Raw genomic sequence first — 115343 nt, 5'->3', positions numbered from 1 at the left:
TGGTTGTGAACAACTATCAGACTGGTCGCCATATTTTTACACGCATAATATAAAATTTCTCTAGGCTCTGCGATTGACCGCCTGACAGTCCCAATAAAAATCGTCTTTTCCTCAATCACCCGATTTTGACTATCTAAATATAAAACAACCAAGTGCTCCTGCTTTTTATCCCCTAAGGCGACCATCATTTTTTCGGCAACTTGAACACTTGACAGAACCCTATCTGTCAAGGTTTGATCTGTCGCCTGAATCCGCGCTGCTAATTCAAGCATGGCCTTAATCTCAATAGCCTTAACCTTTCCAATGCCTGCTAAACTTTGTAATTCTTGCAAAGACATTTTCTTGAAGTCTGCTAAGCTGTCTAAATGCGTTAAAAGATGAGAAGATAGCTCTAAAACATGCTTGTCTTTATTGCCTGTTCTCAATAAAATAGCCAATAATTCTTGATTGCTGAGGGCTTCAGCTCCCATTCGCATCAGTCTTTCTCTAGGCATTAGCTTAATATCGTCACATTTGATGGAATACATCTTATTACCTCCATCTATTTATTCGATAAAAAAACAAGTTTCCTGTTAAGAAACCTGTTTTTTTTGAATGGCTTGTTTTTTCTGAATATGATCCTTAACCACCTGATAAAGAGTAGCTGCCAATGGAACAGCGACAATCATCCCAACGATACCTCGCAAAGAGGCACCTATCGTAATTGCCATCAATACCCACATAGCTGGTAGGCCAATTGATCCTCCTACTACTCTTGGGTAAATAAAGTTCCCTTCAATCTGTTGTAAAATGATTAAAAAGACAATAAAAACGATGGCTTGGGACATAGATTGCGTCATGATTAAAATAAAGCCAATAGCTGCACCAATCGAAGCCCCTACAACTGGAATCAATGCGGTAAAGGCCACTAAGACTCCAATCGTTCCCGCAAAGGGTAACTGCAAGACGAACATGCCAATAGCTGTTAAGGTGCCTAAAATCATAGCTTCTAGGGTCTGGCTAACGAAGAAACCATGAAAGCGATGATGTAATAATTCCACTACATAGTGAATATGCTGAGCGTATTTCCCTGTATAGGTATCAACCAAGGTATTACCTTGACGACAGAGGTCTTCTTTGTTGGCCAGAACATACAAAGAAAAAACAAAACTGATAAAGAGATTAATAATGGCAGAGGCAATAATGGTTACAGACGTTAAAATATTGGTCAAAACTCCAATAAATTGTTTTAACAGTTGCTGACTATAACCGGTAATAGTTTCCGTTAGCTTGGCATCACCACCGATATATTTAATGGCACGCGCCAATAATTTATTATGCTCCAGATTATTAATCACTTCTTTAATGGTTGTCGTGTCAAATTTTGTCAGGGTACTGATACTAGCAATTAAATCTGGAATCACAATTGAAATAATCCAAGTGATTAAAATAAAAAAGGTCAAATAAGCTAACAGCATACACAGACCCCTCTTGGCTTTCAAAACAAGGGGAGATTCCCTAAAAGCGTACATATAGGCTTTTTCGTATGCACTCATGACGATATTAACAATATAGGCTCCAGCAGCTCCGTAAAGAAAGGGGAGACTTGTTTTATAAACAGTTATTACAATTGCAGTTCCGTTTTCCCAATTAGCCAAAATAGCATAACAAAGGACAAAAGCAAAGCCTATATAGAGGACTTGTTTTTTTTCAAATTTCATGGTAACTCCTTCTTTTTCTATTATACACTAAAACTAAGGAGAGCGATATAACAATGTCTGAGGAGAGAAATAAACTGATTAGTCACACAAAACATTTAAGCAGCCAAGTAAAAAACCATTCTAAAATAGCTTTTCCTCATTTTATCTGGTCTCTTCATAACGTTTCAATAACGCTCAGCGATTCTGTCATCTGGCCTTGTTCCATACTTATGGTTTTACCTATAAATAATCCTTAATCACTTGCGCTATTTTGTCATAAGCTTGGAAATTAAGGTGTAAGCCATCTAGGGTATTCTCATCTGATAAGCCCCCTTCCGAATCTTTGAGGCAAGCATTAACGTCAATGAACTCAATGGCAGGAATCATAGACAATTCTTGATTAATGGTATTAATGACCGCATTGGTTCTAACTTTGACGGTAGCCTGATAATCTGGATTCTGAGAAACCGGTAGCAAAGACAAAAGATAAATCTGACTATAAATGGAATGGCTACGAATGTGATTGATGAGTTCAACGATCGTTTTGACAATATGATTCTCGTCATAGCCTAGCCCAATGTCATTACAGCCAATCAATAAAAAAACTTTTTCCGGCTCTAAATCAGTGATTTGGTCCTCGCAATGAGTTAATAACCATTGACTATCAATCCCTGCAATGCCTCGATTGACTAAGGGTAACTCGACACCAAAAGCTTTTTTCAAAGGAAAAAATTCAACGAGGGAATCTCCTGCAAAAACAATGCCTCCTCTCTTAGTGACCTTATTTTGGTCACGGTAATCTGCCAATTTTTTTTCCTGATAACAACGCAACTCTTCTGAAACAATCTCTAGCATGTCAAACTCCTTATCTTTGTTTCTAGTATAACAAAAAGGCCACTAGTATTCATCAAAGTGGTTTCAAAATAAGGAGATAACAAATCTCTTAAAATATTACCCCATCCACTATTGCCAATAGTATGAGGAGAAAGAGAAAAGCCAACTTGCACTTTACCCCCAAAAAAGCTAATACTATCATCTGATAAAGAGGTGACCTCATGCCTTAACTTTTAAGCGCATTTTTCATTCTATACACACTTTATTTCCTCCATAATGAGAGAAATATTTTTGATATTTTTATGGCTTCTCTCTACTTTTATCCTCGAAAAAGATGCTCTTTTTAAGCATATTCTAAGAAAAGATATGGCTTTTTTGATATAATACTATAATCTGACTATTGTTTTTAGGGGAGAGAAAACATGATAAATAAGTTACAGCCACGCCTAGGGAATGATGCCAAAAAACAGTCACTCCCCTATCGTTATTTTAAGACAGTCGTCAATGATGGTAGGCCTGGTATTTTTTTCATTGGCACCCTGAATTAGAGATTACTTACGTCTACGAAGGAACTGCTCGTTACCATATTGATTATGATTTTTTTAACAGTCAAGCTGGTGATATTATTCTTGTCAACCCCAACGGCATGCACTCCATTTATCCGATTAACCGCGAAACGCATGTCATTGGTACCTTTCAATTCCATCTAGATATGCTTGGCTCTTCTGATAGCGACCAAGTTAACCTCAAGTATTTGCAACCCTTACAAAATAATACTTATGCCTTTATCCCTCGCATTAAGTCTGATATGCCTGGTTATGATGCTCTTAAGGAGTGTTTATTTACCATTTTTAGTTTATCTAAGGAAGAGGAAAGGCCTTTTGACTTATTGTTAAAAGCAAAGCTACATAAATTTTTATACCTCCTCTATCACCATCGGTATGTCGTGCGTAAAATTGCTGACGACTTTTATCGTAAAAATGAAAAGGTCCGTAACCTAATCAGTTATATCAAAAATAATTACCACCAGTCATTAACCATCGACTTGTTAGCTGATTTAATTGGTTACAGTAAAACGCATTTCATGACCATCTTCAAACAACACACTGGAAGTTCCTGTACCGAATTTATTATTCAGGTAAGACTCCAAAAGGCTTGTGACTTTTTAGTCAATTCTACTAAACCCATCGTCGCAATTGCTAACGATATTGGTTTTAGCAACCTTTCCAATTTTAATCGTCAATTCAAGCAACATTACGCCACAAGACCAAGCAATTACCGAAAACAATATACTAAAGATAGCCATTCCTATGCCTTAAACGTCCAAATGAATTCAGTGATTAGGGACAGTTTTTAATCCGTATAGGAACCATTTATAGTAAAAGCAGAGTGAGATTTCCTCACTCTGCTTTTACTTGTTATCACCTTACATCAATACGTCACGGACAAATCCTGTGTCGGCTTCATTAACAACTAAAAAGATAGTGGCTCCTGACAACAGGCGCGTGTTGCCTGACACTACTTGCGATTTTTTGTTGTGAATTTGTGTAGTGATTAAGACATTGTCAGGTAGTTTTAACTCTCTGACATACTTACCTGCAATCTTGTCTCCGACTGTTAATTCAATCAGGGTAGGTTCTACTAAATTTGTTGGGTGTTTAATGGCCATTCTTTCTAGCATAGCCTCATAAATCGGTTGCCCATTCAATAAATCCATCACGAGATAGGAAATAAAGGTCACTACGGCTATAGCCATCAGTGGTTTCAAATCTCCTACCATTTCAGTCACCAAGATCATGCCTGTTAAGGGTGCTTTGGAAATAGCTGCAAAATAACCAGCCATTCCCAAAACCAAGAAAAGAGGTAGAAAGTGCTGATCTAATAAACCTAGTTGTAGGGCTGTTTGTCCAAACAGTAGGCCTGCTAAAGCACCAAGTGTGAGAATTGGTAAGAAAATACCTCCTGGCAAGCCACTACCATAACTAAACATGCTAACGATAAAGCGAACTAGAAAATAAAAAAGAAGGGTTAACAAAGGTAACTGCTGGTGAGATAAGGCAATAATTAAACCGTGGCCACCCCCTAATAATTGAGGAAGGTAATAACCAATTGGTAAAATGATAGCCACCATAATCATTCCATAAAAATGAGCTGGTAAGCGCAGCCATTTCCCTAAAAAAGCGTAAAGCTTGTGGAAGTCAAGAATCACCACTTCATATAAATACCCTAGACAACCGAGAAAAAGTCCTAGGAATAACAATAACCAATATTGATTGAGCCCCAAAAAAGGCATGGCTTTTGGCATGGCAAGCACTGGTTTGAGACCAAAAATATTGAGAGAAATAAAATTAGCAACCAAACTAGCAACTAATGCCGTAATCCAAATCAAGCGAGAAAAATGATGGTAAATCTCCTCTACAACAAATAATAAACCGGCAATTGGAGCGTTAAAGGCTGCTGATAAGCCTGCTGCTGCACCACTAGCAATCAGAACTCGTTTTTCCAAACGGCTAGACTTGATTAACTTAGCCAAACCTTTAGCTGACATTGCCCCAAGTTGGATGGATGGACCTTCACGACCGAGCATAAAGCCCATAGAAATGGCTAAGGTTCCCCCAAGAAATTTTTTCCAGAGGGTACTCCACCAATTAGGTGACATAAGTCCTTTAAGCTCTCCTTCAACATGGGGAATACCAGATCCTTTAATATCAGGATCAGATTTGACCAAAAAGCCGACAAAAATAACAGCCAACAAGCTGATACCAATTATAGGAAGCAACATGAATAAGTTTTGGTGAGCCAAACGATAACGCTCAATCACAGCTTCTGTCATCAACTCAATCATTAACCGAAATAGGCTGACCACAACCCCAGCAATTATCCCAACAATAATCCCACGCCAAACATAGGCAATGATAGATTTGTTTGAAAAGGTAAATTCATTTTTGTGATTTTCCATCTTTTCCTCTCTTTCTTTTAAATGCACTAGTATCATTGTATCAAAGACAGGCTTAAGTTGCCAGTGCTTTTTCCGAGGCTAATCTGCTAAAGAGACTGTAAGCACACAAAGAGGCTGTTTGTCCCAGCCTCTTACTTAAAAGGATTAGAGGAAGGTTTTAGTTAAGCTTCAGTCACTGCAGAGCTGACGCTTTTAGCAACAATGTCAAGAACTCTTTTTGGAAGGCATCTAAAATAAATATTAGCGGTGCTCAAGGCGTCATCTGGAACAAGACTGGCAATACCTTTTGCGGTAGCAATTAGCATCTCAACAGTAATGATTTTTGCCCGTGAATCCAACGCTTCCCTAAACATACCTGAGAAGGCATGAACATCATTAATTTGGCTTGGGAAATCACTGCTCTCTGCACCAACAATATAGCTGCCAGCTTCAAGGACTTCATCAGAGTAAAACTAAGGTTGATCGTCCCTATCGCGTGTACTGGTGATGCCGTCTTTCAATACATTAAAAAGGCTAGAAATACCAGCCTTTTTGAGTACTTATTTGCGATACATTTTAAATTGGAGATACAAATCATTATAAATCCCCAGCCATCTTGACCCTAAGTTGTCATAGACTTCCAATTTTTTGACAATATCATCTGTCGGATAAAAAGCAGGGTCATTTTTTATCTCCTCTGGAAGCAAGGCCTTAGCCTTTTTGTTGGGTGTCGCATAGCCAATATATTCAGCATTTTGCGCAGCATTCTCAGGGCGGTTGATGAAATTCAAGAAGGCATAAGCTTCTTTTTCGTGTTTCATGGTTTTTGGCAGCACCAAATTATCAAACCAAAGGTTAGACCCTTCTGAAGGCACGATGTAGTGAAGATGTTCATTGCTATCTAGCATCTCACTAGCTTCACCAGAAAAGGTAATCCCAATGGCAGCATCACCTTGAATCATGTAGCCTTTCATCTCATCTGCTACAATAGCTTTAACATTAGGAGTCAACTGCTGCAGTTTTCTCTCAGCTGCCTGCAACTGCCCTAGATTTTTAGAATTCACACTATAACCAAAGGTTGTTAAACCAACCCCTAGCATTTCACGGGCCCCATCAATCAGCATAATACTATTTTTGTATTCTGGGCGCCACAAGTCTTCCCAATGCAAAGGAGCCTTGTCTACTAACTGGTCATTATAAACGATACCAACAGTTCCCCAGAAATAAGGCAGAGAATAATCATTGTGCGGATCAAAGCTTTTCCCTAAAAATTCGTTACCAATATTATCCATACCTACCAATTTTGATTTATCCAGTTTGATAAGGAGATCTTCCTTGATCATCTTATCAATGGTGTAATCACTAGGAACAGCAATATCATAAGTGGTTCCACCCTGTTTAATTTTGGTATACATGGCTTCGTTGGAATCGAAAGTCTCATACTGTACTTCAATGCCCGTTTCTTTGGTGAATTTTTTGAGCAGAGCTGGGTCAATGTAATCCCCCCAGTTGTAAATGACTAATTTTTCTGCTTGATGACCAGTTCCTGATTTTTTCTGTAAGATAAAAGACACACTGGTCAAAATGACGATAATACCCAAAATACCAGCTAGAAATGAATAAAGTTTACGCATGTTTCTCCTCCTTCTCCTGTGAAATATAATAATAACCAATCACTAAAAGGATAGAGAAAAAGAAAACAATGGTTGATAGGGCATTAATATCCAAGGAAATACCTTGACGCGCCCGTGAATAAATCTCAACAGATAGGGTAGTAAAACCATTTCCTGTCAAAAAGAAAGTCACTGCAAAATCATCCAAAGAATAGGTAAAGGCCATGAAATAACCCGCAATAATCCCTGGTGTTAAGTATGGTAGCATCACTTCTTTGAGCATTTGAAAATAATTGGCACCCAAATCATAAGCGGCATTGACCATGTCTTGATTCATCTCTTTCAAGCGCGGTAAGACCATCAACACCACAATAGGAATCGAAAAGGCAACATGACTTAATAAAACTGAAGACATGCCCAGCTGAAACTTCAACGAGGTGAAAAGAATCAAAAAGGAAGCTCCAATCATGACATCTGGTGATACCATCAAGACATTATTGACTGATAGCATTGCATTTTGGTATTTTCCTTTGATGTGATGGATAAAGATAGCACCAAAGGTTCCAATAAGGGTTGCTAGTAGAGCACTACTAAAAGCAAGAACAAAAGTCTGCAGTAAGATCGTCATGAGACGATTATCCTCAAACATGGTTTGGTAATGCTCAAGGGTAAATCCTGTAAAACCATTCATATCCCCACCTTTGTTGAAGGAATAGAAAATCAGATAAAAAATAGGAATATAGAGTAAAGCAAAGACACTCGCTAAATAAAGATTGGCAAATTTTTTCATTTACTTTTCTCCTTTGTGAGCCACATAATAGCAACCATAGTCAAGATCAAGACAACACCAATGGTTGACCCCATGCCCCAGTTTTGGGTTGTTAAAAAATGTTGTTCAATGGCTGTACCAAGTGTAATAACGCGGTTTCCACCAATCAAACGGGTTAACATAAAGAGACTTAAACTTGGGATAAAGACCGACTGAACACCTGCCCTAACCCCATTTAAAGAAAGGGGAAAAATAACTTTTGAGAAGGCCTGAAATTCATTGGCTCCTAGGTCACGACTAGCATTGATAACATTATGATCAATATCATCCAAAGCGTTGAAAATTGGTAAAATCATAAAAGGCAGCTCGATGTAAGAGGCTACAAAAATAAAGGAGAAATCCGTGAAAAGAATTTGCTGTGGGCCAATGCCCATAAAGGTTAAAAAGCTGTTAATTCCACCTTGTTGACCAAAAATTCCCATAAAAGCATAGGCCTTTAGCAATAAATTCACCCAAGTTGGCAAAATAATGAGCATAAGCCACAACTGCTTGTGCTTTAGACGGGTTAAAAAGAGAGCCGTCGGATAAGAAATCAAGAGAGTGACTAGTGTGATAATACCAGCGTATAAAATGGAATTGACACTCATTCTCAAATAAGTCCAAGAACTAAAAAAGGTTTCATAGTTAGCAAGCGTCACATGCCCCTCAATGTCAAAAAAGGACTTGTAAAATAGGAGGGTAACTGGTGCCACAACAAAGAAGAGGATCCATAGAAAATAAGGAATCGAAAAAAGACTAGAGGTTTTCTTCATTACGCTCCTCCTCAATGGCGTTAATCAATCCATCTTCAGGCTCTTCCATTTCCACGTATTCTTCAATACGGGCATCAAATTCTTCTTCGGTTTCATTAAGACGCATGATATGAATATCTTCAGGCGTAAAGTCTAAACCAATGACTTCTCCCTCGATAGCTTTGCGGGTAGAATGAATCATCCATTCATTACCTAATTCATCATAGGCAATAATTTCGTAGTGAACCCCACGGAATAATTGGGTATCGACCTTAACTTGAAGTTTTCCTTCTTCAGGCAAGGTGATTTGGAGGTCCTCAGGTCGAATGACTACCTCAACAGGCTCGTTAGGACGCATCCCACCGTCAACTGATTCAAACGTTTTACCATTGAAGGAAACAAGATAGTCTTCAATCATGGTACCATTGATAATATTGGATTCTCCAATAAAATTAGCAACAAAATGGTTAATTGGCTCATCGTAAATATCCACCGGTGTCCCTGATTGAACAATTTCCCCTTCGTTCATGACAAAAATCCAATCACTCATGGCTAATGCTTCTTCTTGATCGTGAGTCACAAAAACGAAGGTAATCCCCAAACGTTGTTGCAATTCCCGCAATTCATATTGCATTTCCGTTCTGAGTTTTAAATCAAGAGCTGAAAGCGGCTCGTCAAGCAAGACCACACGAGGTTGATTGATAATCGCACGCGCAATAGCCACACGTTGACGTTGACCACCGGATAATTTTTGAATGGAACGATTTTCGTAACCTTCCAACTGAACCATTTTCAAGGTTTCTTTCACGCGCTTAGCAATCTCTTTCTTGTCCACTTTTTTCAGCTTCAAAGCAAAGGCAACGTTCTCAAAAACAGTCATATGAGGGAAAAGGGCATAATTCTGGAAAACGGTATGAATATCACGTTTATTAATCGGTAAATCATTAATACGTTCGCCATCCAAGTAAATATCCCCACTGGTAGCATCCAAAAGTCCAGCCATGATATTTAGGATGGTTGATTTGCCAGAACCAGAGGCACCAAGTAAGGTGTAAAATTTTCCTTCTTCAAGGTCAAAATTAATGTTCTTTAGGACTTGTGTTCCACTGTCCTCAAATGTTTTTGAAACATTGTTAAATGTGATGATTGGCTTAGTCAATTGTCATAAATCCTCCACGGTACTTTCTTTAATCCTTAATAAATGTTACAGGCTTTCTCCAATAATACGCACTTCTGGCTCAAGCCTAACACCAGAATGGTTTTCAACAGTCTCAATGACATGAGCAATCAGATCTTCATAGTCCTGTGCAGTGCCATCAGCCACATTAATCATAAAACCAGCATGTTTTTCGGAAACTTCCACGCCACCAATTCGGTGCCCCTTAAGATTAGCTTCCATGATTAATTGACCGGCAAAATAGCCTGGCGGGCGCTTAAACACAGATCCACAAGATGGGAATTCCAAAGGTTGTTTTAGTTGACGAAGGTGATTTAACCGATTCATTTCTTGGCTGATCGTATCATAATTACCCGGTTTAAGGGCAAACTTAGCAGAAATGACAATGTCACCTGTTTCTTGAATGGCAGAGTGACGGTAACCAAAAGCCATATCCCTAGCTGAAATGGTTTTGATTTCTCCACTTGGGGTAAGTACCTTAGCTGATAAGAAAATATGTGATATTTCCCCACCATAAGCACCAGCATTCATAAAAACAGCACCCCCAATGCTTCCAGGAATGCCACATGCAAATTCAAACCCTGTTAAACTATGGAATTTGGCAATCTTCGTTGTTTCAATCAGATTGGCACCAGCTTCGGCTTCTAAGGTATAACCATTTAAGCGTACTGCATTTAACTTATCAAACATGATGACAAAGCCACGAATACCACCATCTCGCACAATGAGATTGCTGGCATTTCCCAAAACAAGCCAAGGCATATTTTCTTTGTTGGCATAAGCAACGATGCGTGATAGCTCGTAATGATTTCTAGGAAAAGCCAAGAAATCTGCTGGGCCACCTACCTTAGTGTAGGTGTAATGTTTTAGGAGTTCATTTTCTCGAATATCAATCCCATGAAGTTCAGTTACCATAGTTATCTTCTTTCTTTTATCACTTCTTATACGCGTAAAAAAATCGGCAAAGAGCCGATATTATTATATCAAATTTTGACAAAAATAACGATGATTTTGGCAAAACTTTGTGGATTGACTTGAAGAATTTCTCTTTATTAAACCAAGAGTTAAATCTCAGTGGGCTTAGCCCAAAATATGGTAATATCTGATTGGTCTAAAGCTGAAAGACAATCCCTTAAAGACTTTTGATTAGGAGGTAATTTTAAATCTGGCTGCAATTCCAATAAGGGAATTAAAACAAAAGCACGCTCAGTCATATAGGGATGAGGAACAGTCAATTCTTTGGTCTTGTAAGACTCATTGCCAAACAACAAGATGTCAATATCAATGGTTCTTGGTCCCCATTTTTCATGCCGAACCCTGCCGAGAGCCTGTTCAATAGCTTGCGTTTCTTTCAAAAAGTCGGTAGCAGATAATCGAGTATCCAGTTGACATGCCATATTAAGAAAATCAGCCTGATCTGTCTTGCCCCAAGCAGCTGTTTCATAAATGGAAGATTGGGCAAGCAACCGTGTTTGAGGTAAGCTAGCCAGAGCCTGAATAGCTTTTTGCAAGTAAGCTTTTCGATTCCCCATATTGGTGCCCAAACTTAAATAAACAATGGTCATCGTTGTCTCTCCAATTCAATTCCAACTGCCTTGTAGTGACCTGCAATCGGTGGATTTTCTTTTTTAATGGCTACTTTGATGGCTTCAATAGGTGGAAACTCCTTAAAAAGCTTTTCACAAATCGCACCTGCTAAACGTTCAATCAAGATAAACGTTTCCCCTTCCACTAACTGTCGGACACTATCAAACACCATACCGTAATGGACCGTATCTGTTAACTGATCTGACAAAGAAGCTGCTTGTAAATCGACTGATAATGCTAAATCAACTAGAAAAATTTGCCCAAGGGTCTGTTCTTCTTTAAAGGCTCCATGATAACCATAAAAGCGACAGCCTTCTAATATTATTTTATCCATAAACCCTCACATCAACTGACTCAAAACAGCCACAATTTCTTGATTAGCCTTGGCATCGTGCACGCGTACAATCTGACAGCCTTTTCCTAGAGCATAGGCAGACAAGGCTGCTGTTGCTCCATCTCGCTCTTTAGCTTTGGTATTACCACCCAACAAGGCATCTACGACACGTTTTCTCGAAATGCCAAACAAAACAGGATAGCCTAGCTGGCAGACTTTTTCTAGCCCTTTTAGCAAGTCCATATTCTGTTGAACAGACTTGGCAAAACCAAATCCTGGATCGATCCAAATGTTGTTTTTTGGCACGCCAGCATCAAGGGCCGCTTGTGCTCTATTGCTTAGAAAGTCACAAACATCTTGTGTCACCTCTTGATAAACTTCTTCGTCTTGGTTGTGCATCAAGATAATAGGGGCATCATACTCAGCTGCTAGGGCAAGCATTCGCCCGTCATACAAGCCTGCCCACACATCGTTGAGAATATCTGCACCCGCCTCTAAAGCCGCTCGAGCTGTTTCAGTTTTATAGGTATCAATGCTGATCAAAATATCATATTTTTCTTTGATGGCTTTGATTACAGGAACCACACGATCAATTTCATCAGCAGCGCTAACAAATTGGCAACCGGGACGTGTTGATTCTCCTCCAACGTCGATGATTTTAGCCCCATCAGTAATCATTTGTCCAACTTGATCTAACGCTTTTTGAACAGTAGTGTAGGAACCGCCATCTGAAAAAGAATCTGGGGTCACATTTAAAATCCCCATGATAGCCGCATTGCCCTCAATCATAAACTTTCCAATTTCCATAAGTCCTCCTAATCTCTTGTCATTAGAGCCATGATTTCTTGTCTCTCAGCACGATTTTCCTTGTATAAACCTCTGGCAGTGGTGGTAATGGTTTTACTGCCTGGTTTTTTTATCCCCCGCATAGTCATGCACATGTGTTCAGCTTCAACTAAAACTAGAACGCCTTTCGGACGAAGAGCCTCTACTAGAGCATCAGCAATTTGAGAGGTCAAGCGCTCTTGAAGTTGAGGTCGCTTGCTAGCCACTTCAACTGCCCGCGCTAATTTACTCAAACCTGTGACTCGACCATCACTTGGTAAGTAAGCGATATGAGCCTTGCCATAAAAGGGAACTAAGTGGTGTTCGCACATGGAATAAAAACTAATGTCTTTGACAATCACCACATCCTCATGATGCTCTGTAAAGACAGCCGTAAATTCCTCTTTAGGATCTTTTTCCAGCCCTACAAACATCTCTGCATACATTTTAGTAACCCGTTTAGGCGTGTCAAGAAGACCCTCTCGATTTGGATTTTCTCCAATAGCCTCTAAAAACTGATAAATGGCTGCTTCTGCTTTTTCCTTATTAATAGACAATAGTCTTCCCCTTTTCTCTTTTTTAGCATGTTCAAAGAACGCTTTCCTCTACCTGATTTTTCCAATACTGCCTCACTTCTGAAATAAAATACAGTGAACCTGTAATCACGAAAAAGTCATCTGCCTTGGCGTGTTTACGCAAGGTCAAAAAATCCCTAAAATCAGCAACCCTGCCAAATTGTTCTGGGTATTTTTCCAGCGGATAAGCATTCGGGTAATGAAAGCTAGTAACCTGCAAGTCACCTAGGTGTTCCAGCGCAGCCAACATATCTGCAATAGGTTTGGTGTCAATAGCACTAAAAAGGATGTGAATGTTTTTATCATGATATTTGGTTTTCAAAACAGACACCAAGGCCGCCACACTTTCTTTATTATGGGCTCCATCAATCATCAGATTTGGTGCCAGCAGTTCTGTACGACCTAGCCACAGGCTGTTTGCCAAACCTTCCTTAATATGCTCTAAATTGACTTGTGGGTAGCGGTCTTGCAAGATTAAGGAAGTCATAATAGCTAGGGCTGCATTAGACACTTGGTGTTGTCCTGGCATAGCGATATGAATATCTGAAATAATTCTTAAAGGACTAGTAAAACGATAACCAGATGCAGTCTCAGTCATTTGAAACTGCTCTTGCCATTCCCAGATTGAGGCACCAACCTGCTCAGCTTTTGTTAAAAAAACCTCTCGAGCTGACGGATTTTCAACGGCAAAAACAAGGGCCTCTCCCCCTTCTAAAACACCAGCCTTTTGGGCGGCAATATCAGCGTAGGTCTCTCCCAAAATAGCTTGATGGTCTAAGCCAATTGACGGACAGACCACCACCATCGCTTGAAAAACATTGGTCGAATCGTAAAGGCCGCCAAGACCTGCTTCAATAATAGCAATATCCACAGGATGCATCTCACCAAAATAAAGGAACATGATTAAAGTAATCACTTCAAATTCCGTGGCCTCTCCAAAAGCAGTCTCTTTAACCAGACGCTCTGTTAAGGGGCGAATACGACTTGCAGCAGCCACCAGATCTTCTTCTGAAATCATACGGCCGTTTATACTTATCCGCTCTTTGAAGTCCATAATATAAGGCGAGGTAAAGGTCCCCACCTCATAACCAGCTGCCGTAAAGATATGTTGTAAATTATTGACTGTGGAACCTTTTCCATTTGTACCGACTACATGAACTCCCTTGACCTTCTCCTGAGGGTTACCTAATTGATTGAGTACCCAGAGCATGCGTTCTAAGCCTGGTTTAATTCCAAAGGTTATTCGTCCATGAATCCAATCTAGTGTCTCTTGATAAGTCATTTTACACCTCACAAAATCTATTTCTAGTATATCATATAACAAGGAAAGTGAAAGCGGATAACGCGACCGATTTCACTTTTTCATTTTTTCTCAAAATGACTGACTTTGGACAAGGCAAAAACCCTGCTGATCAATGGTTAGCCTCTCAATATGTCCTGGCAACTCTAGTTTAGTCATTGCCTCATATACAATATCTTGTTTCTCAAGAGCACATAAGACCATCGTAACCGTTGACCCCACTTCGGACAAATAAATATCAGAGAACCCACTTACTGCTACAGCTTGATTGATGGGCTGAAATTCTTTCACCAATTTTTACCGGCAAATTTCATAAAATTGATTATTCTCAATAGCCTTTTCAGCTTTCTGCATATTGCCAGTTCATAAGGCAGAGATAGCCAGATTAACAACTGATGACAATCCACTGCCTGTTTATAAGACATTTGCTTACCTTGATTCGGCTGATTCACCATTAGAAATAACACATACCAAGGCAAGATTTGGGAAAGGCGCTACGATATAATTAACCTCTTAGCTGTGACGAAATGACCATTTGACCTAAAATAGTAAGGGCAACGTTGTCAAGATGTCCTTGCATTTCTGTAGCAATCTCTAATTTGCGCTCATCTGACAAGGTTAACTGCCCTAGCTGATTAACCAATTCAATTTCAGCTATAATGACCGATGAAAACAATCCTAAGCCACGTGCCAAGAGAATTTCTGAGGTCATTTTGAGATGATGAGGTGGTATATTAGAGGCTAACTTCAGGGCTGCTTGCAGCAATAAATTCTCATCATCACAAGGCACACCTTCCAAATTGTGTTCGATAGACCACTTATCGCTCGCTCCTAAAATCTCAATTTCTAACTATTGGGATACGGCTATCCTAACAGAAGCAAAAGCTGGTCTCAGATTAGTTGAAGTAGCAGGTACTCTTATTTTCATACCAGTCTTCTCCTAACACATTAAAACGGTTAAAACACTAATACCTGACCTAACTTCCAATTAATGTTTCAACCTATCGAAGGTCGCTTTAGTCATCTTATTAGTCAAAATCGCTGCCACTTCATAGTAAAAACTACTGATATATTTGAATTACTAAATTCTAGCTTGATAAGATACAAGCTAGACAGTTGATTAACTAGCAGTCAATTCATTTTGAAGATTTTAAACAATGGAGAAAAATCGTTAAAGTTACCTATAGCTATTACAGATACAGCTATTTATTCAGGATAACTCCAGAAGAAGTGCTAGCACTCCTACCCAGAGAATACCGCAAGGTTGAACGAGAAAATTTATTGGGAAAGCTTAATAAAGGTAAACTATTCTAGAGAAACGTTGAGTTATTCCGTCTGAGTATTCTTAGGTAAATCCCCGACTGGGTTCTCAGCTTTTGCATTAGAAGAAAGTTGATTAACTGGTAACAGTTTTCTCAAAGGTATTGTTTGTCAATACAGGGTTGGCTCTGCCTTGTGGAATATCTACTAAACAGCCCGAACTAATTTTGCTCCTAGTTAATTTGTAATCTTCAAAAAAGCTTTGGCACTATGCTAAGGCTTTTTACATGCTATTTGAATAATTTGATATAGTCGCTTCGAGCAGGAAGCAAGTAATCAATAACGACCCTATTCTCTTCCTCCTCGATATGGTATAGGACAATATAATCTTTACTTAAGGTATAACCTCTAGTGCTGTGGTACTTACTGATTTTTGAACCATATTTTTCATCGGCATCAAAACCAACTTCAGGGAAAACCTTGAGTTTTTCTATGTCACTAATGATTTGCTCCATTTTGTGCTGACCTGATGTCGAGGAATAGTTTTGAGAAATATAATCACGAATTTCCTTTAACTTCTCTAAAACATCAGGAGCATAGATAATCTGATATTTCTTATAGTCCAAGTTCAGACCTCACTTCTTCAGAGGTATAAAATTTCCCTTGACGAACATCTTCAATATTTTTGTTGATTTCAGCTTGAAATTGCTTGAAAAGTTTTTCTTTCTCTAGCTCCTCTTCCGTCAATAAGTCAACCTCATTTGTGACAACGACATTTTGAAGGAATAATCTTAAAGCAGATGATAAGGTTAAATTTTTCTTGTTTAATACTGTCATTGCTTCGCTTACCAATTCTTTGTTAGCTTGGAATGTAACAGCTCTGTTTTTTTCTACTTCAACCATATTATGTAACTCCTTTATGTAATTTATTTAATTATCTCATATACATAAAAAAAGTCAATAAAAGAATCCCAATTGATTGAGATAGCTTTCGTTTATTTTATAAGCTCCGAAACTACAGAAAATTGATACCTTTTTGATACCGTTTAGGTTTAAATATTTGTCTATAAATAAGAATTTCAGTGATTTTTTATTTTAGAAACGTTGATTTTAAAGGGATTTGACTTTAAATAATGGAGTGAACCAAAAACCAGATCTTGCTGATTAGTCAAAGAAACCAGGACTTGTCCATGAAGAGCCAGTAAATCTTTATTAGCAGTCACCACATGTTCCCCCTCTAGCAAGACACGAGTAGTGTAAGTTTTAACAGGCTCGCTACGCCCCATCAATTCAATCACAATAGCAATCGTATCATCTTTAATAACAGCATCTAAGGAATTGACAAATTCGTAGAAATAGTCCTGCTGACGTAACTTTTCTTGTTGTTTCATCTCTGACTAATACCTTCGTAAATTCTGCCTTATCTCCCACTGCTGCTTATCGTTTTGAGGCATCCTCTTCTAAATAAAAAAAGTCCTGTTGCAACAGTTCCAAATCCTAATAGGGCTACTCTTACTAGTATTTTACGAACTTCTGTTCTTCCATCAACAATAGACCCGTCGCCCATCAAACTCCTTTATTATAACAAACTTCATGTTAATTTTACAGAATATATCAATTTGAAAATGAAGAAAAATTTCCCTCCTAGAGCCTTGCACTCCCTAAAAAATGTTACAATAGTGATAACCATATCAAAAGGAGCAAGTGATGAACAATAGACATAAACGGCGCCAAAAACGAAAAGCCTTCACTGTAATAAATCTGATGCTGTTATTAGCCTGTACCCTTGGATTAGCCCTGATTTTCTATTTGTATCAGAACCATTCAAAACTTAGCCTGTCCAAAGTATCTCAAGCTATTCCCAAAGTCAGTCTTGTTACTCCCAAAAAAACTACCCCAAAAGTAAGCAAATCTACTAAGACAAGTAAAACAACCGCCTCAAAAACACAACAAACCAATCATCATCAGGTAACTTGGACCAAACAAGAAGCTGCCGTTAAAGTTCCTATTTTAATGTACCATGCTGTTCACGTTATGGCACCAGAGGAAGCTGCCAATGCCAATTTAATTGTCGCTCCTGATCTTTTTGAACAACAGATCAAAACAATGAAAGAAGCTGGCTACTACTTCTTAAGCCCAGAGGAAGCTTACCGTGCCCTTTCAAGTAATGAATTACCAGCTAAGAAAGTGGTCTGGCTAACCTTTGATGATAGTATGATTGATTTTTATAGAGTCGCCTTCCCTATCTTGAAAAAATATGGGATCAAGGCCACTAATAATGTCATTACAGGACTAACTGAAGTTGGTAGTGTTGCCAATTTAACTATTGATCAAATGAAAGAAATGAAACAATCAGGCATGTCCTTCCAAGATCATACCGTTAACCATCCTGATTTAGAACAGTCTAGCCCAGAGACTCAGACAAGCGAAATGAAGGATTCCAAGGACTACCTTGATAAGGAATTAAATCAAGAAACAATTGCTATCGCTTACCCAGCTGGACGATACAGTGATACAACTCTGCAAATCGCAGCCAGTCTAAACTACAAGCTGGGTGTGACCACCAATGAAGGGGTGGCTAGCGCAGCCGATGGCCTTCTTTCCCTCAATCGCATTCGCATATTACCAAGCACAAGCCCTGAAACACTCTTAGCAGCTATGGGACAAAAAGATTAGATTAGATTAGTAAAAATAGTATCTAGAACAACCTTAAAAGACAGCGATGAGAAAAGGTTTCTTCTCATCACTGTCTTTTTGTATCGCCATAAAATGCTGCTATCTCTATCCTTAATGAATTTTCTCAAAAAGACCTCGCCACCATAGTTGTAAGTCAGAAGCTTTTTTTAGAGATTGGCTGGCTTTCAGAGGAATGTACTCAGGTTTCTTCACATACCTCACTGCCTGCCCTGCTATTCTTGGAGATGTCAAATAAGCAACCACCTCACCTTTAGCAATAGGAGCTAATAAAGAAAAATCTGATATTCTAAACTGTTCTGGCTTAGGCACTCGTTCACCTCGTCCCAAGATAACAGTTACATCCTCAGCAACAAACACAGGTAGTTCTTTTGCCTGACCGTCCTGAACAGGTAACAATCGCTGCGACACAAGCCTTCCCTTTTTTAAAATCTTACGACGATGATAAGTTCTGTCCACATAGTCCAAAAGATGATTAGCCTGCTCAAACCGCGTGTCTTGGTTTTGATCTGATCCATCTGCGTTTAGAATAACGGTAATGACGCGCATACCATTTTCAATAGAGGTGACCGCCAAACAATGCCCTGCTATTTCGGTTGTTCCTGTCTTTAACCCATCAACCCCTGTTCTACCATTTGCCATACCAGGCAATAACCGATTAAAACTTTTAAGTGTGGTTCCTGCAAAAGCAACCTCTGCTTGTTTCGTGATGTCTAGAACCTCAGGAAAATCTTCCAATAAGTGCAATACCACCACCGCAACATCTTGAGCACTTAAAGCATTTTCTTCTTCCAAAGCAGAACCAGGATAACGATGGTCCTTTAACACCTCATTTGGCAAACCTGAAGCATTAAAGATTTTAGCAGAGTCAATCCCCCAACGAGATAGCTGATCCCTCATTTGAGTCACAAAATTAGGCTCTGAACCTGCCACTTGTTCTGCTAAAGCAATCGCTGCGCTGTTCGAACTTGCTACTAAAGTAGCTGTCAGTAAGTCTTGTACCGAATAAGACTTTTCATCAAAAGCCACATTGCTTAGAGAACTATCCGTTGTTAACTCAAGTGCATAATCTGAGAGATTAACTTGATCTGATAAATGTAATTGACCTGATTTAACCTTATCTAAAACAAGATAGGCTGTCACCAATTTGGTCAAAGAGGCAATGGCATCTGGTGTCTTAGCGTCTTTCTCATACAAAACTCTCCCAGAGTCTGCTTCTACTACAATCGCATGCTCTGCTCCCACTTGAAAATCAGCTGCTAGAACTGTATTACCAATCCCTGAACAAGCCAATGCCACAAAAAAAAGGATAGCCCACCTTTTCATCATTATATCTTTCATAGTTACTATTATAACAAAAATTCTCAGAAATCTGGCAAGAAATGTAGAGCATGCACTCTAAGAGATTATAACTAAAAAGTTGAGCCTTCAGACTCAACTTAGAACGTAGACAAACTCTATTTTTAAGAAGATGTCGATGAAAATGATTTAATGATCATGACTTCAACCAACTCTTGAAACACTTATGTTATCGTGTTTCAGGAATTTTTCTTTTTAGAGGAGCAAAAAAAGATTGAAGAAAAATTGTCCTAACTGAACTTTTTCTTCAATCTGAGTTGAGCTTTTAGACTCAACTTTTTCATTTATTACAATTCAATATCGCCAAAAAGATCAGCCATTGAGAATCCAGTTTGTGTTTCTGGAAGTTCGTAGTCACGTTTTGCTTCGCGTTTTGGACGACGAAGACGTGATTGGCGTTTTTCTTCTTTGTTTTCACCTTCAGCTTGTGCTGGACGCTCTTCAAGAGCTTTGATAGAAAGTGATACACGTTCATCAGCAGCATTTACTTCAAGAACCTTAACAGTAACTTCTTGACCTACAGAAAGTACATCTTTTGGATTTTCAACACGTTTGTGAGAAATTTGTGAAATGTGAACAAGTCCATCAATTCCAGGTAATACTTCTACAAAAGCACCGAAGTCAGTCAAACGTTTTACTTTACCTTCAACAACATCACCTTGAGCAAGTTTTTGCTCAACGCCATCCCATGGTCCAGGAGTTGTTGCTTTAAGTGAAAGTGATACACGACCAGCTTCTTCGTCGATTGAAAGAACTTTAACGTCTACTTCTTCACCAACAGAAACAACTGATTTAGGTGAAACGTTACGTTCGTGTGATAATTCAGTCACGTGAACAAGTCCATCAACACCACCAAGGTCGATAAAAGCACCAAAGCTTGTCAAGCGAGCAACTGTACCAGTGACAACTGCACCTTCTGAAAGTTTAGAGAATACTTCAGCACGAGCTTCTTTAGCTGCTTCTTCAATAACTTCACGACGTGACAAGATGAAACGGTTTTCTGCTGCATCAACTTCTTTGATTTTAGCATCAAATTCTTGACCAACAAATTTTTCAGTGTTACGTACAAAACGTGTATCAATCATTGAAGCAGGGATAAATCCACGAAGTCCTTCAAACTCAACTGAAAGACCACCTTTAACAGCACGGGTACCTTTAACAGTAACAACTTCACCTTCACGACCAACAAGTTTGTCCCAGGCTTTGCGAGCTTCCAAACGTTTTTTAGATACTAGGAAAGTAACTGTATCAGTATCTTTACCTACTACTTGACGAAGAACAAGTACTTCAACTGTGTCGCCAGCTTTAACAAAGTCATTGATATCAGCATCACGATCGTTAGTCAATTCACGAAGTGTCAAGACACCTTCAACACCTGTTCCTTCGATAACAACGCTTGCTTGACCGTTATCAACTGTTAAAACTTCCGCAGTGACAACATCACCAGGGTTCACTTCGCTAACACTGTTTAGCAAATCTTCAAATTCATTCATTCTAAAAAATCCTCCAACAAAAGCTAGCTTATGCTAGCTTTTGATAACAATATATTTTCTCAAGGTAACCCGCAACGACAACAACTCTTATCTTTGACGGTCTCAGACTATATCTGATACCTCTGACTGGGGTAGCTGGATTCGAACCAACGCATGAGGGAGTCAAAGTCCCTTGCCTTACCGCTTGGCTATACCCCAAAATATTTTTCACAGAAATCTAATCTTCTAATAAATTATTTTCTGAGATGGAAAGAGAGGGATTCGAACCCCCGAACCCGAAGGAGCGGATTTACAGTCCGCCGCGTTTAGCCTCTTCGCTATCTTTCCGTAACAACAAAAACTATTCTATCATAGTTTTTGTAAGCTTGCAAGTGTTTTTACCCACTTTTAGTGATTCAAATTGTAGTTTTCAATGATATTTTCAATTGCTTGTTCGAGCGTTTTAAAGAAGCTATCTACGCTATCATCTTTTAAAACAGCAAATTTCTCATCAAGTTCTGCAATTTCTCCAACTACACGTTTGCCAATTTGTAATTGATAACCATCAATCTTAGTCTCATTGACCATAACTTTGTGATCAATCAGTTGGATTTCAATTTTTTTATCTTTTTTACTCATCACATTACCTCGCTTTGTCTATTTTACACAAAATCAAAAAAGCTTGCAAGAGCAAGCTTCAGATTATGTGGCTTTAAGCCCGTCTCGCTCCGATAGGTGCGAGACAAATAAACCACCCGCTATGCGGGTGCGCATCAGATGTTATACAAAAAAATCTCCAAACGCGATACAATAAGGGTGTTCAAGCCAACTGTAAAGCGAAAGGAGACAATAATATGGCACAAAAGGCACATAGTTTATCACACACAAAGTGGATGTGTAAATATCACATTATGTTTACACCTAAGTATAGACGAAAAGTTATTTATAATCAATATAGAAACAGTTTAGGCGAGATATTTCGCCGATGATGCAGTTACAAAGGAGTGGAAATTATAGAAGGACATCTGATGCCAGACCATGTTCATATGTTAGTGAGCATTCCACCACGAATAAGTGTATCAAGTTTCATGGGGTATTTAAAAGGTAAAAGTGCTTTAATGATGTTTGATAAACACGCCAACTTAAAATACAAATTTGGGAATCGACATTTTTGGGCAGAGGGCTATTACGTGAGTACAGTTGGTCTCAATGAAGCCACCATAAAGAAATATATTCAAGAGCAGGAAAAACATGATATAGCACTTGATAAGTTGAGTGTGAAAGAATATGAGGATCCCTTTAGGGATAGTGGCAAGTAGTACAACTGCCTCTTTAAGAGGCTAGTGACGAGTCAAGAGCAGCGAGGCTTGAACAAAGTGAAAGCCAGCATCTTTAGGCGCTGGCTGGTGATGTGGGCTTATAGCCCCGGTTCAAACCACCCGTCTAACGGGTGGTCATGATTGAAGAGAAAGTCCATTTAGGACAATTTTTCTTCAATCTTTTTTGCTCTTCTAAAAAAGAAAAACTCCTGAAACGCGATAAAATAGGCATTTCAAGAGTTAGTGGACATCATGATCATTAAACCATTTCCATTGACACCTTCTAAAAATAGAGTTTGTCTACGTTCTGGAGCAAGCTTTACTTTAATCAACTTTTACAATCCAGCCTTCAGGTGCTTCAATATCACCAAATTGAATGCCTATTAACTCATCATACAAGCGACGTGTCACAGGACCAACTTCTGTTTCACTGTAAAAGACATGTAGCTGACCTTTGTACTGAATGCCCCCAATTGGAGAGATAACAGCTGCTGTCCCACAAGCACCTGCTTCCACAAATTTATCCAGTTCATTAATCGGAACATCACCCTCAATGGCTGTCATACCGAGTCTTTCTTCAGCTAATTGTAAGAGTGAATACTTGGTAATAGATGGCAAAATGGATGGGCTAAGTGGTGTAACAAATTCATTATTAGCAGTAATACCAAAGAAGTTTGCAGCTCCGACTTCTTCAATTTTAGTATGTGTTGCTGGGTCTAAGTAAATCACATCAGAATAACCAGCTGCTTTAGCGGCCTTACCTGGTAGCAAACTGCCTGCATAATTACCACCAACTTTAGCAGCACCTGTTCCATAAGGAGCGGCACGATCAAATTCTTCAGAAACGATAAAGTTAGTTGGAGCAAGTCCGCCTTTGAAATAGTTTCCTACTGGCATGGCAAAAATGGTGAAAATATATTCTTCAGCTGGTTTAACCCCGATAATATCTCCAACTCCAATTAATAACGGTCTAAGGTAAAGCGTTGCACCCGTTCCGTAAGGTGGCACAAAATCCTCATTAGCTTTAACCACTTGCTTAGCAGCATCAATAAATTGTTCTGTTGATACTTGTGGCATCAACAAACGGTCTGCTGTTGCTTGCAAACGCGCTGCATTGCGATCTGGTCTAAACAGTTGAATGGAGCCATCTTTGGTGCGGTAAGCCTTTAAACCCTCAAAAGCTTGTTGCCCATAATGAAGCGCGGGAGCACTTTCTGAGATATGTAAGGTGGCATCTTCTGTTAATTGGCCTTTATCCCATTGACCATCTTTGTAATAAGAAATGTAACGGAATGGCAACTTATGATATTCAAATCCTAAGTTGTCCCAATCAATAGCTATTGTCATCATCTTACCTCTTTTCTGCTTTTTTCTATTGTAACTTTTTTTCAATAATTTTCAAGTCTATTCTATTCCTTTGGTTGCAATTTTCTGAATTCAACATAAAATTAAAAAGAGTTTTCACTCTTTTTAACGAATTTTTGCGGCCATGACTTCCTGATCTGAAATAGTATCTGAAATGAAGGAACCATTGCTTGTCCGTTCCGATAAGGATAGATTGTCCAATTGAATCTGGTAGGCTTGACCAGTCTTGCTGATAACTTCTAACACTTGTTGCTCAGCACTCTCTTCTGGGATTTCAGTAAATAAATCAAACGTATCAGAGGAGGTATCTGATAATACTGCTCCTGCTAGAAAAACACTATGAGGTTTTGCTTTTAATTCCCGTAACACTAAAAGCCCTCGATTGGTACGGCTTGTTTGTGGAATATCATCGACAGCCATCCGTTTTAGAGATCCTCTCTGAGTCAAGACAAAGAAAGAGTCACTTGTCACGGTAAAGGCTGAGGCAAGCCTATCATCTTTTTTCAAGTTGATCCCTTTGACACCAGCAGATTTCAAGCCTTGAGTAGGTACTTCCTGACTGGAGAATCTCAAAGCATAACCATTTTTAGTCACTAATAGCAGATCTTCCATGATAACAGGTGACAAGGTAAGCACGCGGTCTTTGGTATCCTTTAGCTTCACATATTTGGTTGATTTGGATTTATAAGTTCGCCAAGGACTTAATTCTTTACGGTCAAAGCGTTTGATAAAACCATTTTGCGTTATAGCCACATACAGTCCTTGGTCAAATGAAGTCACAATATCAGCATAGAGAATCTCTTCTTCTGTCGCAAAGTTTGAAATGGTTTGCGATAAATGTTCACCAATGTCCTTCCAACGTAAATCAATCAATTCATGGATTGGTCGGTAAATGACATTGCCTAAGGTTGTAAACAACAAGAGATGTTCTGTAGTTTTTGCCTGTTTGACAAAAATGAGATCATCATCATCTCGCTTACCGACTTCTTCCAGACTTGAGGCATTGAAGGAGCGCGGGCTGGTTCTTTTGAGGTAACCACCCCGTGTCACACTGACAAAGGTTTCTTCTTCAGTAATCAAGCTAGCAGTGTCAATCTCAATGGTTTGACTTTCTGCCTGCAACTCTGATAAACGAGGATTGGCGAATTTCTTTTTCACTTCTCTCAGTTCACGCTTCATCACATTATACATGGTTACCTCATCACCAATAATAGCTGAAAGGGTTGTGATTAAGTCTCTTAAATCGTTTTCTTCTTTTTGGAGAGTAACAATATCAGTATTGGTTAAACGATAAAGCTGCAAGGTCACAATAGCTTCTGCTTGTTCCTCAGAGAAATCATAGCTGACTTTCAGATTTTCTTTAGCATCAGCCTTATTATCAGAAGCCCTAATCAAAGCGATAATTTCATCTAAGATGGACAATACACGAATCAAGCCTTCAACAATGTGAAGACGTTTTTCAGCCTTGGCTTTATCAAATTTGGAACGCTCAATGATAATGGTTTTACGATGATTGATATAGCTTGATAAGATTTTTTGAAGGCCTACTTGGCGGGGTGTAAAGTGATCAATGGCAACCATATTGAAATTGTAATTAACTTGAAGGTCTGTGTACTTCAATAAGTAATTCAAAATGGTTTGACTGTCCGCATCTTTTTTCAACTCAATAGCTATGCGAAGACCTGTTCTATCAGATTCATCACGTACTTCTACGATGCCTGGAACTTTATTATTAACACGCGCATCGTCAATTTTTTTGACCAGCACTGCCTTGTTAACCTCGTAAGGGATTTCAGTGACAATGATTTGTTGCTTGCCACCTTTGAGATCCTCGATTTCAGTCCGAGAACGAACAACGACACGACCTTTACCAGTTTCATAGGCTTTTTTTATTTCATCAGCCCCTTGGACAATACCGCCGGTGGGAAAGTCAGGCCCTGGGAGAAATTCCATTAATTTCTCTAAGCTTGCTTTAGGATGATCAATCATGTAAACAACCGCATCAATCACTTCTGACAAATTGTGCGGTGGAATATCTGTTGCATAGCCAGCTGAAATACCAGAAGACCCATTGACAAGTAAGTTAGGAAAGGCTGCTGGTAAAACGGTGGGTTCTTTTTCTGTGTCATCAAAGTTCCAAGCAAAAGGAACCGTATTTTTCTCAATGTCTTGAAGTAAATAACCAGCGATTTCAGATAAGCGAGCTTCCGTATAACGCATAGCCGCAGGCGGATCACCATCCATCGAACCGTTATTCCCGTGCATTTCAACAAGAATTTCACGATTTTTCCAGTCTTGACTCATCCGAACCATGGCATCATAAATAGAGGAATCCCCGTGTGGGTGGAAATTCCCCATGATATTACCAACTGATTTAGCTGATTTACGGTAACCTTTTTCAAAAGTATTACCGTCCTTATTCATCGAATAAAGAATACGGCGCTGAACAGGTTTTAGCCCATCTCGAATATCAGGAAGCGCCCGTTCTTGAATGATATACTTGGAGTAACGTCCAAAACGTTCTCCCATAATGTCCTCAAGGGACATGTTTTGAATGTTTGACATAAGTTTATGATGCATAGCCCTCAAAAAGCAGGACAAGCAATAATCAGAACAAGCAATGTATTAATCGCAAACTGATTTATTGTTTTCACCAGCTTTTGAGCCTATGCTCAAATCCTTTCTTAAAGTTAAAGGTCAGAAAAAACTAGGGAATCACTAGAAAACCGATAGTTTTGAAAAAGGTAATTTCTCCTAAAGGTGATCTAGGAGAAGACAGTAAGTCATCTAAATTCTCACTAAAAAGCGATGAACTTTCTCACTCCATTCTATTAATCCCTCTTTGTTATAAGGTAAATAAAAACATCGCATTTTAAGGGTTTCAAGGATAACCCCCTCAAACACAGAGGCCTGTTCTTGAGGAATAATACAGGCTTTTAAATGAGTTAATGGCAGTTCATCTTTGACTTTTGCAGGATGGTAGCCATCAAAGAGATACTCTTTTAAAGACACTATCTCATCATAAGCAAAATGAAAACTAACCCCTGGGACGAGTTAAATGCCTCATTTAACTCTCTATCATTAGGTAAATGTCCAAGTAATCTTTCCATAGCTAAACGATAACCTGAGCTAGTATTTGACCACCCCAACATCACATAGTTAAAATAGTCCGCGGGATCTCCTGCAGCATTTCTACTATCTTTCACTAATTCCTCAGCTGGGAGGTTGAAAGCCTTAACTGCTGATAGAAGTTTTCCTGATTTAAAGATTGCTATTGCAGTTTCCACCGTACAAGTATGACTAAGCCAGTCACCATAAACAACTTTTCCAGAAACATCATAAGTTGAGGCAACCTTTCTATGACTTGGAGTAAATGGCACTCTACTGTTATCATGTTTCAAATACTGATTAATTGTTGTCACAATAGTTTGATCTTTACAAATAATTTGAGGTTCTCGCTGATTCATTCTTTCGTAATGACAAAAAGCAGCTATCTTTTCCAACTCCCAAGCTTGAATGGATGGGTAGGCCTCTAAAGCAAAATGATAAGTCCCATTCCACTGAAGGCTAAACTCGTTTTGCCAAATAACTAACTTCATAGAAGCTCTCCTCTTCTTAAGAACATGGGAACTAAGTTTTTCTCAAAATAAAACGACTAAAATACTGTATTTTCTTCTAGGGTAAATGTGACGTTGTCCTCAATCCACTGACGACGTGGAGCGGCTTTGTCACCCATCAACACAGAAACGCGTCGCTCTGCTCTTGCCAAGTCGTCAATGGTAACACGAATAAGGGTTCTAGTGTCAGGATCCATAGTAGTTTCCCACAATTGGTTGGCATTCATTTCTCCAAGTCCCTTATACCGTTGGAGAATAGCACCTTTACCAAATTCTTTGCGTAAATCTTCTAATTCACCATCAGTCCAAGCGTAAGCAATTTTTTCAGTCTTCCCCTTGCCTTTTGACATTTTGTAAAGAGGTGGAAGGGCGATGTAAATATGACCGGCTTCTACCAATGGTCGCATGTAACGGTAAAAGAAGGTTAATAGGAGGGTTTGAATGTGAGCACCGTCCGTGTCGGCATCAGTCATGATAATAATTTTATCATAGTTAATGTCCTCGAGATTAAAATCAGCCCCCACTCCTGCTCCGATGGTATAGACCATGGTATTGATTTCTTCGTTTTTCAGAATATCTGCCATTTTAGCTTTTTCAGTATTGAGAACCTTACCTCGTAATGGGAGAATCGCTTGAAACTTACGATCTCGTCCTTGTTTGGCAGAGCCGCCTGCAGAATCTCCTTCGACAAGGTACAATTCATTTTTTTTGGCATTTTTTGATTGGGCTGGGGTTAATTTTCCTGACAACAAGCCCTTATCTTTTTTATTTTTCTTACCGTTGCGAGATTCGTCACGAGCTTTTCGAGCGGCTTCACGCGCATCTCTAGCCTTAATAGCTTTACGCACTAAATGAGATGCCAGTTCCCCGTTCTCTAGTAAAAAGAAGGTCAATTTTTCAGAAACAATACTATCGACAATCGGTCTAGCCAAAGGACTTCCCAACTTATCTTTAGTTTGTCCTTCAAATTGCAGGTGCTGCTCTGGGACTAAAATGGAGAGCACTGCTGATAATCCTTCTCGGTAATCTGAACCTTCTAGATTTTTATCTTTTTCCTTTAAGAGATTGGTTTTACGAGCGTAATCATTCATCACCTTGGTAATAGCTGACTTCAGTCCCGTTTCATGGCTACCACCGTCCTTAGTGCGAACATTGTTAACGAAGGATAAAATGTTGTCTGAAAAACCATCATTGTACTGCATGGCCACTTCTACCTGAAAATCCTGATCTTGACCTTCCATATAAATGACAGGGGTTAAGGTTTCCTTATCTTCATTGAGATACTCAACGAAATCTTGAACCCCGTTTTCATAATGAAATTCTTCGACAATTGGATCATCACCACGAAGATCCGTTAAACTCATCTTGACATTTTTTAAGAGAAAGGCTGATTCTTTGAGACGCTCTGAAATGGTATTAAACTTAAAATCAATGGTTGAGAAAATCTTATCGTCAGGCATAAAGGTAACAACTGTTCCTGATTTTGACTTGGGAGCAGTGCCAACTTTTTTAAGGGTTGTTACTGGTTTTCCTCCATTTTCAAAGCGCTGACGGTAAATAGCACCATCTCTTGTGATTTCAACTTCTAACCAAGCAGATAGGGCATTAACAACCGAAGACCCTACACCATGTAGGCCTCCTGATGTTTTATAGCCCCCTTGGCCAAATTTCCCCCCTGCATGGAGAATTGTAAAAATAACTTGAACCGTCGGAATCCCCATAGCATGTTGACCAGTTGGCATCCCCCGTCCACTATCTGCAACACTGATTGAGCCATCCTTATTAATGACCACCCTAATATCATCTCCAAAACCAGATAATGCTTCATCAACAGCGTTGTCGACGATTTCCCAAATCAGATGATGTAGTCCTGTAGCGTCTGTTGATCCAATATACATCCCTGGACGCTTACGAACGGCATCTAAGCCTTCTAAGACTTGAATAGCATCGTCATTATAGTTATTAATTGTTATTTCTTTCTTAGTCAAAATTGACCTCCGGACATTTTCATCTTTTTTATCTTACAAGTTTTTTGACAATTTTGCAAAGTAATTTGCTAATTTTCCCGAATTCTTTTCAGGGTCTAGTTCTTCAATCCATGAATATGGTATAATATGAAGTATGAAATTGATATTTTTTATTCTAATCGCTTATTTACTTGGTTCTATCCCAACTGGTTTATGGATTGGTCAGCATTTTTACCATGTTAACCTCCGCGAACATGGCTCAGGGAATACTGGAACTACTAATACTTTTCGTATCTTAGGCATTAAGGCGGGAATGACCACCTTGGTGATTGATATTTTAAAAGGCACACTGGCCACTATTTTACCAGTTGTTTTTGGTTTAACCACAGTATCACCCATTGTCATTGGATTTTTTGCAGTTTTGGGGCACACCTTTCCTATTTTTGCTCAGTTTAAGGGTGGTAAGGCAGTGGCAACTAGTGCTGGTGTTTTACTTGGCTTTGCCCCTTGGTATCTTCTCTCTCTGGCCCTTGTTTTTTTACTGACTCTTTATTTGTTCAGTATGATTTCTCTAGCTAGTGTGGTTTCTGCCATTGTGGCTGTTCTAATTGTTTTAATCTTCCCTGCGATCCACTTTCTTTTACCTCGCTATGACTGGTTTTTAACCTTCATTGTCATGTTATTAGCCGCTATTATCATCACAAGACATCAGGATAATATTAAGCGTATGAAACACCATTCTGAAAATTTAGTGCCTTGGGGGCTAAATTTAAGCAAACAAACACCTCAAAAATAAACTTACTAAAAGCCTGACTTCCTCTGAAAGTCAAGCTTTTTTAACTCATTTGTTAATTGGGGTAAACAACCTCTCCATCTGCAATAGTGTATTTCACAATACCTTTGAGTTTTTCCCCAACAAATGGCGAATTGGTAGCTTTGGAAGCGAATTGATCTGTAATGATACGGTCTTCCTTGTCTGAGAAAATCACTAGATCTGCTGGTCCATTTTCTGCTAAATAACCAGCATCAAAATCATAGAGGGAAGCAGGATTAATGGTCATTTTTTCTAATAGGGACATAAGGCTAAGATGACCTGGTTCAACCAAATATGTCAAACCTAAGGACAAAGAAGTTTCAAGACCTGTCATTCCAGATGGTGCTTTAGTCATATCCTCAACGGCTTTTTCATCCTTGTGATGAGGAGCATGATCAGTAGCAATAATTGTAATAACACCAGATTTCAAACCTTCAATAACGGCTAAACGGTCTCTTTCTGTACGTAAGGGAGGATTCATCTTAGCATTAGTCCCTGCCAAAAGCAAGAGATCTTCAGTTTTTGAAAAATGTTGTGGGGCTACTTCGGCAGTCACCTTAGCACCCAGCTGTTTAGCAAAGGCGACTACTTGAACCGATTCTGCCTTGGATAAATGTTGAATGTGAACATGAGCCTGTCTATCATAAGCAATCATCACATCTCTAGCAATCATACTGTATTCCGCCACACCAGTTGCTCCGCAAAAGTGAAACTGCTCCCGAGCAATACCTTCGTTAAAGCCAAGAATACCATTTAACTGAGGATCTTCTTCGTGTAAGGAAATAAAGGTATTATTAGCATTGGCGAGGTCAAAGGCTTCTTTTAAAACTTTGGAATTTTCTAAGGGAATGCCATCGTCCGAAAAGCTGACTGCTCCAGCCTCCAACAAGGCTTTAAAATCAGTCACATCTTGTCCATTAAAGTTTTTGGTCACACTGGCATTGGTGTAAATATGAATCTTTTCTTTAGCGGCGCTAGCTAGCACTTCTTGTAGGGTTTTGACATCTGAGATAACAGGATTGGTATTGGCCATCATGACAACTGTCGTCACACCACCTGCTGCAGCTGCCAAGGCTCCTGTATGAATATCTTCTTTATGTGTTTGCCCCGGCTCCCTGAAATGCACATGAATATCTACCAAACCTGGAGCAACAATGAGGCCAGTAGCATCAATCACTTGGGCTTCTTGGCAGTCAATAACGGGAGCTATCTTTACAATCTGCTTACCATCAATCAACACATCTACCACTTGATCACGCTGCGATTTTGGATCCATAAGGCGGCCATTTTTAATGAGTAACATGCTCTCTCCTTTTTTCTGTTATTCTCCTGAAAACTTAGATATTTTTACCTAAAACATTCCACTTTAGTTACTTGAAACTACTAGCATATCAAAAACGCTGACCTAAGGTGCTTAACCTAAAGCGCTCCATATGTTAACAGTAACACTTCTTCCTATTGCAACCAATCAACACCAGTCAAGCCCTCTTTTTCTAAAATAGCATTGGCTCTTGAAAAAGGTCTACTACCAAAAAAACCACGGTAAGATGACAAGGGGCTTGGATGAGGGCTCTCGATAATATGGTGTTTGGGATTAGTAATGAAGGCTTTTTTCTTCCTCGCATAGGCTCCCCACAAGATAAAGACAACAGGACTATCCTTCTCATTTAAAACTTTAATAATAGCATCTGTAAATGGTTCCCAAATCAAACCAGCATGTCCGTTAGCCTGTCCGGCTGGTACCGTTAAGCAAGCATTGAGGAGTAAAACTCCCTGGCTGGCCCAAGTCGTCAAATCATGATGATCACGAGGACCAATATCATCAGCCAATTCTTTTAAAATGTTCAGGAGGGATGGCGGAGCGGGAATCTCTTCTGGAACTGAAAATGACAAGCCCTGTGCCTGTTTAGGTCCGTGATAAGGATCTTGGCCTAAAATCAACACTTTGGTTTCTTCTAAAGAAGTTACCTGCAAGGCTTTAAAAACATTCTCCCGAGGTGGGTAAACACAGCCTGAAGCATATACATCGTCTAAAAAATGGTTAATACGACCATAGTAATGTTCTGGTAAAAAAGCCTTGATTTTCTCATGCCAAGTTGAATGATTCATAAGGTTCCTTTCTAGTGACGTCAGCTACTAAATCAAAAATAATATTCTTTTCTATCTAGTCTATCATATTTTTAACAGAAAAACCCTGAAAACATGGTATTTTCAGGGTTAATATTCGTTTTTTGTGGTATATTAAACTAGCGCTAGCTTTCTTTCTAAATATTCTTGATAACGTTCTAACAAAAAGGCGATGAGCCAATAGATAAAGGCTACTAAAATATACATGGACATGTAGTCCCACTCCCTACCACCGATAATTTTAGCATTTTGAAAAATATCTGGTACGGTAATCATGGCAGCCAGCGATGAGCTTTTGACCATATCAATAATCACGTTTCCCAAAGGGGGAATTGCAATCCGAAAAGCCTGCGGCAAAATGATTTTCTTAACCATCAGGGAATATGGCAAACCTAGAGCCTTAGCAGCTTCCCATTGTCCTTTATCAATAGCGTCTATGGACGAGCGGAAAACTTCAGAAATATAGGCAGCGCTAACCATGGAAAAACCAAGATAAGCACACAATAAGGATGGCCATTCTAAGCCGTAATAAGGTAATCCAAAATATAAGACAAAGAGAACGACAATCATTGGCACGCCACGCATGATAGAAATGTAAACTTTAACAAGATAGTGTATCAGAGGCTGACGTAATCTCCCTAATAGAGCAAGGAGTAAGCCAAAGAAGAGCCCAGTTAGAAAACTAAGTAGTGATATACCAAGAGTATAAGGTAATCCCGATAACACAAATCCTAAACTATCTTTCATTAACTGGATATTAATCATGTGGTTAGGCCTCCTTTAACAGCAAGCATTAGTTAACATCTCTAGTATCAATGACGGGAATTTTCTTATCTTTACCAAAAGGTTTGGTCAAATCCTGACCTGCATAATAGGTTTCAGAGATTTTTTTCAAGCTACCATCTTTTTTCATGTCCTTAATAACAGCATCGATTTTTTTCTTAAGACTATCGTCTTTTTTACTCATGACAATCCCTTGTTCGGTTGGGTTGTACTGAACATCGCTCATTTTGACATTCAAGTTTGGATTTTGAGAGAGCATATAATCTACAAATAATTTCTGGGCTGGGTAGTCATTTGGAATGAAATCTGTTCGACCATTGGCCACATCGTTGAGGTAAACGTCTCCTGTGACATTATCATAGGTTACGAGCTCGGCTCCCTGCTTTTGCGCCACTTTCATGTATTCTGTTCCGGAGGCACCTGCTGCTTTCTTACCTTTCCAGTCACTAAGGTCTTTTTTAGACATGTTTGAACTGCCATCAGCGCGTACAATCATGCCTCCTACACCATATTTATAAGGTGTGGACATATTGTATTTTTTCTGACGTTTTGGGGTAATGTCAAAATTATTGAGGGAAATATCCACTCGACCACTGTCAACTGAGGTAAAGGCTTGGTCAAATCCTGTTTCGACAAACTTGACTTTAATATCAAGACGTTTACCAATTTCTTTGACCATATCTACTTCATAACCCACTAGTTCATTATCATCATTATAAAAAGAGGTAGGTTGGTAAGTTCCTGGAGTAGCTACTTTGAGCACGCCTTTGTCCTTGATCTTATCCCAGGTTGACTCTTGTGATTTATGTGAAGCACATGCTGTCAATAAAAGACTGGCAAGTCCGATAGAAAGTACGGTAACTGGTTTTTTCATGGTGACTCCTTTGTTAAGATAAAAACAGTATAACACTCAAACTATTTGTCTTTCCTTGTTAACGCTCACAACCGTCAAAAAATTAATCTATAATAGATAAACTGTTTTATAAGATTACTGTTGAGGAATATTCAATAAGCCTGCTACTTCAAACTGCTCTGCAATTCCTAATAATAGGTCTTCTCTGCCTTTAGCAGCAATCAGTTGAATGCCCATTGGTAGGCCTTCTTTCGTTTCATAAGTCGGTAGACTGATAGCTGGCTGGCCAGTTAGATTAGGCAGGGCTGTGTAGGGATTAATGGCCAAACTCTTGTCAAACATCGCTTCTACCAAATCTAATTGCTCTTTGCTATTGAAAGCTTCAGCCTGAGCCAGTTTCGCCATAAGGTGAGAATCTGGGACAAGTTCCCCGTGTTTAGGGGCTGGTGTATTGGTTGTGAAGGTCAACAATAAATCATAGGTCTCATGAAAGCTAGCCATGGTTGCACTATAAGCATCCCATTTTTGAAGGACCTGTGAGTAACGCCAAGCAGGAATGTCTTTACCTGATTGGTAAATAGCCCAAGTCATGGTTTCCATATCGTCCTTGGTCATTGGGCGCCCAAAAGTGGTTTCAATACTAGCAAACATAGCAGCTGTTTCAACACTATTCATGGTGTAATAATGACGAATCGCTTCTGTCATGTTTATAGGAAACTCTTGCAATTCAACCAGATGATGTCCCTGCTCTGTTAGCCAAGTTACAGCTTGTCTTAAAGCTTCTGCGGTATCTAAAGATACTGGACTACCATCAATTAACCGTTGGTAAAAAGCAATTCTCAAGGGACGCTCGAGCGGTCGATAAATACTATCTTTTGATAATCTGGCAAGAGGAAATGGACTTTCCAATTGTTCTACCTGTAAATGGTAAAGCAAATTCTTGGTGTCTCTAACTGATTTGGTCAAAGCAAAATGAACTGAGGCTCCTTGCCAGCCTCTATAAGAACCAGGCCCAACAGGCATGCGTCCACGGCTAGGTTTCAAGCCAATTAAGCCATTGAAAGAGGCTGGAATCCGAATAGAGCCGCCCCCATCACTAGCAGGTGCTAATGGACTAATCCCAGATGATACCACGGCTGCTGCCCCACCTGATGAACCACCAGCATTTCGCGAGTTATCTTGAGGTAAAGAAACCGGACCATAGAGACGACTATCACTAATATTTTTAAAGCCAAATTCAGGCGTATTGGTTCGACCCAAAATAATAAAGCCTAAGGCTTCTAACCTTTGCACAAATAAATCGGTTTTAGTTGCATGATAGTCCTTGAATAGCTTGGAACCTGATGTTGATAAGTCTCCCTTTAGCTCTTGACCTAAATCCTTCAAAAAAATGGGAACTCCTGCAAAAGGTTTACCTGAAAAATCCCTTTGCCGGGCTTCTTCTAGGGCTGCTTCAAAGCGTTCTGAGGTAATGGCATTTAAGGTAGGATTTAACTTTTTTGCTTTTTGAATGGCCTGACCGACCAATTCTACTGGAGTGATTTGTCCGGCTTGAACTGCCGTAGCCATAGCTGTTGCATCTTGATAAGTCATGATGACTCTTCCTTTCTGACATTGTCTTTTTAAAACATCCTTTTTTATTAAAACACAAATCTCATCAAACCACCATTAAAAGAATAATAACCAGCAACCAAAAAAGACTACCCTAAGGCAGTCCTTGATGATGATACTTATCGAGGTGATCTTAAAGCCGTCCAATAGTAGGCCACCTCTTGGTAACCTTGATGCTCATACATGGCACGATTCTCTTCTTCTGAAATCAAGATAACCTTTTGATAGTCTTGACTGGCTCGGTACTGCAGATTGGTTCCAATGCCACACCCCCGATAGGTTTCCCTCACATAAAAGTCATCCATTTCAATGTAATCACCACATTCCCAAGCCGTGATGTCTCCAACAATATTATCTTGGTCAAGGGCAAGGTAAATAGCAGAGCCTTCCGTCAGTAAGTGGTTTTCATTATAGGCTTGCATTTGATTGGCATAGGTTTGACCATAATCAAGGTATCTTTCATATTTATAAGCTAGATAAGCCGAGAAGGTTTCTTTTGAGAGCGGCTCAATTCTTATCGGCTCAGTATGTCGCCAAGTTAGGTTTAAATGATCACGGGTACTGGTAAAGATGAGATGTTTTTCAAAGGCAAACCCTTTTGCTTCTAAAAACACTTGCAGTTCAGACGTCAGTTCCTGATTTTCTGCAAAAAAGACAAAAGCATAGTCACTGTCATAATCGGCCTGTTCCGTAGACAAATAAGCTAAATCTTCTTTTAAGTCTGCCACAGTGGGCATACGATAGTAACTAAGGTAATTTGAAAAATAACGCTCTGAAGTGATGGGATTTTTATAATGGTTAAAGCGTTCTGTTTTCTGATAAACAGGCTCTCCTGCTTCCAGTAAAGCTTTGTAAGACATAATGCATTCCTTTTTCCGTAAATCAAAGGGCTTAACGATAGTTTACCCTTGCCAATTCTTCTGATCTTCTTTGAATTTTTGAAGTAGCTGTAAGCCATCAGCAGTGATATAGCCTTGCTCCTTAGCTACTTTGATTAATTCGCTGTAGCTTGACAAGGTGACCAACCTCACACCTGCTTCTTCAAAATTCTTAGCAGCCTTAGCCAATTCGTAGGTAAAAATGGCAACCACTCCCAAAACATCAGCTCCCTCACGTCTAGCGGCAGCGGCGGCTGCCAGTACCGACCCACCTGTTGAAATTAAATCTTCAATAAGAACCATTTTCTGGCCTTTTAAAACTCGACCTTCAATCTGGTTTCCAGCGCCATGATCTTTAGGTTTGCTGCGGATATAAGCAAAAGGAAGCGACATCTTATCAGCAATAATGGCGCCATGGGGGATTCCTGCTGTGGCTGTACCAGCGATGACCTCAACTTCTGGGAAAGTTGCCTTGATAGTTTCCACAAACCCATTTTCAATGAGATTACGGGTTTCAGGATAAGATAAAGTAATGCGATTATCAGTGTAAATCGGGGATTTGATTCCAGAGGCCCAAGTAAACGGGTCTTCAGGCTTTAAATAAACAGCTTTAATATCAAGTAATTGAGTTGCAATTTGGCTTGCTAATGTCATGTTGAAATCTCCTAATTCTTTTTTATGCTGGTTGATTGCTCTGGTAGACACGAAATGGATTAACCTGCCCATTCAGCTTTTATCATATGGTAGGCAGCTACTGGATCTTCCGCCTGTGTAATAGGACGCCCCACCACAATATAATCACTTCCGATAGTCCTTGCTTGGGCTGGAGTCATGACTCGTTTTTGATCTCCTACTGCACTGCCTTTGGGGCGAATACCCGGGCTCAAACAAACAAATCCCGGAGGCGTTACAGCCTTAATAGCTTCTACTTCCTGTGCCGAACAAACTACTCCATCTAGTTGCGCTTTTGCTGCCCCTCGAGCATAATGCAACACAGATGCTAAAAGGCTAGATTGAATATTTTGATCTTCTCGCATTTGTTGTTCACTAGTTGACGTTAACTGCGTCACCGCAATTAAGGTTGGTCCTTGACCTAGCCCTTCTCGAGCAGCTCGAAGCATCTCAACTCCACCTGCAGCTTGAACAGTTGTCATGTCAATATCTAATTGTTTGAGTACTCTCATAGCGGCATAGACAGTATTTGGAATGTCATGCAACTTTAAATCCAAGAAGACATGATGTCCCAAACCTTTGATGTAACGAACAATGTCTGGCCCTTGGGCATAATACAATTCCATACCGACTTTAACATAGAGTTTTTCTTCTGCTGGGAAAAGCGAAAGAAATAATTTCACCTCATCAAATGACGGGAAATCTAAAGCAATAATAGGACGTTCTCCTGGCATAATCTTTCCTTTCTACAAATGCTGTCAGTAGAGCAAGCAAAAAACCTCACTTCCAAAGAAGCGAGGCTACACTAAACCAAGAGGGAAAAATCCCCTCTTTTTATCCTGTGTCCCTTGTTCGCCTCTCTGGACGTCACTTAAAGGTTTTCATTTAATGCTAACATTGTATCTTTTTTCTGAATAGAAGTCAACTAATGCCACTAATCCCTAGTCAGTCGGTTGATTGAGCTCAGCCGCTGCTGCTTTTGGACTTTGGTAATGTTTCATAAAGGCTTCTTCCTCAAGATTGACCAGTTTAATGTGGTCATAAAGAACTTCTGAAATAGGAATTTCCTTAAGAGACATGGCAATAATCTTTAAAGAAGAAAAGACATCAATCAAGACACCAAAAACACGAATCCGTTTATCACCAATAATGGCCTGAAAGACTTCTTTGGATTGGCATAAATCTATCAGATGATCCACTCCTTTAATCCAATTATCGACAATATCCAAAGTTTTGTTCATCAACTTAAAGGCTGATTCTTCATACCAAAAAGTGGACTCAATCAAGCGTTGCTGCGTATCCAAGGTATCAATGGCCGCAACAATGTCTCCCAACTCAGACTGTACTAAATAAGCTGGAAATTCTCCTCCAAGTATGGAAGGAGTTCGTTCTACGAGCTTCAGTTCATCACGAAAAAGAGTCAAATAGTGGATACTGACCAATAACTTTTGGATCAAGATTTGATGACTATTTTGTTCAGTAACATTCACACGACCACCACCCTTTGATTAGAAAAAAGCACACTTGTTAATACTATTAATATAACACAAGACAAATAAAAGGGCAACGAATTGATGGATCTATTACTTAAAATTAACAATCGGTTTTGCGACCTCTTTGTTGCATTTTCCCTTAACAACAGCCTTCTCTAAAGCCTTCTATTTTCTAAGACTTTTGTGCTTGCGTCTTTATTTTTTTTGGGATAGACTGTACTTATGAGAATTCAACAATTACATTATATTATTAAAATTGTCGAATGTGGCTCCATGAATGAAGCCGCTAAGCAGTTATTCATCACACAGCCAAGTCTATCTAATGCTGTTAAAGACTTGGAAAGCGAAATGGGAATCACCATTTTTATCCGTAACCCTAAAGGGATTACCCTGACTAAAGACGGGGTGGAATTTTTATCTTATGCCCGTCAAATCATCGAGCAAACATCGCTGTTAGAAGACCGCTATAAAAATCAAAATACAAGTCGCGAACTCTTTAGTGTCTCCTCACAACACTACGCTTTTGTGGTGAATGCCTTTGTCTCACTCCTCAAGCAGACCGACATGACCCAGTACGAACTCTTTTTGCGTGAGACAAGAACTTGGGAAATCATTGATGATGTCAAAAACTTTCGTTCTGAAATTGGTGTTCTCTTTATTAACGACTACAACCGAGATGTTTTGACGAAACTATTTGATGACAATCATTTGACGGTGACGCCTTTATTTAAGGCCCATCCCCATATTTTTGTCAGCAAATCAAATCCTCTGGCATCTAAAAAACTATTAGTCATGGACGACTTGATAGATTTTCCTTACCTGAGTTATGACCAAGGGATTCACAACTCTTTTTACTTTTCAGAAGAGATGATGTCTCAGATGCCCCACAGTAAATCAATTGTGGTCAGTGACCGTGCCACCCTCTTTAATTTAATGATTGGTTTAGACGGCTATACCGTTGCCAGTGGTATTCTAAATAGTAATCTAAATGGTGACCAGATTGTGGCTATCCCGCTAGATGTTCCTGACGAAATTGATATTGTTTTTATCAAGCATGAAAAAGCCAACTTGTCCAAAATGGGGGAACGTTTTATCGAATACCTTCTCGAAGAAGTAACCTTTGATTAATTTCTTTTTCAATCGTCATACGAAAAAAACACGGTAGCAAGACCATTCTCGGTCAAGTTATCGTGTCTTTTTGATAAATGCAACTAAGAAACTAGTCTGAATCGCCTAGCTCAGCTTTAATAATGGTATTCATCTGGTCAAAGTAAAAGGGCTCACGTCGGTAGTCAACGCCGGAAAAAGTTGCTAAAGCGATAATATTTTCCAAAAAAGTCTGAGAAGAAAAATGGGTTGTACGGTATAATTCTTCTTCATCAAAAGGCTTAATCAGATGAGCCAGAGGATTACGAACAGATTTTTCAAAGATTCTCAACGAAAGAACCAGGTCCTTGATTTCCTGAGGTAGGGAGGTCAAAGTCAACATGTCTGCCAAACTTTTGGTCGTCACATTGCGAGACTGCTTGTGAGACAGGTAGGCTTTGAAAACATCATGATTGGCCTCTTGCATAGCTTGAAAATCCCAAATATCGTATTGATCATTTTTCGAATCGATAACATAGATCCTAAATTGTGGAATTTCTGACGCTATGAGTCTGAGAAAAAGGCGGTAAAGAATAGGTGATACTGACCGAACGAAATCAATAATAGCACCGTTTTTTACCTTAACTTCTAAATCCAAAATGTAATTAGCAATCTGCTCATCTTCAAGCGATTGGTTAAGCCATAATGAACAGTGGTACTGGTCTTCAATAGCCCGATTCTCTGCGGCATGTTCCGACAAAAAGGCAAGGTTCAATTCTCTGCGCTCTTTTAACATCTCTAGTAAATAGAGGGCAGTTTTAGGAATATTCGGCAAGGCTTTTACAATCCTAAAGGCGTGATTATAAGCATAGACATCCAAAAGGATGTCTATTGTTTGGTTATTAGTCATTGGCAATTAAGGTTTCCAAACCAACCTTCATCATATCAGTGAAAGTTGTTTGACGTTCTTCAGCAGTGGTGTCTTCTGTTGGATCGTTCAAATTATCAGAAATCGTCATAATACCAAGAGCTTTAACATGGTGTTGAGCAGCTAAATAGTAAAGGGCTGCTGCTTCCATTTCAATGGCTTTGACTCCCATTTTCCCAAGAGCCATATTGCGCTCAGGCATGTTAGAGTAAAAGACATCAGAAGAAAGAACATTCCCAACGTGAGTGGTTACTCCCATTTCTTTAGCAATATGGTAAGCATTGTCAAGTAGCCCAAAATCAGCAATTTGTGGGAAATCAAATTCTGGGAAGTCATTACGAATAATGTTTGAGTTGGTTGCTGCTGCTTGGGCAAGCACCAATTCACGCACATGAACATCTGGGTCAATCGCACCCGCAGTACCGACACGAATCAATGTTTTGACACCGTAGTCAACGATTAATTCACGAGCATAGATAGAAATCGAAGGCATTCCCATACCAGTTCCCATAACAGAAACTCGGTGCCCTTTGTAAGTCCCAGTGTAACCAAACATGTTACGGACTTCATTGAAGCATACCGCATCTTCTAGGAAGTTTTCGGCGATAAATTTAGCGCGCAATGGGTCTCCGGGAAGAAGAATTTTATCAGCAATATCGCCTTGTTTGGCGGAAATATGGATAGACATAATGATATTAAGGGCGACCAGAAAGCGATTGGAATTTAGAAATCCGACACAGTGTGCAGACGCACAAGACAACTCATTTCCAAGATTTCTGGCCGTATTCCATTCAAACTGAATACGAACCCTTTCCTTTCGTTGGTTATGTTAACAAGAAAAGCTAGTGCCTGAGTTCAAAATCAATAGAACTCCTACCTTTGCTTTCGTGTTTAAAAGTTAAAAATGATAGAATAGCCGCCTAAACGCAATGATAACCATTCGACGTCCATTCTTTGCATAATGTTTAAATAAACGAGATTGAGCTCCAAGACAGCGTTCGCTCTCTTTTCTTTCGTGTTAACTGGTCAATAAATCAGAAGGGATGTCACTGCAATTTAGAGGGCAGTTAACATCTTTTTGTGATTACTTCTTAGTTTTTTTGTTGCGAACAGATTGGCTTATAAAAACCGTTCCTAAGCAAAACCAAGTCAAGACCATTGCTTTATGATGTGATTATCAACTGCGCCAAACTGACGACATAAAATAACATTCCTATAATATGATAACCCAGTTGATTTTGTTCCTTCTACAACTCTGCTAAGATAGCCTTAACAAGCCCTTTGAAATCTTCTTTGATGTGTTGGGTCACTTCCACAACTTCTTCGTGGTTCAATTCTGATTGGAAACCAGCTGCAAAGTTTGTAATAGCTGAAATACCAAGTACTTTAAGTCCAGAATGAGCAGCAACAATAACTTCTGGCACAGTTGACATACCAACAGCATCTGCTCCTAGTACTTTGAAAGCACGGATTTCTGCTGGGGTTTCATAAGTTGGACCAGTCAAGCCCATATAAACACCGTCTTCTAGCTTAATGTTCATTTTTTCAGCTACGTCATGTGCCTTATCACGGTAAACCTTAGTATAGGCATCAGACATATCAGGGAAGCGTGGACCAAACTCATCTAAGTTTTCACCGATCAATGGGTTATTTCCAGTCATGTTGATATGGTCTGTGATTGTCATCAAGGTACCTGGCCCATAGCCGATACCACCAGCTGCATTTGTGACAAGAACGCCTTCACACCCAAGAGCTTTCATGACACGAACAGGGAAAGTCACCACTTCAAGCGGGTTTCCTTCGTAAAAATGGAAACGTCCTTGTAAAGCAAGCACTTTCCGACCAGCTAAATCACCGTAAACTAATTTTCCAGCATGGCCAACAACAGTTGACTTGCCCCAGTTTGGAATATCAGCATAATCAATAACAATAGCATTGGTTACTTCTTCAGCAAGTTCACCAAGGCCTGAACCAAGAATTAATCCAAATTCTGGTGCTTCAATTCCTTTAGCAACCAAAAAGTCTTTTGTTTCGTTAATTTTCGTTATCAATGACATCTTTTTCTCCTTTTACCTCGATAGGGTTCATAATTTCGCCTTCCTCTTTCAGATAAGAACTAGGCAGGAGCAGGGGGATAGGAAGAATACTCAGAAGGACGACAAAGTCTTACTCCTTTACGAGTCACAACAATAGGACGATTAATCAGAATGGAATCCGCCAGCATCACCGTGATAATATCTTGCTCAGCTACTGCTTGGTTGGCTAATCCATGGGTCTCAAATTCAGAAACATTGCTTCGCAAAAACTCCCGAGCTGTCATTCCCATTTTGTGTAAGAGAGCAATCAAGGTCTCTCGCCTAGATAGTGTCTGCAAATACTCAATAATTGTTGGCTTAATGCCTACATGACAAATCATTGCAAGAACATTGCGTGAATTACCACAGTTTGAATTATGATAAATCGTGATTTCTTCCATTACCAACCACTAATACCAACCACTAACTTTTCCTTATTTTAAGTGACTGAGGAATGACTCCCCAATCATGGCTGTATCAACACCAAAGTTTTCTGCAACAGTCGCTGAAATATCGGCAAAATGACCTTGTGGAATGAGGCCAGTTCCAGTAAAGGAAGCTGAATAAGCAAGCAAGGGAATGTATTCGCGTGTATGGTCTGTCCCTGCATAAGTTGGGTCGTTACCGTGGTCAGCAGTGATGAGAAGTAAATCGTCTTCTTTCATATTTGAGATGATTTCTGGTAAGCGATTGTCGAATTCATGCAAGCAGTCTCGATAACCCTCTGGGTCACGACGGTGACCAAAATTGGCATCAAAATCAACAAGGTTAGTAAAGGAGAATCCCTTAGTGAACTCAGGTAGTTGGAGGGTCTTAATAAGGGTATCAATACCATGGCTGTTTGACTTATTGTGTCCCATGTCATTCGTAATACCTGAACCATTAAAGATGTCATTAATCTTACCAACGGCATAAGTCGGCACACCTGCGTCAGCCAATTTATTCAAAACCGTATCTTGGAAAGGAGACACCGCATAATCATGACGATTGGCCGTACGGGTAAAGTTTCCTGGTTCGCCTACATAAGGACGCGCAATGATACGACCTAAAAGAGCCGGACGCTCAAGCGTGATGGAGCGAGCATATTCACAAATCTTGTAAAGTTCTTCCACAGGAATAATGTCTTCATGGGCTGCAATTTGAAGCACTGGGTCTGCTGAGGTGTAAACAATCAACTCACCCGTTTCCATTTGACGTGGACCAAAATCATCAATAACAGCAGTTCCAGAATAAGGCTTGTTAGCCTCACGAATAATCTTACGACCCGAAAACTCCTCAATTTTAGTTAAAATCTCTTCTGGGAAACCATTCCAGAAAGTGTCAAAGGGTTCAGTAATGTTTAGTCCCATAATTTCCCAATGACCTGTCATGGTATCTTTTCCAAGGGATACTTCTTCCAATTTAGTCGCGTAACCAGTAGGATTTTCTTCTGCCGGAACAGTTTTTAGCGGCACTGGACGAGGGATGTTGCCAAGTCCAATTTTTGCCATATTAGGAACAGACAAGCCCGCTGTTTCTGAAATATGACCGAGTGTGTCAGAATCTGTATCAGCTACACCTGCATTAAAGAACTTGTCAGAATCTGGTGCTGCACCAATACCAACAGAGTCTAAAACGATCAAGTGAATACGATTAAATTTTGACATAAGTCTCCAATCTAGGGGAGGTTACGGTTGGCTCCCCAAAACCTATAAAATATTTTTAACACTGTTAATGTGCTAAGACTAGCCTACTTTAGGCGCTTCTAAAACAGTAACACCATCTTTGCTAGCAACAATCACCTTATCAACCATACCATTAAAGAGACCGTGTTCCACAACACCAACTGTCCCATCTAACAAACGACCAAAGGCAACAGGGTCTTCAATGCGACCTAAGTCAAGGTCAATAATGTAGTTTTGCATGTCGGTCACCAAACGACTGTCACCTTTCATACGAAAAGAAGGTTTGTACCCAGATTTTTCAAAGACACGGAACAAGCGGTCAGCACCATATTGAACCACTTCGACTGGTAATTTAAAGGCACCCAAATGCTCTACCATTTTAGAATCGTCCACAACCCAGATGTATTCTTTTGTCGGTGTTGCGACAATCTTTTCCATCAATAAAGCTGCACCGCCTCCCTTGATACCGTTGAAGTCTTTATCAACTTCATCAGCACCATCGACAGTGAGGTCAATGCTATCAATATCATCTATCGATTTCAAAGGAATGCCTAGACCTTCTGCTTGCTTACTGGTCACACTTGATGTCGTAACTCCCACTACTTGCAGTCCTTCTTCCTTTACACGACGACCAATTTCTTCAACAAAATAGTAGGCCGTTGACCCAGTTCCCAGTCCAATAGTCATGCCATCGGTCACATATTGCGCAGCGGTAACACCGGCAACTTTTTTGAGTGCTTCCATGATTCCCCCTTATAATAGAATTGCGTCTTAGCACTTTATTATACCATGAAAGCGACCACTTGTTAATGGAAATATCTGATTTTCATTCATAAGATCACAGAGGAATTGGCTTCTCCTATGTTTCCTTGTTTTTTGTTGTGTCCCCCTTTAAAAGATTAGCGCGCTTTAAGTTAAGAGCCACAACCAGATAGCAATACCTTGCTTTCTGGCAGGACTTGATTTAAAATAGAGGGCATGAGTATAACTAAAGAATTTGATACAATCACCGCCATTTCCACTCCTCTTGGTGAAGGAGCTATTGGCATTGTTCGCCTCTCTGGAACAGAGGCCCTTACCATCGCTAAATCTGTTTTTAAAGGAAAGGATTTGGAGAAAGTAACTTCCCACACCATTAATTATGGTCATATCGTTGATCCTAAAACAGAAGCTATTGTCGATGAGGTTATGGTTTCTGTCATGCTGGCCCCAAAAACCTTTACCCGTGAGAATGTTGTCGAAATTAACACCCACGGTGGCATTGCTGTGACAAATGAAATTTTGCAACTGTTGATTCGACAAGGGGCTAGAATGGCAGAGCCTGGCGAATTCACCAAGCGTGCTTTCTTAAATGGGCGTGTCGATTTGACTCAGGCTGAGGCTGTCATGGACATCATTCGTGCTAAAACAGACAAGGCTATGACGATTGCGGTCAAGCAGCTCGATGGCTCTCTTTCCCAGCTTATCAATAGTACCCGACAAGAAATTCTCAATACCTTGGCCCAAGTTGAAGTCAATATTGACTACCCTGAATACGATGATGTGGAAGAAATGACCACAGCTCTACTGCGTGAAAAAACACAAGAATTTCAAAACCTTTTGGAGAATCTTCTCCGAACAGCCAAACGAGGTAAAATTCTGCGTGAGGGCTTATCAACAGCTATTATTGGTCGTCCAAATGTTGGTAAATCAAGCTTACTTAATAATTTATTGCGAGAAGACAAGGCCATTGTCACTGATATTGCAGGAACCACTCGAGATGTCATTGAGGAATACGTTAACATCAAGGGAGTTCCCCTCAAGCTTGTCGATACGGCTGGCATTCGTGAGACAGATGATCTGGTCGAACAAATTGGTGTTGAACGGTCTAAGAAAGCCCTCCAAGAAGCTGACCTTGTTCTCCTTGTGCTGAATGCTTCTGAAAAATTGACCGAGCAAGACAGGGCTTTGTTAAATCTCAGTCAGGACAGTAACCGTATTATTTTACTGAACAAAGCCGATTTGGAACAAAAGATTGAGTTAGAGCAATTACCTGATGACTGCATCTCTATTTCCGTTTTAACCAATCATAATATTGACCTAATCGAAGATCGTATCAACCAGCTCTTCTTTGATAATGCTGGATTAGTGGAACAAGATGCTACTTATCTTTCAAACGCTCGCCACATTTCTCTAATTGAAAAAGCTGTGCAGAGTTTGAAAGCTGTCAATGAGGGCTTGGCACTTGGCATGCCAGTGGATTTATTACAGGTTGATCTAACAAGAACTTGGGAAATCCTTGGAGAAATTACAGGGGATGCTACTCCTGATGAACTCATTACCCAACTCTTTAGCCAATTCTGCCTTGGTAAATAACACAATACCCCTGCCGGAACAGTGTTCCGACTCTTCAAACCGCAGACAATCCCTATTTCATCTGGGTTTGTCTTTTTTTCAGTCTTCCTCTTGTCAAAAAGTGAAAAAATAGGTCAGAGAAGCCAAATAAAAAGACCTTCCTAACTATGATTTTGGTGTGTGTGTTTTGAGATTAAGGCAGGCTAACGCTAGCTCAAGTTTATCCTGCATCTTGGTCTTGCCTATCGGTTTCGTGTAAGGAAAGACAGGAGTAATCTCTTGGAAGAGGAGAAAGTAAGCAATGCTGGGTGTTTTATAACCAGAGTCTGCGATAAGGTCAGTTGGTTTGAGGTCTTTAATTTGGTCAAAGAGGTCGGGAAACGCCAGACTATCAGGAACATTCCCAGCGTGAATACTGTATCCTAGTACCCAAGCATATTTATCACAAGCTACTTGAGCATTGTAAGCAAAGACTTCCTTCACTTTTTTGTTTCTAGGCTCAGGCTGAAAAGTTTTCCCAAACCTTTTCACTGTTCTCCCTTATGAAACCAACCACTATCAGGATCCGTTGTCGATATTTTCTTACTTATGGGCTCTTTTTCTTTGGCGAGCCCTAGCAACTTTTTTCCCTGTTTCTCTCTATCCTTGGCAATTCCTCGCTCTAATTGGGCACTCATGAATTTAGCTTGCGCCTCGACCTCTTGATTGATGTATTTGTGATGATTAACGGCTGCCTTGATAGGATTACCGCCCACAAAGATTTCAGTAGGGTCAATCAAACCAGCATTCAGACAGAGCCCCAAGATATGAAAAAAGATAGCTTCAATGACTTGTTTATCTTGGAAACGACGGCTGTAGTTCTTGCCGTAAGTCGTAAAATGAGGCACCTTACCTTCTAGAGTCAATCCAAGAAACCAGCGGTAAGCCACATTGACGTCAATTTCTTTGATGGTTTGACGCATGGAACGAATGCCAAAGAGACATTAAATCATGGGAATTTTCACTAACATGACAGGGGCCAAACTAGGACGACCATTAGCCACACAATAGCTATCTTTCACTAAATCATAAATAAAAGAGAAATCAATAGCCTGATTAATTTGACGTAAGAGATGGTCTTTAGGAACCAATTCATCTAAACTATAAAAACCAACTTGATTGCGATTATAGTTAGGATTTTCTTTGTGGAACATAACCATTCCTCCCACTTTTTCCTATCTCTATTATAGCACTTCACATTACAAAAAGCCCTTAGAACAAGAATTCTAAGGACTTTGTCTTCAGTCTGATATTTGCTATATTTAAAAATTGATTCAACGTTTACCAAATATTTCAAAAATATTTACACTTTATTATTTAGCATACAAAATCAAAAGCCTATCGGAATTAATAATCTCGATAGGCTTTTCAAGAATTAATCTCGAAAAATTGAAACACTTTAATTAATTTTGTTGGAGAGAGATGCATAACTTAATTAAAGTGTTCACACCAATAAATGGCGAAAAGTTTAATGACATTTTAGGTCAAACGATTAATCCTCTTTTTTCTTAGAGTTCATCATATATGCCCCAGTTAGTAACCCCAATACACCAAGTAATACAAGTGGATTATTTGACTCTCCAGTAGAAGGTAATTCTTGGTTTTCCAATCTCTCACCTGAAGTATAATTCACTTTTAGAGGTATTAAAGTAGATTCACCTGGTACTTCTGGTTTGCCTGGTACCTCTGGTTTGCCTGGCACTTCTGGTTTGCCTGGCACTTCTGGTTTGCCTGGTACTTCTGGTTTGCCTGGCACTTCTGGTTTGCCTGGCACTTCTGGTTTGCCTGGTACTTCTGGTTTGCCTGGCACTTCTGGTTTGCCTGGTACTTCTGGTTTGCCTGGCACTTCTGGTTTACCTGGCACTTCTGGTTTACCTGGCACTTCTGGTTTGCCTGGTACTTCTGGTTTACCTGGCACTTCTGGTTTGCCTGGCACTTCTGGTTTGCCTGGTACTTCTGGTTTGCCTGGTACTTCTGGTTTGCCTGGTACTTCTGGTTTACCTGGTACTTCTGGTTTACAAGCACAATCACCGTCTTTACCATCTTTACCGTCTTTACCATCTTTGATGAACACATCTTCGGTGCTACCGTCTGGTTTTTCGATAGTGATGGTATGACCTGGTTGTCCGTCTTTGTCCTTACCTGGTGTCACAGTAATTTTTGGACTGATGCCATCTTTACCATTCAAGACGTTACTACGAGAAACTTCCTTACCGTCACCATCTTTCACAATGATAGTAGTTCCAATAGTTTTCCCTGAAGCATCCTTAATTGGTGTTTGCTCAACGGTTGGTGTTTTACCATCTTTACCGTCTTTTCCATCTTTACCGTCTTTGATGAACACATCTTCGGTGCTACCGTCTGGTTTTTCGATAGTGATGGTATGACCTGGTTGTCCGTCTTTGTCCTTACCTGGTGTCACAGTAATTTTTGGACTGATGCCATCTTTACCATTCAAGACGTTACTACGAGAAACTTCCTTACCGTCACCATCTTTCACAATGATAGTAGTTCCAATAGTTTTCCCTGAAGCATCCTTAATTGGTGTTTGCTCAACGGTTGGTGTTTTACCATCTTTACCGTCTTTTCCATCTTTACCGTCTTTGATGAACACATCTTCGGTGCTACCGTCTGGTTTTTCGATAGTGATGGTATGACCTGGTTGTCCGTCTTTGTCCTTACCTGGTGTCACAGTAATTTTTGGACTGACGCCATCTTTACCATTCAAGACGTTACTACGAGAGACTTCCTTACCGTCACCATCTTTCACAATGATAGTAGTTCCAATAGTTTTCCCTGAAGCATCCTTAATTGGTGTTTGCTCAACGGTTGGTGTTTTACCATCTTTACCGTCTTTTCCATCTTTACCGTCTTTGATGAACACATCTTCGGTGCTACCGTCTGGTTTTTCGATAGTGATGGTATGACCTGGTTGTCCGTCTTTGTCCTTACCTGGTGTCACAGTAATTTTTGGACTGACGCCATCTTTACCATTCAAGACGTTACTACGAGAAACTTCCTTACCGTCACCATCTTTCACAATGATAGTAGTTCCAATAGTTTTCCCTGAAGCATCCTTAATTGGTGTTTGCTCAACGGTTGGTGTTTTACCATCTTTACCGTCTTTTCCATCTTTACCGTCTTTGATGAACACATCTTCGGTGCTACCGTCTGGTTTTTCGATAGTGATGGTATGACCTGGTTGTCCGTCTTTGTCCTTACCTGGTGTCACAGTAATTTTTGGACTGATGCCATCTTTACCATTCAAGACGTTACTACGAGAAACTTCCTTACCGTCACCATCTTTCACAATGATAGTAGTTCCAATAGTTTTCCCTGAAGCATCCTTAATTGGTGTTTGCTCAACGGTTGGTGTTTTACCATCTTTACCGTCTTTTCCATCTTTACCGTCTTTGATGAACACATCTTCGGTGCTACCGTCTGGTTTTTCGATAGTGATGGTATGACCTGGTTGTCCGTCTTTGTCCTTACCTGGTGTCACAGTAATTTTTGGACTGACGCCATCTTTACCATTCAAGACGTTACTACGAGAAACTTCCTTACCGTCACCATCTTTCACAATGATAGTAGTTCCAATAGTTTTCCCTGAAGCATCCTTAATTGGTGTTTGCTCAACGGTTGGTGTTTTACCATCTTTACCGTCTTTTCCATCTTTACCGTCTTTGATGAACACATCTTCGGTGCTACCGTCTGGTTTTTCGATAGTGATGGTATGACCTGGTTGTCCGTCTTTGTCCTTACCTGGTGTCACAGTAATTTTTGGACTGACGCCATCTTTACCATTCAAGACGTTACTACGAGAAACTTCCTTACCGTCACCATCTTTCACAATGATAGTAGTTCCAATAGTTTTACCTGAAGCATCCTTAATTGGTGTTTGCTCAACGGTTGGTGTTTTACCATCTTTACCGTCTTTTCCATCTTTACCGTCTTTACCATCTTTACCGTCTTTGATAAGTTCTGATTGTATAATATCATCAACGCCCGGAGTATATTTCCCATCATTATTTGTATCAATATAGAAAGTAACTACTGTAATTCCTTGTTCTTCTAATCTGAGACTATCAACTTTCGGGGTTTTTCCGTCTAATCCATCACGTCCATTTTTAATATTAATGGTTGTATCTTCCTTACCTGGAATAGTAATTGTGACATCAGTGCTATTACCATCTGCTCCTGGCTTAGTTGTAATTGTTGGAGATAGTCCATCTTTACCTGCTGGACCCTGTTCACCACGATCTCCCTTAGGACCTACTGGACCGGTTTCACCACGCTCACCGCGTTCGCCATCTTTACCTGCTGGACCCTGTTCACCACGATCTCCTTTAGGACCTTGTTCACCACGTTCACCGGCAGGTCCAGCTGGCCCCATTGGACCTTGTGCTCCAGCATCTCCTTTGGGACCTTGTTCACCACGTTCACCGGTAGGTCCAGCTGGTCCCATTGGACCTTGTGCTCCAGCATCTCCTTTAGGACCTTGTTCACCACGTTCACCGGCAGGTCCAGCTGGTCCCATTGGACCTTGTGCTCCAGCATCTCCTTTAGGACCTTGTTCACCACGTTCACCGGCAGGTCCAGCTGGCCCCATTGGACCTTGTGCTCCAGCATCTCCTTTAGGACCTTGTTCACCACGTTCACCGGCAGGTCCAGCTGGTCCCATTGGACCTTGTGCTCCAGCATCTCCTTTAGGACCTCTAGGAAATTGTGACATGTTTTCTTGGGATATTCCAACCTTAACGATTCTAGGAGATGGTTCTTTAATTTCTGGTTTTCCAATCGGTAATCCTAAGAGTGTCTGATTGCCAAACTGATGTGTCCTATAAGCTGTTGTTTTTATTCCTGGTGTTCCTTCGCTAATAACTTGAGTTACACCTTCTTGAAGTTCTGTTGTAGGAATATATAATGTTGGAGCAGGTATTTCTTCTTTAACTTTTGTAGCTCCTTGAGTATAGTCAGGATTAAAATCAGAATCTATTGGCGCATTTCCATAATAATAATTATCATTACTGTATGGGTCATGAGTTTTATTTCCACCAATTTGTGCACTATAAGCAGTTACCATTAATCTGGTTGACAAATCTCCACTTTGATCTTTTATTGGTAAAGAAAATGTAATAACTTGAGGAGTTCGAGGTGAGGTAGCTTTTGGATTACCACCACTCCACTCAGCCGGAGATTTTAAACCAAGAGCTCCTGGAGCCTGAGTACTATATCCTTTACCTAATTTCAGTGTTTGATTTTTTCCATTAGTGGTTACTGTGACATCAATCTCCCCATTTATATTGTATCCGCTCCCAGGATACAAGAAGAAATCATTTCTAAAATGCTCTTTAGAATTTTCAGCATGATAAGTAATTGTAAAATCTACTTTATTACCATTTTTTTGGGCTTTTACTTCATAATTAATTGGAATCCCACCAAAACCATATCCTGTACCTTTCACCATAACTGGATTTTTACTGGCATCAATCGGAGCAATAGAATCTTCCTTTCGAAGAACTGGATGATCATTAATCGTCTGAGAAAGAACGGTCTGCCTTCTAACATGCCCCAATTGTTCTCTATAGTCATCAACACCATTAGTTAAGATGTAATCTTTTGCAGAAACTTCTCCAACTTTTGGCCAGTTAGCTACGTCTGGATTCGCAATCACAGCTTGTTCAAAAACTGTTTTCAATTGAGGATATTTCTTAAAATCAATTGAGGAAATATTATCAACATTAACTAATTTTTCCAAATCAGCAAAAGTCATGTTTTCAATGTCTAAATCCTTAACATTTGATAGATGACTGTTTGAGACTCTTTGAGTCTCTGTTTCGTCATCTTTTACGACTTCTACCTGCTCGCTAGATGATACTGCAATTTCTGAATCCTGATTTTCTGCTATCAATTCAGATGTGGAAGAAGATGCAACTTGCAACGTTTTATTGGCTTCTTTGTCTTGTGTCTCTGGGATCGCTACCTCCTCAGCATTCGTACCTACAATAGGTTCCGCTGACACTGTAGAATTAGAATGAGATACATCTGTAGATGACATTGCTGAAGTTGTCGTATCTGCCGCTGGACTTATTACATCTGAGGTAGGCTGTGTAGCAGTAACTTCCGGTTTTACTTCAGCCGCTTGTGTTACCTCCGCACTCATAGCACTTGACTCATCCGCCAAAACAGAATGACTATTCATTCCTAAAAATAATAACCCGACTAATACAGAAGCAGCACCAAACTTAAACTTCTTAATCGAAAAGCGTTGTTTCGTCTGTGAAGCATCGTATTGTGTCCCTCTTGCCTTACTAAACATACGTAGTCTCCTTTTTTATTTTGTATATTTTTATACAAAATTAAGTCTACCTGTTTAGGAGTTTGATTAGAATATCTCTATTTATTTATATTTTCTCATGTGTTTTTTTTTTTTTCTAATAAAGCGTATTTAATTTTTTTGATCATTTTTGGTATTTTTAACTTTTAGAGGTGATATCGATTGACTTTCTTAGAATCTTTTTTAGAATTATTACTATAAATCAAAAAGAGGAGGTGCTCATCATAAACTCTTTACTGTTAAAATCATTACATAGCACTTTAAAATTATCTATTACCGTTTGTGACAGATCCTTTACAGTTCTAACAGAGTATAAATCAGATAAAACCGTTTCTCTTTATTATGACCATCATCTTATCTTAAATGAGTTTAGTAAAACCAAAGAGAATTTCTTATTTCACTATGGGTTTATGGGAGAATTGTTCCTTGCTCTTCGCACAGACAATCACTACGTCATTATTGGTCCTTGGAGGAGTAATGCCATTGATCCTTTACTCTTTAAAAGGAAAATGAACGAAGCTCATATTGAGAACGATGAACAAAATTATTTCTTTGAGAAGTTGGTTCAACTTCCTTTCTTCCCCCTCAGTCAAATTAGAGAGCTACTTATTTTAGTTAACTATTGTTTAACTGGGAAAATTGAAGATTTGTTGTCAGCCCCTTTACATCACTATACAAAAGGGTGGAGCAATGCTTTTGATTTAAATAAAATCAAACAGTTGTCTGTCGAAAATAGTAATACCTATACTTATCAATACCAGTATGAAACTAGGATTTTACAAGCTGTTAAATCTGGGAAGGAAGAGCTTTTAAGAGAAACTGTAAGTCAATTAAGCAATGCCGTTTCTGCTACGTTAAGTGGCGATGAATTACGGTCCGAGAAGAATTACTCTATTATGATTTATGATCGTTTAGCTCAAGGAGCTGTTCACTCTGGCCTTGATATTGAGACAGCCTATCAATCGCGAGATCGCTTTGTTACAGAAACAGAACAAGCTCAATCATTACACGCTGTTTTGAAGTTACGCGATACAGCTATTCTATTTTACACTCAACAAGTGTCGGGGATTAAACAAAAACTAGTATCACAATATTCTCAAACAGTTATTGGGGTTATTCAATATCTTGAAAATAACCTCAATCGAGCTATTAAGACTGCGGAAATAGCCAGACAGTTTCACATGAGTGAATCTAAATTACGAAAGTTATTTAAACAAGAAAAGCACATGACCATTCTACAATATTTTCTTCATTTAAAAATTGAAGTGGCTAAACAGTTATTAGAGGAAGGAAAAACATTGGCTCACATTGCGGAATTACTCCAATTCTCAACATCAGCTAATTTTTCACGTACCTTCAAAAGAGTGGTTGGGATCAGTCCATTAAAGTATGCGCAGCAAAATAATTTGGCGAGTCAGCAGACCAGTAAAGGACAGACTCAAAAAGATCCAGAGGAGAGCCACTGATGACAGGCTCCTCTCTGGATCTTTTTTATGAAGTAATTTTTAGTTATGATCTTAATCAACTATACTAAAGCAAAAGAGGAACATTTTGAGTTGATTCCCCTTAGTATTGCTCAGCTTGTTCAATATCCTCCTGCACTTTCTGAGGTTAAATCTTAAAACTCTCAAACAATTACTTAGCAATTAAGTCATCTATCATTCATTTCTTGCCATAACTCAAGTTCTGATAGATACACAATATTAGAGTTTCAACTTTAGATTTATAGATGTGACACTCTTACCCCTACCTAGCACCAAATTGACTAAAAGTAGAAAAAAATTTTTGTATTATTAATGAACTCTACTTTTTATATTTACCATTCAGTTTTTTCTCTCTTTACCAATTATCCATATGACGAGAGCCGTATACAACACTAACTATAATCACCTCAGCTTTACAATTGGCTTGAGCACCTTTATTGTATCGCGTTTAGAAATTTTTTTATAACATCCGATACGCACCCGAATAGCGGATGGTTTATTGTTTCGCACCTACGGATCGAAACAGACTAAAGTCACTAAATAAAACCCCACCAAGACCTAGACTTTGGTGGGGTTTTGGTGGGGAATGAAATTATTCCTCTGATTTTTAATCGCTCTAAGCAATTCTAAAACCTTGATTTACTAGACTTCCGCAATCAAATTGCGTTACTCTATTATTTAAGAGTAATTGTTGCTCCAGCTTCTTCAAGTTTGGCCTTGATTTCTTCAGCTTCTGCAGCAGCAACACCTTCTTTAACGTTAGCAGGTGCACCATCAACAAGACCTTTAGCTTCTTTAAGACCAAGACCTGTGATTTCACGAACAGCTTTGATAACGCCAACTTTTTTGTCGCCAGCAGATGTCAATTCAACGTCGAATGAATCTTTAGCAGCTTCTTCAGCACCACCAGCAGCAGCAACTGCTACAGGAGCAGCTGCAGTTACACCAAATTCTTCTTCGATAGCTTTTACAAGATCGTTAAGCTCAAGGATTGAAGCTTCTTTAATTTCAGCAATAATGTTTTCAATGTTCAATGCCATTGTTATTTCCTCCAAATAATTAATTTAAAATGTTAAATGTAGCTCTAGGCTACGTTGAGACGACTTAAGCAGCGCCTTCTTTGTTTTCTGCAACAGCTTTGACAGCGTATGCAACGTTGCGAACTGGAGCTTGAAGTACAGAAAGAAGCATAGAAAGCATTCCTTCGCGGTTTGGCAATGTTGCAAGTGCTTGGATTTCTTCTTTTGAAGAAACAACGCCTTCGATTGCACCACCTTTGATTTCAAGTGCGTCAGCAGTTTTAGCAAAGTCATTGATAACTTTAGCTGGTGCGATAACATCTTCGTTAGAAAATGCTACTGCAGATGGTCCTACGAATACGTCTTTCAACTCGTCAAGACCTGCTTTTTCAGCTGCACGAGTCAAAATTGAGTTTTTGATAACTTTGAACTCAACGCCACTTTCACGAAGTGAACGACGAAGAACAGTATCTTGATCAACTGTAAGACCACGTGAATCAACAACAACGATACTTGCTGCTGCTTTCATTTTCTCAGCAATAAGTTCGACTTGTTCAGCTTTTTTAGCAATAATTGCTTCACTCATTAGTTTTACCTCCGTTTTTATTTTTGGGCTAGGCACAAAAAAATCGCACCTAAACCTAGACACGAAAGTACAAATACGTTATTTTCTTTAATCACGTTTTGTGCCTCGGCAGGAATATTATGAGCACACTCCCCTGCTGTCTTAGGTCAGTTTTTTATCAAAACCTTAATCATTATACCTTTTTAAAAAGGCCATGTCAATAAATAATTCTAAAAAATAAATTTCGGTTAAATCTGGTTAAATCTCAAAGTAACTTCTAGGTGTCGTTGAAAACTAGAAATTAGACTGAGACAGAAAAATAAGGTAGAACTTACTTTGGGACAAGTATGGTATCTATTGAATAGGTTACACTAAACTAGACAGTCTTATAAAGTGTTCTACACTAAAGAAAATAGGAGAATATTATGTCTAGAAAAATACGTCGCCACTTCGCCGACGACTTTAAGCAACAAATCGTTGACCTTCACAATGCAGGGATGAAACGAAGTGAGCTTATCAAAGAATATGAGTTAACCCCATCAACCTTCGATAAGTGGGTGCGTCAGGCAAAAACAACTGGTTCCTTTAAAACTATTGATAATCTTACAGATGAGCAGCGTGAGCTGATGGAACTCCGAAAGCGTAATAAAGAACTCGAAATGCAGCTAGATATCCTAAAGCAAGCGGCGGTGATTATGGCACGAAAAGAGAAGTAATCACTGCTAACAAAGACAAATATAGTATTTCAGCCATGTGTCGGTGGTTGGGTATTCCTCGTTCTAGCTATTACTACAAAGCTGTGGAATCCGTATCTGATACCGAGCTTGAAGAAAAAATCAAAGCTATTTTTCTCGAAAGTAAGGCCAGATACGGGGCTAGGAAAATCAAGAAATGTTTGAAAAATGAAGGCATCCAGCTGTCTCGTCGTCGGATTCGTCGCATCATGCACAGACTCAACTTAGTATCCGTTTACCAGAAAGCAGCCTTCAAGCCATATTCAAAAGGGAAGAATGAGGCAGCTATTCCTAATCACTTAGCCAGACAATTTCATCAAGAAAAGCCTCTAAAAGCTTTAGTGTCAGACTTAACCTACGTTCGTGTCGGTAATGGTTGGGCTTATGTTTGCTTGATTATTGACCTCTTCAATCGTGAAATCATCGGTCTGTCAGTTGGTTGGCACAAGACCCCCGAATTGGTCAAACAAGCGATTCAGAGCATCCCTTACGCTCTGACCAAAGTCAAGATATTCCAGTCAGATCGTGGGAAGGAGTTTGATAATACTTTGATTGATGACATGTTGGAGGCCTTCGGAATCACCCGCTCTCTTAGTCAAGCAGGTTGTCCTTACGACAATGCCGTTGCTGAAAGTACCTATCGTGCTTTCAAAATGGAATTTGTCCACCAGGAAACTTTCCAGACGCTAGAAGAATTGGCCCTCAAAACTAAGGACTATGTCCACTGGTGGAATCACCACCGCATTCACAGCTGCCTCAACTACCAAACACCGATGACCAAACGTTTAGTCGTTTAGAAAAAGCACTTTATAAAATCTGTACAGAAAAGTGTTGCCTTTTCACTAAAACATGTCAGAAAGAAATTTAAGACAGGTTGATGTTTTGGGACCATTCAAAACAACATAGCTCTAAAACGGATTGTACTGGATGCCATTACCTGAACTGGTTTTGGGACCATTCAAAACAACATAGCTCTAAAACGTGTGCATGAGGATGTTTACACAGACAATTGTTTTGGGACCATTCAAAACAACATAGCTCTAAAACCTCGTAGACTATTTTCGTCCACAATTTTTCGTAATCGCACTATTTGTCTTAGCTAGACTTTAGTCTTAAACAGTCCTTTTCATAGCTCCATTATACGCCAAAAAACCTATAGAATCAACATTTACGAATGTAGTCTAAGTTGTATGTTCTTTTATCAAAAAATAATCTTCATCTAAAATATATTGGGGAATATTGTATAACTTTCTTGGTTCTATAAAAAGAACTGTTTGCTGAGACAAGTCAATATATTCTCTTATCTTCAATAATTCTTCTTTTGTAAGGTAAGAACCACAATTAATAAAAATTAAAAGTTTCTTTTTTGAAAGGTATTTGAAAACTTGTAAAATTTCAAGACACTTTTCAAAGATAGTATCACTTTGTGTTTCAACCTTGACTCCCAGAGCTTTTATCAGTTCCAAAATGGTGATCTCATCGTATTCTAAATCCAACTCATTTTCTAAGCATTCATAAGCAATCAATTCCGTTATTGTGGCTGCTAATTTCTCAATCATAGATTTCACTTCAGGTTGACTATTGAAACAATCTTCTAAATCAGCATGAATCATTTTCAAAATGCTTGGGGAATTGATATCATAACCTAAGATATCAGTGATAAGCATGACTTCTGATACTTTTAAGGCTTTTAATTTAGTATCAAATATTTGAAGGTCATTGGTTTCCCCGTACTGATAACATTGCCTTACGAAACTAGAGAACACATTCACATCTTTAATAACCAATGTTGTCATTTTTTCGATTGTCAAAGGATTGTCCAATAGCTCAAAGTTAATCATCACCATTGTAAGCCTCCCCTAGAAAGATTAAGCGATTATCTGTATTAGCAATGCAATTGTTTTTTTCACCATGTAGGTAAATCATCCTAGCAAATTGTTTTTCTGTTACTATTAGCAAAGTAATATTTCCTTTTTTAGGATTATTCTCTCGTAGTCGTCCAATCATGGCATTATTTGCAGTACTATTCAGTAAAAGCTTGCTATAAATAGAAAATTGATGCATGATAAACCCCTCAGATAACAAAAACTTTCTAAATTTTCTATAAGCCTTGCGTTCATCTGCTGTGTCCGTTGGCATGTCAAACATAAGAATCATTCTCATATATCGATAGCTCATATCCTAAATTCAGGAACTCCTTTCCCTTTATTATTGAGAGCTTTCACTACTTTTTTGGTATAATCACTGACAATATTAGTAAGATACATCTCTTTACCGTTGTATAAAAATGTATCGGAAAACAACGTGAATAATTCTCTTTTTATTTTTAGAAATGGTTGATTTCGATTTTCAAAAACAATCTTATCTACTAAGGGTCTAAAAGGCTCCATAATATCACTTGCAAAATTAAACTGATTAAATTGATTGGCATGTTTAAGCCCAAATTGAGTCATACAACCAGAGACAACTACTTCACGCGCAAACATACTCAATAGTAATGTATAGCCATAATCTAGCCCTGCATTAATCACATTGTCCTGTTCACGTGAAAAATCATTCCCAAATAAAGTATTGAAATATATGCGCGCTGAATGCCCTTCTCGATTACTAGGATCAAATAGTTCCAAACCATGATATAGCTCCATAATAGATTGGGACTTTTCAAAATAAGAACATGCTCCTAGATAGCAGGATTGATTCAAAATCTTTTGAGCAATAATGGTCGTCCAAACCTCCGATTTAACCTCTTCTGACCAAGACATTTGTTTTCCCAGCTGTAAACTCGAATCATGACGACCATAAAAAGGCATCAGCATAGCTTTTGGCAACCGTTTATCATCACAAAATATGAGGAGAATATTCTCATCCACTAACCGTTTTATCAACATAGTGGATAAGATAATATCCGTCGTTTCCAATAACAAAATATCAATTTCTGACAGGTGGATGAGCTCCGTTTTATAGGCATCCTTAAAAATCAGATGATTATTCTTATACGATAATTTTGAATGGGTATTTACCACAACCGTTCGCCAACCAGCCATCAGTCACCTCCTAATTGACTCAAATCAGTCCTCGTTTCGTAAAGACCTGTGATGGATTGATAGATGAGAGTTGCATCTAAAACTTCTGTCACTGTTTGATACCTCAATCTTCCTTGTTTTACATCCAAGTCCAAAAATGTAAATCCTCCTGATGCTCCAAAAGAAGTATATTTAAGTAAAGAAACAAATGAATTTGATAAGAGGATAGAATCTGAAACTGCAAATTGCTCATCAAAAGAAGATTTTAAATTTGAATTCACCTTATTCTTCAGAATATATTTCTCAGAGAAGTCAATAATTTTTTCAAAAATCTCCTTGAATTCCTCACGATGTTGCTCTATATATCCTAAATTATTTGAACCAGTCGTAGCTGAAATATTTTGGGTATAATATAATAATCTAACTAAATGTTGTGGCAACACTAACTCATTAGCTTTTTGTAGTTCTGTTGCACTAGCCAGCATCCGCCTTCTGCCATTTTCCAATTCAAATAGACTGTATTTTGGTAATTTAAAAATGAGCTCTTTTTTGATGTCTTTATATCCTTTGGCTTCTAAAAATCCGATAGGATCTTTTTCATAGCTACCCTTTTCCATGATAGTGATACCAACTAATACTTTAACAGATTTTAACTTCTTTGCTTTACCTTTTTCTACCTTAGCAACCACTAAGATTGAATAAGCTACCGTTGGACTACCAAAGCCTCCGTATTTTCTCGTATCCCAGCCTTTCTTACGGGGGATCAATTTCGCTGATTCTCTCTTTGACAAGATAGATTCTTTAGAGAATCCGCCTGTCTGTACTTCTGTCTTCTTGACAATATTGACTTGTGGCATGGCCAATACTTTTCGAACAGTGGCGAAGTCTTTTTCTTTATTCCAAACGACTTCTCCAGTTTCCCCATTAGTTTCGATTAGAGGGCGTTTGCGAATCTCTCCATTTGCAAGCTTCACCTCTGTTTTGAAAAAGTTCATGATATTAGAGTAAAAGAAACGCTTTGCAGTTGCTTTGCCTATTTCTTGCTCAGACTTAGCAATCATTTTACGAACATCATAAACTTTATAATCACCATAGACAAACTCTGATTCAAGTTTTGGGTATTTTTTAATAAGAGCTGTTCCAACAACTGCATTCAGATAAGCATCATGAGCATGGTGATAATTGTTAATATCACGTACTTTATAGAGTTGGAAATCTTTTCGGAAGTCAGAAACTAATTTAGATTTTAAGGTAATCACTTTAACCTCTCGGATAGGCTTATCATTTTTATCACGTTTAGTATTCATGCGACTATCCAAAATTCGTGCCACATGCTTGGTAATTTGACGGGTTTCAACCAATTGGCGTTTGATAAAACCAGCCTTGTCAGCTTCGCTCAAACCTCCACGTTCAGCTTTCGTTAAATTATCAAACTTACGTTGAGTGATTAACTTGGCATTTAGAAGTTGTCTCCAATAGTTTTTCATCTTTTTGACTACTTCTTCACTTGGAACGTTATCCGATTTACCACGATTTTCGACAGAACGCGTTAACACCTTATTGTCTATTGAATCATCTTTAATGAAACTTTGTGGAACAATGTGATCGACATCATAATCACTTAAACGATTAATATCTAATTCTTGATCCACATACATATCTCTTCCATTTTGTAGATAATAGAGATAGAGCTTTTCATTTTGCAATTGCGTATTTTCAACAGGATTTTCTTTAAGAATCTGACTTTCTAATTCTTTGATTCCTTCTTCAATGCGTTTCTTTCGCTCACGTGATTGTTGGAGCCCCTTAGTGGTTGTCTGATTTTCACGCGCCATTTCAATCACGATATTTTCTGGCTTATGCCCCATTACTTTGACCAATTCATCAACAATTTTGACAGTCTGTAAAATCCCTTTTTTAATAGCAGGGCTACCTGCTAAGTCTGCAATCTGTTCATGTAAACTATCGCCTTGTCCAGACACTTGTGCTTTTTCAATCTCCTCCTTAAATGTCAAACTATCATCATGGATCAGCTGCATAAAGTTGCGATTAGAAAACCCATCTGATTTCAAAAAATCTAATATTGTTTTACCAGATTGCTTATCCCTGATACCATTAATCATTTTTCGAGACAAGCGTCCCCAACCAGTATAATGGCGACGTTTAAGCTGTTTCATCACCTTATCATCAAAGAGGTGAGCATATGTTTTAAGTCTTTCCTCAATCATCTCCCTATCTTCAAATAAGGTCAATGTTAAAACAATATCCTCTAAGATATCCTCATTTTCTTCATTATCCAAAAAATCTTTATCTTTAATAATTTTTAGCAAATCATGGTAGGTACCTAATGACGCATTAAATCTATCTTCTACTCCTATAATTTCAACGCTATCAAAACATTCTATTTTTTTAAAATAATCTTCTTTTAATTGCTTAACAGTTACTTTTCGATTTGTTTTGAAGAGTAAATCAACAATGGCTTTCTTCTGTTCACCTGAAAGAAATTCAGGTTTTCGCATTCTTTCAGTGACATATTTGACTTTTGTCAATTCGTTATAAACTGTAAAGTATTCATAAAGCAAACTATGTTTTGGCAACACTTTTTTGTTTGGAAGCTGTTCATCAAAATTTGTCATTCGCTCTATGAATGACTGAGCTGATGCACCTTTATCGACAACTTCTTCAAAATTCCATGGGGTAATGGCCTCTTCAGACTTCCGAGTCAGCCAAGCAAAACGGCTATTGCCACGCGCCAACGGACCAACATAATAAGGAATTCGGAAGGTCAAGATTTTTTCAATCTTTTCCCGATTTTCCTTTAAAAATGGATAAAATTCTTCTTGTCTTCTTAGAATAGCATGTAGCTCTTTTAAATGAATTTGATGAGGAATAGAGCCGTTATCAAAGGTACGTTGCTTGCGCAGTAGGTCATCACGATTTAGTTTTGCAAGTAATTCCTCAGCACCATCCATTTTTTCTAAAATCGGTTTGATAAATTTATAAAATTCTTCTTGTGTAGCTAGTTTCGTTGTTCGTTTTCTATGTTTAATACCAATGCCAACATAACCCGCATAGCCATTTTTGGTATCATCTTTAAAAATTTCAGCATACTTTTCTGGAAATTGTTGTCGAACTAAGGTTTTTAATAAAGCCAAATCTTGATGGTGTTCGTCATAACGTTTGACCATTGAAGCTGATAACGGTGCCTTAGTTACCTCACTATTTGACCTCAAGATATCCGAAAGTAAAATAGCATCTGATAAATTCTTAGCTGCTGAAAATAAATCTGCATATTGATCACCAATCTGACCCAATAATTCATCTAAATCATCATCGTACGTATCTTTCGAAAGCTGTAATTTGGCATCTTCAGTCAAATCAAAATTTGATTTAAAATTAGGAGTAAGTCCTAAAGCAAGAGCAATAATATTCCCAAATAAACCATTTTTCTTTTCATTTGGAAATACTGCAATTAGTTTTTCTAAACGTTTCGATTTACTCAATCTAGCCGATAATATTCCTTTGGCATCAACCTCTATTTCATCTAATGGACTCTCTTCAAAAAGTTGATTATAGGTCTGAATTAACTGATAAAACAATTTAGCAACATCACTGTTTTCCGCATTTAGCTTTCCTTCGATGAGAAAATGTCCACGAAACTTAATGATATGGGCTAACGCCAGATAAATTAGGCGCAAGTCTGCTTTTTCAGGAGAATCCGCCAATTTTTTCCGCAAATGATAGATGGTTGGGTAGTTTCTATGATAAGCAACTTCATCAGCTAAATTACCAAAAATGGGATGACGTTCGTTTTTCTTGTCTTCTTCTACCAAAAATGATTCTTCAAGTCTCTGGAAAAAACTGTCATCCAACTTCGCCATCTCATTGGCAAAGATTTCTTGTAAATAGCGAATACGATTCTTCCGACGTGTATATCTTCTACGAGCTGTCCGTTTGAGACGAGTCGCTTCCGCTGTCTCCCCGCTGTCAAATAACAGAGCTCCCATTAAATTCTTCTTAATAGACTTACGATTGGTATTCCCCAAAACCTTGAACTTCTTAGATGGTACCTTATAATCATCAGTGATGACGGCCCATCCGACGCTATTCGTTCCGATATCAAGCCCAATTGAATATTTTTTCTCCATTTTTCTCTCCTAAATAAAGATTTTAAATGATATTACGCATCATTTAAATCATTTCAATAATACTTTTAATGACTTCTTAAATAAGTTTAATATGCTTTAATTTTTCTTTGCCAAACCACTTCCTCGTTTTATAAACTAACTACATAATAATATAAAATAATTATAACACAAAATCCTTCTCTTAACTAACTTATTTTGATAATATTAGATTGTATTATGTAGTGTTTTATTGCTTGTAAATTTCTTTGATTTCTCCTTGATTATTTTCCTAAAAAAGTATAAAATAATCTTGTTGGGACTATTCAAAACAACATAGCGAGTTAAAATAAGGCTAGTCCGTAATCAACTTGAAAAAGTGAGCACCGAGTCGGTGCTTTTTTTATATCTTTATTTTACTCTGACTGCAAACAAAAAAACAAGCGCTTTCAAGACGCTTGTTTTTTGTTTTTAAGAAAATGAATCTCTTAATCCTTATTTCATTCTACATTAAGACGTTGCCTCCTTGCCAAGCCTACTAAGCTCCACAAAATGATTTCGTAAACGATCATAAAGAAAAGGAAACAGTGCAAGAAAAAAACTTCAGGGAGAAGCCAGATGATTGGATCTTGCAGTGGATCAAAGAGCCAACTACTATCTCCTACAAAAAGCATCTTATGAAAGAGGATAAAAAAATGATCAAAACCAATGAAGCTGGCCGTTAGGCCAATTATAAGAGGAAACAAAGCTGCCATCATTAAAGGCTTTTGAATGAGCCAGAAACTGTTGGTTTTGATCATTTGCGTGAAAGTCTTAACAGTTGGGTAAAGGAGACCAAGAAAAATGACTTGAGTTAGGTGAAAAAGCCATTTAACATCTGCGAAATGCTTGAGTCCGTCTGCCGATGAATGAAAACTAGCCAATTCCAATCTTGTCACAAAGGGATTGGTTAAGTAATGAAGGAGCCCATTGTAATTATAGAGTATAGACGATTTGGTCATCAAAACCACTTGTTCCAAATGTAAATAATCAATCTCTACTGGATAAAGTAACCAGGCTGCATAGATGGTTATTAAAACAGACAAGGCTAATACCCATAGCCAGCTACAAAATAATTTAATGTTTTCTACCATCACAATTCCCACTCATCAAGACTAGATAGGACATGATCTGGCTGCACTGGTAAGGTTGGTACTTCTTCAGGTCTTGTAAATCCTGTTGTGACTAAAATGGTAGCTATGTCATTTTGAATACCTGCCATAATATCAGTCAAGTAATTATCCCCAACCATCACTGCTTCGGAATGTTTAATACCTAATACCTCTAGTGATTTATTCATAATGATAGCATTGGGCTTGCCAATAAAAACAGGTTTCACACGTGTAGCAGCTTCTAACAAGGCATTCAATGCACCCGCTCCTGGCATCAAACCACGTTCGGTTGGAATATTTAAATCAGGATTTGTCCCAATAAAGAGAGCACCCTTTTGAATAGCCAAGGTAGCTATGGCTAACATCTCATAGGTCACCTGACTGTCTAAACCAACCACCACATAAGCTGGATTTTCGAGATCTTCTACATAACCTGCTGCTGCAATAGCTGATTTGAGACCTGTTTCCCCAATAACGTAAGCTGTCTTGCCACAGTTCATGTCATTCATGTAATCGACGGTTGCCATGGTAGCCGTATAAATGGTCTCAATGCCTGTCTCAACATTAAACTGATTGGCTAGCATGTCTTGCACCATTTCAGGTGTTCTTGTGGTATTATTAGTCACCAATAAATAAGGAATGCCTCTTTCTTGCAGACGTTTGATAAATCGTTCCCCTGCTGGAATACGGTTTTTCCCTTGGTAAATCGTTCCGTCTAAATCAATTAAATAACCCTTATAAGGCACTTGTCTGTCTCGCTTTCTATTTTTGTATCGGTTGCCACTCAATCATGGCTTGGGCATTCAAATACCCATTTGATGTGATTTGATGGTAAGAGATTAATTGGTCCAACTGGTAACTGGAGGTAATTTGACCACCTGGTGAGACTTCTTTGACATATTTTAAAGTCATGCGTAAAGGCTCATGGGTCTTTAAAAACTCATATCCTAACACATCATACATCCAATCTAAATATTTACTATTATTGACGTGACCATTCATGTCAATGTCAAAATATCGGACATGGTAGTCGCGATCAATTGACTCCTCTAAGAGATGCATTTTAGGAGCACGGCGTAGCTTTTTAACAAAATCAGTTTCAAAAGGCGCCACTAAATCTTCTGGAATACTTGCCACCTTTCGAGTATCTGGATGTAACAAAGCAAAACAAGCTAAAATATCCACCAAAAGTTGACCCTCTTGGTCATAAATATAAAATTGTCGGTAACAAAATAATTTATTATAGGACATGGCCTGTGTCTCAATGGTAATGGTTTCCTTGAAACGTGGCAAGCGATGGATAGTAACCTCATAGTCCGTCACAATCCAGACTAGTCCATATTCCTCTAAAAGGTAATCATTACTCCGTCCTAATGCGGCAGATTGTCTCCCCGAAACTGTTAGACAATAATCCAAGAGAAGGGGAAATTTAATATCTGATTTGACATCACATAATTCAAACGGAAGTTTAATGTCTTCGCGGTAACTTAATCCCATAACCAATCTCCTAATCTAGTATAAATTGCTCAGCAACAGAATCGCCTAAAAAAAGACCTTGTTTAGTCATTCTGACAAAGGCATCGTCTTTGGCAAGCAGCCCTTGATTTTTTAATTTTTTGACAATTTTGCCATATCGCTCCTCAAAAGAGAGACCAAATTTTGATTCAAAGCGTTCAATAGAGACACCTGTTTTTTTACGCAATCCCAAAAAGAGCTCCTCTTCCATCATTTCTTCCTTGCTCAGCACTTCTTCATTCAGTCTGGCATTTCCCGCTGCAACCGCTTTAAGATAATGCTGAATGGGCACCCGATTTCGATAACGAACACCATTAAGGTAACCCGAGGCACCCGCACCACACCCAAAATATTCCACATTGTCCCAGTACATCAAGTTATGTCGGCTTTCAAAACCTGGTTTGGTAAAATTAGAGATTTCATAGTGTTCAAAACCATTGGCTTCCATTTCAGAAATGATATACTCAAACATTTCCGCTTCCAAGTCCTCCGTTGGTAAATTAAGTTTACCACGTCGCATCTTATTCATAAAGACTGTATGATGTTCCAAAATAAGGCTATACAAGCTAAGATGAGGAATATCCAAAGCAAGGGCCTTGGCTACATTTTCCTTGACATGATCTAAGGTTTGACCTGGCAAGGCATAAATCAAATCAATGGAAATATTATGAAAACCTGCGGCCTTTAAATTGGCGATGGTGCTATAAATTTGTTGTTCATTATGGCTACGGCCAATCTGCTTTAATTGTTTATCATTAAAGGTCTGAACACCTAAGGAAATCCGATTAACTGCTGACCTTCGGAGCACCGCAATTTTATCTGGCGTCAGATCACCAGGATTTGCCTCGATTGTGAACTCTTCAAGATTATCTAAATTGAGATTCCGTTCAAGGTGACTCAGCAAATACTCCAATTGCTTAGCAGTGATAGCTGTAGGTGTCCCCCCTCCAATATAAAGGGTTTTTAAATCACGAATACCATAGGAATCAAATTCTTGAATCAAAGCTTGCAAGTAGGCATCGACTGGTTGATTTTGGATAAAAACTTTTGAAAAATCACAATAATAACAAATTTGTGTGCAAAAAGGAATATGCACATAAGCTGAAGTAGGTTTTTTTGACATGTTCTTATTATACCACTTTAGAGGGTAAATGCCCCTACTAAGAAACCATTTCTCTTGATTCTTCATGACTTGGACAAATATTTCACGAGCTGACAAGCGACAGAATGGCTTTCATTTCCTGACTCGCAACCCTTAGCTATCAGAACAAACCCTTGTTCTTGGTAAAAAAGTTTGCTTGATTCTCGACTGACGAGAACGCTTAATGGAAGGAGTTTCTCTTGCATATCTGCCAGAATATATTTCTGGACAGCTCCCACAATAGCTGCTGGCAATTCGGCTTCTTTTCCTTGAGAAAGAATCCCTAAAGTCATTTCCAGAAATTCTCCCTTTTTTTGAAGAATCACAAAGGCCACTCTTGCCCCATTTCGAAGCACTTGGAAAATCGTCTTATGATTATTAACAGTAGCCGCTAATACTTGATTAGCTGCAACTGTTGATAGAGGATGATAAGTTTCTCCTCTATCTGCTAGCAATTGCTCTGCGATTTCTCTTACCATAGGCATCACATAGAAAGATGGGGTATCCCGTAACCGTCCAAAATTTTTAGACAACTGTTTAATGCGGCGCTTTTGAGTGTCTTCTTTTGGTGTTTGATAAACATAAGAAGCATAGCCCTCTTGGTATTCAGGAATCATGTCTAAATAAAGCTGAGCTGCTAGGGGAGGTAATCCGTTAGCGAGGTCTGCTATCATTTGCTTGGTCATTAGTTTTCCTTTCTCTTAATTGTAAAAAGAGACCTGGACTAAGCGCCCAAAGTCTCCTTTGTTTTGTAACAAAAACACTGAAACAACAACTTCGCTCTTTTAGCAATCAAGCCCAATTTCTGCACGCACAACATCAGCGATGGTGTTCACATAATAATCGACTTCAGTATCTGTTGGCGCTTCTGCCATGACACGAAGCAGAGGTTCTGTGCCACTTGGTCTCACAAGAATGCGTCCGTTACCTGCCATTTCTTCTTCCATTTTTGCAATGATATTTGCAATAGCTGGAACTTCCATAGCACGTTCTTTCATGCTGTTCTCCACACGGATATTAACCAATTTTTGAGGATAGATAGTCACTTCACTTGCTAATTCAGACAGACTTTTTCCTGTCTCTTTCATGATTTTCGTTAATTGGATAGCTGTTAGTTGGCCATCTCCAGTGGTATTGTAGTCCATGATAATGACATGCCCTGATTGCTCACCTCCGAGGTTATAGCCTGAACGACGCATTTCTTCTACCACATAGCGATCACCTACAGCTGTGATTGCTTTATTGATAGCATGGCTATCCAAAGCTTTATGGAAACCAAGGTTAGACATCACCGTTGTGACAATGGTATTTTGCGCAAGAAGGCCTTTTTCTGATAGGTACTTGCCGATAACAAACATGATACGATCACCATCAACAATAGCGCCATTTTCGTCAACTGCAATCAGACGGTCACTATCACCATCAAAGGCCAATCCTAAATCAGCACCTGTCTCCTTAACAAGTTCTTGAAGCTGTTCTGGATGTGTTGAACCAACACCGTCATTAATATTTAAACCATTCGGTTTTTCACCAATAACAGCAATTTCTGCATTTAAATCTAAAAAGACATCACGCGCAGAAACAGAGGCTGCACCGTTAGCCGTGTCTAAAGCAACTGTCATACCCGTCAAATCAGTCCCAGTTGTTACCAAGAATTTTTCATATTTACGAAGACCTTCTGGATAGTCAACTAAGGTTCCAAGACCCTCAGCACTTGGACGTGGCAGGTTATCTTCACTAGCATCTAAGAGGGCTTCGATTTCCAATTCTTGCTCATCGGCTAACTTGAAACCGTCATTTCCAAAGAATTTAATGCCATTGTCAAGTGCTGGATTATGACTAGCAGAAATCATGACCCCCGCACTTGCTTTTTCAGTTCTAACTAAATAAGAGACACCAGGTGTTGCTAAAACACCAAGTTTATAAACTTCAATACCAACAGACAGCAGACCAGCAATCAAGGCTGACTCCAGCATTTCTCCTGAAATACGAGTGTCACGTGCCACAAAAACTTTGGGTCTTTCGGTTTCGTGTTGACTTAAAACATAGCCGCCAAAGCGACCAAGTTTAAATGCTAACTCAGGTGTCAGCTCAACATTTGCTTCCCCACGAACACCGTCTGTTCCAAAATATTTTCCCATAATTTATATAAGCCTACTGGCTTCCTCCATTCAATTTTCCTTGTTATTATCCATTATTTTTTAGTGGTTGTCAACTGAACGGTCACTACTGACGGCTCAATAGACACCTGATTAGAAGACAAACTCACAGTCTTACTAGTGTTTTTAGTCACGTCAGAAATATTAACTTCTGCAACGATTTCATCAATAGCTTCTAAGGCCTCTCGACTTCCAGAAATAAGAGCAGTTTGTTTGGACAACTTATATTGAATATCTGATAAACCGTCATTCATTACTCCAACTGCTTCAACCCTAATAGGAACCGATTTCGTAATTTTCTTAACACCAACTGTCAAATTGGCCTTGGCTGGATCAATGGCACTTGCTAAGATTGTTCCATCAGCAGAAACAGCTTGTAAGGTGACACGACTGCTGTAATTTGCATCCAAGACCTGATCATCAGGTAACTTGGCGACAACATGGTCAATCAAGGCAATAGTAGATTCATCACTAGTCACCTCGACCTTATCAATTCCTGTTTCAATCTTACTAATCTCATAGCCATTTGCAATTTGTTTGGCATCTACACTGCCTCGAACAGGAAACATCTTTGATTCTTTTTTACCAATAGTTACTGAAATTTTATCGGGTGAGACCGTAGCAGTTACCCCAGAAGGTAAATTTTCCACTTTCAATGTTACTGTGACCGTTCCAGGATGACTCTTGGTTAAGTCTGCTACAATCTTAAAACTGCGAGTGTCGCTATTCACTTCAGAATCAAGTTTAATCCGATTGGTAGAGGTTAGATAAACTTCAGCGCCATAAGAATAACCGCTGATAAAATATTTCTCACTATCATATTTTATATCAATAGGCACATCTTTAAGGCTATGGGTGTATGTTTCAATCGGACTATAAATTTGTGACCCAGAATTTTTGTGGTTACTTGAAGCGGCCGTCAAAAAAAGAAGAATAGCAAAAAAAACTGAAACTAAGGCTAACCAAAGGCGACTATTTAAAAATCGTTTCATTTAGCTTTTCCTCCTAAAATTTTTTTAAACCATGGCAAGGTAACACTTGGTTCACTGATTAAATACGTTCTAAGAACGGTTTCAAATTCATCTGCTGTTAAATCATGCAAAAATTGCCCCTTACGCGCTACCGAAATGGCCCCTGTTTCTTCTGAGACGATAATGGTCAAGGCATCAGAATGTTCAGACAAACCGATAGCTGCTCTATGTCGTGTTCCAAATTCTTTGGAAATTGTCATTGATTCTGACAAAGGCAAGTAGGCACAAGCTGCCACAATCTTATTCTGACCAACAATAACCGCACCATCATGAAGTGGTGTGTTGGGAATAAAGATATTAATTAATAGTTGATTTGAAATATCGGCATGTAAAGGAATACCTGTCGCAATATATTCTTGTAGGGTCTGTGTCTGCTCGATAGCAATCAAAGCCCCAATTTTCCGAGGACCCATATAGGCCACAGACTTAATCAAGGCATCTACCAAAACTTCCTCGCTGCTAACTGTTTGTTTTTGGAGAAAAACTTGCGTAGATCGTCCAAACTTTTCAAGCCCTGCTCGAATTTCTGGTGCAAAAATCACAACTCCAGCAATGACTCCGTAGGTAATAACTTGATTCATCAAATAGGTGATGGTAGTAAAACCAACCCATTCTGCAATAAAGCGAATAATCAAAAAGAAAATAACGCCCTGCACTAAAGACATGATTTTGGTCCCCGTCAATGCTTTAATAAACCGATAAATCAGGTAGGCAACAATTAGAATGTCCAAAAGATGCACTGCAAGCATCCAAGGGTCAGAAAATAAACTCAATAAAAACTTTGTGTCAATGCTAGATAAATTACTCATACAACTCTCATTCCTATCTAAAACAGATACTATTAGTAGTATATCACGATTCGTGACATTTTTCCTTATCTAAAATTGAGAAACTTGTGATAAAATATAAACATGAAAATAAAGACATTACTCGGTTTGAGTGTCGGCAAAGCGGCTCAATTGATTTTAACAAAGATGGGGCGAGGCTCCACTTATCCTGGGCATCTAGCCTTATCTTTTGATAAAGATATTTTAGACACTCTCTCACAAAACTACGATATTGTTGTTGTCACTGGAACAAACGGCAAAACCTTAACCACTGCCTTAACCGTTGGTATTCTAAAAGAAGCCTTTGGGGAAGTCCTCACCAATCCAAGTGGTGCCAATATGATTACTGGTATTACGTCGGCTTTTTTATCTGCTAAAAAAGGAAGATCTGGTAAACAAATTGCTGTCTTAGAGATTGACGAGGCCAGCCTTCCAAGAATCACGACTTACTTAAAACCTAGTTTGTTTGTCTATACTAATATTTTTAGGGATCAAATGGATCGCTATGGAGAGATTTACACCACCTATCAGATGATTGTAGATGGTGCTAGCAAAGCACCTGAAGCAACTATCTTAGCCAATGGAGATAGTCCTATTTTCTCTTCCAAGGACTTAGTTAATCCAGTTAAGTACTATGGCTTTAATACCACTAAGCATGCTCCGCAGCTAGCCCATTATAATACAGAGGGGGTTTTATGCCCAAAATGCGAACATATCCTTTACTATCGTCTCAATACTTATGCTAATTTAGGAGATTTTGTTTGCTTAAATTGTAACTTCCAAAGACCAACCTTAGATTATCAATTAACTGAACTAACAACTATTACCAACAACAGTTCTGAATTTGTTATCGATGGTCAAGATTACAAAATTAACGTGGGTGGTCTTTATAATATTTATAATGCTCTTGCTGCAGTTGCTGTTGCCGAATTTTTTGGCGTTAAACCTGAACAAATCAAAGCTGGATTTAATAAAAGCAAGGCTGTTTTTGGTCGTCAGGAAACCTTTATGCTTGGTGATAAATCTTGCACCCTGGTTCTCATTAAAAATCCTGTGGGAGCTAGCCAAGCCCTTGAAATGATTCAGCTAGCTGCTTACCCATTTAGCCTATCTGTCCTTTTAAATGCTAATTACGCAGATGGGATTGATACCAGCTGGATTTGGGACGCTAATTTTGAACTCATTACTCAAATGCCCATTACCGAAATAAATGCTGGTGGTGTTCGCCATTCTGAAATTGCCCGCCGATTACGTGTAACAGGTTTTGATGAAACAAAACTATCACAGGCTGAAAAGTTAGAAGAAATCATGCAAGCCATCGAAAAACAAGAAGCCAAGCATGCCTACATCTTAGCAACCTATACGGCTATGTTAGAATTCCGTAGCCTCCTTGCTGACCGCCATGTCGTTGAAAAGGAGATGATCTAATGACCTACACTTCACTAAAATCTCCAGAAAATCGTGACTATCACTATGACCTTCACATTGCCCACCTCTACGGTAATCTTATGAATACTTACGGTGATAACGGTAATATCCTAATGCTTAAATATGTGGCTGAAAAACTTAAAGCCAGAGTTACCGTAGATATTGTGTCCCTCAATGATGCCTTTGACCAAGACCACTACGACATTGTTTTCTTCGGTGGCGGACAAGATTACGAGCAGAGCATTGTAGCCAAGGACTTACCAAACAAAAAATCTGCCCTTGCAAACTACATTGCTAACAATAAGGTCGTTCTTGCCATCTGCGGTGGCTTCCAATTGTTAGGACAATATTATGTACAGGCCAATGGTGTTAAAATCAACGGACTTGGCATTATGGGGCACTATACCCTCAACCAACACCAAAATCGTTTTATTGGAGATATTAAAATTCATAATGACGAGTTTGACGAAACCTATTTTGGCTTTGAAAATCATCAAGGACGTACCTTCTTATCCGATGATGAAAAGCCACTTGGACGCGTGATTTATGGAAACGGCAATAATAAAGAAGACCAAACCGAAGGCGTTCACTATAAAAATGTGTACGGTAGTTACTTCCATGGCCCTATCTTGTCACGGAATGTTAATTTGGCTTATCGCTTAGTGACAACCGCTCTCAAACAAAAATATGGCTCTACTATTTCCTTAGCTTCTTACGATGCTATTCTCAACCAAGAAGTAGCTGAAGAATACGCTGATGTCAAGAGTAAAGCTGCTTTTGATAAAGCTTAAAGAATTCACTATTATCATAAACATATCAAAAAGAGGCTGTTTATTCCAGCCTCTTTTTTTAAGCCACAATGGCTTTTGCAACTTCTTCAAGGGTCATGCGTGAAAAATATTGAGTGGTATCAATGGTTTTCAGACGTTCAAGCACATCACTATATTCATATTTGCAACCAATCAATAAATGCTCAATGTCTTGCACATCTTTGATACCAAAGAAATCGCCATAGATTTTAAGGTTTTTAATGATAGAATTTTCAACATTCGCAAAAGTAGAAATTTTACCCGCAGGATAACGAACATTTCGCTCAATCGTATACTCTGGCGCTTTTCCATAGGTCCAATCCCAGCTGCCAAATTGTTCCTCAGCAGATTGTTGAATCTTAGCCAATTCATCCTCTGACAAAACATACTCTGTCATGTCTGGGTAAGTTTCTTTCATTTTAGCCAAGATTTTATCTGAAAATTCATCAACAGTAATCTTTTCTGGCAATTCATTTAAGATATTAGTCACACGAGCACGAACTGATTTCACCCCTTTAGACTCAATCTTGTCCTTGCTGACCTTAAGAGCATCTCCAAGGACTGTCATGTCCACATCAAACAAGAGACAACCATGGTGCATCATGCGACCTTTATAGTAGGCTTGAGCATTTCCACAGATTTTTTTGCCGTCAATTTCAATATCGTTACGACCTGTAAAATTGGCTGTTACTCCTAAATCTGCTAAAGTCGCAATCACAGGTTGTGAAAAAGTTTTGAAATCAAAGGCACCTTCTGCTGTTTTATTTGAAATAATAGTATAATTCAAGTTATTCAAATCATGGTAAACTGCCCCGCCACCAGATAAACGACGGACAACATGAATATCATGTTCATCAATGTATTCTTTATTGATTTCTTGAATGGTATTTTGGTGCTTACCAATAATAATAGCTGGTTCATTGATCCAGAGGATAAACAATTCGTCTTCTTCCACTAATTCTCTAAAAGCGTAAGCTTCAAGGGCAATGTTAAAGGCAGGATTGTGACTTTTGTTAACAATGTATTTCATAGAAGAAAAAATCCTTTCAAAAATGTAATCTACCCCTCTAGTATAATGAAAACAAGCGTAAAAGACAAGTGTATAGCCCAGTTAGGCAATACTGAGGTTCCCAAAAGAATTGGTAAGCATTCACCAGTTGATGCTTACCAATTCTTTCACGGTAGTAGTGATCCTCAGTGGCTGTCAAATTAATTTTTGTAACCAATACTTCCTGCTGGATAGAGCGTTGAGCCCCAAAGGTTAACCTCAATTTCTTTAGCGAGTTTAACGTTTTTGTCATCAAGAACAGTTCTCCACCACTCCCATGCTAGACCTGTACATTCTCTTGCAAAGACTCTAATGTTTCGAGCATTAGCTGGTAACGGAATGACTGTTGAAAATGGTGAGGTTCTATCATGACCATTACCTTCCCACGATTTCTCAGTAACGATTTCCTTACCTGTTGCATCGTAATCAACTTCATCCCAGAAAACTCTAAATTGTGCAACAAACCAACCTTTATTGGCTAATGTCATTTTCCCACTAGTAAATTCAGTCGTTGTTGTTTCTACATATTCACTTCTATTATTAACACCAGCAATTTTATTGTCTTTAAGAAACACGCTTGTGTATGAAATCGGATAAGCAGGATTTTTTCGACTAAAGGTCGCATTATCCTTAATCACATTTCTAATTACGTCAAAATCTTTAGTAACAACTTTGTTATGCTCTGCCGCGTCACCACCTAAAACAACGGCTGTAAAAGAACTATTTTCTAGAATATCAGAGTATTTCCCTTTGGCTTTAACATCTGTTCCTTTAAGTGCTGCACTGAAAGCTGCTTCAACATCTAGGCTTTTAGAACTTGTTTCTAACTTGACAAAAACGGTTCTACCGTAGGCCACATTACTTACAAGTAACGGTGGTGCTTCATTACTAACCCCTTTTTTAACCAATTCATCCATGTTGACTGATTTGTCAAAAACATCCGCCGGACTACTAGGAAGATTTGCTGATACAGTATAAAAAATTTGTTTGTAAGCAGCAATCATTACTTTCTTCTCACCTTTTGAGATAGAATTAAAGTCAATTCCTAAGGTAGCATCAAGAATCTTACTGTTAACATTCAAGGCTGCCTCAATTTGAGATTTTGAATAAACCATTGTTTCAGAATATTGCGTTCTCGCTGGCAAGGTATTACCACCTGAGTAATTATCATGCCATTTATTAACAAGATTATCAACGGCAGTAGAAACATTTGAATACGTTGGATTGGCAACTTCTACGGTAGCTGCTTCCCCCATACCTGGTAAATCTATATGAATGTTTTGAGGTTTTCGCTTTGCAATAAGAGTATCAGGTTTATTTTCGGTAAAGTTTTTGTTAGCCAATTGAAGGGCACCTGGATAAGTGCGATCAGTAACAGAATCAATGATTGAAATGTCAACAGGTGTCGTATTAATATCTTTTTTCCTTCTTTCGATGACAATAAATTTATCAGCTTTCTTCTTACCTTCTTTTGGAATAAAGTTCTCAACACTTTCTCCATTTTTAGCTAATACTTCTAATTCATTGTAGTGAAGGTCATAGATACCCTTATTCAACGACTCCGCATGGTCTATTTCAGCCTTCTTTTTATCCTCATCTACTTTTTTCTCGGCTGCTATTTCCTTGGGATTCAACTTAATCATTTCATCTGAATTAAGCATTTTATCTTGTTTAGGATTCTCTCCTAATTTTCCTAATATAGTTTCGTCCGATATCGTATTTCTAGAATCAGCACCTATGATTTCTATTGTATTTCCATCAGAAGTACTACTAATTTCAAGCTCTGTAGTTTTTTTGTTTGATTCAGCGTTAGCTGTAGCAAAATGACACATAATCACTGCTGCTGACAATAAGCCCGCAACTCTAGCATACTTTTTAAAACTTTTTTTCATTAACTTCATATCCTTATCCTAATTTAGAATGTTAGTAAAACTCTTTCTAGCATATCAAACATACTATCTTGATAACATGCAAATTCTCCGATCTGATAAGTTTTCATTTTATTTTTTAAGTCTTCATTCGATAAAGCTACTTTAATATTAGTTAAAATAGGCTCTTGATCCACTGTAAACGGAACAGTTTCATAATAACGAAGCATCAGCTTTTGCGAATTTAGAAATAAAAGCGCTTGATAAACTTGAATAGGATCGTTACTGACAGACATTTCTAGCAAAGCCTCTTGGACAAGTTCTTTAATTTCTGTCTTACCTTGTAAAAAACTTGGATACAAACAATACTCAAAAATAAATTCTGAATCAGAAATATCTGACATCAAAGAATCCCGACTCGTTAACCGATGTGTTTTATCTTGACCAACAAAGTAACGAATCAACTCCCTTTTACTAAGTGATTTGTTAAACAATGCTACATACTGTTCATAACCATTGGGACAATTATACATGTTGACCTACTTTCTGAACTACATTTTTTTAATTTTAAAACGGCCGCTAACTTGTTTCCTCTCACCTTTCGGTGTAATAATAGTCGGATCTACAATTTCGAAGTAGCCTTTTGAATCAATTTCTGCTAATACTTTCTTTGATGAAATCCCTTTGACATCAATCGAAGGAAAAATTAATTCACTCTCTGAATTTTGAATATTTTTTCCAGCAAAGGTTTGACAACCTGGAATATTCAAAGAATTAGCACCTGGGGTGTCACCGCTTGCCGTTCTGATAAAGCCTAACTGATTAATATTCTTAGCAAGTGCTGCATCGTACTCATATTGGTAAACACCGTCTTTATATTTACCAGGATCAACACCCTTAATTTCTTCAATCGCAGCTGCTGCCTTTAAATTTCCTTTATCATCATAGAGGTGAGCATTGTCTTCAGCGACACTCGTCACGAATAAACCATGTTCTTGTCTTCCGATTGAAAATCCTCTAGCAGCATTTTCAAATGCAGAAATAATATCTTTTTTGCTGGCAATATGTGACGCACCAGTGTCCAAATAGATTTTCTTGAGGTTTTCAACAAATTCTTTTTTATAGTTGTACTTCCTACTTTCGTACATACGATAGTATTCGGTTCTTGAAGAAACCGCAGACATGGCAATAGCCTTATCAGCATAAGCTTCAGCATATTTAATAAATTCTTCAGCTTGCTGATCTGTTACCCACTTTTCTCTTAACTGGTTGAATTTATTTTGAAATTTATCCTTTTCCAAGTTACCAAATGTAACCTCAGAAATAGCTAAGGTATCTTTGTTTTTCCCTTGATGGATAGCCGTCACTTCAATTTCAACCTTGTCCACATCAACTTTCTTGTCTAATTCAACATGATATGGTTTTTTCGTGTAATTATCCGCAAAGTCGACTTGTTGGACCAAGACCAATTTATCACCATTATAGTATTTGAGATCTGCTTTAGCAATTCGGTTTTTGTTATAGTAATTTTCTTTACTTGACACATCTCCATTCGTAATAAGAACTCTTCCGATATTTGTCAACGAGTCAAATTTATAAGATAGGGTTTCACCAACACCATTTCCTGGAGAATCATCTTCCCAAGCTGTTTTCATGGAACTATCCAAAGTGTGCATGATATGCTTGTTTTCTTTTGAACTAGAAGCCGTAGCTTCAACAACTGTTGTAGAATCATAGTTCTTAGATTTTTTAGCTTTTTTTAATTTATTAGTGTTAGATTGACGTGCTGACTTAACAGGTGATGCGTAAACACTATCCCCAATGAAGTCGTTAGTCACGCTTCCCGTGAGAATGGTAGTAATACTAGCCATTAAAATAAACTTAGAAAGAGAAAATTTATTTTTCTTCATATAACCCGCCTTTAATTTTATTTTAAAAATATAATTAAAATATACAAATAAAAGATCATTTTGTCAATATGTTTTCTAATCATTTTAAAAATATTTTTATATGATCTATTTAGGAAAGTTCTAAAATGAAGTTAGCCACCTAAGGGTATCAAAAAACATCTCAGAGAGGTATAATTGTCATCACCACAACAACAATTAGAAAGACTCTGAGATGCAAGACTATTATACACCCAAAAGTAAACAGTTGACACTAGCTGAGCGTCGAATGATTGACCGTTAGCTTCTAGAAGGACAGTCAAAATCGTGAAATAGCGAGAAGATTGGCTAAAGCTCCTCAAACCATTCACAATGAAGTCAAACGCGGGCAAGTTAGACAACAAGTACGTCAGGGGAAATATGAACAAGTTTACTCTGCTGACTTTGCCCAAGAAGTTTATGACAATAACCGTAAACGCTCCGTTAAACAGATGACTCTAACGAAGGAACTCAAAGAAAAGATTGTTCATTACATCAAACAAAAATACTCTCCCGAGATGATGGTTAAGGCAAAAGGGATACCCGTTCCCATCTCCACCATTTACTACTGGATTCATCATAGACAATTAGGATTGACCAAGGCTGACAGGCTTTATCCTCGAAAGAATGTAGCTTCAAAAAAGCATGCCAGTCCCAATTTTAAGCCGGCTGGAAAGTCTATTGAAGAACGACCTGCAAGCATTAATAAGCGTGAGAATAGCGGTGATTTTGAAATTGATACAGTTTTATTCAGACGAGAGCAAAAAACGAGTGTCTACTGACGCTGACAGACAGAAAAAACCGCTACCAAATGATTCGACTTATTCCTGATAAGTCGGCTTCTTCAGTGAATCAAGCCTTGAAGTCTATTCTGAAAGTCTATCCGATTCGCTCAATCACAGCTGATAACGGAGCTGAATTCAGTCGCTTATCAGAGATTTTTGACCCTGAAAACATTTACTATGCCCACCCCTATTCCTCTTGAGAGAGAGGAACAAATGAAAATCATAACCGACTCATCCGGCGTTGGTTACCAAAGGGAAGTAAAAATGCGACTCAACAACAAGTCGCATTTATTGAAAATGGGATTAATAACTACCCAAAGAAACTACTTGATTACAAATCTCCTAAAGAGTTTTTACAGACTGGCTAACTTACACTTGAAATTTGGCTTCTTGTGTTTACACAAAATTATTGACAGTCTCTATTTAAGTTTATACCTTACTTTGATTAAATTACCCGTAAAAATAATTCTTCTTCACCTCTAATAATAACTGTCATTTTTTATGGCAGTTAATTAAGATAATAAATTTTCTACTTTTTATTTTCAGATAGTAAGTGGGAAACTCTGACGGATTTCCCCATACCAAAAAGAGAGAACCTAACCGATTCTCTCTCAACTCTCTATTAGACTCTAAAAAATAGCTCTGAGCCTTTTGGCCTAGAGCTATTTTTCACTACTCTTTTTCTTATCGAGTTAAAGTGATTATTTACGTTTTGGTGGGTTATGGATAGCTTCACCAAGAACATCTGCAAAAGCTTCATACATGACTTCAGAGAAGGTTGGGTGTCCGTGAATTGATAATAACAATTCATCAACAGTCAATTCTGCTTCCATAATGGTTGCCGCTTCGTTAATCATTTCCGCTGCAGCTGGTCCAATAATGTGAACTCCTAGGATTTCATGGTATTTGGTATCAGCAATGACTTTTACAAAACCATGTGCTTCGTTTGAAGCAATGGCACGCCCATTACCAGTGAAACTATTTTTACCGATAAGCACATCACCGTATTGCTCACGAGCTTGTTCTTCAGTTAAACCAACCATTGCCACTTCAGGGTGAGTGTAAACAGCTGCTGGAGTGTATTTAAGGTTAGCTTTACGAGTCGTATTACCATGGATAGCATTTTCTGCAGCTACTTCACCCATACGGTAGGCAGCATGCGCAAGCATTTTAGTTCCATTAACATCACCTGGTGCGTAGATACCTGGAATTGATGTTTCTTGGTAGTCATTAACTTTGATACGGTTACGATCCATTTCAAGGTTAAGGTTTTCAAGTCCGTTCATTTGTGGCACACGACCGATAGAAAGCAAGGCTTTTTCAGCAACAACTTCTTCACCATTATTAAGTTTCAAGGTCAATTGGTTATTAGCTTCAACAATCTCAGAGACACCAACAGATGTTTTGATCTTCATACCTTTCTTAGAAAGGATTTTTTGAAGTTCAAGAGAGACTTCCTTATCCATTGCTGGGATAATACGGTCTGCCATTTCAATAACAGTAACATCGACACCATATGATGCCCAAACAAGTCCAAGCTCGATACCAACGACACCACCACCCATAACAGCAAGTGATTTTGGCATTTCACGAAGATCAAGAATATCATCAGACGTTAAGACAAGCTTAGAATCAATCCCTGGAATATTGATACGTGATACCTTAGACCCTGTTGCAAGAATGATGTTGCGACCTTTAATCGTTTGTGACCCAATAGTTACAGTCTTGTCAGGGTTTACTTGACCAAGACCATTAAAAATAGTGACTTTATTAGCTTTAAGAAGTCCTTGAACACCGCCTGTTAAGGTTTTCACAACGGTGTTTTTAAAGTCAACTGTTTTGTCCATATCAATCGTGTAGCTAGTTGATGCAAGGTTAATCCCGCGTCCTGCTGCAATCTTGATACCATCAAGGATTTCAGCATTTTTTAGATAAGTCTTCGTTGGAATACAGCCTACATTCAAGCAAGTACCACCAAATTCGGATTTCTCAACGATGGCAATTTTACCACCAAGTTGAGCGCCGCGAATAGCAGCATAGTAACCAGCTGGGCCACCACCAACAACGATAATATCATATTCATCGTCAGCAAGCGCCGCTTTTGGTGTAGCTGAAGCAGCTTGAGTTGGTGCTTTTGGCACCTCAAGTCCAGCAGCTTCCAAATCTTCTGTTGTACGAGCAACGTTGACATCTGAAGCAGCTGAGCTTGAAACCTCAATAGATTCACCTTCTGCACCGATATAACCGATAACTTCTGTTACAGGTACTGTTTCACCTGCTTGGCGAGTAATTTTAAGAAGAACACCTGAGTCTTCTGCTTCAAGTTCCATATTGGTTTTGTCTGACATGATTTCAAGAAGAATATCACCTTCATTAACAGTATCACCTTCTTGTTTTTTCCACTCGATGATTTCACCTTCTTGCATGTCAACACCGAGTTTTGGCATAATAATTTCAACAGCCATTATTGATTTCCTTTCGTAAGATACAAAGGGTCTTTAACGAACGCTATCACAAATGAAAACTAACGAGTTTTCATAAGTTTGTTCAATACCCATACCTATTTTTTGTTAAAGATACTATTTCTGTAAAAATGAAATAGTATCTGGATACTAATATGATCAGATTAACAATTCAAATGGGTTTTCCATCAATTTCTTGAGGTCAACCATGAATTTAGCACCATTCATACCGTCAACCAACCGGTGGTCAATGGTCAAGCACATTGCCATAATTGGACGAGCAACAATCTCACCATCCACAACCGTTGGGGTTGGAATTGTGGCACCAACACCAAGAATAGCTGAGTTGGGTTGGTTAATGATTGGATTAAACGTCTTAGTACCAAACATTCCCAAGTTGGTAATTGAGAAGGTTGAGCCAGACATTTCAGCTGCTTTCAATTTACCAGTTTGTGCCTTTTTAATCACATCTTTTGAGGCAAGAACGAAGTCTGATAAACTCATCTTGTCAGCCCCATGAATAACTGGAACGATAAGACCATCATCAAGACCTACAGCAATACCAAGGTTGACAAAGCGATGCAACTCGATATCATTGGCATCATTGATAAGTGAAGCGTTCATATATTCATGTTCAGGTTTCATCAAGGTCTTAACAACTGCCATGCCAATCAAGTCCGTAAAGCTGACTTTAAGACCTGTTTTAGCCATAATTGGATCGATTAACTTCTTACGAAGGGCAATCATTTCTGTCATGTCAATATCGTAGTTAAGCGTAAAGGTAGGTGCAGTAAGATAAGAGTTTGTCATACCTTTAGAGATTGCCTTACGCATAGCTGACATTGGCTTGTGTTCCACACCTTCTGGAAGTTCAACAACTTTTTCTTCTTTAAGTGCTGATGGTGCTTTTGCTTCAACTGGTTTAGCTGCTTCAAGGGTAGCCATAATGTCTTCTTTCATGACCTTACCATTAAAGCCAGTACCTGATACGGTTGCCAAATCAATGCCTTTATCAGCTGCAATTTTACGAGCAAGTGGTGATGCTTTAGGTTGAGCACCTTTAAAGTTCTCAACGTCTTCTTTATGCACACGTCCTTTTGGGCCTGTCCCTGGCACTTGGCCAAGATCAATACCCAATTCTGCCGCTGCTTTACGGGCAGCTGGGGTAGCACGTACTTTTCCACTATTTCCTTGAGGAATAGCTGTCGCTGCTACCTGAGGAACTGGACTTGCCACATTCTTTTTTGGAGCAACTGCTGGTCCAGCATCAGCTGACGCAGGAACTGGAATTTCTGTTGCTTTTTCGCTTGAAGCAATAGTATCTACTGATTCACCTTCTGCACCAATATAACCAATAACTTCTGTTACAGGCACAGTATCACCAGCTGGGCGGACAATTTTCAATAGCACACCTGAGTCTTCTGCCTCAAGTTCCATATTGGTTTTGTCTGACATGATTTCAAGTAGGACATCACCTTCATTGACGGTATCACCTTCTTGTTTTTTCCATTCGATGATTTCGCCCTCTTGCATGTCAACGCCGAGCTTTGGCATAATAATTTCAAATGCCATTTCTACATCCTTTCACGATTTGATAAGCGCCACTAGCACCCTCATTCCTTTACAAAATGTCAGAAACATAAGGTGGTATGACGCGGGATAAGACAACTCAGTACTTCTAAAAACTTTCAAAATAGTTTTTAGCTGAGAAGTTACCGATAAACACGGTCAGTATCAGACCGCTTGCCTTATCTTCTAATTGCCTTTATTTGCCATTTTAACAATAGCAGCCTTGATTTTCTCAACGTCTGGTAAGATAGCTTGTTCAAGTACACGTGCATAAGGTACTGGAACATCTTCACTGGCAAGACGAACGATTGGATGATCAAGGTAATCAAAAGCTTCACTTTCGGTAATCATGGTTGCAATTTCACCAATGAATCCACCTGTCTTGTAAGCATCGTTGACAAGCATCAATCTACCTGTTTTCTTAACTGATTCAATGATCAATTCTTTATCAAGTGGGATAAGGGTACGTGGGTCAACAACTTCAACGTTAATACCATCTGCTGCCACTTCTTCAGCTGCTTGAAGAACACGCTCCAACATACGACCGTAAGAAACGATTGTCAAATCAGTTCCTTCACGTTTTATCTCACCTTTACCAAGTGGGATATAGAAATCAGGATCTTGGTTAACTTCTTCTTTTTTACCATAAAGAGCCTTTGGTTCCATGAAAAGAACAATGTTATTATCACGGATAGCTGATTTTAACAAGCCTTTAGCATCGTTAGCATTCCCTGGAGCAACAACTTTAATTCCTGGAATGTGGGTCAACCAAGCTTCAAGAGATTGTGAGTGTTGCGCAGCAGAACCGATACCTGAACCTGATGCCACACGGAAGGTTACAGGGGTAATCAGGCCTCCACCGAACATGTAGTTATTTTTAGCACCATTGTTAACGATAGCGTCCATCATGATAGTAAGGAAATCCATGAAGGTAACGTCAACAATTGGACGAAGTCCTGTAATCGCTGCACCAATAGCTGCACCAGAGATGGCAGCTTCTGAAATTGGTGTGTCTTTAACACGTTTTGCACCAAATTCTTCAATCATTCCAACAGAGGTACCAAAGTCTCCTCCATAAACCCCTACGTCTTCACCCATAAGGAAAATGTTTTCATCCTTGCGCATTTCCTCAGTCATAGCAAGGTTGACTGCTTCACGCAAAGCCATTAATTTTGTTTCTGACATAATTTTTATTTCTCCATTTATTATTCAAATACGATTGCATCTTACTGACAAGGTGATATTAGTCAACCCAAACGTCTTCGAAAGCTACTGAAAGTTCTGGATCTGGACTATTTTGTGCAAATTCATAAGCATCGTCAACTTCTTTTTTGACTTGTGCTTGAATAGCATCCAATTCGTCATCAGTAGCAATACCTTCACTTGTGAGGTAAGTTCGATATTTGATTATTGGATCTTTTTCCTTCCACTCATCCACTTCTTCTTTGGTGCGGTATTTACCAGCATCGGCAGTTGAATGACCAAACCAGCGATATGACTCTACTTCAACGATAGCTGGACCATTTCCACCACGAACGTGTTCAACGGCTTTGCCCATTGTTTCATAAACAGCCATCACGTCATTTCCATCTTCACAGTAGAAACCAGGAATACCATAAGCTTCTGCACGAGTATATAAATGTGGTGTATTTGTAGCGTTATTAATGCTCATTGAAATACCATAACGGTTGTTGATGATGAAGAAAATAACAGGAAGTTTCCATGTTGCAGCCATATTAACAGACTCATGGAATGAGCCTTCATTGGTAGCTCCATCACCTGAGAAGGCAACAGCGATATTGTTAGTTCCTTTATATTGTTGGGTAAGCGCCGCACCTACTGCAAGGGCGTAACCACCACCAACGATACCATTGGTACCATAGTTTCCTTTTTCAAAGTCAGCCAAATGCATAGAGCCACCACGCCCTTTAGACACACCAGTTGCTTTACCAGCAAGTTCAGCCATCATTTTGTTAAGATCCATGTCTTTAGCGATTGATTGACCATGGCCACGGTGATTTGAGAAAATAATATCATCGTAAGTCAAGTGAGCCACTGCCCCAACGTTTGCTGCTTCTTCACCAACAGAAAAGTGAGTCATCCCTTGCACAAATCCACGACGGACGAGTTTATTAATACGTGAATCAAATTCACGAATACGTTCCATTTTAAGGAACATATCCAAATGTTGTTCTTTAGAAACTGTTACCATTTTGGCCTCCATATTATCATAGTACCTTTTTATGATAAAACTTTTATTCACAATTTGCAAATAATTAAATCGCTTTCTTTCTTATCCTATTTGGTTTTTAGAAATCGTTATAGTTTGTGAAATCACAAACGGATCTGTACTAAAAAATATAAAAATACTATATAACAGTTTTGCTTTTTTTGAAACACATTCTTATTCCAAATTGCAACATATTAATAAGAAAAACTCCATTTAAGACAATCTTTTTTTACTCTTCTAAGAATGGAGTCTGTCTACGTTCTGAAGAAATAAGTCTTTTTAATTCTGATAGATAAACCTTAACGAAAGCAAAACAAGCCTCAAAGAAATATCTAAGGCTTGTTTTCTTCATTACTCTAACTGCTCAGCAATAGTTTCCCATTCTTCCATAAGTGTTTCTTGTTCCTGATCCAATTGTTCCCATTCCTCTTGCCAAGCCATTAATTGAGTGGTGTCATTGGAAGCGTGCATATCTTCTTGAAGGTCGTTAATCCGCTCTTCAATACTTTCAAGCCTTGCTTCAATCTCCTCGTAGCGGCGTGTCAAACGACGGCGTTCTTTTTGATTAGCCTTTTGTAATTGGTAATCGTTGATAGGCTCTTCGACTGTTTCTAATACTTCCTCTGTCGCTAATCGAGCTAATTCTTCCAGCTCTGCCTTTTTCTCAAGGTAATAATCATAGTCTCCCAAATAAAGAGTAGAGCCGGTCTCGGTAATTTCCAAAACCTTGGTGGCCAAACGATTAATAAAATAACGGTCATGACTGACAAAAAGCAAGGTCCCGTCAAAGTCAATGAGGGCATTCTCTAGCACTTCTTTACTGTCAATGTCCAGGTGGTTGGTTGGCTCGTCCAAGACAAGGAAATTATTATTTTCCATAGACAATTTAGCAAGAAGCAGGCGGGCTTTTTCACCTCCCGATAGCATGGCCACCGATTTTTTGACATCATCTCCAGAAAAGAGGAAAGCCCCTAGCCGGTTTCTAATATCAACTTCTGGCGTGGTTGAAAAGTCCTGCCACAACTCTTCTAAAACCGTATGATTTGGACTTAGATGCGATTGAGTTTGGTCATAATAACCTGTTTCCACATTCGCACCATACTTGATCTGTCCTTTAATAAGAGGAATTTGCCCAATAATTGATTTAATCAAAGTGGACTTGCCAATACCATTAGGCCCCACAACAGCGATAGCATCTAATTTGTTGATGTCTATGGTAATGGGCTCTGACAATATTTGGTTGTCATAACCAATAGCAGCTTCTTCAACTTTTAGGACAATATTCCCTGATGATTTCTCTGCATGAAATGTCATATGAGCAGATTTTAGACCACTTGATGGCTTATCTAAACGTTCTATTTTTTCCAGTTGTTTCCGCCTTGCTTGGGCTCTTTTTGTGGTCGATGCCCTGACAATGTTTTTTTGAACAAAGTCTTCTAACTTAGCAATTTCTTTTTGCTGTTTTTCAAACTGTCTTTCCTCAGCTGCTAATTTTTCAGCCTTTAAGGTCATAAAACGAGAATAATTGCCAACGTAGCGATCCAAGCCATGAGGAGTTAACTCCAAGGTCACTGTTGCCACCTTATCCAAAAAATAACGGTCATGGCTAACGATAATCAGGGCTCCTTGATAATTGGTCAAGTAATTCTCCAACCAAGCAATAGTTTCAATATCTAAGTGGTTGGTTGGTTCGTCAAGAACCAATAGTTCTGGCTTTTCTAAAAGCATTTTAGCCAAGGCCAGACGAGTATTTTGACCTCCTGACAATTCTGAGATAGTCATCTGCCACATGCTCTCATCAAACCTAAATCCATTTAAAATAGCTTTGATATCAGATTCATAAGTAAACCCACCTTGCTGACGGAAACGTTCGGCAAGGAGATCATAATCTGCCATCAGACGTGATAAGTCTTGACCTGAAACTGTTGCCATTTCCATTTCCATCTGACGCAAACGTTGTTCATCAGATCGTAGCCCTTCAAAAACTTTGAGCATCTCGTCATATATGGTCTTATCTGATTCAAAACGACTATTTTGAGCCAAATAAGATAAGGTTAAGTCTTTTTTAGTATTGACCTCTCCACTCGTTGGGATTTCTTCTCCAACTAATAGCTTGAGTAAGGTTGACTTACCAGCTCCATTGGGACCAACCAAGGCAATCCGATCGTGTTCACCAACCTGCAATGATATGTTTTGAAAAAGAACCTCCCCTGAAAAAGAGCGTTCTAACTTGTTTCCTTGTAAAATAATCATGTCTTTATTTTATCAAAAAAATGCCCTTTTGAGGACATTTTCAATTGAGTTTCCAAAAGAAATCTAGGACCTTCTGAATGATGGGGAAACCTCCTCGGCGCTAGCAAGTAGCCTTTCGTTAGGGAGGACTTTTTCTTGGTCAATCCTTGTAGATCGTTTTTGTGTTAAGCTATCAAATAGCTGGACAAGCTGTTCGGTTACTATTGAAATCTTATTGGCTAAAACGGAGTCACTGTGATTAGCATAATAAATGAGGCCCACAATAATAATCGTTACTAGTAAAACCGTCTGCAAAAAGCCTTTGATGAGATGCCAAAAAAACGTCAAAAGTAGCTTAGGTAGCCACAAGATAAGATCTTGGAATATTTTCATCAGTCACTTCTTTTTGCCTTAACCATTTCTAAGACAACCTTTCTTCCTTTTGATAATGAATGGGTAGCCACTCTAAGAGCGTTTCCAATTGCTGGTTCCAATAATACCACTCATGTTTCCCATGATCTTTTCTGTAATCCACCTCAAGTCCTTGAGCCCTAAACTCTGATATAGCTTTTTCGTTCGCCTCAAAGAGAAAATCCTCATAGCCACACCAAGCGTAAAACTTGGTTTTCCCATCACTTTCCGCCACCATATTTTTAAGGTAATGCTTGTCGAGATCAGGGGCATTAAACTGGCCAAAGACCCCTTGCCAATAGGCTAATTCTCCCAAATTTCCCTCAAGCAAGGTCTCAGGGGAAAAATCCAAGGCTCCTGAAAAAGAAGCTGCATAAGAAAAACGATTGCTTTTGAGAGCCCATTTAAAGGCACCATAGCCACCCATAGAGAGCCCAGCAACAAAGGTTTTTTCTCGTTTCTGACTCATATTTGGAAAGAAAGATGCCAACACTTGGGGCAATTCTTCTGCCAAGGCCTGGTAATAATGAATCCCATAGGCAGTGTCTGTATACCAGCCCAAATCCGTCGAAGGCATGACCACAATCACGTTCGTGTGGCGCAACAAACGTTCAATAGCTGTCCGTTTTTGCCAAGAATTCTCATTGCCTCCCATGCCATGAAGCAGATATAAAACAGGAATATCCGTGTCTCCTTGTTCCTCTTGCGGGATTTCAGACTGGTCTGGATAAATGACGTTAACACCTCGCTCCATGTCTAAAACTGCTGAATGGTATTCAATTGCAATACTTGCCATAACTAACACTCCTTTCCCTGAATATGGTTTTTAGATAAAACACCAGACCAGATTCAGCTAACAATCCATCCGTGGTCAAGGTTAGCAGAAATGAAAAAGATTACTGATGTTCTCGTAAAAACCTAAACTTTTAAAACTAAAGAAGGCTGGCAATGTTTGCCTAACCCTCCTTTCCATTAGCGAACTTCCATGACTACCGGTAGAATAGCTGGGCGTCGTTTGGTTTGTTCAAATAAGAATTTAGACAAGTCATCTCTGACATTCCCTTTTAATTCGCCCCAGTCAAACGTATCTTTTTGCAGGTAATTCTCAACTGTTTTGTTAACCAGTTCTGCACTTTCTCTTAAAATGTCACGGCTTTTCTTAACATAAACAAATCCACGGGTATTCACCTTCGCTTTTGAGATAATGCGTTTTTCTTTTTTAGAAACCGTGATGGCAACGATAAAAATACCATCTTCTGACAAGACTTTACGGTCTCGTAAGACAATGTTACCCACGTCACCGATAGCATTACCATCAATCATGACATCACCGGCGGGTACACTACCTTCATGAAGAAAGCCCTCGTCATTGAGTACCATAATATCGCCGCGTTTAAGAATATGAATGTTCTCTGGGAAAATACCAACCTCCTCTGCTAACTTAGCATGGGCAGCCAAATCCCGATATTCCCCTTGAACTGGGAAAAGATACTGAGGTTTCAACAAATTGATTAAGAGCTGTAATCCACGCCCGTTAGCATGGCCTGACACGCGCAAATTCTGTGTGATTAATTTAACAGAACCACCAGCCTTGTAAATCAAATTTTCAACTCGTGCGACCATGGCTTCTTTAGCCGTACTTGGAGTGGTCACAATATAAACCAGATCTCCTTCTTTGATTTGGACATAACGATGGCGGCCGGCTGCCATTTTTTGCAGACTATTAATCGGCTCACCCATACGGCCGGCTTCAAGAATGATTAATTCGTGATCTTCAAACTTGGCCATGTCCCTAGGTTTAATCAACAGGCGCTCATCTGTAATCATTAGTTTTTTCAAACGTAAGGCAGTTCGTATAATATTTTCAACATCTGTTCCGGTTAACACAACGCGACGACCATAAGCAACAGCGGAATCAAAGACCTGTTGGATACGGACTAGATTTGAAGCTACTGCGGCCACAATGACACGGCCATCAGCATCAGCAATGACACTGTCCATTTCCTCACCGACTTCAGATTCACTGGCAATTTGGTCGTTGCTTGTCGCATTAGCTGAATCTGATAAGAGGGCTAAAACCCCTTCTTTCCCAATCTCAGCTAGACGTAGCAAATCTGTCTGATAGCCTTCACGTGCGGCTTGATCAAACTTGAAATCTCCTGTGTAAACAATATTTCCCTTGTCTGTACCAATCACAACTCCCATACTTTCTGGAATAGAATGTGTCGTTTTAAAGAAAGATACCAAGCCGTCTTTAAATTCGATTTCTGTTTCACTATCCACCACATGGAAATTGTTGAATTTCTTAGTGTTGTTATTCCCTTTGACAAATAATTTTGCCAACTCGATGGTTAATTCAGATCCAAAGACAGGAGCCGATACTTCTGCCAATAAATAAGGTAGCGCTCCAATAGCGTCAGCATGGCCATGGCTCAGGAAAATCCCTTGCACCTTGTCTTTATGTTCAATCACATAGTCTAAATTTGGGATAACTAAATCTACCCCAAGTTGTTCATTTTCAGGATACTTGAGTCCAGCATCTAAAATAAACATAGAATCGTTAATTTCTACCAAGTAAAAGTTTTTTCCGTATTCACGGACACCCCCCAAGGCAATCATTTTAATATCAGTCATGATACTCCTCTAATATTTTTTTATTACAAACGGTCCTTACAACGTAAGTCGAATTACTGCTATGTAGCTATGCTACTATCCTTTATAGTATATCATATTTTAGGCAGTTTTTCTCTAAATAATCTTGGCACTTTCAGATTATTTTCATAAGTCATAGCCAAAAAAACCATCGAAAGTTAAGCTTTCAATGGGTTTATTTTTGAGATTAATCAAAAAGCTGGTAATAATCTGCAATAGTCATTTGATCCTTATCTGCTTGATTGAGGTCTTTGATAATTTTACCATTCTTCATCACAATGAGGCGATTGCCGTAAGTGAGCGCATCTTCCATTTGATGAGTAATCATTAGCGCTGTCAACCGATCTTTTGTCACAAATTCATCCGTTAAGCGCATCAAAGACTGACTTGTCTTGGGGTCGAGGGCAGCCGTATGTTCATCCAACAATAAGAGTTCTGGCTTTTTCAAGGTTGCCATTAGTAAACTTAAGGCCTGTCTTTGCCCACCCGATAAAAGACCAGTTGGTGTTCCCAAATGGTGTTCTAAACCATTTCCCGTTCGTTTAACCAACTCCTCAAAGCTAGCTAAGTGCTCTGTTATTTTTCGAGAAATCAAGGAACGTCTTTCTCCTCTTTGACGTGCAATTAAGAGATTTTCAGCCACTGTCATCCGAGGGGCTGTTCCCATTTTAGGATCTTGAAAAACTCGTGATAGATAGATAGCTCTTTTTTCTGCTGGCCAATTCGTCACATCTTGACCAAGAATCCTAATTTGCCCCCGTGTCAAACTTAGTGTTCCGGCAATCACATTAAAGAGTGTGGATTTTCCAGCACCGTTTCCTCCTAAAATGGTTAAAAAATCATGTTCATAAATGGTCAAAGAGACATCATCCAAAATGGTTTTAATGTCATCAAACCCATTATTAACTGCCACTGTCGCATGGATTAATTCAATAATTTTTGTCATCGTGATAACCTCATCCCTTTAAAAAAACGTTGCTTTAATACTGGCACCATTAAGCATAGGGCTAAAACAAGGGCACTAAATAATTTTAGATAGTTGGTGTTAAATCCGAGTGCAATGACAGCTGAAATTAAAAATTGATATAGGATTGATCCCACAACAATAGCAATTAACCGCTCCAAAAGTGTTAAACCTGTTGAATAAAGCACCTCTCCAACAATAATACTGGCCAAACCAATAACAATAACACCAATTCCCTTTGAAACATCAGCATAACCATCTTGTTGACTAACCAAGGCTCCTGATAGGGCGATCAAGGCATTGGACACAACTAATCCCATGACCTCCATGCGGTCAGTATCAATTCCAAAACTTTTTGCCATGTCTCTGTTATCACCCGTAGCAATATATGCCTGCCCAAGGTTGGTGTAAAGGAAATAGATCAAAAGACTAATGACAATTACAACCACCAATAAGCCTGTTAGAAGACTGCTCACATCTGCTGAAAAGGGGAGGTAATCGTGAACGCGCTTGTTGTCATGCAACCCTAAATTAGCTCTTCCCATGACCATTAACATAATGGAATGACAAGAAGTCATCACCAAAATTCCAGCTAGAATCGTTGGAATTTTCCCCTTAGTGTATAAAAGTCCCGTTAGAAGCCCTGCTAGAGCTCCAGCAAACATGCCAAGAAAAGTTGACATAAAGGGATTCCAGCCTAAATGAATAGCCGTGACCGTAACCGCACCGCCTAAGGGAAAGGAGCCCTCAGTAGTCATGTCAGGAAAATTTAAAATCCTAAAGGTCAAATAAATCCCCAAGCCTAAAATTCCCCAGAAGAGGCCTTGTGAAACTGATGAAATAATCATATTTTTCCTTTCTGTTATTACTCTACAAATGAGACTGTGTCCAAAAGGTGTTGTGACATAGGAATTCCAAGTTCTTCTGCTACCTTTTTATTTATTAGTGGTTTACCATGATCAATAACCTTGACCGAAATATCGGCAACAGCTTTTCCTTTAATCAATCGTAAAACCTGATTAGCTGTCTCAACACCTAATTGATACTGACTTTGAGAAATAGAGGCCAAGCTGCCCTCTTTAACCATAGTATCCACACTAGAGTAAACTGGAACCTTTGACGCTTTACTGGCGGTAATGACAGATGAAAAGGCACTTGCAATGGTGTTATCTTGCGGAATAAATATAGCATCTACCTTACTCAACATGACGGACATGGTCGTAGGAACTTCGTTAGTTGATGGGACTGCATAGGGAATAACTTGATAACCCTTTTTCTGAGCCAGCTGACTAAAGGACTTTACTTGTGATAAGGAATTATCCTCATTACTAGCATATAACACTCCAATTCGTTTTGCCTCAGGAGTCAATTCTCTCATCAAGTCAATGGTTTGCTTGACGGGAACTTTATTAGACAAGCCTGTCACATTGCCTTCGGGTCTCTCCAAGTGCTTTACCAACTTCGCACCAACAGGATCAGAAATGGCTGACATGACAACGGGAATATCTTTAGTGGCAGCGGCTAATCCTTGAGCTGCTGGAGTCGCAATTCCAATCACAATATCATTTCCTGACTGGGTTAACTGGCGGCTCATGGCCTGAATTTTACTCTGATCCCCTTCGGCGTTCATTAGCTTAATGGTCACGTGTTTCCCTTTAGGCGTTTGCTTTCTAAGCTGATCTTCAATACCGCGTTCAATATCATCTAGGGCTTCGTGGGTCACTAGCTGTAATATACCAATCTTAATGTTTTTTTGACTGGCCAAATCATCTTTCTCTTTTGCCATGCCTTTTGCTAATAGAGAGCCTATCACCATTACCATTAATATGATTAGAGTTACTATTAAGCTCTTATTTTTCATCTTAATTCCTCACATTTCTTGTTAATCTCTTTACACTGTTGATGATGAGAATCCTTCTCAAAAGAAAAAGCGCTTAGTATTTACTACTAGGCGCTCTTGTGAAATCCAATGTCAGCGCATAGATACCTTTTTAGAAGTACTCTAAAAGTCGTATCCATGACAGCTCATAAACACAACTTATCTATGCCAGCTTTGCCAATTTGTCCGATGTTGTGCTTGCGTCATCTTAGGAATTCCTTTCTCGTTTTTTTAACATTATAACCTAAATTGAAGAAATTGCAAGAACTTTCGTTCATATTTTTAACCAAACATTTGTGGTATAATGAAGAGATTAGAATTCAGAAAGGAGACATTCTATATAAAAAGTCAAGAGAAAATTCTACAAAATAAAAAAACACCCCCACTGCGATAAACTTGAATGCAAGTTACTCAATCGTCTGGAGGATGCACTTATTATTTTACACCTTTTCGTCTAAAAGCTCAATTTTAGACACGCAAAAACTCTTGCCCTTGAGCAAGTTTTAAAAATCATTCTTGATTTCTGTATTTTTATCTTAGTTTAGCCTCATCAAAGGTTTGATTGGTTTTGAGGAGATGATAAATGACACGAATAAGCTTCTTGGCAATAAGTGTCACAGCCACATTATAGTGTTTGCCGTGACTGATTTTTAGCTTTAAATAGGTTTTAAAATGCGGTGAGTAAATGGAGATGAGTTTGGCAGCTTGTATTAGGGCATACCTTAGATAAGAGGAGCCTCGTTTTACCATATGACCGGTATTATCCAACTGTCCTGATTGGTAAATAGCAGGGTCTAATCCAGCGAAAGCTTGAAGCTGGTCTGGATTCTTGAAATTATAGATAGTCTTAATTTCAGCTAGGATAATAGCACCAAGACGACTTCCGATTCCAGAAATAGAGGTGATGGAAGAATCCAATTCAGCCATCAATCGGTTAATTTCTTCTTGAGTTTGATTAATCTGTTTATCATAGTGTTGAATACTTTCAATTAACTGCACTAGCTCTAGGGATAAAGCTGACGAAGCATTACCAATCGTTTGTTTGGCTGCTTCTTGTATCTGATGCGCTTTATCAGCGGTTAGCCGTTTGATTTTAAGTAACGATGAGACTCTAGCACGAGCTATCTTTTGAGCAGAAGGGTACTTAGTCAATAACTCATAGACAAAATGACTATGAAGATTACTAACGTAGCTATTAATCTCAGGAAAGATAATGTCAAGTAATCGGATATATAAGTTCTTGCATTTAGAGCGTGACTGAATTAAACGGTTTTGCTAGCGTGTGAGTTCTTTTAACTCATCCATTACTTTATCTGTCTGATAATATTCAGGAGTAACATCAGACCGTAATTTACGAGCTTATCTGTTTTGGTTTTCCTTAGAGACTGAGATTTGGCAAATTGTTTGATAATAAAAGGGTTGTAAGCGAAAACGGTATATCCTAACTCTCTTAAGAAAGCAACAATATTATAGTTATAGTGTCCTGTGCTTTCAAGTGCTATATGGATATCTTGTGTGATAGGAGAGAGCTGTTTTAGTTTAAGTTTAAGCTGATGAAAGCCTTGATAAGAATTGGCGAATCTGAAGTTAGTTATCACTGTTTCTTCAGTTTCATTGATACAGGCTAAATCGTGTTTGGTTTTGGCAATATCAATACCAATATAGAACATAAGTTTCTGATTCCTTTCCAAGTGATTAGCAGCTGTTGTTCGTTCCACGCACTCTTTGCCTTGTATTCTTACACGAAATAAAACGTCAAAGCGTTATCATTCTCATTACCAATAAAACAAAGAGCTGTGGTTAGAGTCTCCTTTAAATCGTCAAAGCGATTAAAACATGGTACTAATCCACAGCGCTGAACTAAGTATAAAACAAATCTAAAAAATAATTAAAGAAAGGGTTTATACTAGCGGGAGCTATCCACTAATATAAATATAAGAAACCATGTCTTTTGACGGCTTTTTCTTACACCATTTAACCAACGAATTAAAAGAGAACTTGCTTTACGGCCGTATTCAAAAGGTCAATCAGCCCTTTGAACGGGAACTTGTTTTAACCATTCGGAACCATCGCAAGAATTATAAATTGCTATTGTCTGCCCATCCTGTTTTTGGACGACTTCAAATCACCCAAGCAGACTTTCAAAATCCTCAGGTACCTAATACCTTTACCATGATTATGCGCAAATACCTTCAGGGAGCTGTCATTGAGCAGTTGGAACAGATTGATAATGACCGCATTATCGAAATCAAGGTATCTAATAAAAATGAAATCGGAGATGCTATTCAAGCAACCCTGATCATTGAAATCATGGGCAAACATAGCAATATCATTTTGGTGGACCGTGCAGAAAATAAAATCATCGAATCCATTAAACATGTTGGTTTCTCTCAAAACTCTTACCGCACGATTTTACCTGGCGCTACCTATATTGAACCCCCTAAAACAGCTGCTGTCAATCCTTTTACGATTGCAGATGTGCCTCTCTTTGAAATCCTTCAAACACAAGACTTGTCCGTTAAAAATTTGCAGCAGCATTTTCAAGGTTTGGGGCGAGACACCGCAAAAGAATTAGCTGGACTTCTGACCACAGACAAATTAAAACGGTTCCGTGACTTTTTTGCCAGACCTACTCAGGCAAATCTGACCACAACCTCTTTTGCACCTGTTCTTTTCTCAGATAGTTATGCTACATTTGATTGTTTGTCCGACATGCTTGATCACTTTTATCAAGATAAGGCTGAGCGCGACCGTATCAATCAGCAAGCCAGCGACTTGATCCACCGTGTGCAAACTGAACTGAGCAAAACTCGCAATAAGCTTCGTAAACAAGAGGCTGAGCTGTTAGCCACCGAAAATGCTGAGCTGTTCCGTCAAAAAGGGGAATTGTTAACCACTTACCTCAGTCTGGTTCCAAATAATCAAGACACAGTGAGTTTAGACAATTACTATACTGGTCAGCAGATTGAGATTGCCTTGGACAAAGCCTTGACTCCAAACCAAAACGCTCAACGTTATTTTAAAAAATATCAAAAATTAAAAGAAGCCGTCAAACACTTATCTGGACTGATTACCGATACCAAGCAAAGTATTGCTTATTTTGAAAGTGTTGAATACAATTTATCTCAAGCAAGTATCGACGACATCGAAGATATCCGTGAAGAATTGTACCAAGCTGGCTTTTTAAAAAATCGACACCGTGACAAGCGTCACAAACGCAAAAAACCTGAGCAATATCTAGCTTCAGATGGGAAAACCCTTCTCTTGGTGGGACGCAATAACCTCCAAAATGAAGAATTAACCTTTAAAATGGCTAAAAAAGGAGAATTATGGTTCCATGCTAAGGATATTCCTGGAAGTCATGTCATCATCAAAGACAATCTTAATCCAAGTGATGAGGTTAAAACCGATGCTGCTGAACTAGCCGCTTATTATTCGAAAGCCAGATTATCAAATCTCGTTCAGGTCGATATGATTGAAGTTAAAAAATTGCACAAACCTAGTGGTGCTAAACCAGGATTTGTGACTTATACTGGTCAAAAAACCTTACGGGTTACTCCTGACCAAGTCAAAATTCTCTCTATGAAATTACCCTGATAATCAACTAAAAACAGCTCTCCTAGGGAAATAACTTCCGTTGGAGAGCTGTTTTTTATTCTGATTGTTGGTGCTTGACATGGTCAAGAAAATCTTGCATATTTACATCATCAGGCACTTGTTTGAGATAGGCAATAACCATTTGGGCAGCCTTGTGAAACTGGCCAAACTCCCTTAATAAATAGGCATAATCCTGTAAAAACTCTGGATTTTCTGCCAAATCAGCCGAAATCTCATCATAAAGGGTCAAGGCAACTTCTTCTTGTTCTAAGACCTGGTAAGCCTTGGCAATGGTCCATTTGGTTAGGACATTATCAATCGTCTCACGATTAAGAGCAATAACCTCCTCAAAACGCTCGGCATCAAAATAAAGGGTCGCTAATCGCATGAGAATCTCTTCATCATCAACGGCTACTTCCTTCGCTTGAAGCAGGTAATTTTCAGCGTTTTGGCTATCGTGTAATTCATAAGAAAACTGTGATGCTAGCAATAATAATTGACTATCAAATGCGTTTTTGCGAAGACCTTGTTGAACCAAGCGCAAGGCTTCTGGCGTCTTATGCTCTTCATGAAGGCTCAAAGCATAGCCATATTCATAACCTGGATAATCTGGATTGATGGTTTCTAACTGTTTAAAGTAAAGGTTAGCTTTTTGATAGTTTTCTTGGTCATACAAGAGGGTCGCCAATTCAAAAACAGCCTCGTCTTCGTATTCAATGGCCACTGCCTTTTCTAGGAATTCGATAGCCGCCTCAAATTTCCCTAAGCTTGCATAGGCTCGCCCAATGCGTTGATAGGTAGAAATTCCTGTCAATTCAAGGATTTGACGATTGTCTAACTGCGCATAGTAATCAATAGCTTCTTTAAAATACTGCAAGGACATGTCAATTTCTGCTAAACCAAAAATGACCAGTGGCTCTGGGCTGATTGCCACTGCCTGAAGCAATTTTTCACGCGCCACATCTGTCAGTCCCTCCATGTCATAAAGGTCTGCCATCACTAAGAGAGCAGATAAATAATCCGGGCTATCTTTTGGAATCTTATCCAAATACAAGAAGGCTTCTTCAATGGCGTCGTCTTCTGCTGCAATCTGAGCTAAGTTAACATTGAGTTCTGGGTAATCCTCAGCCAATTGCAAATAAATACGCTTGGCATGTGGCAAAAAACCAATGCTTTCTAAATATTCTCCTAGAGCGATTAAACTCTCTGCATCGTCTTCTTTTAAAGCTGCTTGGAAATATTTTTCAGCGTGCGCTAGGTCTTGCTGATCCAAGGAAGCAATCATTTTGTCACTATTCAACACGATCCTTACCCTCCTCAATCACCACTACTTCTTCATCATACAAACCGCTAACTTTTTTGTACCAGTCAAATAATTCTTTAATCACGACTTTGACAGAAGCATAGATTGGAATGACAAGGAAAACGCCCCAGACACCAAACATAGCCCCTGCGGTCAACAACAAAAACATAATGGTAATGGGATGAATGCTCAGCTTATTCCCCAAAACAAGCGGTGCCACAAACCGCCCTTCGATGGTTTGCTCAATCATAAAGATAACAAGCACCTTAACCAACATCAATGGGCCTTGTACCATGGCCATAATCACAACAGGTATCATGGCAAGGAAACTTCCTAAGTAGGGAATCATGTTAAGAAAGCCAGCAATAATCCCGAAAGTGATGGAATATTTCAGTCCCACCAAACTAAACATGATTGAGAACATAAAACCGACAACAATAGCAACGGTTACCTGTCCTTGGACATAGCCCGATAATTGCTTGTTAATATCTCCCAAAACTCGAGTCATGGGCACACGTAATTTGAGAGGCAAGACATTCACAAGGCCATTTTTCATGTGGCTACTATCTCGTAAGAAATAAAAGAGGATAAAAGGCGAAATAATAATAGCCACGGTAATTCGAGCGATAGCACCTGCAAAATTACCTGCCCAATCAATGGCATTTTTTGAAAAACTTTGCGCATAATCCAAAGCCTTTTGACTTGTATGGGTAAGCATGTCTTGGAGTTGGGGCTTGTAGCTAACTAACCATTCATTTTCAAGAAGTTTATTGGCCTCTTCATTGACCTTGCCAACATATTTGGGAAGGTCCTCAATAAAACTGGTAAGCTGGGTCTGTACCATGGGAACAAAGCCTGAAATCGCCCAGACAAAAAGTAAAATAATCAAACCAAAAACAATAAAAATAGAGGTGGTACGATTCGGACCCAAGTGATTAATCAGGTCAACTAAGGGTTTGGTCAGATAATAAAGAATGGTCGAAATAACCAAGGGCAGCATGATGACCGCAAAAAAAGAAATCACTGGCGCCAACAAAAAGGAAATTTTAGTAAAGATAAAAATCGTTAAAAAGACTAAAAGTGTTATTAATAACACCATGACAGCTTGATTATTTAAAAACCATTTGTAAAATAAGCTATCTGTTTTAGACTTATCAGGTATTAAGGGCATTAAAATAGGGTTCCTTTCTTTTGAGGGGATAAGTTCATGAGGCTCATTTATAAAACGTCACGGATTTATCAATGAGTTGGTTGTTTTGGTCGTAAGTAAATTTGGCAGAGAAAAAAGGACGGTCTTCTAAAATCCATTTAAAAATGTCATAGTCCCCTTCCCAGGTTGGTTTTTCCAATACCTGATCGTAAGGCACCCATTCCAAGGTCCCTTCCCGGGATTCTTCATCTGAGATTAGTTCTCCTTCAAACTCGGTTACTTTAAACACATAGGTGTACCAATCATGATCAAGGGTAAATTCTGGGAAAGTAATCATTCCCTTAAAATCCATTTTTTTAACCGTCAAATGAGTTTCTTCTAAAATTTCACGGCGGGCACACTCGTCTGGGGTTTCACCTGCTTCAAGCTTACCCCCAACAGAAATCCACTTGCCTTCGTGGACATCATTTTCTTTTTTATTGCGGTGCAACAACAGCAAAGCATCGCCATTATCTATGTAACAAATGGTTGCTAATTGGGTCATTTGCCTCTTTCCTTTCCATCTTTGTTTCTATTATACCAATCTCTAGAAAATATGCTATTATTTTATTATGGGAAGGAGTGTTGAGACAATGACAGAGACGGTTTATTTTGGTACCTATACCCAGAGGAGATCACAAGGCATTTACACTGCTACTTGGCAGCCTCAGATGGGGAAACTAACTGATGTGAAGCTTTTTTCAAAAGTAGAAAACCCCAATTATTTGGCAATCTCCGAGAGAGGAAACCTTTACACTATTTTTAAAGAAGCAACTTCAGGTGGTGTGCTTGCGTTAACCAGCCAAGGTCAAGAGATTAATCGTGTTGGCGAAAAAGGATTCTCGCTTTGCCATATTACTCTTGACCCCAACAGACGATTGCTCTATGGGGCTAGTTATCATCAAGGTATGATTGTGGTTTATCGGATAATGCCTGATGGCTCTCTAGTGTTAGCTGATCAAATCAAACGTAAAGGAGCAGGTCCTCACCCACATCAAGAACAGTCTCATGCTCATTTTGTTGGCTTGACGCCAGACAAGTACCTTGTTACCTGTGACTTAGGAACTGATTCTGTCACCACTTATGCTGTTTCAGCTGAAGGGCAATTAAATCAGATAGCTAATTACCAGTCACAAGCGGGAGCTGGCAGCCGACACCTTGTTTTTCACCCTAATGAAAAAATAGCCTACCTCCTGTGTGAACTCAATGCAAGGGTAGAAGTCTTAGTCTATGATGGATGTGGCTACTTTGAACGTCTTCAAACCGTTTCCACCTTACCCCCAAATTTTCAGGGTTTCAATGCCTGCGCTGCTATTCGTCTCAGTCAAGATGGGCGCTTTCTTTACACCAGTAATCGCGGTCATGATTCCTTAGCTGTCTTTAAGGTGCGTAAAGATGGGCAACTTGAGTATTTAGAGACTGTTAAGACCAATGGTAAGTGTCCACGAGACTTTACCATTAGTCCCGACCAAAACCATCTGATTGTTGCCCATCAAGATTCTGATAATGTGACTATCTTTAAACGTCATGACCAAACAGGGAAGCTAACTCTCCTTTCAACGGATATCATTATTCCAGAAGCTGTTTGTGTCACTTTCAAGGCAGACACTTGATAAAGAGCTTTCTTTATGATTAAATGAAAACAACCAAACAAAGAGAGGTAAACCAATGACACCACAAGAACTATTTGAACAGGTCAAAGACCTCATCGCGAAAAAAGATTTTTCAGCTGCAAAAACCTTTATTGAAGACCACAAAGAAGGCCTAGGAGACTACTTTGAGAAGGCCAAAACAATGCTCGAAGGCAATGATTTTATCAATGATGCTTTGGACAAAGTTAAAGGCCTATTTGGAAAATAATTAAACATGACCTGACTAAGCGAATGGGGCTGGGCAAAAAGTCTAATATAAGCAAAGCAGCATGAAATCAACGTTTGTAAACGAAAGATTTCATGCTGTTTCTTGTTTCGAAAATTTGAATAAATCAGTGAGATTTCGACTTTTTACCCAGCCCCATTCGCTTTTCTAATCCCAAGCCTAGTGACGACATTCTGTTTTGTCCTCCAAAAACCTAGGAATTTCTGAAATAGACAATGACTCCATCATGCAGCAAACCTGTTAATAAATGGAATGCTAACACCAACAAAACTAAGGGGATCTCCTCTTTTCATCTCTTTCTAAAGCAAAAAACCTTGACATCTTCAACAAACGTTAACATGACAAGGTTTTTAATGTTTTATTTAATCACTTCTTGAGTTTTAGCATAATTTGCCTCAACAGCCTCTTTTTCAGCTTTCCACCATTCTTGATGCTCTGTATACCATTTGATGGTATCTTCTAAACCTTCTGAGAAATTAGTAAATTGTGGCTCCCAACCCAATTCTTCACGTAATTTTGTCGAATCAATAGCATAACGTAAGTCATGGCCAGCACGATCTGTTACATGATCATAAGCATCTTTTGGTTGCCCCATTTTCTCAAGGATAAGCTCAAGGACTTCCTTATTGTTTTTCTCCCCATCAGCACCAATGAGGTAAGTTTCCCCGATACGTCCCTTGGTCAGGATTGCCCACACGCCAGTGGAATGATCATTAGTATGAATCCAATCACGGACATTCTTACCTTCTCCATAAAGTTTTGGTTTAATACCTGACAAGATATTCGTAATTTGTCGAGGAATAAACTTCTCAATGTGTTGGTAGGGGCCGTAGTTATTAGAACAATTAGAGATGGTTGCTTTCACACCAAATGAACGAACCCAAGCTTTGACAATTAAGTCAGAGGCAGCTTTAGTAGATGAATAAGGTGAGCTTGGGTTGTAGTTGGTCTCGGCAGTGAATTTTTCACCTGGTCCTTCACCATGTCCGGGAAGATCTTCACGAAGAGGAAGGTCACCATAAACTTCATCTGTTGACACATGGTGGAAGCGAATATCATATTTACGGGCCGCTTCTAACAAGGTGTATGTTCCGATAAAGTTGGTGTGGATAAATGGACTTGGGTCATTCAAAGAATTGTCATTGTGGCTTTCAGCTGCGTAGTGAACAATAGCATCTGCTTTTGCTGCCAACTGATTGACCAGCTCAGCGTCGGCAATGTCACCGACCACCAACTCCACACGGTCACCAAGGATAGCCTCGATATTAGCTTTATTTCCAGCGTAGGTTAGTTTATCAAGAACTGTCACATGAACGTCTGGGTGGTTGTGATAGACGTAGTGAACGAAGTTTGAACCGATGAAACCTGCGCCACCGGTGACGATAATGTTTTTATAATCTGTCATTTTTTATGAGATTCAACTTAGGTAGAGCGGTCGGCAGCGATTTTTTCGAAATTCCATGCCTAAAATTTGAGCGTCTAAACTCTCAGTTTTTCCCAAGAAAAAGAGCTCAGCACTTTTTCTGTTCATTACGGCTTTGGACCTCTCTTGCTCGCTCTGCTCGCAACATTTCTGAGTTAAATAATTCCTTTCTTTAATATTAAATTAACCAAGTCAATGTCAATCTATTACTATAAATCTTCCTTTTTCAAAGGTTTGACATTCCTCAATAGTGGATGATTTTTGTCAGCTTCAGAAACTTCTGCTGCCGCTAAATTCTCCCAGGTAATCCCTAGACTTGGGTCAGCATAATTAACAAAAGCGTATTTCGGTTTCAATTCAAGCGCCCAATAATCGTTAACGAGATAGCTGTAAGATACTGTATCCGAAAGCACTTGAAAGCCGTTGGCCACACCTCTAGGTACAAAGATTCCCTTAGAGGCATCAATAACCGTCTGATAGACATTTCCAAATGTTTCTCCCTCACGAAGGTCAACCCATGCCCCTAAAACATTGCCACCGTCAGCTACTGAAATATACTTGTCCCACGGTTCAGCATGAAGTCCACGCAGTACATGTTTACGAGAAAAGGACACATTATTTTGTAATTTTCCTTCTGCAAAAAAATGTTCTGGGAAGCCCAGAGGCACCATTTTTTCTTTTTGAAAATTTTCTTTAAACCAGCCACGATTATCCCCACGGACAGGAATATCAAATTCCAATAAACCTGGGATTTCTTCGATTTCACGACAAGCTAATGGTTTGTCAAAAAATGTATCTGTCATTAAGCCTCTCCAATCAATCGAAGCAAGTATTGCCCGTATTCATTTTTCTTCAAGGACTGTGCCAAATGATGCACATCTTCCTTACTAATATAGCCCATACGATAAGCGATTTCTTCAAGGTTGGCTACTTGAGCATTTTGCAAGCGCTGAACAGTTTCAATGTACTGAGCAGCTTCAAGCAAGCTTTCGTGGGTTCCAGTGTCTAGCCAAGCAAAACCACGTCCCATCAATTCAACTGATAAATCGCCACGTTCCAAATAAGCCTTGTTAACGTCTGTAATTTCCAATTCACCACGCGCACTTGGCTTAATGTTTTTGGCAATTTCTACCACGTCATTGTCATAGAAGTAAAGGCCTGTGACTGCAAAATGAGACTTAGGCACTTCTGGTTTTTCCTCGATAGAAATGGCATTCATATTTTCATCAAATTCAACCACTCCAAAACGTTCTGGGTCTTTCACTTGATAACCAAAAACAGTAGCCCCTTTTTCTTTAGCAGCTGCCTTTTGAAGCATTTTAGTGAGACCGTTGCCATGATAAATATTATCCCCCAAAATAAGGGCAACACGATCATTGCCAATAAATTCTTCACCAATGACAAAGGCTTGTGCTAAACCATCTGGGCTTGGTTGTTCCTTGTAAGACAAACTAATCCCAAATTCAGAACCGTCTCCTAATAATTCTTCAAATCGAGGAAGGTCTTGTGGGGTTGAAATGATTAGGATATCCTTGATACCAGCCAACATTAAAGTGGATAAAGGATAGTAAATCATTGGCTTGTCATAAATGGGCATCAACTGTTTTGATGCGGCACGAGTCAGTGGATACAACCGTGTCCCCGAACCGCCTGCAAGAATAATACCTTTCATACTAGAGCTCCTATTCTTATATGTACCCTATTATTCTATCATTTTTTGAAAGCAGTGTCACGCTTTACCATTAGCTAGAAAGAGGTAACGATTTGTAGGATAATCTGCAGCTCTTAGACGAGCTTCTTTTCCTAATAACAGCTGAACCAATTCGTGACCAATTAGAGGGCCTACTGTCAAGCCAGAAGAGCCTAAACCACTAGCTACATAAAGGTGTTTTAAATTAGGAACCTGACCATAAAAAGGAGAGTAATCACTTGTGTAAGCTCTTATCCCTACACGATAAGCTTTTTGAGTGGCTTCTTTTAATGTTGGCAAATAAGTAAAAGCTTGCATTTCAAGTTTTTCTAAGACCTGCCAATCAGGTTCAAGGTCATAACCTTTATCATTTTCGTGACTCGCACCAACAGAAATCTTACCTTGATTAAAGGGAATAATATCTAACTCACCTTCTGGCATGACTACTGGATAGGCATCACTGGCCCAATCCTCACAAACATAATCCAAAAGTTGTCCTTTTTGTGGCCGAACATCTACCTGATAACCAAGCGGTGTTAATAAATCAGGTAGCCAAGCTCCAGCTGCTAAAATCACTTGATCAAAATCATGACCAGCAATCTCGTAACTGCTTCCATGCTGTTTCAGATTGACTTTTTGGCGAATAACTGGGTAGCCACTAGCTTCAAGCAAAACCTCACATAAGGTGGCTCCTTCAACTCTAGCAGCTCCTGAAGCGTATAGACAACTGTCAAAACCAACTAAGCCTGGAAATTCCTCTTGTATCTCCTCACGTTTTTTTACCTCCAAATGACCGATTAAAGGGGATTCTTCTTTTCTACTTAAAGCTAATTGATAAAGATCTTTTAACTTCTCCTCTTGCTTTTTTAATAAGTAAATCCCATTTTGCTGGTAAAAATCCGTTGCAAAGCCATCAGTCTGTAAGTCGCTGACTAACTGTTGATAAAAATCAGCACCTAAACGAGCCATGCGATACCAAGCCTTGTGGCGACGCTTTGAAAACCAGGGACTAATAATACCGGCAGCAGCCTTAGTGGCTTGTCCTTGACCATAGTCAAATAGGGTAACTTCTTTTTGACCATTTTTTTGTAAATAATAAGCGGCGGTTGATCCTACAATCCCCGCCCCAATAATTGCAATTTTCATCTCTGATATTCTATCCTAATGCGACATCCATAACCATCATAATCACAAAACCTAACATTAACCCTAAAGTAGCCACATCCGTGTTACCATTGGTCTGTGATTCTGGAATTAATTCTTCCACTACCACAAAAATCATAGCCCCTGCTGCAAAAGATAAAGCATAGGGTAAGACTGGAAGCATCAACAAGACTAAAGCTGCCCCCATAACAGCACCAATTGGTTCAACAATAGCTGACATAGCACCCCAATAAAAGGCTTTTAAACGCGATTTCCCATCAGCACGAATAGGAATAGACAGGGCCGCACCTTCTGGGATATTCTGCAAGCCAATACCAATGGCTAAACCTATAGCACCTAGCAGTGCTGACGTTGAGACCTTACCATACGCTAAAGCACCAAAGGTAACACCAACTGCCAATCCTTCTGGAATATTGTGAATCGTAATAGCTAAAAACAAGAGGGCTGTTCTAGATAATTTTTTCGGAGGTTGCAGACCTTCCACATCTGACACATCTTTGTCGAGATGCAAATGCGGTACAAGGGCATCTATGGATCTAATAAAAAGCCCACCAAGTAAAAAGCCAAAGGCCGCTGGAAACCAAGACCAGACATTTCCATCAGCCTTAGCATAGGCAATAGATGGTTCTAAGAGCGACCAAAAAGAAGCTGCAATCATAACACCAGCCGCAAATCCCATCATAGTATCTAATAATCGACGACTAATATTCCTAAAGAAGAAAACAATAGTCGCTCCTAAAATAGTACAGCCCCAAGTAAAAAGACCTGCTAAAAATGCTAATAATAACAGATTTTGCGATAATAGCCAATCCATCTTAATCCCTCAATCTCCTACAAATGGCTAAAAGGATTGGTTGAGGCTTCACTTGCCATTATTATGATGTCCCAAGCCTTTTCTTCCTTCCACTGTTGTAGTATCTCCCTTATTTTCTCCGTAAACAGCACTTCAATATGATGACCCGGATCAATTCCCATTAACCCTTCTGTCAACATCTCCTGTGCTGTATGATAATAAATATCCCCTGTAATGTAAACATCCGCACCTTTTTGTAAGGCTGCGCGATAAAAATCGTCGCCACTTCCGCCACAGATAGCAACCTTGGAAACCAAAGGGTTGGCCTTGTCGTAGCGAATAAGACGCACCGCATCTAAGCCAAAGGTCATTTTGACCTTACTTGCCAATTCTTCTAACGATTGTTGCTCAACAGTTCCAACACGACCGATGCCAAAACCCTCTTTGGTTTCAGACAAGTAAGTTGTTTCCTTGATTTCTAGCAGGTCACAGAACCAATCATTTAAGCCACCTGACACAATGTCAATATTGGTATGGCTCACATAGACAGCAATATCATGTTTAACCAAATCTAGCAGAATATCACGCTGAGGGGAAGACACCAGGTCTTTGACCCCTTTGTAAATCGGAGCATGCTTGGTAATAATCAAATCAACACCCTTGGCAATTGCCTCAGCTACAGTTTGTTCACGAACATCTAGGGTGACCATGACCTTGTGAATATCCTTATCGAGACTACCAATTTGTAACCCCCGCACATCTCCCTCCATAGAGAGGTCTAAGGGGCAAAAGGCTTCATAGGCATCAATTAAGGTTTTAGCTTTCATGAACAATCACCTCCTCTATTTGTTGTATTTTTTGCTGAATAGCTGCGCGGTCCTGACGGTTGGTTTCTGGAACACAGGACAAGGCATACTGTAATTTATCGACTTCCCGCTGCCATTTGCTTACAAAAACGGCTGATTTTGCCTGTCCTAAGAAAGGACCGAATCGCAAGTCTCTCGCGGACAATGCTTGTTGGCCTGGCTCAGCCACGATGATTTCATAATATTTGTCATTTTCGGTCATAATGGTTTCTGCAACAATCTTAAAAGCGTTAGCCGATAACCAGGTTCGTAAATCATCCTCTCGATTGTTGGGTTGCAAAATCAAGCGCTCAATGCCCTGCAATTTTTCCTTACCTGCCTCTAAAATATCAGCAATCAAACGCCCACCCATACCACAAATCGTAATGGCTGTAACGCCATCAGCCTCCTCAAAGGCTGCAAGGCCGTTGGCCAAGCGTACCTGAATATGATCGGCAAGGCCAGACTGAGTGACATTTTTAAGAGCAGATTCATAGGGGCCCTTAACCACTTCACCAGCAATGGCTGCTGAAATTTGATTGGTTTCTACCAAAAATATAGGGAGGTAGGCATGGTCGCTGCCAACATCTAAAAGCTTGGCACCTTTTGGAACATAGGTCGCAACTTGAGCTAAACGATTTGATAAATGACTGTCCATTTTGACTTCTTTCTAAAACGTAATGGTTCTATTATAGCAAAATTATCCCCATAAAAAAAGAAAACCAAAGGCTAGGCCTTCGATTTTCCATAAGTATCTTTATAGTATCTGCAGTAGCTTTGAACGGGGCAAATCGCACATTTGGGATTTTTAGCCAAGCAATGATAGCGACCAAAGAAAATCAAGCGGTGATGAGTGATAATCCAATCTTTTTTAGGGATCTTAGCCATCAAATCTTGCTCAATTTCGGTCACATCCGCATCAGGAGCTGACACATTCAATCGTTTGGCCACTCTTGAGACGTGAGTATCCACCGCAATTGCTGGCACACCATAAACTTCTGCCAAGACAACATTAGCGGTTTTACGGCCAACTCCTGGCAAAGATTCTAATTCTTTGTGTGTTTTTGGCACTTGACCACCAAAATTGGTTAAAATAGCTTGGGCTGTTTTAATGATATTTTTGGCTTTATTTTTATAGAGGCCTATGGTCCGTAGACAATTTTCAACATCTGCCACATTTGCAGAGGCTAAATCCTCTATTTCAGGATATTTAGCCCAAAGGACTGGTGTGATTTTATTAACTGCCTTATCAGTAGTCTGTGCTGATAGAATCACAGCAATTAAGAGTTGAAATGGGCTCTCCCAATCCAACTCTCCTCTGGCTTTAGGAAACATCTCAGCAATCAAGGCTAAAACTTTGCGTAAGCGTTCTTTCCCTATTCTCATGAATCACTCCAAAGGTTCATGGCCGCAAGAAAATCATCAGATACGCTAACCTGAGAAGCATTCTGATCTTCTCTTGCCCGTTTTCGCTCTTCTACTTGTCTAAGGTTAACAATGCCTTCTTTTCGCCAATTACGTAAAATAGCCTGAATGTATTTCCAGTTAGTTTTGCCATTGAAAACAGCTTCTTTAAGAGCTTCTCGGATCAAATCAGGATCCGTTTTATCATCATGAAGAGATTTTTCCAAATCTTCTAGCTCAAAAGGACTCAAAAAGCGTCCCAACTCACGTTCAAAGTCATCAACGAGATGTTTGAAATGATTAGGTTCTTCTTGATGAGTGGCCTCAGCAGCAGTTTGTTTAGCTACGAGCTGGTCTAACTTAGCCAAGACTGGGCTAGCGTCAAAAATAATCTCTATTTCTCCAGCCAGTTCAATGGTTTTCATATCCAATAACTCTTGGCTAGTCAAAGATGAAATGATTTTATTAATATCTGCCACTGATTTGCCTAGGGCATTGGCGATCTGACTGGGAGCTAAATCATCACGCTTTGTCGTATTTTGTAGATAGAAAAATTGCCAGACTAAAAAATCATCTGAGCTCTTAAAAATATCCTTGTAATGAAAAAGCAAGGTACTTGGAAGTACCAAGTTACCTGACTTATAATGTTCTAAAAAACTCATAATCCCTCTATCAAGAGACTAGGACAAGAGTCCCTAGCCTTCGCTACTTTTAGTGTTTGATGTGATACCGATGTGTCTGATTAACCAGGGAATTGCATCAAGACTTTGCAATCGTAGTCGCCAATCGCATCACGGCCGTTTAAACCATCCAACTCGATAAGGAAGGCACAACCTGCAACAACACCACCAAGTTGTTCAATCATTTCGATAGTTGCTTTTACTGTTCCACCAGTTGCTAATAAATCATCAACAATCATCACACGTTGACCTGGCTTAATAGCATCTGAATGCATGGTTAAGGTATCAAGACCATATTCTTTTTCATAATCAGCTGACACCACATCTCTTGGTAATTTACCCGGTTTGCGAACTGGAGCAAATCCGATACCCAGTTCAACTGCAACAGGGCAACCGATAATAAAACCACGTGCTTCTGGGCCGACAATCATGTCAATATCTTTGTCACAAGCATACTGAGCAATTTCACGAATAGCATAGCTGTAAGCTTTTCCGTCAGCCATTAAAGGTGAAATATCGCGGAAAGTGATACCGTCTTTAGGATAGTTTTCAATTGATGCAATATAATTTGTTAAATCCATAATTAATTCTTTCTAGTGGCAAATCGCCAAAAATAAAATGCTCTTCATTATATCACGAAATGCTTTTTTCGTAAAATAAGACTTCCAATCGTTGCCTTATGAAATAATTGACGCTCGTCTGAAATGGGCATGATTATGATTTGGAATGGACCAAATAATCGTACATCTCCTGCGGGCTAGCCAATGCCATGATTTCCTGAAACTTCACCAATTCTTTTAACTCTTGGTAAATGTGACTCTCTGAAATCTCTCGTTTTTGCGCTTGTGGGTTAACCGTCATCAATCCATCTTCAATCGTCACAAAAGCTAACTCTTCAAAAATCTGAATGAGCTTAATCAATAAGAGTTTGTCAATGTTTAGGTAGCGACTCAAGTCAGTCAACTTATGACGCAAATCAAATTCGGGAAATTGGTAGATGGTTTTGTAGAGTTTAGCAAACTGTTCACGACTACCAAATCCCGTTAGGTAGTAAGGATGGTTAATCTGATTTTTAAAATAAATAGCGTCAAAAGTCTTATTAGCGAACTGGGTACGCCAGCTTTTGAAATCTTCAGGAATGTCATTAATCAGAACGACTTTGGCATTTGGATCTTCTTCAATAGTCGGAATACCTTCAGGAATTTTCGCCGTTTTTGTCCTTAAATCAAGAAGTTGTACTCCATCAACACGAGCATCTACTAACATGAATTGGAGACTCGTGTTCCCATTCCAATGGTTGACAGATAAGGTCACTGCTAATTCTAAACCAGTAGCTTGTTGAAAGTCTTGTATCTGGCTTCCTTGACCAAAAGCCAGTACATCAAAGGAAGTTTTGCCCTGACTGACTTTGAATTTAAGATGACTCTGGTCCTGTCCCATGGTACGCGCTTGGCTAACTGTTATGTCCTTGACATAAAAGACCGGCTTGGGATGATCCATACCATAAGGAGCTAATTTATCTAAACTCTTTAAAGTATCAAGACTAAGTTCCTCCAATGACAAACCTTCATCAATAGTCAGTGTATTTTTGGCAGTCTGATCTAAGCCACGCTCTATCACAAACTGACAGAGCAAGTCTGAGAGAGCTTCTAAGTTATCAAGGGGAAGGGTCATTCCTGCTGCACCAGCATGCCCCCCAAACGCTGTAAATAATTCACGCTTGCCACTCAAAGCTTCAAAAATATTAATAGCTTCTAAACTTCTGGCCGAGCCTTTTGCAAAGCCATTATCAATGGTCAAGACAACTACCGTTTGTCCAATAGTTTCCATGATACGACCAGCGACAATCCCCAGAACACCAGGGTGCCAGCCGGCTTGAGCTAAGACTTGAACAGGTTTTTGATCGTCAACCATAGCCATCGCTTGATCAAAAATCTCTTGGACTAAGGCCTTACGCTCTTCATTTTTTTCCTTAATCATCAAGGCAATATTTTGGGCTTTTTGGTCATCAAAACCTGTCAGCAGCTCAATGGCTGGATTAGGGTCATCCAAGCGGCCTAAAGCATTTAATTGCGGAGCAATCTGAAAACCAATAGCATCTTCATTAAAATGTTCTAAATCAATAGGTGATAGGGTCATTAGTTCCTGCAAACCGATCCTCTCAGTATGCTTGAGCATGGTCAAGCCATTTTTGACTAAGACACGGTTTTCACCTGTCAAACTTACCATATCAGCAATTGTTCCAATGGCTACCAAGTCTAGGCAGTCTGTTGGCAAATTTTCTAGCAAAGCAGTTGCCAATTTAAAGGCAACGCCACAGCCAGCTAAGTGTTTAAAGGGATAATCAGCATCGGGATGCTCAGGGTGAATGATGGCAAAGGCCTCTGGCAATTCTTCAGGCAGGCTATGGTGGTCAGTCACAATAACATCAACTCCCTGTGCTTGGGCATAGCTAATCGCTTCGTGCCCTGCTACTCCATTATCAACCGTGATAATTAAGGACACAGCTTCCTGCTCAATAAAGTATTTATAGACGCTCTGATTGGGACCATAACCATCTGTAAAACGGTTAGGGAGGTAAACTAAAGGCTCTGCCCCCATCATGTCTAAGGTTTCCTTGACAATAGATGCCGACGTCATGCCATCAGCATCATAATCGCCGTAAATGAGAATCCGTTCGCCCTCTTCAATAGCTTGGCGAATCCTTGGGACAGCCTTTGCCATGTCATGTAGCAAATAGGGATCATGCAGTTGCGACAAATCAGCTACCAGAAAGTCATCTAAGGCTTCTTCAGTCCTTATCCCTCGCTCATAAATCAACTGAGCGGCGGTCTGGGTCAGACCTTTTGCCTTTGCTAGCTTAAAGAAGCCATCATCTGGCTTCTTGTCTTCTATTTTCCAGCTATATTTGGATTTAATCATTTATAATTAAATACCTTTCTTGCAAGATAATCGGATAATTTGGGGAAAAGAGTGTAAAATTGATGGGTTACCGCTAAACTAAAGGGCAAATTCAATTCTCGTTTATTTTTCCCGATAATGGAAACCAAGCGCTTAGCCACGTGATTGGGTTGGAGAGTAAACTTCCCAACACTTTCCAAATAATGTCCAGACGGATCCGCTTGTTCAAAAAACTTGGTGGCAATGGGACCTGGATTCACGGTGGTCACGTAAACCCCTTTATCCGCTAATTCCAAGCGAAGGGTATTGGAAAATCCGATAAGGGCAAACTTGGTGGCTGAATAAATGCTCGATTTGGCTGACGCAATCAATCCTGCCATGGACACAATGTTAATGAGATGGCCTTGCCCTTGCTCTGCCATTTTCTGACCAATCAAGCGGGCAAAATGAATGCTCGCTAGGGTGTTGACCTGAAACATATCAGCTATTTCTTGGGCGGAAAACTCTTCAAAGCCTTTGAAAGCTCCATAGCCAGCATTATTAATCAAGACATCGACACGGCCATAGCGCTGGTAAATCTGAGCAACCATCTCTTCAATGGCTGCTGGATCGGTAATGTTCAGTTCAAGGCATTCTTTGTTATCAATATGCTGATAACAGTGTTCTAGGCGCACTTTGTTACGTCCTAATAAAATCAGTCCATCTTCTTTGGGCAGCTGCTTAACAATTTCCTGAGCCAGCCCTCCAGAAGCTCCTGTCATAACAATGATTCTTTGTGCCATTAAATAATCACTTCCTCTAAATCTCGTACCATCTTAACATTTTCAAATACCGTTGCAGCATCTTTTTCCATCTGGCGACAGTCACGTCCTAAAAAGCGAGCTGACACATGGTTGAGCAAGAGGCGCTTGACACCAGCATCACGGGCAATCTGCGCTGCCTGTATATTAGTGGAATGTCCATGATTTCTTGCAATCCTCTCGTCGCCCTTGCCATAGGTTGATTCGTGAACCAAAACATCCGCATCTTTAGCCAATCTGACACTGGCAGACGTTTTGCGTGTATCACCGATAATGGTAATGATTTTACCTTTTTTAGGGGCAGAAATATAATCTTTGGCACAAATCAGACGGCCGTCTTCCAATTCAACATCTTGTCCATTTTTGATTTTACCAAAGAGTGGTCCAAAAGGAACACCCGCTGCCTTTAAAGCTTCTGCGTCTAGGGTTCCTTCTAAGTCTTTTTGAACCACTCGATACCCCATGCAAAAAATGGTATGCGCCAGACGCTCTGCATAAACTTCAAACTTATCTGTTTCCATAATTTTACCAAGCGACTTCTCATCAAATTCATGGAAATGAATGGTATAAGGTAAACGAGAGCCTGAAATTTTTAAGCTGGTTAATACATAGGTTTTGATACCAACAGGTCCATAAATATCAAGGTCTGTTTGTTCCTCGCTGGCTTGAAAAGCACGGCTAGACAAGAAACCTGGGAGTCCAAAAATGTGATCTCCATGCAGATGGGTAATAAAAATTTTTTTAATTTTTCGAGGTTTGATGGTGGTTTCTAAAATTTGTCTTTGGGTCCCTTCGCCACAATCAAACATCCAAACTTCGTTGATTTCATCTAAGAGTTTCAAGACCAGGCTTGAGACATTGCGTTGTTTGGCTGGTTGACCAGCTCCGGTTCCTAAAAATTGTAATTCCATTCAATCTATTCTTTCTATTGGGTAATGTAAATCATAAATTCTCGTTGGGCAAAACCATAATACTTTTGACCAGAAAATGTTTGGCTAAGAGCCAATAACTCCTCTACATTAAACCCTTTAAGCATGATAACACCGTTTGCCAGACGATAAATCTTGGTCAAGAGTGCTTCTTTTGGTGTAATGTCTTCTTGGATTTCTTGGTCAAATGACTGTGCCTGCATTTTAAGCTGCCCCTTATCTTCATAAACCATATACTGTGGGAAAATTTGTGTCAATTCAAAAAGGAGGCTTGGATCCTTAGGCTCTGCTTTTTCAGAAAAAACAAGGGCTACTTCTTGGTCACTCTGGTAAGCAAAACCATAAGCTTTTCCAGCCAAATTGAGCCTTACAAAAGGTTTGACTTCGTCAAAAGAGGGACAATCAGTAAAAAGCCCCAAAGCCTTAGAAAGATTAAAATAATAATCGGTCGCAGCTTGTGGTGACTGTTTCTGGTAGATTTCAGCAAAGTAGGCATTAATAACACTCGGTGGCGGCGTGATAAAAGCTAGTTTTTGCTGGTCT

General features: G+C 39.2%; 94 protein-coding genes, 2 tRNA genes, 11 pseudogenes and 1 other annotated feature (2 of these 108 running past the window's edge). Of the genes and pseudogenes, 14 read left to right on the top strand and 93 right to left on the bottom strand.

Features of this window, described 5'->3' with window-relative positions:
* The 3 genes from radC to EL097_RS07715 form a co-directional block, all read right to left on the bottom strand.
* Window positions 1-527 carry the 5' portion of a RadC family protein gene (gene radC / locus EL097_RS07725; RefSeq protein WP_003048613.1) on the bottom strand. The gene continues 154 nt to the left of window position 1, outside the view, so the window shows 527 of its 681 coding nt (coding positions 1-527); the start codon lies at window positions 525-527; its stop codon lies off the left edge, out of view.
* Between the two features lie 45 nt (window positions 528-572).
* Window positions 573-1700 (bottom strand): AI-2E family transporter, encoded by a 1128-nt coding sequence (locus EL097_RS07720; protein ID WP_003048616.1) that lies wholly within the window; start codon window positions 1698-1700, stop codon window positions 573-575.
* Window positions 1701-1919: 219 nt separating this feature from the next.
* Window positions 1920-2534 (bottom strand): SGNH/GDSL hydrolase family protein, encoded by a 615-nt coding sequence (locus tag EL097_RS07715; RefSeq protein ID WP_003048618.1) that lies wholly within the window; start codon window positions 2532-2534, stop codon window positions 1920-1922.
* Window positions 2535-2935: 401 nt separating this feature from the next.
* On the opposite strand from EL097_RS07715, the pseudogene EL097_RS07710 reads away from it, so the two are divergent.
* Window positions 2936-3870, top strand: a pseudogene (locus tag EL097_RS07710) (helix-turn-helix domain-containing protein).
* Window positions 3871-3939: 69 nt separating this feature from the next.
* On the opposite strand, the gene EL097_RS07705 reads toward EL097_RS07710, so the two are convergent.
* The 16 genes and pseudogenes from EL097_RS07705 to EL097_RS07630 all read right to left on the bottom strand — a co-directional run bounded on the left by EL097_RS07705 (window position 3940) and on the right by EL097_RS07630 (window position 17073).
* Complete coding sequence (locus tag EL097_RS07705; RefSeq protein WP_003048626.1) at window positions 3940-5472, bottom strand: ClC family H(+)/Cl(-) exchange transporter; 1533 nt, start codon at window positions 5470-5472, stop codon at window positions 3940-3942.
* A 161-nt stretch (window positions 5473-5633) separates the two neighbouring features.
* Window positions 5634-5921 (bottom strand): annotated as a pseudogene (locus tag EL097_RS11135) (NAD(P)-dependent malic enzyme); the annotation flags it as partial.
* Between the two features lie 90 nt (window positions 5922-6011).
* Entirely contained in the window at window positions 6012-7085 is a 1074-nt protein-coding gene (locus tag EL097_RS07695; RefSeq protein ID WP_003048630.1) for an ABC transporter substrate-binding protein, read from the bottom strand.
* Window positions 7078-7854: an ABC transporter permease gene (locus EL097_RS07690; RefSeq protein ID WP_003048632.1), complete on the bottom strand. Its 777-nt coding sequence runs from the start codon at window positions 7852-7854 to the stop codon at window positions 7078-7080. The genes EL097_RS07695 and EL097_RS07690 overlap by 8 nt, the downstream gene beginning before the upstream one ends.
* Entirely contained in the window at window positions 7851-8645 is a 795-nt protein-coding gene (locus EL097_RS07685) for an ABC transporter permease (protein WP_003048634.1), read from the bottom strand. The genes EL097_RS07690 and EL097_RS07685 overlap by 4 nt, the downstream gene beginning before the upstream one ends.
* The gene (locus EL097_RS07680; protein WP_099982939.1) at window positions 8629-9783 is read right to left on the bottom strand and encodes an ABC transporter ATP-binding protein; all 1155 of its coding nucleotides are present in this window, start codon (window positions 9781-9783) and stop codon (window positions 8629-8631) included. The genes EL097_RS07685 and EL097_RS07680 overlap by 17 nt, the downstream gene beginning before the upstream one ends.
* Window positions 9784-9828: 45 nt before the next feature.
* Complete coding sequence (gene murB, locus EL097_RS07675; RefSeq protein WP_003048640.1) at window positions 9829-10716, bottom strand: UDP-N-acetylmuramate dehydrogenase; 888 nt, start codon at window positions 10714-10716, stop codon at window positions 9829-9831.
* 149 nt (window positions 10717-10865) lie between these two features.
* Window positions 10866-11366, bottom strand: coding sequence for a 2-amino-4-hydroxy-6-hydroxymethyldihydropteridine diphosphokinase (folK, locus tag EL097_RS07670; RefSeq protein WP_129545010.1), 501 nt, complete (start codon window positions 11364-11366; stop codon window positions 10866-10868).
* Window positions 11363-11722, bottom strand: a complete 360-nt coding sequence (gene folB, locus EL097_RS07665; RefSeq protein WP_003048644.1) for a dihydroneopterin aldolase — start codon at window positions 11720-11722, stop codon at window positions 11363-11365. The genes folK and folB overlap by 4 nt, the downstream gene beginning before the upstream one ends.
* 6 nt (window positions 11723-11728) lie before the next feature.
* The gene (gene folP, locus EL097_RS07660; protein WP_129545009.1) at window positions 11729-12529 is read right to left on the bottom strand and encodes a dihydropteroate synthase; all 801 of its coding nucleotides are present in this window, start codon (window positions 12527-12529) and stop codon (window positions 11729-11731) included.
* A gap of 8 nt (window positions 12530-12537) precedes the next feature.
* Entirely contained in the window at window positions 12538-13104 is a 567-nt protein-coding gene (gene folE / locus EL097_RS07655) for a GTP cyclohydrolase I FolE (protein WP_003048647.1), read from the bottom strand.
* A 31-nt stretch (window positions 13105-13135) separates the two neighbouring features.
* Window positions 13136-14404, bottom strand: a complete 1269-nt coding sequence (locus EL097_RS07650) for a bifunctional folylpolyglutamate synthase/dihydrofolate synthase (protein ID WP_003048649.1) — start codon at window positions 14402-14404, stop codon at window positions 13136-13138.
* Between the two features lie 90 nt (window positions 14405-14494).
* A pseudogene (locus EL097_RS11130) lies at window positions 14495-15350 on the bottom strand (GHMP family kinase ATP-binding protein).
* Between the two features lie 622 nt (window positions 15351-15972).
* Window positions 15973-16308 (bottom strand): type II toxin-antitoxin system RelE/ParE family toxin, encoded by a 336-nt coding sequence (locus EL097_RS07640; RefSeq protein WP_003048651.1) that lies wholly within the window; start codon window positions 16306-16308, stop codon window positions 15973-15975.
* Window positions 16298-16585, bottom strand: coding sequence for a type II toxin-antitoxin system RelB/ParD family antitoxin (relB, locus tag EL097_RS07635; protein WP_003048654.1), 288 nt, complete (start codon window positions 16583-16585; stop codon window positions 16298-16300). The genes EL097_RS07640 and relB overlap by 11 nt, the downstream gene beginning before the upstream one ends.
* A 176-nt stretch (window positions 16586-16761) precedes the next feature.
* Window positions 16762-17073 carry a homoserine dehydrogenase gene (locus EL097_RS07630; protein WP_003048656.1) on the bottom strand — a complete coding sequence of 104 codons (312 nt, stop codon included), beginning with the start codon at window positions 17071-17073 and terminating at the stop codon, window positions 16762-16764.
* A 316-nt stretch (window positions 17074-17389) separates the two neighbouring features.
* Between EL097_RS07630 and EL097_RS07625 the strand changes: the two genes are divergently transcribed.
* Window positions 17390-18358, top strand: a complete 969-nt coding sequence (locus EL097_RS07625) for a polysaccharide deacetylase family protein (protein WP_003048658.1) — start codon at window positions 17390-17392, stop codon at window positions 18356-18358.
* A gap of 111 nt (window positions 18359-18469) precedes the next feature.
* On the opposite strand, the gene pbp3 is transcribed toward EL097_RS07625, so the two are convergent.
* From pbp3 to EL097_RS07600, 5 genes are all read right to left on the bottom strand, one after another.
* On the bottom strand, window positions 18470-19705 hold the full coding sequence (gene pbp3 / locus EL097_RS07620) for a D-alanyl-D-alanine carboxypeptidase PBP3 (RefSeq protein WP_086014956.1): 1236 nt from the start codon (window positions 19703-19705) through the stop codon (window positions 18470-18472).
* Window positions 19706-20022: 317 nt separating this feature from the next.
* A complete protein-coding gene (rpsA, locus tag EL097_RS07615) occupies window positions 20023-21228 on the bottom strand; it encodes a 30S ribosomal protein S1 (RefSeq protein ID WP_003048662.1) in 1206 nt (401 codons plus the stop codon).
* Window positions 21229-21354: 126 nt separating this feature from the next.
* A tRNA-Gln gene (locus tag EL097_RS07610) sits at window positions 21355-21426 on the bottom strand.
* A 48-nt stretch (window positions 21427-21474) separates the two neighbouring features.
* Window positions 21475-21555, bottom strand: a tRNA-Tyr gene (locus tag EL097_RS07605).
* 60 nt (window positions 21556-21615) lie between these two features.
* Window positions 21616-21846: a DUF2969 domain-containing protein gene (locus EL097_RS07600; protein ID WP_003048663.1), complete on the bottom strand. Its 231-nt coding sequence runs from the start codon at window positions 21844-21846 to the stop codon at window positions 21616-21618.
* 215 nt (window positions 21847-22061) lie between these two features.
* On the opposite strand from EL097_RS07600, the pseudogene tnpA reads away from it, so the two are divergent.
* Window positions 22062-22526, top strand: a pseudogene (gene tnpA, locus EL097_RS07595) (IS200/IS605 family transposase).
* Window positions 22527-22850: 324 nt separating this feature from the next.
* On the opposite strand, the gene EL097_RS07585 reads toward tnpA, so the two are convergent.
* The 4 genes and pseudogenes from EL097_RS07585 to parE form a co-directional block, all read right to left on the bottom strand.
* Window positions 22851-23918 (bottom strand): branched-chain amino acid aminotransferase, encoded by a 1068-nt coding sequence (locus tag EL097_RS07585; protein WP_081587268.1) that lies wholly within the window; start codon window positions 23916-23918, stop codon window positions 22851-22853.
* A 78-nt stretch (window positions 23919-23996) separates the two neighbouring features.
* A complete protein-coding gene (gene parC / locus EL097_RS07580; RefSeq protein WP_003048666.1) occupies window positions 23997-26456 on the bottom strand; it encodes a DNA topoisomerase IV subunit A in 2460 nt (819 codons plus the stop codon).
* Window positions 26457-26678: 222 nt separating this feature from the next.
* A pseudogene (locus tag EL097_RS07575) lies at window positions 26679-27490 on the bottom strand (phosphate ABC transporter ATPase).
* Window positions 27491-27546: 56 nt separating this feature from the next.
* Window positions 27547-29496 (bottom strand): DNA topoisomerase IV subunit B, encoded by a 1950-nt coding sequence (gene parE, locus EL097_RS07570; RefSeq protein ID WP_003048667.1) that lies wholly within the window; start codon window positions 29494-29496, stop codon window positions 27547-27549.
* A gap of 133 nt (window positions 29497-29629) precedes the next feature.
* Between parE and plsY the strand changes: the two genes are divergently transcribed.
* Window positions 29630-30271, top strand: a complete 642-nt coding sequence (gene plsY / locus EL097_RS07565; protein WP_003048668.1) for a glycerol-3-phosphate 1-O-acyltransferase PlsY — start codon at window positions 29630-29632, stop codon at window positions 30269-30271.
* 52 nt (window positions 30272-30323) lie between these two features.
* Here plsY and EL097_RS07560 read toward each other — a convergent pair whose 3' ends face one another.
* The 9 genes from EL097_RS07560 to EL097_RS07520 all read right to left on the bottom strand — a co-directional run bounded on the left by EL097_RS07560 (window position 30324) and on the right by EL097_RS07520 (window position 38703).
* Complete coding sequence (locus tag EL097_RS07560; RefSeq protein WP_003048669.1) at window positions 30324-31592, bottom strand: dihydroorotase; 1269 nt, start codon at window positions 31590-31592, stop codon at window positions 30324-30326.
* Between the two features lie 152 nt (window positions 31593-31744).
* Window positions 31745-32398 carry a uracil-DNA glycosylase gene (locus EL097_RS07555; RefSeq protein WP_003048670.1) on the bottom strand — a complete coding sequence of 218 codons (654 nt, stop codon included), beginning with the start codon at window positions 32396-32398 and terminating at the stop codon, window positions 31745-31747.
* A 132-nt stretch (window positions 32399-32530) separates the two neighbouring features.
* The gene (locus EL097_RS07550) at window positions 32531-33181 is read right to left on the bottom strand and encodes an amino acid ABC transporter permease (RefSeq protein ID WP_003048671.1); all 651 of its coding nucleotides are present in this window, start codon (window positions 33179-33181) and stop codon (window positions 32531-32533) included.
* Between the two features lie 28 nt (window positions 33182-33209).
* Entirely contained in the window at window positions 33210-34073 is an 864-nt protein-coding gene (locus tag EL097_RS07545; RefSeq protein ID WP_003048672.1) for a transporter substrate-binding domain-containing protein, read from the bottom strand.
* A gap of 114 nt (window positions 34074-34187) precedes the next feature.
* Window positions 34188-35645 carry an amidase gene (locus EL097_RS07540; protein WP_129545008.1) on the bottom strand — a complete coding sequence of 486 codons (1458 nt, stop codon included), beginning with the start codon at window positions 35643-35645 and terminating at the stop codon, window positions 34188-34190.
* 137 nt (window positions 35646-35782) lie between these two features.
* Complete coding sequence (locus tag EL097_RS07535) at window positions 35783-36523, bottom strand: GNAT family N-acetyltransferase (RefSeq protein ID WP_003048676.1); 741 nt, start codon at window positions 36521-36523, stop codon at window positions 35783-35785.
* Between the two features lie 42 nt (window positions 36524-36565).
* Window positions 36566-37195 (bottom strand): orotate phosphoribosyltransferase, encoded by a 630-nt coding sequence (gene pyrE, locus EL097_RS07530; RefSeq protein WP_003048678.1) that lies wholly within the window; start codon window positions 37193-37195, stop codon window positions 36566-36568.
* 59 nt (window positions 37196-37254) lie between these two features.
* Window positions 37255-37947, bottom strand: a complete 693-nt coding sequence (gene pyrF / locus EL097_RS07525) for an orotidine-5'-phosphate decarboxylase (RefSeq protein ID WP_003048680.1) — start codon at window positions 37945-37947, stop codon at window positions 37255-37257.
* A gap of 207 nt (window positions 37948-38154) precedes the next feature.
* Window positions 38155-38703 carry a hypothetical protein gene (locus EL097_RS07520; RefSeq protein WP_003048682.1) on the bottom strand — a complete coding sequence of 183 codons (549 nt, stop codon included), beginning with the start codon at window positions 38701-38703 and terminating at the stop codon, window positions 38155-38157.
* A gap of 225 nt (window positions 38704-38928) precedes the next feature.
* On the opposite strand from EL097_RS07520, the gene EL097_RS07515 reads away from it, so the two are divergent.
* Entirely contained in the window at window positions 38929-39834 is a 906-nt protein-coding gene (locus EL097_RS07515) for a LysR family transcriptional regulator (protein ID WP_003048684.1), read from the top strand.
* A gap of 91 nt (window positions 39835-39925) precedes the next feature.
* Here EL097_RS07515 and EL097_RS07510 read toward each other — a convergent pair whose 3' ends face one another.
* The 6 genes and pseudogenes from EL097_RS07510 to rpiA all read right to left on the bottom strand — a co-directional run bounded on the left by EL097_RS07510 (window position 39926) and on the right by rpiA (window position 45203).
* Window positions 39926-40702 carry a hypothetical protein gene (locus EL097_RS07510; RefSeq protein ID WP_003048685.1) on the bottom strand — a complete coding sequence of 259 codons (777 nt, stop codon included), beginning with the start codon at window positions 40700-40702 and terminating at the stop codon, window positions 39926-39928.
* Window positions 40695-41408 (bottom strand): purine-nucleoside phosphorylase, encoded by a 714-nt coding sequence (deoD, locus tag EL097_RS07505; protein ID WP_003048687.1) that lies wholly within the window; start codon window positions 41406-41408, stop codon window positions 40695-40697. Before deoD ends, EL097_RS07510 begins: the two co-directional genes overlap by 8 nt.
* Window positions 41409-41967: 559 nt before the next feature.
* Window positions 41968-42777 (bottom strand): purine-nucleoside phosphorylase, encoded by an 810-nt coding sequence (locus EL097_RS07500; RefSeq protein WP_003048689.1) that lies wholly within the window; start codon window positions 42775-42777, stop codon window positions 41968-41970.
* Window positions 42755-43196 (bottom strand): annotated as a pseudogene (locus EL097_RS07495) (arsenate reductase family protein). The gene EL097_RS07500 and the pseudogene EL097_RS07495 overlap by 23 nt, the downstream one beginning before the upstream one ends.
* Window positions 43197-43229: 33 nt before the next feature.
* Entirely contained in the window at window positions 43230-44441 is a 1212-nt protein-coding gene (locus tag EL097_RS07490) for a phosphopentomutase (RefSeq protein WP_003048692.1), read from the bottom strand.
* Window positions 44442-44519: 78 nt separating this feature from the next.
* Window positions 44520-45203, bottom strand: a complete 684-nt coding sequence (gene rpiA / locus EL097_RS07485; protein ID WP_003048693.1) for a ribose-5-phosphate isomerase RpiA — start codon at window positions 45201-45203, stop codon at window positions 44520-44522.
* Between the two features lie 234 nt (window positions 45204-45437).
* On the opposite strand from rpiA, the gene mnmE reads away from it, so the two are divergent.
* Window positions 45438-46814 carry a tRNA uridine-5-carboxymethylaminomethyl(34) synthesis GTPase MnmE gene (gene mnmE / locus EL097_RS07480; RefSeq protein WP_003048696.1) on the top strand — a complete coding sequence of 459 codons (1377 nt, stop codon included), beginning with the start codon at window positions 45438-45440 and terminating at the stop codon, window positions 46812-46814.
* Between the two features lie 207 nt (window positions 46815-47021).
* Here mnmE and EL097_RS07475 read toward each other — a convergent pair.
* The 3 pseudogenes from EL097_RS07475 to EL097_RS11240 form a co-directional block, all read right to left on the bottom strand.
* Window positions 47022-47986, bottom strand: a pseudogene (locus EL097_RS07475) (transposase); the annotation flags it as partial.
* Window positions 47987-48324: 338 nt separating this feature from the next.
* Window positions 48325-50352: pseudogene (locus EL097_RS11245) on the bottom strand (collagen-flanked surface repeat-containing protein); the annotation flags it as partial.
* 126 nt (window positions 50353-50478) lie between these two features.
* Window positions 50479-53151, bottom strand: a pseudogene (locus EL097_RS11240) (YSIRK-type signal peptide-containing protein); the annotation flags it as partial.
* A gap of 239 nt (window positions 53152-53390) precedes the next feature.
* Between EL097_RS11240 and EL097_RS07455 the strand changes: the two are divergent.
* Complete coding sequence (locus EL097_RS07455) at window positions 53391-54635, top strand: YSIRK-targeted surface antigen transcriptional regulator (protein WP_025195529.1); 1245 nt, start codon at window positions 53391-53393, stop codon at window positions 54633-54635.
* 692 nt (window positions 54636-55327) lie between these two features.
* On the opposite strand, the gene rplL is transcribed toward EL097_RS07455, so the two are convergent.
* Complete coding sequence (gene rplL / locus EL097_RS07450; protein WP_003043797.1) at window positions 55328-55693, bottom strand: 50S ribosomal protein L7/L12; 366 nt, start codon at window positions 55691-55693, stop codon at window positions 55328-55330.
* 64 nt (window positions 55694-55757) lie between these two features.
* Window positions 55758-56258 (bottom strand): 50S ribosomal protein L10, encoded by a 501-nt coding sequence (gene rplJ, locus EL097_RS07445; RefSeq protein WP_003043801.1) that lies wholly within the window; start codon window positions 56256-56258, stop codon window positions 55758-55760.
* Window positions 56259-56286: 28 nt separating this feature from the next.
* Window positions 56287-56422 (bottom strand) — a sequence feature (ribosomal protein L10 leader region).
* 240 nt (window positions 56423-56662) lie between these two features.
* Between rplJ and EL097_RS07440 the strand changes: the two genes are divergently transcribed.
* A protein-coding gene (locus EL097_RS07440) for an IS3 family transposase (RefSeq protein ID WP_086014927.1) occupies window positions 56663-57768 on the top strand; the annotation gives its coding sequence in 2 pieces (ribosomal slippage) (window positions 56663-56939 and window positions 56939-57768; 1107 coding nt in all).
* A gap of 384 nt (window positions 57769-58152) precedes the next feature.
* Here the strand turns inward: EL097_RS07440 and csn2 are convergent.
* From csn2 to cdaA, 12 genes are all read right to left on the bottom strand, one after another.
* On the bottom strand, window positions 58153-58818 hold the full coding sequence (gene csn2 / locus EL097_RS07435) for a type II-A CRISPR-associated protein Csn2 (RefSeq protein WP_003043810.1): 666 nt from the start codon (window positions 58816-58818) through the stop codon (window positions 58153-58155).
* Window positions 58805-59149: a CRISPR-associated endonuclease Cas2 gene (gene cas2 / locus EL097_RS07430; RefSeq protein ID WP_003043813.1), complete on the bottom strand. Its 345-nt coding sequence runs from the start codon at window positions 59147-59149 to the stop codon at window positions 58805-58807. The genes csn2 and cas2 overlap by 14 nt, the downstream gene beginning before the upstream one ends.
* Window positions 59146-60015 carry a type II CRISPR-associated endonuclease Cas1 gene (gene cas1 / locus EL097_RS07425; protein ID WP_003043816.1) on the bottom strand — a complete coding sequence of 290 codons (870 nt, stop codon included), beginning with the start codon at window positions 60013-60015 and terminating at the stop codon, window positions 59146-59148. The genes cas2 and cas1 overlap by 4 nt, the downstream gene beginning before the upstream one ends.
* The gene (gene cas9, locus EL097_RS07420; RefSeq protein WP_003043819.1) at window positions 60015-64142 is read right to left on the bottom strand and encodes a type II CRISPR RNA-guided endonuclease Cas9; all 4128 of its coding nucleotides are present in this window, start codon (window positions 64140-64142) and stop codon (window positions 60015-60017) included. The genes cas1 and cas9 overlap by 1 nt, the downstream gene beginning before the upstream one ends.
* A gap of 476 nt (window positions 64143-64618) precedes the next feature.
* On the bottom strand, window positions 64619-65251 hold the full coding sequence (locus EL097_RS07415; protein WP_003043824.1) for a TIGR01906 family membrane protein: 633 nt from the start codon (window positions 65249-65251) through the stop codon (window positions 64619-64621).
* Window positions 65251-66015: a TIGR01457 family HAD-type hydrolase gene (locus EL097_RS07410; RefSeq protein WP_003043827.1), complete on the bottom strand. Its 765-nt coding sequence runs from the start codon at window positions 66013-66015 to the stop codon at window positions 65251-65253. The genes EL097_RS07415 and EL097_RS07410 overlap by 1 nt, the downstream gene beginning before the upstream one ends.
* 16 nt (window positions 66016-66031) lie before the next feature.
* On the bottom strand, window positions 66032-66766 hold the full coding sequence (locus EL097_RS07405) for an acyl-[acyl-carrier-protein] thioesterase (protein ID WP_003043830.1): 735 nt from the start codon (window positions 66764-66766) through the stop codon (window positions 66032-66034).
* Between the two features lie 10 nt (window positions 66767-66776).
* Window positions 66777-67907, bottom strand: a complete 1131-nt coding sequence (gene hemW / locus EL097_RS07400) for a radical SAM family heme chaperone HemW (RefSeq protein WP_003043832.1) — start codon at window positions 67905-67907, stop codon at window positions 66777-66779.
* Window positions 67908-67969: 62 nt separating this feature from the next.
* Window positions 67970-68611 (bottom strand): hypothetical protein, encoded by a 642-nt coding sequence (locus EL097_RS07395; protein ID WP_003043835.1) that lies wholly within the window; start codon window positions 68609-68611, stop codon window positions 67970-67972.
* Window positions 68612-68710: 99 nt separating this feature from the next.
* Window positions 68711-70066 (bottom strand): phosphoglucosamine mutase, encoded by a 1356-nt coding sequence (glmM, locus tag EL097_RS07390; protein WP_003043838.1) that lies wholly within the window; start codon window positions 70064-70066, stop codon window positions 68711-68713.
* A 53-nt stretch (window positions 70067-70119) separates the two neighbouring features.
* The gene (locus EL097_RS07385) at window positions 70120-71076 is read right to left on the bottom strand and encodes a CdaR family protein (RefSeq protein ID WP_003043840.1); all 957 of its coding nucleotides are present in this window, start codon (window positions 71074-71076) and stop codon (window positions 70120-70122) included.
* Entirely contained in the window at window positions 71073-71924 is an 852-nt protein-coding gene (cdaA, locus tag EL097_RS07380; RefSeq protein WP_093999391.1) for a diadenylate cyclase CdaA, read from the bottom strand. The genes EL097_RS07385 and cdaA overlap by 4 nt, the downstream gene beginning before the upstream one ends.
* Before the next feature lie 102 nt (window positions 71925-72026).
* Here cdaA and murT point away from each other — a divergent pair, with 102 nt between their 5' ends.
* Both murT and gatD read left to right on the top strand, forming a co-directional pair.
* Window positions 72027-73370, top strand: a complete 1344-nt coding sequence (gene murT, locus EL097_RS07375) for a lipid II isoglutaminyl synthase subunit MurT (protein ID WP_003043847.1) — start codon at window positions 72027-72029, stop codon at window positions 73368-73370.
* Window positions 73370-74161, top strand: coding sequence for a lipid II isoglutaminyl synthase subunit GatD (gene gatD / locus EL097_RS07370; RefSeq protein ID WP_003043850.1), 792 nt, complete (start codon window positions 73370-73372; stop codon window positions 74159-74161). Before murT ends, gatD begins: the two co-directional genes overlap by 1 nt.
* A gap of 58 nt (window positions 74162-74219) precedes the next feature.
* On the opposite strand, the gene EL097_RS07365 is transcribed toward gatD, so the two are convergent.
* From EL097_RS07365 to EL097_RS07350, 4 genes are all read right to left on the bottom strand, one after another.
* Window positions 74220-75209: a lipoate--protein ligase gene (locus EL097_RS07365; RefSeq protein ID WP_003043852.1), complete on the bottom strand. Its 990-nt coding sequence runs from the start codon at window positions 75207-75209 to the stop codon at window positions 74220-74222.
* A gap of 179 nt (window positions 75210-75388) precedes the next feature.
* Entirely contained in the window at window positions 75389-77119 is a 1731-nt protein-coding gene (locus tag EL097_RS07360; RefSeq protein ID WP_003043855.1) for a thiol-activated cytolysin family protein, read from the bottom strand.
* A gap of 23 nt (window positions 77120-77142) precedes the next feature.
* Window positions 77143-77628, bottom strand: coding sequence for an NAD glycohydrolase inhibitor (locus EL097_RS07355; RefSeq protein ID WP_003043858.1), 486 nt, complete (start codon window positions 77626-77628; stop codon window positions 77143-77145).
* 18 nt (window positions 77629-77646) lie between these two features.
* Window positions 77647-79005, bottom strand: a complete 1359-nt coding sequence (locus EL097_RS07350) for an NADase-type glycan-binding domain-containing protein (protein WP_003043860.1) — start codon at window positions 79003-79005, stop codon at window positions 77647-77649.
* Window positions 79006-79216: 211 nt separating this feature from the next.
* Between EL097_RS07350 and EL097_RS07345 the strand changes: the two are divergent.
* Window positions 79217-80173, top strand: a pseudogene (locus tag EL097_RS07345) (IS30 family transposase).
* A 333-nt stretch (window positions 80174-80506) separates the two neighbouring features.
* On the opposite strand, the gene lpdA reads toward EL097_RS07345, so the two are convergent.
* The 12 genes and pseudogenes from lpdA to EL097_RS11285 form a co-directional block, all read right to left on the bottom strand.
* Entirely contained in the window at window positions 80507-82270 is a 1764-nt protein-coding gene (lpdA, locus tag EL097_RS07340; protein ID WP_003043863.1) for a dihydrolipoyl dehydrogenase, read from the bottom strand.
* Between the two features lie 156 nt (window positions 82271-82426).
* On the bottom strand, window positions 82427-83839 hold the full coding sequence (locus EL097_RS07335) for a dihydrolipoamide acetyltransferase (RefSeq protein WP_003043866.1): 1413 nt from the start codon (window positions 83837-83839) through the stop codon (window positions 82427-82429).
* Window positions 83840-84022: 183 nt separating this feature from the next.
* A complete protein-coding gene (locus EL097_RS07330) occupies window positions 84023-85021 on the bottom strand; it encodes an alpha-ketoacid dehydrogenase subunit beta (protein WP_003043869.1) in 999 nt (332 codons plus the stop codon).
* A 58-nt stretch (window positions 85022-85079) separates the two neighbouring features.
* Entirely contained in the window at window positions 85080-86048 is a 969-nt protein-coding gene (locus EL097_RS07325) for a thiamine pyrophosphate-dependent dehydrogenase E1 component subunit alpha (protein ID WP_003043872.1), read from the bottom strand.
* 369 nt (window positions 86049-86417) lie between these two features.
* Window positions 86418-88319, bottom strand: coding sequence for an ABC-F family ATP-binding cassette domain-containing protein (locus tag EL097_RS07320; RefSeq protein WP_003043875.1), 1902 nt, complete (start codon window positions 88317-88319; stop codon window positions 86418-86420).
* Between the two features lie 63 nt (window positions 88320-88382).
* Window positions 88383-88691 carry a hypothetical protein gene (locus EL097_RS11235; protein ID WP_003043878.1) on the bottom strand — a complete coding sequence of 103 codons (309 nt, stop codon included), beginning with the start codon at window positions 88689-88691 and terminating at the stop codon, window positions 88383-88385.
* 28 nt (window positions 88692-88719) lie between these two features.
* Window positions 88720-89505: an alpha/beta hydrolase gene (locus tag EL097_RS07310; RefSeq protein ID WP_003043881.1), complete on the bottom strand. Its 786-nt coding sequence runs from the start codon at window positions 89503-89505 to the stop codon at window positions 88720-88722.
* Window positions 89506-89681: 176 nt separating this feature from the next.
* Window positions 89682-91343 (bottom strand): ribonuclease J, encoded by a 1662-nt coding sequence (locus EL097_RS07305; protein ID WP_003043884.1) that lies wholly within the window; start codon window positions 91341-91343, stop codon window positions 89682-89684.
* 205 nt (window positions 91344-91548) lie between these two features.
* Complete coding sequence (locus EL097_RS07300; RefSeq protein WP_003043886.1) at window positions 91549-92307, bottom strand: ABC transporter ATP-binding protein; 759 nt, start codon at window positions 92305-92307, stop codon at window positions 91549-91551.
* A complete protein-coding gene (locus tag EL097_RS07295; protein ID WP_003043889.1) occupies window positions 92304-93173 on the bottom strand; it encodes an ABC transporter permease in 870 nt (289 codons plus the stop codon). Before EL097_RS07295 ends, EL097_RS07300 begins: the two co-directional genes overlap by 4 nt.
* 17 nt (window positions 93174-93190) lie before the next feature.
* Window positions 93191-94186 (bottom strand): tryptophan ABC transporter substrate-binding protein, encoded by a 996-nt coding sequence (trpX, locus tag EL097_RS07290; RefSeq protein WP_039994684.1) that lies wholly within the window; start codon window positions 94184-94186, stop codon window positions 93191-93193.
* Window positions 94187-94735: 549 nt separating this feature from the next.
* A pseudogene (locus EL097_RS11285) lies at window positions 94736-95874 on the bottom strand (IS110 family RNA-guided transposase).
* Window positions 95875-96148: 274 nt separating this feature from the next.
* Here EL097_RS11285 and fbp54 point away from each other — a divergent pair.
* Complete coding sequence (fbp54, locus tag EL097_RS07280) at window positions 96149-97801, top strand: Rqc2 family fibronectin-binding protein Fbp54 (protein WP_003043895.1); 1653 nt, start codon at window positions 96149-96151, stop codon at window positions 97799-97801.
* 55 nt (window positions 97802-97856) lie between these two features.
* Here fbp54 and EL097_RS07275 read toward each other — a convergent pair whose 3' ends face one another.
* From EL097_RS07275 to EL097_RS07265, 3 genes are read right to left on the bottom strand one after another with little or no spacing between them, the layout of a single operon-like run.
* Entirely contained in the window at window positions 97857-99104 is a 1248-nt protein-coding gene (locus tag EL097_RS07275; protein ID WP_003043897.1) for a tetratricopeptide repeat protein, read from the bottom strand.
* A complete protein-coding gene (locus EL097_RS07270; RefSeq protein WP_003043899.1) occupies window positions 99094-100275 on the bottom strand; it encodes an AI-2E family transporter in 1182 nt (393 codons plus the stop codon). Before EL097_RS07270 ends, EL097_RS07275 begins: the two co-directional genes overlap by 11 nt.
* Window positions 100276-100318: 43 nt before the next feature.
* Window positions 100319-100798 (bottom strand): NUDIX hydrolase, encoded by a 480-nt coding sequence (locus tag EL097_RS07265; RefSeq protein ID WP_003043901.1) that lies wholly within the window; start codon window positions 100796-100798, stop codon window positions 100319-100321.
* An 88-nt stretch (window positions 100799-100886) separates the two neighbouring features.
* On the opposite strand from EL097_RS07265, the gene EL097_RS07260 reads away from it, so the two are divergent.
* Together EL097_RS07260 and EL097_RS07255 are read left to right on the top strand one after the other, a co-directional pair.
* Window positions 100887-101906: a lactonase family protein gene (locus EL097_RS07260; protein ID WP_003043903.1), complete on the top strand. Its 1020-nt coding sequence runs from the start codon at window positions 100887-100889 to the stop codon at window positions 101904-101906.
* Window positions 101907-101961: 55 nt separating this feature from the next.
* Complete coding sequence (locus EL097_RS07255; RefSeq protein WP_003043906.1) at window positions 101962-102153, top strand: hypothetical protein; 192 nt, start codon at window positions 101962-101964, stop codon at window positions 102151-102153.
* Between the two features lie 376 nt (window positions 102154-102529).
* Here the strand turns inward: EL097_RS07255 and rfbB are convergent, their stop codons facing one another.
* From rfbB to EL097_RS07185, 14 genes are all read right to left on the bottom strand, one after another.
* Window positions 102530-103576, bottom strand: coding sequence for a dTDP-glucose 4,6-dehydratase (gene rfbB / locus EL097_RS07250; protein WP_003043908.1), 1047 nt, complete (start codon window positions 103574-103576; stop codon window positions 102530-102532).
* A gap of 227 nt (window positions 103577-103803) precedes the next feature.
* Entirely contained in the window at window positions 103804-104397 is a 594-nt protein-coding gene (locus EL097_RS07245; protein ID WP_003043909.1) for a dTDP-4-dehydrorhamnose 3,5-epimerase family protein, read from the bottom strand.
* Entirely contained in the window at window positions 104397-105266 is an 870-nt protein-coding gene (gene rfbA, locus EL097_RS07240; protein WP_003043910.1) for a glucose-1-phosphate thymidylyltransferase RfbA, read from the bottom strand. Before rfbA ends, EL097_RS07245 begins: the two co-directional genes overlap by 1 nt.
* Window positions 105267-105323: 57 nt before the next feature.
* Complete coding sequence (locus EL097_RS07235) at window positions 105324-106430, bottom strand: NAD(P)/FAD-dependent oxidoreductase (protein ID WP_003043911.1); 1107 nt, start codon at window positions 106428-106430, stop codon at window positions 105324-105326.
* Between the two features lie 10 nt (window positions 106431-106440).
* Window positions 106441-107262, bottom strand: a complete 822-nt coding sequence (locus tag EL097_RS07230) for a ZIP family metal transporter (RefSeq protein ID WP_003043912.1) — start codon at window positions 107260-107262, stop codon at window positions 106441-106443.
* Window positions 107263-107279: 17 nt separating this feature from the next.
* Window positions 107280-108068 carry a Nif3-like dinuclear metal center hexameric protein gene (locus EL097_RS07225; protein ID WP_003043913.1) on the bottom strand — a complete coding sequence of 263 codons (789 nt, stop codon included), beginning with the start codon at window positions 108066-108068 and terminating at the stop codon, window positions 107280-107282.
* Entirely contained in the window at window positions 108058-108744 is a 687-nt protein-coding gene (locus EL097_RS07220; RefSeq protein WP_093998933.1) for a tRNA (adenine(22)-N(1))-methyltransferase, read from the bottom strand. Before EL097_RS07220 ends, EL097_RS07225 begins: the two co-directional genes overlap by 11 nt.
* Window positions 108745-108815: 71 nt before the next feature.
* On the bottom strand, window positions 108816-109472 hold the full coding sequence (gene nth, locus EL097_RS07215) for an endonuclease III (protein WP_003043917.1): 657 nt from the start codon (window positions 109470-109472) through the stop codon (window positions 108816-108818).
* Complete coding sequence (locus EL097_RS07210) at window positions 109469-110152, bottom strand: DnaD domain-containing protein (RefSeq protein ID WP_003043919.1); 684 nt, start codon at window positions 110150-110152, stop codon at window positions 109469-109471. The genes nth and EL097_RS07210 overlap by 4 nt, the downstream gene beginning before the upstream one ends.
* 80 nt (window positions 110153-110232) lie before the next feature.
* Complete coding sequence (locus EL097_RS07205; RefSeq protein ID WP_003043920.1) at window positions 110233-110751, bottom strand: adenine phosphoribosyltransferase; 519 nt, start codon at window positions 110749-110751, stop codon at window positions 110233-110235.
* A 133-nt stretch (window positions 110752-110884) separates the two neighbouring features.
* Window positions 110885-113092, bottom strand: coding sequence for a single-stranded-DNA-specific exonuclease RecJ (gene recJ / locus EL097_RS07200; RefSeq protein ID WP_003043921.1), 2208 nt, complete (start codon window positions 113090-113092; stop codon window positions 110885-110887).
* On the bottom strand, window positions 113089-113853 hold the full coding sequence (locus tag EL097_RS07195) for an SDR family NAD(P)-dependent oxidoreductase (RefSeq protein ID WP_003043924.1): 765 nt from the start codon (window positions 113851-113853) through the stop codon (window positions 113089-113091). Before EL097_RS07195 ends, recJ begins: the two co-directional genes overlap by 4 nt.
* Window positions 113853-114782, bottom strand: coding sequence for a ribonuclease Z (gene rnz / locus EL097_RS07190; protein WP_003043926.1), 930 nt, complete (start codon window positions 114780-114782; stop codon window positions 113853-113855). Before rnz ends, EL097_RS07195 begins: the two co-directional genes overlap by 1 nt.
* Window positions 114783-114796: 14 nt before the next feature.
* Window positions 114797-115343: the 3' portion of a hypothetical protein gene (locus EL097_RS07185; protein WP_003043928.1), read on the bottom strand. Its footprint extends 89 nt past the window's final position; the window shows 547 of its 636 coding nt (coding positions 90-636); its start codon lies beyond the right edge, outside the window; the stop codon is at window positions 114797-114799.

It is taken from the genome of Streptococcus canis, assembly GCF_900636575.1.
Classification (GTDB): Bacteria; Bacillota; Bacilli; order Lactobacillales; family Streptococcaceae; genus Streptococcus; species Streptococcus canis.
Note: the sequence above shows the minus strand (reverse complement) of the source record. Positions and strands in the feature narration are given on the sequence as shown.

What these genes read in the sequence shown, in the direction of transcription:
- EL097_RS07720 (WP_003048616.1), bottom strand. Translation starts at nt 1,700, where the DNA reads ATGAAATTTGAAAAAAAACAAGTCCTCTATATAGGCTTTGCTTTTGTC.
- EL097_RS07715 (WP_003048618.1), bottom strand. Translation starts at nt 2,534, where the DNA reads ATGCTAGAGATTGTTTCAGAAGAGTTGCGTTGTTATCAGGAAAAAAAA.
- EL097_RS07705 (WP_003048626.1), bottom strand. Translation starts at nt 5,472, where the DNA reads ATGGAAAATCACAAAAATGAATTTACCTTTTCAAACAAATCTATCATT.
- EL097_RS07695 (WP_003048630.1), bottom strand. Translation starts at nt 7,085, where the DNA reads ATGCGTAAACTTTATTCATTTCTAGCTGGTATTTTGGGTATTATCGTC.
- EL097_RS07690 (WP_003048632.1), bottom strand. Translation starts at nt 7,854, where the DNA reads ATGAAAAAATTTGCCAATCTTTATTTAGCGAGTGTCTTTGCTTTACTC.
- EL097_RS07685 (WP_003048634.1), bottom strand. Translation starts at nt 8,645, where the DNA reads ATGAAGAAAACCTCTAGTCTTTTTTCGATTCCTTATTTTCTATGGATC.
- murB (WP_003048640.1), bottom strand. Translation starts at nt 10,716, where the DNA reads ATGGTAACTGAACTTCATGGGATTGATATTCGAGAAAATGAACTCCTA.
- folK (WP_129545010.1), bottom strand. Translation starts at nt 11,366, where the DNA reads ATGACCATTGTTTATTTAAGTTTGGGCACCAATATGGGGAATCGAAAA.
- folB (WP_003048644.1), bottom strand. Translation starts at nt 11,722, where the DNA reads ATGGATAAAATAATATTAGAAGGCTGTCGCTTTTATGGTTATCATGGA.
- folP (WP_129545009.1), bottom strand. Translation starts at nt 12,529, where the DNA reads ATGGAAATTGGAAAGTTTATGATTGAGGGCAATGCGGCTATCATGGGG.
- EL097_RS07650 (WP_003048649.1), bottom strand. Translation starts at nt 14,404, where the DNA reads ATGACTTATCAAGAGACACTAGATTGGATTCATGGACGAATAACCTTT.
- relB (WP_003048654.1), bottom strand. Translation starts at nt 16,585, where the DNA reads ATGGTTGAAGTAGAAAAAAACAGAGCTGTTACATTCCAAGCTAACAAA.
- EL097_RS07630 (WP_003048656.1), bottom strand. Translation starts at nt 17,073, where the DNA reads ATGAAACAACAAGAAAAGTTACGTCAGCAGGACTATTTCTACGAATTT.
- EL097_RS07625 (WP_003048658.1), top strand. Translation starts at nt 17,390, where the DNA reads ATGAACAATAGACATAAACGGCGCCAAAAACGAAAAGCCTTCACTGTA.
- pbp3 (WP_086014956.1), bottom strand. Translation starts at nt 19,705, where the DNA reads ATGATGAAAAGGTGGGCTATCCTTTTTTTTGTGGCATTGGCTTGTTCA.
- rpsA (WP_003048662.1), bottom strand. Translation starts at nt 21,228, where the DNA reads ATGAATGAATTTGAAGATTTGCTAAACAGTGTTAGCGAAGTGAACCCT.
- EL097_RS07600 (WP_003048663.1), bottom strand. Translation starts at nt 21,846, where the DNA reads ATGAGTAAAAAAGATAAAAAAATTGAAATCCAACTGATTGATCACAAA.
- parC (WP_003048666.1), bottom strand. Translation starts at nt 26,456, where the DNA reads ATGTCAAACATTCAAAACATGTCCCTTGAGGACATTATGGGAGAACGT.
- plsY (WP_003048668.1), top strand. Translation starts at nt 29,630, where the DNA reads ATGAAATTGATATTTTTTATTCTAATCGCTTATTTACTTGGTTCTATC.
- EL097_RS07560 (WP_003048669.1), bottom strand. Translation starts at nt 31,592, where the DNA reads ATGTTACTCATTAAAAATGGCCGCCTTATGGATCCAAAATCGCAGCGT.
- EL097_RS07555 (WP_003048670.1), bottom strand. Translation starts at nt 32,398, where the DNA reads ATGAATCATTCAACTTGGCATGAGAAAATCAAGGCTTTTTTACCAGAA.
- EL097_RS07550 (WP_003048671.1), bottom strand. Translation starts at nt 33,181, where the DNA reads ATGATTAATATCCAGTTAATGAAAGATAGTTTAGGATTTGTGTTATCG.
- EL097_RS07545 (WP_003048672.1), bottom strand. Translation starts at nt 34,073, where the DNA reads ATGAAAAAACCAGTTACCGTACTTTCTATCGGACTTGCCAGTCTTTTA.
- EL097_RS07540 (WP_129545008.1), bottom strand. Translation starts at nt 35,645, where the DNA reads ATGACTTATCAAGATGCAACAGCTATGGCTACGGCAGTTCAAGCCGGA.
- EL097_RS07535 (WP_003048676.1), bottom strand. Translation starts at nt 36,523, where the DNA reads ATGTCTTACAAAGCTTTACTGGAAGCAGGAGAGCCTGTTTATCAGAAA.
- pyrE (WP_003048678.1), bottom strand. Translation starts at nt 37,195, where the DNA reads ATGACATTAGCAAGCCAAATTGCAACTCAATTACTTGATATTAAAGCT.
- pyrF (WP_003048680.1), bottom strand. Translation starts at nt 37,947, where the DNA reads ATGCCAGGAGAACGTCCTATTATTGCTTTAGATTTCCCGTCATTTGAT.
- EL097_RS07515 (WP_003048684.1), top strand. Translation starts at nt 38,929, where the DNA reads ATGAGAATTCAACAATTACATTATATTATTAAAATTGTCGAATGTGGC.
- EL097_RS07510 (WP_003048685.1), bottom strand. Translation starts at nt 40,702, where the DNA reads ATGACTAATAACCAAACAATAGACATCCTTTTGGATGTCTATGCTTAT.
- deoD (WP_003048687.1), bottom strand. Translation starts at nt 41,408, where the DNA reads ATGTCTATCCATATTTCCGCCAAACAAGGCGATATTGCTGATAAAATT.
- EL097_RS07500 (WP_003048689.1), bottom strand. Translation starts at nt 42,777, where the DNA reads ATGTCATTGATAACGAAAATTAACGAAACAAAAGACTTTTTGGTTGCT.
- EL097_RS07490 (WP_003048692.1), bottom strand. Translation starts at nt 44,441, where the DNA reads ATGTCAAAATTTAATCGTATTCACTTGATCGTTTTAGACTCTGTTGGT.
- rpiA (WP_003048693.1), bottom strand. Translation starts at nt 45,203, where the DNA reads ATGGAAGCACTCAAAAAAGTTGCCGGTGTTACCGCTGCGCAATATGTG.
- mnmE (WP_003048696.1), top strand. Translation starts at nt 45,438, where the DNA reads ATGAGTATAACTAAAGAATTTGATACAATCACCGCCATTTCCACTCCT.
- rplL (WP_003043797.1), bottom strand. Translation starts at nt 55,693, where the DNA reads ATGGCATTGAACATTGAAAACATTATTGCTGAAATTAAAGAAGCTTCA.
- rplJ (WP_003043801.1), bottom strand. Translation starts at nt 56,258, where the DNA reads ATGAGTGAAGCAATTATTGCTAAAAAAGCTGAACAAGTCGAACTTATT.
- csn2 (WP_003043810.1), bottom strand. Translation starts at nt 58,818, where the DNA reads ATGGTGATGATTAACTTTGAGCTATTGGACAATCCTTTGACAATCGAA.
- cas2 (WP_003043813.1), bottom strand. Translation starts at nt 59,149, where the DNA reads ATGAGCTATCGATATATGAGAATGATTCTTATGTTTGACATGCCAACG.
- cas1 (WP_003043816.1), bottom strand. Translation starts at nt 60,015, where the DNA reads ATGGCTGGTTGGCGAACGGTTGTGGTAAATACCCATTCAAAATTATCG.
- cas9 (WP_003043819.1), bottom strand. Translation starts at nt 64,142, where the DNA reads ATGGAGAAAAAATATTCAATTGGGCTTGATATCGGAACGAATAGCGTC.
- EL097_RS07415 (WP_003043824.1), bottom strand. Translation starts at nt 65,251, where the DNA reads ATGGTAGAAAACATTAAATTATTTTGTAGCTGGCTATGGGTATTAGCC.
- EL097_RS07405 (WP_003043830.1), bottom strand. Translation starts at nt 66,766, where the DNA reads ATGGGATTAAGTTACCGCGAAGACATTAAACTTCCGTTTGAATTATGT.
- hemW (WP_003043832.1), bottom strand. Translation starts at nt 67,907, where the DNA reads ATGTCAAAAAAACCTACTTCAGCTTATGTGCATATTCCTTTTTGCACA.
- EL097_RS07395 (WP_003043835.1), bottom strand. Translation starts at nt 68,611, where the DNA reads ATGACCAAGCAAATGATAGCAGACCTCGCTAACGGATTACCTCCCCTA.
- glmM (WP_003043838.1), bottom strand. Translation starts at nt 70,066, where the DNA reads ATGGGAAAATATTTTGGAACAGACGGTGTTCGTGGGGAAGCAAATGTT.
- EL097_RS07385 (WP_003043840.1), bottom strand. Translation starts at nt 71,076, where the DNA reads ATGAAACGATTTTTAAATAGTCGCCTTTGGTTAGCCTTAGTTTCAGTT.
- cdaA (WP_093999391.1), bottom strand. Translation starts at nt 71,924, where the DNA reads ATGAGTAATTTATCTAGCATTGACACAAAGTTTTTATTGAGTTTATTT.
- murT (WP_003043847.1), top strand. Translation starts at nt 72,027, where the DNA reads ATGAAAATAAAGACATTACTCGGTTTGAGTGTCGGCAAAGCGGCTCAA.
- gatD (WP_003043850.1), top strand. Translation starts at nt 73,370, where the DNA reads ATGACCTACACTTCACTAAAATCTCCAGAAAATCGTGACTATCACTAT.
- EL097_RS07365 (WP_003043852.1), bottom strand. Translation starts at nt 75,209, where the DNA reads ATGAAATACATTGTTAACAAAAGTCACAATCCTGCCTTTAACATTGCC.
- EL097_RS07360 (WP_003043855.1), bottom strand. Translation starts at nt 77,119, where the DNA reads ATGAAAAAAAGTTTTAAAAAGTATGCTAGAGTTGCGGGCTTATTGTCA.
- EL097_RS07355 (WP_003043858.1), bottom strand. Translation starts at nt 77,628, where the DNA reads ATGTATAATTGTCCCAATGGTTATGAACAGTATGTAGCATTGTTTAAC.
- EL097_RS07350 (WP_003043860.1), bottom strand. Translation starts at nt 79,005, where the DNA reads ATGAAGAAAAATAAATTTTCTCTTTCTAAGTTTATTTTAATGGCTAGT.
- lpdA (WP_003043863.1), bottom strand. Translation starts at nt 82,270, where the DNA reads ATGGCTGTTGAAATTATTATGCCAAAACTCGGTGTTGACATGCAAGAA.
- EL097_RS07335 (WP_003043866.1), bottom strand. Translation starts at nt 83,839, where the DNA reads ATGGCATTTGAAATTATTATGCCAAAGCTCGGCGTTGACATGCAAGAG.
- EL097_RS07330 (WP_003043869.1), bottom strand. Translation starts at nt 85,021, where the DNA reads ATGTCAGAAACAAAATTAATGGCTTTGCGTGAAGCAGTCAACCTTGCT.
- EL097_RS07325 (WP_003043872.1), bottom strand. Translation starts at nt 86,048, where the DNA reads ATGGTAACAGTTTCTAAAGAACAACATTTGGATATGTTCCTTAAAATG.
- EL097_RS07320 (WP_003043875.1), bottom strand. Translation starts at nt 88,319, where the DNA reads ATGATTATTTTACAAGGAAACAAGTTAGAACGCTCTTTTTCAGGGGAG.
- EL097_RS11235 (WP_003043878.1), bottom strand. Translation starts at nt 88,691, where the DNA reads ATGAAAATATTCCAAGATCTTATCTTGTGGCTACCTAAGCTACTTTTG.
- EL097_RS07310 (WP_003043881.1), bottom strand. Translation starts at nt 89,505, where the DNA reads ATGGCAAGTATTGCAATTGAATACCATTCAGCAGTTTTAGACATGGAG.
- EL097_RS07305 (WP_003043884.1), bottom strand. Translation starts at nt 91,343, where the DNA reads ATGACTGATATTAAAATGATTGCCTTGGGGGGTGTCCGTGAATACGGA.
- EL097_RS07300 (WP_003043886.1), bottom strand. Translation starts at nt 92,307, where the DNA reads ATGACAAAAATTATTGAATTAATCCATGCGACAGTGGCAGTTAATAAT.
- EL097_RS07295 (WP_003043889.1), bottom strand. Translation starts at nt 93,173, where the DNA reads ATGATTATTTCATCAGTTTCACAAGGCCTCTTCTGGGGAATTTTAGGC.
- trpX (WP_039994684.1), bottom strand. Translation starts at nt 94,186, where the DNA reads ATGAAAAATAAGAGCTTAATAGTAACTCTAATCATATTAATGGTAATG.
- fbp54 (WP_003043895.1), top strand. Translation starts at nt 96,149, where the DNA reads ATGTCTTTTGACGGCTTTTTCTTACACCATTTAACCAACGAATTAAAA.
- EL097_RS07270 (WP_003043899.1), bottom strand. Translation starts at nt 100,275, where the DNA reads ATGCCCTTAATACCTGATAAGTCTAAAACAGATAGCTTATTTTACAAA.
- EL097_RS07265 (WP_003043901.1), bottom strand. Translation starts at nt 100,798, where the DNA reads ATGACCCAATTAGCAACCATTTGTTACATAGATAATGGCGATGCTTTG.
- EL097_RS07260 (WP_003043903.1), top strand. Translation starts at nt 100,887, where the DNA reads ATGACAGAGACGGTTTATTTTGGTACCTATACCCAGAGGAGATCACAA.
- EL097_RS07255 (WP_003043906.1), top strand. Translation starts at nt 101,962, where the DNA reads ATGACACCACAAGAACTATTTGAACAGGTCAAAGACCTCATCGCGAAA.
- rfbB (WP_003043908.1), bottom strand. Translation starts at nt 103,576, where the DNA reads ATGACAGATTATAAAAACATTATCGTCACCGGTGGCGCAGGTTTCATC.
- EL097_RS07245 (WP_003043909.1), bottom strand. Translation starts at nt 104,397, where the DNA reads ATGACAGATACATTTTTTGACAAACCATTAGCTTGTCGTGAAATCGAA.
- rfbA (WP_003043910.1), bottom strand. Translation starts at nt 105,266, where the DNA reads ATGAAAGGTATTATTCTTGCAGGCGGTTCGGGGACACGGTTGTATCCA.
- EL097_RS07235 (WP_003043911.1), bottom strand. Translation starts at nt 106,430, where the DNA reads ATGAAAATTGCAATTATTGGGGCGGGGATTGTAGGATCAACCGCCGCT.
- EL097_RS07230 (WP_003043912.1), bottom strand. Translation starts at nt 107,262, where the DNA reads ATGGATTGGCTATTATCGCAAAATCTGTTATTATTAGCATTTTTAGCA.
- EL097_RS07225 (WP_003043913.1), bottom strand. Translation starts at nt 108,068, where the DNA reads ATGAAAGCTAAAACCTTAATTGATGCCTATGAAGCCTTTTGCCCCTTA.
- EL097_RS07220 (WP_093998933.1), bottom strand. Translation starts at nt 108,744, where the DNA reads ATGGACAGTCATTTATCAAATCGTTTAGCTCAAGTTGCGACCTATGTT.
- nth (WP_003043917.1), bottom strand. Translation starts at nt 109,472, where the DNA reads ATGAGAATAGGGAAAGAACGCTTACGCAAAGTTTTAGCCTTGATTGCT.
- EL097_RS07210 (WP_003043919.1), bottom strand. Translation starts at nt 110,152, where the DNA reads ATGAGTTTTTTAGAACATTATAAGTCAGGTAACTTGGTACTTCCAAGT.
- EL097_RS07205 (WP_003043920.1), bottom strand. Translation starts at nt 110,751, where the DNA reads ATGGATTTAACAAATTATATTGCATCAATTGAAAACTATCCTAAAGAC.
- recJ (WP_003043921.1), bottom strand. Translation starts at nt 113,092, where the DNA reads ATGATTAAATCCAAATATAGCTGGAAAATAGAAGACAAGAAGCCAGAT.
- EL097_RS07195 (WP_003043924.1), bottom strand. Translation starts at nt 113,853, where the DNA reads ATGGCACAAAGAATCATTGTTATGACAGGAGCTTCTGGAGGGCTGGCT.
- rnz (WP_003043926.1), bottom strand. Translation starts at nt 114,782, where the DNA reads ATGGAATTACAATTTTTAGGAACCGGAGCTGGTCAACCAGCCAAACAA.